A 115,343-nucleotide genomic window follows, 5' to 3' on the forward strand; every position below is an offset into this window, starting at 1 on the left:
ATTCTACAGCAGCCTCATTTGCTGTCAAGTGGTTATTTTCAGAAGTTTTCGAAGATTTCTTCAACAACTTCAACCACTTGCGCTTGCGATCTCTCGTAAGCGGGAGGCGAATTCTACAGCGTTACACACTGCTGTCAACACCTCTTTTTCAACTTCCTTTTGGCTTCGATGAACTGAAGCAACTTGCTGCCGAAAACTGCATAACTCATTGTTTACCAAGGAGTTTTCCGTTTCGACTGCGCCGGAAGTGGGGCGAATTATAGGCTTCCAGAATCTGCCGTCAACACAATTATTCGGTTTTTCTATCAAATACCTCAAAAACCCGATGCTCCCACTATATAGATAGCTACAAGGCAGCATTTGAGCAATATATTGCTCATTCGTCGACAGTTAAGCATCATAGCGCCTCGTATTTATCGATCATGACTTCGGAAGAACTACCGCAATGACCACCCCACCTCGCAGCCTGGCATCCGCATTGTTTCCGATCGGCCTGCTATTGATCGCCATGGCGTCCATCCAATCCGGTGCGTCATTGGCCAAAAGCATGTTTCCTATTGTTGGCGCACAAGGCACCACTGCTCTGCGTTTGATTTTCGCCAGTGTGATCATGCTGGTGCTATTACGCCCATGGCGCGCCACGCTGACAGCCAAGTCCTTGCGCACGGTGATCATTTACGGGATGGCGCTGGGCGGCATGAACTTCCTCTTCTATATGTCCCTTCGCACCGTACCGCTGGGGATTGCCGTAGCACTCGAATTCACAGGCCCGCTTGCCGTCGCTATCTATGCCTCGCGCCGAGCTGTCGACTTCCTGTGGATTGCCATGGCTATCATCGGCCTGCTGCTGTTGATTCCGACGGGCGAGGCCAGTAGCGGTATCGACTGGGTCGGCGCGGCGTACGCACTGGGCGCAGGCGGATGCTGGGCCTTGTATATTTTGTTCGGCCAAAAGGCTGGGAACGACAATGGTGTTCAGACCGCCGCACTCGGCGTAATGATTGCCGCCCTGTTCGTCGCACCGATCGGCATCGTGCATGCGGGCGCCGCGCTGCTGACGCCCGCCCTGATCCCTATCGCCATTGGCGTCGCGATTCTGTCCACCGCCTTGCCCTACACCTTGGAGATGGTCGCACTGACTCGCCTCCCCGCTCGCACCTTCGGCACGCTCATGAGCATCGAACCAGCGTTCGGCGCCCTCTCCGGCCTGCTCTTTCTGCATGAGCACTTATCCCTGGCCCAATGGCTGGCCATCACCTGCATTATCCTGGCTTCCGTAGGCGCCACGTTGACGATGCGCAACGAATCCAAACCACTGGTGCCTGCCGACTGATCATCTTTAAAGCCAGCTCTGGTATTTGCCGCTCATTTAGGCCATGTTTAGGCCGTAACCGAATGTCATTCATGGAGAATTTCGACACGGACAGCATGAACGCTTCGCTCGAGAGCGAGTAAAGCGGCTCTGTTCTTTTGCAGGGCGGCTATTAAGGATGGGAATGAAACGAATTTTGATACTGTTGCTGGTTGTGGGCATCGCTGGCTGTGCTGCAACCACAAAAACAGAAGTGAAACGGGGTAAAAAAGGGCTGCATATCAACTGTTCAGGCCTGTCCTCCTCCTGGGACCAGTGCTACACCAGTGCAGCCAACTCATGCGGTGCCAAGGGCTACCGGGTGATAGCCAAATCCGGCGATAACTCCGAAGAGCCTGGGGACTATCCCTTCGGCCTCAACCCAGCCGGCTATACCAGCCGCAGTATGATCGTCATCTGCAAATAGCTGCCCGAGCAGTCTTTCCTGACTGCTCATCTTAAATTCAGGCCAGTTGCGGCACGAAGGCTAAACTCCTGCTCGACCATCGAACCAATGGAGTTCCCATGCCGCACAACAAGAAAATCGTATTAGTAGTGGGTGCCGGTGACGCGACCGGCGGCGCCATAGCCAAACGCTTTGCCCGCGAAGGCTACATCGCCTGCGTCACCCGTCGCAGCGCCGACAAACTGCAGCCCCTGGTAGACAGCATTCAGTTGGCGGGCGGTGAAGCCCATGGTTTTGCCTGTGATGCACGTAAAGAAGAGGACGTGATCGCTCTGGTCGAGCAAATCGAAACCGAGCTGGGACCTATTGAAGCGTTCGTCTTCAACATCGGCGCCAATGTGCCTTGCAGCATTCTGGAAGAAACCGCACGCAAGTACTTCAAGATCTGGGAGATGGCGTGCTTCTCCGGCTTCCTGAACGCACGGGAAGTCGCCAAACGCATGGTCACGCGTAACCGCGGCACTATCCTGTTCACCGGAGCCACCGCCGGCTTGCGCGGAAGCGCGGGGTTTGCTGCCTTCGCTGGCGCCAAGCATGGGATACGCGCCCTGGCACAAAGCATGGCGCGGGAGTTAGGCCCGATGAACATCCATGTCGCCCATGTGGTAGTCGACGGTGCCATCGATACCGACTTCATTCGCGAGAACTTCCCGCAAAAATACGCCCTCAAGGATCAGGACGCCCTCCTCAACCCTGACCATATTGCCGACAACTACTGGTTCCTGCATCGCCAGCCACGGGACGCCTGGACGTTCGAACTGGACCTGCGCCCCTGGAATGAAACCTGGTGACTCCCTCTATAACAATAAGCAGTGAGTACAGACCATGAGTAAAACCCTGGAGTTCTTCTTTGATCTCGGCAGCCCCGCGACTTACCTGGCCTATACCCAGTTGCCGGCGCTGTGCGCTAAAACCGGCGCACAGGTGGTGTATCAACCGATGCTGTTGGGCGGTGTATTCAAGGCCACGGGCAATGCCTCGCCGATCATGGTGCCCGCCAAGGGGCGCTATATGCTCGATGACCTGGCGCGTTACGCCAAACGCTACAACGTGCCGCTCAGGTTCAACCCGCACTTTCCCATCAATACCTTGGTGCTGATGCGCGCCGTCACCGGCATTCAAATCCACCAGCCTGAGCGCTTCCTCGACTTCATCGACTGCCTGTTCCGCGCACTCTGGGTGGAAGGCCGTCACCTGGGCGACCCAGAGGTCGTGGCCAATGTGCTCACCGAACAGGGGTTCGATCCCGAGCAGGTACTGGCCCTGTCCAATGATGCAACCGTCAAGGACGCTCTCAAGGAAAAAACCGAACGAGCCATTAAGCGCGGCGTGTTCGGCGCTCCCAGTTTCTTTGTAGGAAACCAGCTGTTCTTCGGCCAGGACCGCCTGGACTTTGTGCGTGAAGCCCTCAGCTAGGTGTTGATTGCAGCCGGCAATGCCTTGGCTGCAACCGATCAAATCGCCGCAGTGCGCACCTGCAACCATTCAAGCGCTGCACCCTTGAGCAGCGGGCTCAAACGCTCACGCACCTGGGCGTGATACGCGTTGAACCATTCGCGCTCATCCGCCGTCAGCAACGACGGCTCCAGGCAGCGGGTATCAATCGGGCACAGGGTCAGGGTTTCGAACTTGAGAAATTCGCCAAACTCGGTCTTGCCCGCTTCACGGTTCAACACCAGGTTCTCAATGCGCACGCCCCAACGGCAAGGGCGATAAGTACCCGGCTCAATTGAAGTGATCATCCCTGGCTGCATCGCCGTTTGTGGCGCCGCAGCAGCCTGATAGGCAATCACCTGCGGGCCTTCATGCACGTTGAGGAAATAACCTACGCCATGGCCTGTGCCGTGACCGTAGTCGACGCCTTCTGCCCAGATCGGCGCACGGGCAATGGCATCCAGCAACGGTGAAAGAATGCCCTTGGGGAACTGCGCACGGGACAGAGCAATCACGCCCTTGAGCACTCGCGTGCAATCGCGTTTCTGCTCCTCACTCGGTGTACCGACAGGCACCATCCGCGTGATGTCCGTGGTTCCGCCCAGGTACTGGCCGCCGGAGTCGATCAACAGCAAGCCATCACCTTCGATCAGCGCATGCTCTTCTTCGGTGGCGTGGTAATGCGGCATCGCGCCATTGGCGTTGAAAGCGGCAATGGTGTTGAAACTCAGCGATACATAGCCGGGGCGGCGGGTACGCGCAGCGGTCAGGTGCTCGTCAATCGTCAGTTCGGTAATGCGTTCACGGCCCAGGGCGCTATCGAGCCAGGCAAAGAATTCACACAGCGCCGCCCCATCCTGCTCCATGGCTTGGCGGATATGTTCCGCGTCCGCCAGGCTCTTGCGGGATTTGGCCAGTGTGGTGGGGTTGAGGCTTTCAACCAGCTTGACGCCCGCGTCGAGGTTTTCCAGCAAGCCGGCGGTGACGCGGGCGGGGTCTACTTGCAAGCTTGCGCCCGCCGGTACCGCTCGCAGCGCTTGCGCCACCTCGCTGTAATCACGCAGGGTCACGCCATCCTGCTCAAGCACCACCCGCAGTTGCGCATCGACCTTGCCCAACGCCACAAACAAAGTGGCCTGTTGCTGATTGATCAAGGCAAAGGACACAAACACCGGATTGAACGAAACATCAGCGCCGCGCAGGTTGAATAGCCAGGCGATGTCATCCAGCGTCGCGATGAAATGCCAATCGGCGCCCTTGTCTTTCAAACTGGCACGCAAAGCTGCCAGTTTCTCGCCACGACTGACGGTGGCTTGGGGCGGCAGGTGCTGATAAATCGGCTGGTTCGGCAACGCCGGGCGGTCTTGCCAGACTTCATCGAGCACATCGATATCGGTACGCAGACGCGCGCCACGCTCGGCTAATTTGCCACCCAGGGTACGTGCCGAGGCCACGGCCATGACCGCACCGTCCACCGCCACCACGCCACCCTCAGGGGTTTGCTCGGCCAGCCACTCCAACGGTCCAGGCTGACCCGGTTGCAGCTTCACCAACTCGATACCGCTGCCCTTGAGCTCCTTGGTCGCTTGTTCCCAATAACGGCTATCCGCCCAGATCCCGGCAAACTCCGCCGTGACGATCAGGGTGCCCACCGAACCATGAAACCCGGACAACCACTGGCGCCCTTGCCAGTAACCCGGCAAATACTCGGACAAGTGCGGGTCCGCCGACGGCACCAGCAGGGCGTGAATGCCTTCGCGGCGCATCAGTTCACGGGTATGCGCCAAGCGCTGGGGAACCGTTCCATGGGTCAAAGGCTGCGTACTCATTGTGTCTCCTGCTAACCACTAATAATTGTTATGTATTGCAAATGAAGTATCAGACAGCCCAGAACGCTGGTGCGCTGGCCTGTACCGTCTTGATCAATTGCACAGCGTCGTCGATATCCCGCTCGGTGGTGAACCGGCCCAGGCTCAAGCGAATAGTGCGACCAGCGCTGCGGGCATCATGCCCCAGGGCCACCAGGACGTGGGACGGTGCATTGCTAGCCGAATTGCACGCTGAAGTCGCCGAAAAGGCAATGCCCGCACTCAAGGCGGCAGCGTTGAATTCGCCTTCGCTGAACGTCAGGCTGAGGGTGTGGGGAATACGCTGGGTTGGGCTGCCATTGAGGCGTACTCCGGGAATCGACGCCAACTGCTCCAACAAACGTTCACGCAAGGCCACGATCTGCGCCTTTTCCTCGGCAAAGTACGCCGCCGCCAGAGCGAACGCCGTGCCCATGCCCGCAATCTGATGCGTCGCCAGGGTGCCCGAACGCAAGCCACCTTCGTGGCCGCCGCCATGAATCTGCGCCAACACTTTCTGTTGCGCACGAAGCCCAACGTACAGCGCGCCAATGCCTTTTGGGCCGTAGAGCTTGTGGGCGGAAAAAGACATCAAATCCACCGACCACTGCGCCAGGTCAATGGCAACCTTGCCCGCCCCCTGTGCCGCGTCCACGTGAAACAGCGCGCCCTGCTCACGCACCCGCGCGCCGATAGCCGGAATGTCGTTAAGGGTGCCCAGTTCATTATTGACCAGCATCAAAGACACCAGGAAGGTGTCCTCACGCAATGCCTCACTGACAGCCTGAACGCTGATCAAGCCATCGGCATCGGGCACCAGATAGGTCACAGCCACGCCGGCTTCCTGCAACTGCCGCGCGGTGTCGAGTGTGGCTTTGTGCTCGATCTGGCTGGTGATGATATGCCCACCCGCCAGCCCTCGCGCCTGGGCCACCCCTTTGATCGCAAGGTTGTTGGACTCGGTGGCACCGGAAGTCCAGACAATTTGCTCAGGCTGGGCGCCGACCAATTCGGCTACCTGCCGTCGCGCCTGCTCAACCGTTTGCCGGGCCGCCTGGCCGAATGCATGGGAACTGGACGCAGGGTTGCCAAAATTGGCATTGAAACCCAGGCACTCGACCATCACCTGGATAACTCGCTCATCCACTGGCGTGGTGGCGGCATAGTCGAAATACAACGGACGTTTATTCATGGCGTAAAACTCGCAGAGCGTGTTCCCGAGAGCGGCGTCCCGGGGGCATCGAACAGAACAGAGGTCGTCAGGTTTAACTGATCGAGTGCCATTGAAGAAGAACCACGTGATGTAAATGTGCGTAGGAACGCTCCTGATTTTCAGCTTAACAGGCTCAAAGGCGATTGGGTGCAAATGCAAAAAGCCGAAAAATCCGCCATACGGACTTTTCGGCTTTTAGTGCAGCGCGAGGCGACTCAAACGTTAGTAAACAACCCGCTCACCGGATCGATGTTTCCGTTGTAGGGCACAACGGTTCCGGCTGCCCGGGCGATGGTGGCCCAGATTCGCTGCATATCGACCATTTTATTGCCAATGACCGGGTTGCCTTCTTGTTGACGATCACCCTGGGCCGTGATGTTGAAATAGCGTCCTGCGCCATCGCCGCTCTTCAACAACCCGCTGGCCCCGCCCATCAGTACCAGCGGCATATCCTTCGTATGCTCCGGGGCACCATCGGCCATCTCGCTGGTGAATACCACAAGCGTGTGTTCAAGCAGGCTGTCACCCGGCACATCGGGATCGGCATGCTTCGCCAACTCATCCATGAACAACTTGGCTCGCTGGGTATACCACTGCCGGGATCGTTTCCATACGTCCAGCCCAGCATAACGATGGGCGCAGTCATGGGGGTTGGTCACATTACTGACGTCCAGGATATTGAGCGACTCCGCCGAGCGCCCGACTTGAATCGTCGCTACACGCGTGATGCCACACCCCAGCGCTGTGGCAACCACCTGATGGTGGTGATGCTGTACCTGGTTACGAAATTCCGCAGATTTGAACGGCAACGTGTCCATCTGCAAAGGCGAACATTCGCCAATGGGTGGCAGAGTTTCTTCCATGTCTTTCATGACCTGCTCAACCGAATCAAGCTGCATATCGAGCTTCTGCTTTTGCGCCCCCGCAAGCCTGCCTCGCAGCTCGTTGATATCCGCCAGCACCGGATCAAATACATGCATGTTTCGCACCTGCTGCTCGCGCACCTCACGACTGACCGCGCCAAAGATTTTCTCGTACATCAACACCGGGTCCTGCTCAGGCCTGCGCATTGCGCCGCCATTTTCCGGCCCTTCCCAGGATACCTGCCAGGCGGTCCCGTCAATGCCTGAATGCGGTCCGGCAAAAAGACTCCGCTGGGACGGATCGGTCCCCGGCATATGGCGGCCAAGCAACACATCAATCGACGCCATCTTCTTCTCACGGTCGCGCAACGCCCACGTCCAGCCGTTATGGCCTTCATTGCCAGGGCCCAGAATCGTGCCACGCAGGTACAAGGACTGGTTTTTATAGGCCGCAAGCTCCTGGCTGACCTCGTTGAGCTGGAAGTCGGAAGTGTCCAAAGCTTCGGCAGCGGGATGCCAGAGGCCTCGACCATCACTGGAATAGGCGGTTGCAGAGTCGACTGCCAGGCCATCAGGTACCACAAAGAAAACCACTTTTAACTTGGCCTGCTGGTTTTGCCCGGCCAAGGCCATGCGCGCCAGGCCACACTGGGTGAGCGGGCCGAACACACCTACCGCAGCCAGGCCGGCCAGAAAGCGACGACGACTTTTCAAGATATCCATGATCAATCCCTCTGCGTCTTGAATTGGAACGCGTTGGAGGTACCCAGCGTGCGCAGCATCCCTGGTAATGAGCCATTGCCCTTCAGCCCGTCGACCAATGCCTTGACCGTTGCGGAAGTGGACTCGTCGGATTTGTTGCCCGAAGCGAAACGGAAATAGCTATCCGCCATGCAGAACAGAGACGCCGAGTTGTGCGCGATCAGCTTGGAAATACCTCGCACATCGTCGATAGGCACCGCGCCATCAACCCCAATGAACGGACCGGACGCTTTGATCGGCAACTGCACAGGGAACTGCGCGTAGTTGTAGGCAGGCTCCTGCTGGCGATAGCGCCCGGCAGCGTCGTAATGCTCCATCGATGCGCCGGTGTCGTTCATGTACTGATGGCACTGCCAGCAACGCCCTCCCGAAGCCTGCTCACCATTAATCAGGTCCCAGCGTTCACGGGTACTGATCGCACGCGCAGGGTAGGCCGGCTCTGTGGGCTCGGCTTCGACCGGTGCTCCAAACTCCCGGCAGAAAAGCTGCTCGCGAATGGCAATGCCGCGCTTGACCAGTGAGGTGACCTGATAGTCAGAGGTAGAGGCCTGAAAAAGCCCCAAGTGCAACAAGCCACCCCGTTTCTCATCCACGGCGACTTTGTGCAGCGTGTCACCGGTTACGCCGCCGATACCGTAGTGTTCGGCCAGAGCCTTGTTGAGGAACGTCACACCGGGGTTGAACAGCTCGTCCAACGTCCCCTTGCCGTCGAGCATCACGTGACGGGTCAACAGGGCCTGCTCCTGGGTCATCAACTGGATCATCTGTGCGCTCAGGCCGGGCTTCTCCTGCACCCCGCGCTGAGTCTTGATGTAGTAACTGATGAACCGATTGAACTGCTCAAGCCCGCGCTCACTGCGCATCATCCGGTCTATTTCTGCGCTGATTTGCTGCACTGTCTGCAACTCGTTGCGCTCTGCCTTGGCCAGCAGTTGCGCGTCCGGAGTGGTGCCTTGATAGGTGTAGGACAATGCAGTTGCGGTCTCATAAGGGGTGAGCTTGTAGACCTCGGCCTGCCGCGCGACAGCCTGGCCCAACTCCGAGCGATACAGGAAGTTGGGCGACAGCAGCAGCGCAGCGATCAGCGCCCGCTCTCCGTGCTCATCCAACACCGCCTGATAACGCGACAACTCAGACGGGCTCAAAGGACGGCGGAACACTTGATAACCCAGGGCACTGACCTCAAGGGTACCGGCAGTGGATTTGAAGCGTTTTACACGTTGAGGTGCCACTTGCTCGGCGATCGACACCGCCATGCCATACAGCTGCTTGATGTCTTCAGCCTGCAGCAGCCCTTTGCTGGCTTCACCTGGGAACTTGAAGTCTTTCTCGGATTTATCTGCCGGCAGCTTCTGGGTATTGACCTCCACGCCGAGTATGTCCTTGACACTGGCCGCGTATTCATCGCGCGTCAGCAAGCGCAACTGGCGCTGACCGTGAGCCTCGTTCGGGCTCAGGTAGGGCGCCCACACCACCTCAAACAAATGCTTGCTGATTTCGGTCGCACAGGTGGTGTCGCAATGCCCGGCCACCGGCATGCTCTGGATTTGCCGCACCAACGCATCCTGGCCAGCACTGCTCCATGCCACCGCCATGCGCAGGTTGTTGAAAAACTCCACCGCGTGGCATTTGGTGCAGGATTCGGCAAGCACTGTTTCGCCCAATTTCGGTTCATGACGGTAACTGATAGGTAACAGTTGCTCGTCCTGGCTGTCCTCGTTGATACGCAGCGCTACCTGTTCCGGCTGTGGCAGCTCCTGTGGGTAAAAGGGATAGATGACCTCGTAATCCCCATAGTCCAGAAGCTCGGTGACACTTTCGCCCCAAGGCACCTGCACCACTTTGGGCTCGGTGCTCGTAGAGCCCTTGAGCTTGAGGGTGAAATGCCAACTGGAATTCGTTACTGACGCAGGCTTGGGCGGCGCCAACACCGTGATGTTGATATCCAGCTTGATCGGCCGCTCACGGTACTGCATGTTCAACACGTGCTTGTTGTCGTCGGCAGACAAGGTAAGTGAAGTATTACGCGTCTGTGGAATCCAGTTTTTCACATCATTGAGCCGAACCTGGTAAGTCCCGTAGGGCAAACCCTTGAGCACCAATGCGGCATAACTGTCAGCAGGGTTGAAGGATGCATGGAACTGGCGGGTATTACCGCCCGGCGCAATCAGCGTGCCACTGATCATCTCATTCTCCAGCTCAGGTGCCGGTGCGAGCGCCGGCCGCAGGGTCAACTCTGTGTTCGGCAACCCTGCTGGGTCATAACTGACGCGATAAATCACCCCGGCGACGTCATCGGAGATCAGCAGGCTGTTGTCCGGTAGCGCCAGGAAGTCAGCCGGCCGACCAATGCAGGAGTCGTCCAGGCAATACACATCGAAACGCAGGGGGTCTTGGATAAACCCATTGATCAACGGGATCTGATTGACCACTCGCGTTCCGTCCTGGATCGAGACGAGTCGCACATCCATACCCGGCCGCTCGGCCGTGCCCGCTCCATGCACGGCAACCAGCATATTCTGCGAACGTGTGCGAGCCGGGTAACCACTCCAGAACTTCAGCCCCAGAGGTGCGGTGTTGGTACCCAGCTCGAAAGCGGCAGGCACGTAGTCTTTCGGGTCGATCTGCTGCCGGGACTTATCGGAAACAATCGCTCCCTGAACCAAGGGCGGCTGGATCACCGCCGGGTTGCCAAACTCCTCATCGGTGAAACCCGGCGTGCCTTTGCCAAACAGATAGGGCACACCGAAGTGCTGGTTTGGGCCGCTGATGCGGTTGATTTCGTCGGGGTTGGGGTAGCCCTGGCGGTTGTTGTCGGTGAACCAGATTTCACCGGTCTGCGGGTTCCAGTCGAACCCCACAGAGTTGCGCACCCCTTTTGCAAGAATCTGCGCTTTACCGGTCACGGTGTCATAACGCAGTAACGTGCCGTAACGCGGGTCAGGCGGGATCATGCACAAGTTGCAAGGAATGCCGACGGCGGTGTACAGGCCAGTGTCGGCGGGGTCCAGCGGGTTGAAATGCAAAGGGTGCTTCATATGCCAGAAGCGAGTGCTGGAGCCAGACGCCACGGAAGGCAGAGGAAATGGCGCATCGTCGGCGGGGAATTTGAACACCCGCTCAGGCGAAGGATCCTTGTAATGCGCATCGGCATCGCGCAAACGATAGAGGCCGCCAGTGGTCGAGTAGTACAAATCACCGTCGCGATACACCACACCGTGCGGCTCCTCCAACCCGCTGGCAATCACGTAGATGCCGGTGGGTTTGCCGGCATTGTCCAGGGGCAAGGCATAGATCATATCGGCGATTTTCCCGTCATAGACGTAGGATGGAATCGCACTGGAGCCCACATAGAGCACGTCCTTGCCCATCGCCATCTGCCGAGGCTGTATCAGCCCCTGGGCAAACAATTCAATCTTGACCCCTGGCAGGCCGCTGAGCCTGCCCACCTGCACCGGTGGCCGATACTTCAGGGTGACCGCCTGTTCCTCACCCTCCTCTCGCTGGAAGGAAACGATACGCGGTGTGTTCAAGGGCACAAACCCACCAGCGGGGTTCATCACCAGTTGGTAGTCGCAGGCCTTCAGGTTATCGAGGTGAATGGTTTCGCCGGACTTGGCACTGATCGGGATCTCCTCGGCTTTGCAGCGCAATACGCCAGTGACTACCTGATCGGCCCGCGCCACGCCCGGGGTTGGCTGGCTGATCGGCCCCCGGCCGCTTAACGTGCTGAAGTTCAGGGTCAGACGGTTACCCTGGAAGCCACCGCATTCCCCCAGATCCTTCCAGGCATCGCCCCAAATCTCGACACCATGAGAGGATGGCTGCCCGGGGTTGTAATCGGGCTGGTTGCACCATTGCCAACTGCCCGGCCCGTGCGGCGATTTGTCAGTGTCTTTCCAACATTCAAACTCGTGGGTTTTGTCCTGCTGGTTTTTGTTCTGCACCCGATTGCCCTGTTCATAGACGGTCCCAGCTTGGTAGGCAGGTGCCGTACAGGCCGCCGCCGAAACCTCCACACTCAGCAACGCGAAGAACACGCCAGGCAAACTCCAACCACAGCGCGAAACAAGCAAACCCCACCCGATCGACATCCTCATGATCACCAGCCTCAATGGCAGGCCAGGCGTATTTCTATCGAAGAAAGACTGCGCAGTTTCACGATCCCGTCAGAAAGCACCCGGCACGGAGTCACGCGCCGCGAACGGCTGACGCAACCCGAAGTACATTCAATTTGGAATGTCTTGCAATGCTATTCCACAGCGAAACTACGACATGGCACGAAGCCAAAGAGACAGGAAAAATCAGACACTCGACTCAACCATCCGCCTGCATCATGCAGCCGTGATGCGTTGCTAAGGCTAAGTTCTAGCCGACAGATATCAGCTCGTCAAACCGGAAGACGTACCTGTCGTCACCCGGCTCTCAACTCGCACGGCCGCTGCGCTGTGCGGCGCGCTGTGCGTTCATTTCAGCCTGCTGATCAAAGCCAAAGGTTTTCTGTGGCTGGCCAGTCAGGGCAGCACGCTGCTGTTGGTATTCATCAAATGACAACCCGCGACGACTCAACGCTTCCAACGCCAACTGTTTGGTTTCTTCTGCCGTGTAAGGGCGCATCTCAGGCGATGGGTGAGTCGCGCACCCGGCGAGAACAGAGATGACAGACAGTAACGAAATAGCGAATAGACGGTTCATGGCGGCGGTCCTGCTGGGGAGATTTCGAGTCAATGAACACAGGCTACTCCCGCCCCCCTGCCATGAAAAATCAACGCCCGTGATAGTCGCTATCAACCGTTACAGCAGGTTCGATAGCCCTACCTACATATTCATTTTCGATCTATAAATATTTAAATGCATTCGTTTACGGAATAAATTCAACCCTCTATAAATGGCGTCACGTAGCCCGACTGTTCGCTACGCAACCGTTGCCCTGGCGACAGCCCTTCAACGAGGTGCCCATGCAGTTGTTGACCCTACCGCCCTCCTCCGCACTCGCGACCTCGATCCGCGCCACCGCTCAGGTCTTTGAAGACCCTGAATCCCAGGCCTTGCTCAACCACATCCAGCAAGTAGCGCCCAGCGACGCAAGCGTGTTGATCATCGGCGAAACCGGTACCGGCAAAGAGCTGGTGGCGCGCCATATCCACAACCTCAGCGCGCGGCGCAACCGGCCGTTCGTGGCGGTGAACTGCGGGGCATTCTCCGAATCCCTGGTGGAAGCCGAGCTGTTCGGCCATGACAAAGGTGCCTTTACCGGTGCCCTGAGCGCCAAGGCCGGCTGGTTCGAAGAGGCTGACGGCGGTACCTTGTTCCTCGATGAGATCGGCGATCTGCCAATAGCGATCCAGGTCAAACTGTTGCGGGTGTTGCAGGAGCGTGAAGTCGTACGCCTGGGCTCGCGCAAAAGCATTGCGATTGATGTGCGCGTGCTCGCCGCGACCAACGTACAACTGGAAAAGGCCATCAACGCCGGGCATTTCCGCGAAGACCTCTACTACCGTCTCGGCGTGGTCGGCCTGGAACTCAGCCCACTGCGCGAGCGCCCTGGCGATATCCTGCCGCTGACCTGGCACTTTATCGAAGTCTACAGTCGGCGCCTGGGCTACGGCCCGATCACCATCAGCCGTGAGGCCGAGCACAAGCTCAAGAGCTACAGCTGGCCAGGCAACATCCGCGAATTGGAAAACGTCATCCATCACACCCTACTGATCTGTCACAAGGGCGTGATAGGGCGCGACGATTTGCGCCTGTCGAACATGCGTATCGAGCGCCAGGACGACAACCCGCACCACATTGATAACAGCGCCGAAGCCTTGCTGGCGCGGGCGTTTCAAACGCTGTTCGAGGAACATACCGGCGCCCTGCATGAAAAGGTCGAAGACGCACTCTTACGTGCGGCCTACCGCTTCAGCCATTACAACCAGGTGCATACCGCCAACCTGCTGGGCCTGAGCCGCAACGTCACGCGCTCGCGCTTGATCAAGCTCGGCGAGCTGGCGGTGAACAAACGTCGACCTGGCGAAAACGTGCAGGGCGGGCGGATGCTGCATTTATCCATTTAGGCGACAGTGCAGCGCGTTGTCATGGCTGCGCTCAAAGCTTTGCAGCACCTGGAACGAACCGAAGGTCACCGCCGTTGCCTGGTGGGCGCGAATCAGCGTCCAGAAATCTTCGCCGCGCTGCTCGAAGAACTTGAACGCCGCCTCGCCATCTGCGCGCGATTGCCATTGCAAGTAATTGAGCACCCGCCGGCCGTCCTCGCTGACCTGCACGCTGGCACTCAGAAAACCATCGTGGCCCTCGGCCAGTCGTTCGCTTTGAGTGGACAAGGCCGCCACCAGGGCATCTTGCTGCTGGGGGTTGATCTGAAACTCGATCAATTGAGTGAAGCCGCGACACTTCTCCGATACCTGCATGAACACTCCCCTCTCTTTGTAGGCAGAATCTTGCGATTCGATGCCACGCAGGGTAAAACCTCTACTTAAGTCGAGGTCAAGCACTGTTTGGGAGATGTTCATGCTCAATAAGGAACTCAGCGTCGGGCAGCTCGCTGCTCGCAGCGGCGTAGCGGTTACTGCCCTGCACTTCTACGAGGCAAAAGGGCTGATCAAGAGCAATCGCAATGCAGGTAACCAGCGGCGTTATCCACGGGATGTATTGCGGCGCGTAGTGGTGATCAAGATCGCCCAGCGCCTGGGCATTCCGCTGGCTACCATTGGCGAGGCATTACGCACCTTGCCCGATGAGCGCGCACCCAATGTTCACGACTGGGAGCGCCTATCGGCGTTGTGGCGTGAAGACCTGGATGAGCGCATCAACAAACTGGTGCTGCTGCGCGACAAGCTCAATGGCTGCATCGGTTGCGGGTGCTTATCGATGGAGGCGTGCCCGTTGCGCAATCAGGACGATAAGCTCGCTGAGTATGGGCCGGGCGCCCAACTGCTGGAGCCCACCACACCGCCTTGATAAAAGCACCTCGTCGGTTGCCCGCAGGCCACGCATTACGTGGCCTATAGTGAAATGTTCATACCTCGACTCAGGGAGAATGTCATGAACGTTAAAGCTATTCCCGACGGTTATCACAGCCTCACACCTTATATGGGCATCGACAAAGCGGGCGAGGCCATCGAGTTCTACAAAAAAGCCTTTGGCGCCACGCAAGTCATGCGCCTGGACATGCCCGACGGCAGGGTGGGTCATGCCGAACTGCGGATTGGTGATTCATCGCTGATGCTCGGTACGCCCTGCGATCAAATGGCCCTGCGCAATCCGGATGAGCACACCAGCATTGGTCTGCATCTGTATGTGGAAGATGTGGATGCACAATTTCAACGAGCGGTTGATGCCGGCGCCACCGTGGTGTCCGAGCCGAAGGATCAGTTTTATGGCGACCGCTCTGCGAGCGTGAAAGATCCGTTCGGTCATCTCTGGTTCCTGGCCACGCACAAGGAAGACCTCACCGAGGAGCAGATACGCCAGCGCGCCATGGAGTTGTTCAAGCAAGGCTGATAGTTGCAACGCAATACACATCCCATGTGGGATTTGGCTTGCCTGCGGTGCAGACGACTCGGTGCATCCGTTGGATCGAGTCGATGTCATCGCAGGCAAGCCAGCTCCCACAGGGTTACGCCATACACCCTGAATGCAATCCTGAAACATTTTCTTTCATATCCGCCTTAGGGATTTCTCATTCTCATCCGTCTTAACTTAGATACAGCCTGTCGCGTCAGCAAAAGCTACGACTGGCCTTTTCCGGGCCTCTATCGCCCCCTCCGTTCAAGACCCTCATTCATATGTCGAAGAAGTCACGCTCCAAACTCTGGTTTCTCGTTCATAGCTGGCTGGCGTTGCCCATCTGGTTCTTTGTGCTGATCGTCTGCGTTACCGGCACGCTGGCCGTGGTGAGCCAGGAAATCGTGTGGCTGGCCAACCCGGATATCCGCGCCAGCAAGCCGTCGGATGAAGCCCAGCCGTTGAGCTTTGACCAGGTGATCGCGGCCATCAAGCGCGATGAACCCAAGGCTATCGTCCAGTCCATTATCCGCCCGGATGAGTCGCACTTCGCGCTAAGCGTCGGCCTCAGCTACCCGGATGGGCGCTCCGTGGAGGTGTATGCCAACCCCTACACCGGCGCGATCCAGGGCATCAGCCCCTCGTTCAACTTCCAGCAATTCACTCGTGCCCTGCATGGCTGGTGGCTGGTGCCATTTACCAATGGTTACAGTTGGGGCTGGTACCTGGTGTCCGCGTTGGGCTTGCCGCTGCTCGCCTCGCTGATCACCGGGCTGGTGGTGTACAAGCGCTTCTGGAAAGGCTTCCTGCGCCCTACCCTGCGCGTCCGCCACGGCGCACGGATTTTCTGGGGCGACTTTCACCGCCTGAGCGGCATCTGGTCGATCTGGTTTATCGCGGTCATTTCAATCACTGGCACCTGGTTCCTGATCGAGGCTGTCCTGGGCGACAACCAGATATCCATTTCCAGTGAACCCATCGTGCCAGTGATCGCACGGGATAAGGTGCCGCTGTCGGCGCCGGGAGTGCCGGCGCCGATGATCCCTATCGACAAGGCGATCGACATCGCCGCCGAGCGAATCCCCGGCCTGGACGCCAGCTTTGTGTTCATGCCAAGCAACGCCTACAGCCACCTGCAGATCGGCGGGCGTGGCTGGTACCCGTTGATGTTCCAGACCGCACAGCTGAACCCCTATGAGGGTGAAATCGCGGTCTCCAACCTGTTGTCCGACCGTACCCCGCTGGAATTCGTCACCGAGTCGATGCGCCCACTGCACACCGGGGACTTTGGCGGTTTGTGGATCAAGCTGATCTGGGCATTCTTCGGCCTGGTGCTGAGCATGATGGTATTGAGCGGCTTGCTGATCTGGACCAAGCGCACCGCCCTGGCCACCCTCAACGCCCTCAAGCGCGAGGCCAAGACGCAACGTCAGCACGCGCCCATCCCGGCCATGCACGCCGACACCTCGGAGGCTCAGCGATGAGCAAGGTCGCAACCGTACCCCCGTCCCCGCTGCGCGCCTTTTGGCTGAAATGGCGTTTCCATATCAACATCCTGCTGTTGCTGGTGCCGCTGGGGTTCATGCCCAAATACTTTGCCGACGCCGCGTTGTTTCGCGGGGATACCGGCATCGGCGAGCGTGTGGCCGGGCAGGTGCAAGTCGGCCCCTGGAGCCTGACGCTGGCTGAGTTTCGCAACGAAGGCCCGAGCCCGAACCCGGCTGGCCCGATGAAGTTCTTCAACGCTGCCCTGTGCGATACCTGTGCCGAGCAGGTCAAGGCCACTTACCTGCGTATCGGCAAACCCCGCAGCCTGCGCGCCGCCGGAGTGATCTTCTTCGGCACGCCGTACCGTATGGGCGCCGCCCTGCCGATCCCCGAACGCACCCCGGCGGACGCCGAAATATGGGTGACCATGGAAGGGTGGGACGGCAGCATGCACCAGGGTTCCATCCCGCTGAGCCAGGCCTCGCCTGCCACCATTGCCTGGCTGAACAAGCAAGGAGTCAAACCATGACGTTCAAGCGCTTCACCCGCGCCGCGCTGTTGCTGTGCGCCGGCCTGAGCACCACCGCCTTCGCCCACAACCCGATGTGCGAATGCAAGGAAATCCCCGGTGAGCAGATCCAGTGCAAAGGCGGGTTCTCCGACGGCAGTGGCGCCCCCGGCGTAACCCTGGATGTGATCGGCTACGACGAAACCATCCTGGTGCCGGGCAAGCTCGGCGAGGATTCGACCCTGACCTTCAAGAAGCCCGCCGCCGAGTTCTACGTGCTCTTCGATGCCGGCCCCGGCCACGTGGTGGAAATCGACCAAGCGGATATCCCGTCGCAATGAGTACCACACAGGTTGTACGCCCCGCCGGCGCGGGCCACGAAACCCTTTATGTGTTGCTGTTGTGTCTGATCATCCTCGCGGTGGCGGGCACGGTCGTGGCGCTGCATGGGGAAACCCAGGAAGTCGCGGCGGTGCCAAGCCATCAGCTGGACGCCCGCCGCGACCTGAGCGCCGCCGAGCAAGGCATCTACGCCGACCTGCGGGTGACCCTGGATGAAATCCACCTGTTGCAGCAGGAACACAGCGCCCTGCCGACGCCTGAGCAACTGGCCGAAGAAGGCTTCGCCCCCTTTGCCCAGGACGCTAGCTCAGTAAGCCGAGGCGGCCACCGCTGGCAGTTGCTGGCACCGGCTGCCTACCTGGGCTTGAGCCAGGCGCCGGCCACCAGCGGTTCGCTGCTGATGCGCGTGCAAGGCAGTGAGCCGGATATCTGGCTCAACCGCAGCGCCAACCTTGCCGCTCCATCCGACCTCACTGACCAGGCGCTGATCGCGGCCGGCTGGCAGCAGGTGGTCGCGCAATTCGATGCCGGCGTTACCCGCCAGCACCGTCACTGAACGAGAAGACCGATTGCCCATGTCTATGTCATCGCCCCTGTTGCGCCTGTTGCTGGTTGGCCTGTTCAGCCTGATGCTCGCCCCCCTTGCCAATGCCGAGGCGGCCAAGCGCCTGCGTATCGGCATTACCTTGCACCCCTATTACAGCTACGTGGCCAATATCGTGGGCGACAAGGCCGAAGTGGTGCCGCTGATTCCCGCCGGTTTCAACCCCCATGCCTACGAGCCGCGCGCCGAAGACATCAAGCGCATCGGCACCCTGGATGTGATCGTGCTCAACGGCGTCGGCCATGACGACTTCGCCGACCGCATGATCGCCACCAGCGAGCGCCCGGACATCCCGGTGATCGAAGCCAACGCCAACGTGCCGCTGCTCGCCGCTACAGGTAACGCGGCACGCGGTGCGGGCAAGGTGGTCAACCCGCACACCTTCCTGTCGATCAGCGCGTCGATTGCCCAGGTCAATAACATTGCCCGTGAGTTGGGCAAGCTCGACCCGGACAACGCCAAAACCTACACCCAGAACGCCCGCGCCTACGGCAAGCGCCTGCGCCAGATGCGCGCCGACGCCCTGGCCAAGCTGACCAGCGCGCCCAACCCCGACCTGCGCGTCGCCACCGTACACGCGGCCTACGACTACCTGTTGCGCGAGTTTGGCCTGGAGGTCACCGCCGTGGTCGAGCCGGCCCACGGTATCGAGCCAAGCCCCAGCCAGCTGAAAAAGACTATCGATGAACTGCGTGCCCTGGATGTGAAAGTGATCTTCTCGGAGATGGATTTCCCGTCCACCTACGTCGATACCATCCAGCGTGAATCCGGGGTCAAGCTGTACCCGCTGTCACATATTTCCTACGGCGAATACAGCGCCGAGAAGTACGAAGTGGAGATGACCGGCAACCTCAACACCGTAGTACGGGCGATTCAGGAGTCGGGAGCATGACCGCCGCACAGCAACTGAACCCCGTCAGCGTCGGCCCCACCCTGAACTTCGACCAGGTCTCGCTGACCCTGGGGCGCACCGTGATCCTTGATGGCGTGAGTTTCCAGGTACAACCGGGCAGCATCCATGCGCTGGTCGGCCCCAACGGCGGCGGCAAAAGCTCGCTGATCAAGACCCTGTTGGGGCAGACGCCGCACCAGGGGCGTTTGAGCCTGGAATGGCCAACCACACCCGGCACCATCGGTTACGTGCCCCAGGCGCTGGAATTTGACCGGGGCTTGCCGATGACTGTGGACGATTTCATGGCTGCCATGTGCCAGCGTCGCCCGGCGTTTCTGGGCCTGTCCAAGCATTACGCAGCAGCGATTGGCGATGCCCTTGAGCGCGTCGGCATGCAAGACAAGCGCAAGCGCCGCATGGGCGCGTTGTCCGGCGGTGAGCGCCAGCGCGTACTGCTGGCCCAGGGGCTGATTCCGGCGCCGCAGTTGCTGGTGCTGGATGAGCCGATGTCGGCCCTCGACGAGGCGGGTATCCAGGTGTTCGAACGGCTATTGAACGACTGGCGCCTGGCAGGGATTACGGTGCTGTGGATCGAGCACGACCTGGAGGCCGTTGGCCGCCTGGCCGACCGCGTCACCGGTCTGAACCGCCGCGTGCTGTTCGACGCCACACCGAAAGAGGCGCTGACCCCGGACCGCCTGCTCACTCTGTTCTCCACCCACCCTCGGAGCCCGGCGCCATGAATTATGAAGCCTTTCGCTTGATGGTCCAGGGCTGGGCCTCCTCCGGTTACCTGCCCGAAGCCCTGGCCTACGGGTTTGTGGTCAACGCCCTGCTCGCCGGCTTGTTGATCGGCCCGGTGCTGGGCGGCCTGGGCACGCTGGTGGTGGTCAAGCGCTTTGCGTTTTTCTCCGAAGCGGTCGGCCATGCCGCGCTGACCGGCGTGGCCGTGGGCATCCTGCTGGGCGAACCCTACACCGGGCCTTATGGCAGCCTGTTTGGCTACTGCCTGCTGTTCGGCATCCTGCTCAATTACCTGCGTAACCGCACCGGCCTGGCGCCCGATACCTTGATCGGCGTATTCCTGTCGGTGTCCCTGGCACTGGGGGCAAGCCTGCTGCTGATCCTGGCCGGCAAGATCAACGTGCACATTCTCGAGAACGTGCTGTTTGGCTCGGTGCTGACGGTCAACGGCAACGATCTGCTGGTACTGGCCATTGTCGGCTCGCTGGTGATGGCCCTGGCATTGCCGTTGTACAACCGCATCATGCTGGCCAGTTTCAACCCGCAATTGGCGGCAGTGCGCGGGGTGGCGGTGAAAAGCCTAGACTACCTGTTCGTGATCCTGGTGACCCTGATCACCGTTGCCGCGGTCAAGGTCATAGGCGCAATCCTGGTCGGCGCCTTGCTGGTGATTCCTGCCGCTGCGGCGCGCCTGTTGAGCCAGTCACTCAAAGGGTTTTTCTGGATCTCGGTGTTGATCGCTACCGTCAGCACCCTGTGCGGCATCCTGCTGCCGATCATCTTCGACCTGCCCATCCCATCCGGCGCCGCCATCATTCTGGTTGCCGGTATCGCCTTCGCCTTCGCCGCCATCGCCCGTGGCGTTGTGCCCAGCCTCAAAGGGAATCTTGGATAATGCGCCCTGTCTTTCGCCCATTGGCCCTGGCCATCGCTTGCTTGATGAGTACGTCGGCGCTGGCCGTCGACGGTTTCGACGCCAAGGACTTCAAAGTCAACCAGGGCCTCGGTCACGCAGCCCTGACCAAGACCAAGCAGCCGGTCAAGGTGCTGGCCTCGCTGCCGATTACCTACGGCTTGGCCGAGGCGCTGCTCAAAGGCACCAACGTAACGCTTGAACGCGCCGCGCCGGCCAACCTGCCGGGTTCGAGGCAGGTGTCCTACTTCACCGGCCGCGGTGCTGCGGCACTGAACAAGCTGGCGCTGGACGCCGACGCGGCCATCGGCCTGCGCTCGCTGTGGGCCGATGACCCGCTGTACCCCGTGGCGCGGCGCAGCAATATCCGCATCGTCGAAGTCGATGCCGCACGCCCGGTGGACGGCGGCTTGCCGGGTATCGCAGTACAACCGGGTGTCACCGATGGCTTGAACAGCCAACCCTGGCAATCGAGCAACAATATGGGGCGCATGGCCGACGTGATGGCAGCCGACCTGAGCCGCCTGGCGCCGGCTGCCAAACCCAGGATCGACGCTAACCTGGCCGCGCTCAAACAGCGTTTACTCAAGCTCACCGCCGACAGCGAGGCGCGCTTGGCCAAGGCCGACAACCTGAGTGTGCTCAGCTTGAGCGATCACTTCGCGTACCTGGTCAGCAGCCTGAACCTGGAAGTGCTCGGCACCGATGCACGGCCCGATGCCGAGTGGACGCCCGAGGCGCTGCAAAAACTCAGCAGCACGTTGAAGGACAACGATGTGGCCGTGGTGCTGCATCACCGTCAACCCAGCGATGCAGTCAAAACCGCCATCACTGCCGGCGGCTCCAGACTGTTGGTATTGAATGTGGACGGTGCCGACCCGGTGACGGAGTTGGAAACCAATGTGGACCAAGTGATCAAGGCACTCACACCCTAGGCAAGCCACCGATCCGTCAGAGATAAACTCGGTTCATTGTGGGAGCTGGCTTGCCTGCGATGGTATCGACTCGGTGCGCCTGATAAACCGAGGCGTCCGCATCGCAGGCAAGCCAGCTCCCACATGGGTTCGCGGTGCACCAGCCGCTACACCACATCCACACCCACATGAATCGCATCATGCCGCCAGAACTCCAGGTCACAGTCGATCAGGCGTTGATGCTGGTCGTAATTGACCCGGGCGATGCGCAAGCCCGGGCTGCCTACCGAGACCCGCAGCGCAGCGGCCGCTTCCACCGGCAGTGAGGTCGGCACAATCTCGAAGCGCACCCGCCCGTAGCGCAAGTCATATTTGCTGGCATACAGCTCAGTCATCGACTGATTCAAATCACACGCCAGGATTCCCGGAAAATACTGCGGGTTCAGATAGTGCTCCACATACAACACCAGGCGCCCGTCAATCCTGCGCCCCCGGCAAATCTGGATCACGCTCGACAACGCCGGCAACTGCAACCACGCGCACACCGCCGCCGACGCCGGTTGCAAGCGTGCTGAGATGACCTGCGTGGAAGCCTCACGCCCCTGGTCGCTGACCATCGCGTGAAAATGGCTGCGCTGCATCAGGTTATAGGCCAGCCGTGGCGGCGAGACGAACCAGCCCCGACGCTCTTCGCGGTAAATCTGCCCTTGGGCCTCAAGCTGTAACAAGGCTTCCCGCACGGTAATCCGAGTGGTACCAAACAACTCGCTGAGCTTGCGTTCGGCGGGCAGTTTGCTGGCAGGCGGCAACAGGCCATGGTCGATCTGCTCTTGCAGCGCCAGGCCGATGGAGGTTACCGCCTTGATTGCCTCATCACGCATCAACGTTACCTATCTGGACTAGACCAGCACCGTTCAGGTGCACAAAACGCGCTCTATCTGGGCTTCTGCTGCTGTGTGCCAGCCTAGGCACTCCACATGACCGACAGATGACAAAGGCTGTCGACTGCCTCTACCACCCCCTGCAATACATCGGCCAAGTCCAGAGCCTGCGGGCACTTGGACATGGTCTACGCTAAGTCGGAGCTGAGCGACATCAGCGCTTCAAAAACGACATCGACATGAAACTGTCATCCAGGGGGCCTAGATTGGCTCAGGTATTGCTGACCTAGACCAAACCACCGCTAACGTTCAGATAAAACGCCGCGTTGAAAACGCCCAAAGGAGCTTCGGATGAAACAGCTTTTCCTGGCATCACTGTTAGGCTCGACCATTGCCATGTGCACCGCCGCCATGGCTGCTGATACCGATCTAAAAACCTTGGAAGCCGCCGCCAAAGCGGAAGGCGCCGTCAACAGCGTCGGCATGCCCGATGACTGGGCCAACTGGAAAGGCACCTGGGAAGACCTGGCCAAGACCTACGGCCTCAAGCACATCGACACCGACATGAGCTCGGCCCAGGAAATCGCCAAGTTCAAAGCCGAAAAAGACAACGCCAGCGCCGATATCGGTGACGTGGGCGCAGCCTTCGGCCCGATCGCGGTGAAACAGGAAGTCACCCAGCCATACAAACCGTCCACCTGGGCGCAGGTGCCGGATTGGGCGAAAGACAAGGACGGTCACTGGGCCCTGGCCTACACCGGCACCATCGCCTTTATCGTCAACAAGAAGCTGCTGCACGGCTCCGAAGTGCCCACCACCTGGGCTGACCTGCAAACCGGTAAATACAAGGTCTCGGTGGGTGACGTGAGCACCGCCGCCCAGGCTTCGAACGCAGTACTCGCCGCAGCCATCGCCAACAAAGGCGACGAGAAAAACATCGCGCCGGGCCTGCAATTTTTCACCAAGATCGCCCAGCAAGGTCGGCTCTCGCTGTCCAACCCGACCATCGCCACCATGGAAAAAGGCGAAGTCGAAGTGGGCCTCGTCTGGGACTTCAACGGCCTGAGCTACAAGGCCAAGATGGCCAACCCGGATGACTACGTGGTGCTGATCCCCTCGGATGGCTCGGTGAAATCCGGCTACACCACCATCATCAACAAATACGCCAAGCACCCGAACGCCGCCAAGCTCACCCGCGAATACATCTTCAGCGATGCCGGCCAGCTCAACCTGGCACGCGGCAATGCGCGTCCGATCCGGGCTGAAACCGATTTGAAACTGCCGGCGGACGTTGCCAAAAACCTGATCCCGGGCGAGCAGTACACCAAGGCCAACCCGCAGCCGATCAAGGATGCCGATGCCTGGGAAGCGACGTCCAAGAAGCTGCCACAGATGTGGAACGAGCAAGTCATCGTAGAAATGAAGTAATCGGTCTCTCTGATCCAAAGGCGGTCAGTGTGGGAGCTGGCTTGCTGTGGCGAGGGAGCTTGCTCCCGCTCGACAGCGTAGCTGGAGCCGGCTTTTTGGGGGTGCTCCGCACCCCAGCGCAAGCAAGCTTGCTCGCCACAACAAGCCAGCTCCCACATTTGATCCCATCCCAAGTTGATACTGAGCCATATCCTCTGTTGCGGAGCCCCAGCCCCCATGAAGCACAATGTCATCCTTGTGGTGCTCGACGGCCTCAACTTCGAGGTTGCGCGGCACGCCATGGGGCACTTGCAGGCCTACGTCGGCGCAAGACGCGCAGCCCTCTACACACTGGAATGTGAACTGCCTGCCCTGTCCCGCCCGTTGTATGAATGCATCCTCACCGGCGTGCCGCCGATCCAAAGCGGTATCGTGCACAACAACGTCTCGCGCCTGTCCACCCAGCGCAGCATTTTCCATTACGCCACCGACGCCGGCTTGAGCACCGCTGCGGCGGCTTACCACTGGGTCAGCGAGCTGTATAACCGCACGCCCTTTCTCGCCGCCCGTGATCGTCACATCGACGACAAGGCGCTGGCGATCCAGCACGGGCATTTCTACTGGAATGACCACTACCCCGATTCCCACCTGTTCGCCGACGCCGAAAGCCTGAGGCTCAAGCACGCGCCAAACTTTTTGCTGGTGCACCCGATGAACATCGACGACGCCGGCCACAAGCATGGCCTCGACACCGCGCAATACCGCAACAGCGCACGCTCGGCCGACATTATCCTGGCCGACTACCTGCAAGGCTGGCTCGACGCCGGCTACCAGATACTGGTCACCGCCGACCATGGCATGAACAACGACCGCTCCCACAACGGCCTGTTGCGCGAAGAACGGGAAGTGCCACTGTTTGTCATCGGTGACGCCTTCAGCCTGGACAGCGACGCTGCGCCGAAACAGACCGACCTGTGCGGCACCGTCTGCGAACTGCTCGGCGTGCCCCACGACAAACCTGTGTGCCGGGAGTTGCTCAAGTGAATGCATTGACCCGCGGTAAATGGCTGGCCCTGCTATGCCTGCTGCCCTTCGCACTGTTCTTTATCGTGTTCGAGATCGCGCCGCTGGTGTGGGTGCTGATCAGCAGCCTGCAAACCGAAGAGGCCGGCTGGGGCCTGGAAAACTTCACCCGCATCTTCACGTCGAAGTTCTACCGGCAGGCCATCCAGTTCAGCCTGGAGATCAGCTTTTACTCCAGCATCTTCGGCATCATCATCGCCACCTTGGGCAGCTACTCACTGCGCCGAGTGGATTCGCCGCTGCGCAACTTCGTCACCGCGTTCGCCAACATGACCAGCAATTTCGCCGGCGTGCCCCTGGCCTTCGCGTTCATCATCCTGCTGGGGTTCAACGGCAGTATCACCCTCATGCTCAAGCAGGCCGGGATCATCGAGGACTTCAACCTGTACTCGAAAACCGGCTTGATCATCCTCTATACCTATTTCCAGATCCCCCTCGGCGTACTGTTGCTCTACCCGGCCTTTGACGCATTGCGCGAAGACTGGCGCGAATCTGCCGCGCTGCTCGGTGCGAATGGCTGGCAGTTCTGGCGCCATATCGGCCTGCCGGTGCTCACCCCGGCCCTGCTCGGCACCTTTGTGATCCTGCTGGCCAATGCCCTGGGCGCCTACGCCACGGTCTATGCGCTTACTACCGGCAACTTCAACGTGCTGCCAATTCGCATTGCCGGCCTGGTCTCCGGCGATGTGTCGCTGGACCCGAACATGGCCAGCGCCCTGGCCGTGGTGCTGGTGGCGCTGATGACCGTGGTCACGGTGGTGCATCAACTGCTGCTCAAGAGGAGCTACCATGTCTCGCGCTGAAGCCGGTACGGCCTCCCTCTACCATCGGGTGGTGGTGTACCTGTTGTTCCTGATCCTGGTGCTGCCGCTGGTGGGCACTTTTGTCTACTCGATTTCCAGCAGTTGGTCGGCAACCATCCTGCCTGCCGGCTTCAGCGTGAAATGGTATGTACAGCTGTGGAGCGACCCGCGCTTTCTGATGGCCTTCGGGCAATCGTTGCTGGTGTGCGTGGGCGCACTTATCCTCTCGGTGGTGTTGATCTTGCCGCTGCTGTTCGTGGTGCATTACCACTTTCCCAAGCTCGACGCGCTGATGAACATCCTGATCCTGCTGCCCTTTGCGGTGCCGCCGGTGGTGTCCTCGGTGGGTCTGCTGCAACTGTACGGTTCCGGGCCGCTGGCGATGGTGGGCACGCCGTGGATTTTGATCGGCTGCTACTTCACCGTCGCGCTGCCGTTCATGTACCGAGCGATCACCAACAACCTGCAAGCCATCAACCTGCGCGACCTGATGGACGCTTCGCAACTGCTCGGCGCCAGCACCTGGCAGGCCGCGATCCTGGTGGTGCTGCCCAACCTGCGCAAGGGCCTGATGGTGGCGCTGCTGTTGTCGTTCTCGTTCCTGTTTGGCGAGTTCGTGTTCGCCAACATCCTCGTCGGCACCCGCTACGAAACCCTGCAGGTGTACCTCAACAACATGCGCAACAGCAGTGGCCATTTCACCAGTGCCGTGGTGATCTCCTATTTCTTCTTCGTGCTGGTACTGACCTGGGCCGCCACTCTCTTGAACAAGGACAAAAGCCAATGAGCTTCGTCAGCGTCCAACACCTGCAAAAAGGCTACGCCGGCACCCCGGTGTTCAGCGATATCAATTGCGAGGTCGCCAAAGGCGAGTTCGTCACCCTGCTCGGCCCGTCCGGTTGCGGCAAATCCACTTTGCTGCGCTGCATCGCCGGGCTTACGCCGGTGGACAGTGGCCAAATCCTCCTGGATGGCCAGGACATCGTGCCTCTGAGCCCACAGAAGCGCCAGATCGGCATGGTGTTCCAGAGCTACGCGCTGTTCCCCAACATGACCGTGGAACAGAACGTTGCCTTCGGCCTGCGCATGCAAAAGGTCAACGCCGACGACAGTCACAAGCGCGTGCAAGAAGTGCTGCAACTGGTGGAACTCAAGGACCTGGCCGGCCGCTATCCGCACCAGATGTCCGGTGGCCAGTGCCAGCGCGTCGCCCTCGCCCGCTCCCTGGTAACCCGCCCGCGCCTGCTGTTGCTCGATGAACCGCTGTCGGCGCTGGATGCACGTATTCGCAAGCACTTGCGCGAGCAGATCCGCCAGATCCAGCGCGAGCTGGGGCTGACCACGATCTTCGTGACCCATGACCAGGAAGAAGCGCTGACCATGTCCGACCGCATCTTCTTGATGAACCAGGGCAAGATCGTGCAGAGCGGCGATGCCGAAACCCTCTATACCGCGCCGGTGGATGTGTTCGCTGCTGGGTTTATCGGCAACTACAACCTGCTCGATGCCGACAAGGCCAGCCAACTGCTGCAGCGACCGATCAGCGGGCGTATCGCGATTCGCCCCGAGGCCATCGAGTTGAGCCGCAGTGGCGAGCTCGATGCGTTGGTGCGTAGCCACAGCCTGCTGGGTAACGTAATTCGCTACCGCATCGAAGCCCGTGGTGTCGAGCTGGTGGTGGATGTGCTCAATCGTTCGGCCGACGACCTGCATCCGGACGGCCAACGCCTGGCACTTTCCATCGACCCCAGCGCACTGTGTGAAGTAGCCTGACAGGCAGCGACCTATTGAGAGAGAGCATCACCGATGGCATTGGTAATTTTTGATCTGGACGACACCTTGATCCACGGCGACTGCGCCACGCTGTGGAGCGAACAGATGGGCCGCCTCGGCTGGGTAGACCCTGAGTCATTCATGCGCAGGAACAACGAGCTGATGGATGCCTACAGCCAGGGCAAGCTGTTGATGGAAGATTTCATGGATTTCAGCCTGGAGCCGATGATCGGCCGAACCCCGGAAGAAATCGAGCACCTGGTGGAGCCGTGGGTCGAGGACGTGATCGAGCCGCTGATCTACAGCGACGCCACCAAGACCATCGCCCGCCACCGCGCGAACGGTGACCGGATCCTGGTGATTTCCGCTTCGGGCACTCACCTGGTCACGCCGATTGCTGCGCGTATCGGTATCGAGGAAGTGCTGGGGATTAACCTGAGCGTCAGCCATGGGGTATACGACGGCAAGACAGAGGGTGTACTGACTTACCGTGAAGGCAAGATCACGCGGTTGCTGGAATGGCTGGAGCAGGAAGGCGAAACCCTTGAAGGTGCCTATTTCTATTCGGACTCGCGCAATGATTTACCGCTGCTGCTCAAGGTGGATCACCCGCAGGTGGTGAACCCGGACCCGGTGTTGCGCGCCAATGCCGAACAGGCCGGCTGGCCGATCCACCACTGGACCTGAATCAATAGACATCAACCTGTGGGAGCTGGCTTGCCGGCGATAGCGGTGCAACAGTGAAGAATTCTTCATCTGGCGCACCGCTATCGCAGGCAAGCCAGCTCCCACACTGACTGCATTTCAATCTAGGATTCGGTCAGGCTATTGGCAATATGGACTACACCGGACGTAGGACGAGGTTGTTCTAGCCCCCCACATCACCGTCAACGCCTTGCAATGCTTTCACAGTGCCTCCATAGTGAGTCTGGACTGAGCCCGGTGCTGTAGCGCCGGGCTTTTTGCATTATGCGACCGGACCATATGGAACCGGCTCCCTCAAAGACGGCCTAATATGCGTTATCAATTGCCCCCGCGTCGAATCAGCATGAAGCATCTGTTCCCCAGCACCGCCCTCGCTTTTTTCATTGGTCTCGGCTTCGCGTCGATGTCGACCAATACGTTCGCAGCCAATAGCTGGGACAACCTTCAGCCTGATCGCGATGAGGTGATTGCCAGCCTTAACGTCGTCGAGTTGCTCAAGCGCCATCACTACAGCAAGCCGCCGCTGGACGACGCTCGCTCGGTGATCATCTACGACAGCTACCTCAAGCTGCTGGACCCCTCGCGCAGCTACTTCCTGGCCAGCGATATCGCTGAGTTCGACAAGTGGAAGACCCAATTCGACGACTTCCTCAAGAGCGGCGACCTGCAACCCGGCTTCACCATCTACAAGCGTTACCTGGACCGCGTCAAAGCGCGTCTGGACTTCGCGTTGGGTGAGCTGAACAAGGGCGTCGACAAACTCGATTTCACCCAGAAAGAAACCCTTCTGGTAGACCGCAAGGACGCCCCTTGGCTGACCAGCACCGCAGCCCTGGACGACCTGTGGCGCAAACGCGTCAAGGACGAAGTGCTGCGCTTGAAGATCGCCGGCAAAGAGCCCAAGGCCATTCAAGAACTGCTGACCAAGCGCTACAAAAACCAGCTGGCACGCCTGGACCAGACCCGTGCCGAGGATATCTTCCAGGCCTACATCAACACCTTTGCGATGTCCTACGACCCGCACACCAATTATCTGTCGCCAGATAACGCGGAAAATTTCGATATCAATATGAGTCTGTCCCTGGAAGGCATCGGTGCCGTCCTGCAAAGCGACAATGACCAGGTGAAGATCGTACGTCTGGTGCCGGCAGGCCCTGCTGACAAAACCAAGCAAGTGGCACCGGCCGACAAGATCATCGGCGTGGCCCAGGCCGACAAAGAGATGGTCGATGTGGTCGGCTGGCGCCTGGACGAAGTGGTCAAGCTGATCCGTGGGCCTAAAGGCAGCGTGGTGCGCCTGGAAGTGATTCCGCACACCAATGCACCGAACGACCAGACCAGCAAGATCGTGTCCATCACCCGTGAAGCGGTGAAGCTCGAAGACCAGGCCGTGCAGAAGAAAGTCCTCAACCTCAAGCAGGATGGCAAGGACTACAAGCTGGGCGTGATCGAAATCCCGGCCTTCTACCTGGACTTCAAGGCGTTCCGCGCCGGTGATCCGGACTACAAGTCCACCACCCGCGACGTGAAGAAAATCCTGACAGAACTGCAGAAAGAGAAAGTCGACGGCGTGGTCATCGACCTGCGCAACAACGGCGGCGGCTCCCTGCAGGAAGCCACCGAGCTGACCAGCCTGTTTATCGACAAGGGCCCGACCGTATTGGTACGCAACGCTGACGGCCGTGTCGACGTGCTCGAAGACGAGAACCCGGGTGCCTTCTACAAAGGGCCGATGGCGCTGCTGGTCAACCGTCTCTCGGCCTCGGCCTCGGAGATTTTCGCCGGCGCCATGCAGGACTACCACCGCGCACTGATCATCGGCGGCCAGACCTTCGGCAAAGGCACCGTGCAGACCATCCAACCGCTGAACCATGGCGAGCTCAAGCTGACACTGGCCAAGTTCTACCGGGTATCCGGGCAGAGCACCCAGCATCAAGGCGTACTGCCGGATATCGATTTCCCTTCGATCATCGACACCAAGGAAATCGGCGAAAGCGCCCTGCCTGAAGCCATGCCGTGGGACACCATCCGCCCTGCGATCAAGCCGGCGTCGGATCCGTTCAAGCCCTTCCTGGCTCAGTTGAAGGCTGACCATGACACCCGCTCTGCCAAGGACGCCGAGTTCGTGTTTATCCGCGACAAGCTGGCCCTGGCCAAGAAGCTGATGGAAGAGAAGACCGTCAGCCTCAACGAAGCGGATCGCCGTGCACAGCACTCCAGCATCGAGAATCAGCAACTGGTGCTGGAAAACACCCGCCGCAAGGCCAAGGGTGAAGACCCGCTCAAAGAGCTGAAGAAAGAAGATGAAGACGCGCTGCCGACCGAGGCGGATAAAACCAAGCCGGAAGACGACGCTTACTTGGCCGAGACTGGCCGGATCCTGCTGGATTATCTGAAAATCACCAAGCAGGTGGCCAAGCAGTAAATGATGGCGATTTAATGTGATCGCTCCTCGGAGTGTCATCATATAGACATCATTCTGTCGTGAAATAAAAGGACCGCAGGTTTACGCCTGCGGTCCTTTTTTTTGATCGAGACCGCCATGACCATGACCGAACAGCTGAATGCATTGGGCTCAATCCTGGCTCAAGGCAGTTTGCACAGCCTGTTCCAACCGATCATCTGCCTGTCGGAGCGGCGCATCCTCGGTTATGAAGCTCTCAGTCGTGGCCCGTCCAACAGCCCGCTGCACTCCCCCGTCGCACTGTTCTCGGTGGCCAGCCACGCCGGGCGCCTGAGCGAATTGGACATGGCGTGTCGAGAGAGTGCATGCCGGCGCTTCAGCGAGCAGAAACTGCCCGGCAAGCTGTTCCTCAATATCTCTCCCGAATCCTTGATGGAGAACGCACATCAGCCAGGGCGCACGCTGCAACTGTTGCGCGACTTCGGCATTTCTCCCAGCCAAGTGGTGATCGAGCTAACCGAGCAGGCACCCACCGACGATTTCGCGCTGCTGCAAACTGCCTTGCACCACTACCGCGACATGGGCTTTGCCATCGCACTGGATGACTTGGGCGCCGGTTATTCCAGCTTGCGGTTGTGGTCCGAGCTGCGCCCGGACTACGTGAAGATCGACCGGCACTTTATTGACGGCATTCACCAGGACGCCCTCAAGCGTGAGTTTGTCGGCTCGATCCTGCAGATCGCCAGGGCGTCCCGCGCCCAAGTGATTGCCGAGGGCATCGAGTTGCCGGAAGAACTGGCGGTGTTGACCGAGATGGGCGTCGACCTGGTCCAGGGCTACCTGCTCTGCCGCCCTCAGGAAAAGCCGCCGCAGGAAGCGCGCCTGATGCTGCCCAAGCCGGATAACGCCACGCTGGCCCTCAATGACGAAGGCAGTGACTTGAGCGCCCTGCTCAATGAGCAGCCCGCCGTGGATCAAGACACCGCCACCGCTCAAGTGCTGGAATCGTTCCGCCGCCAGGCCAACCTCAACTCGCTGGCGGTATTGGACGGCCGCGGTTGCCCGGTCGGCATTGTGCACCGGCACTCGTTGTCTGACGCGTTGCTCAAGCCGTTCGCGACCGATCTGTTTGCACGTAAACCCATCAGCCGCTTGATGAGCGATGACTTTTTGGCGGTGGAACTGAGCCAGTCCTTGCAGCAGGTCAGCCGCTTATTGACCAGCCGCGCGCGGCAACGCATCGAAGAGGATTTCATCATAACCCTGAACGGTGATTACCTGGGGCTGGGTCGGGTCATCGACGTGCTCAAGTTGATCACGGAGCTGAAAATCCAGCAGGCCCGCTACGCCAACCCGTTGACCTTGTTGCCTGGCAATGTGCCGATCCAGCAGTGCCTCACCCGGCTGCTGCAGCAACAGCGCGAGTCGGTGATCTGCTATGTGGATATCGACAGTTTCAAACCGTTCAACGATATCTACGGCTACGGGCGCGGGGATGAAGTGCTGCTGTGCCTGGCGCAGTGCCTCAACGACCGGGTAGACCCCAGCCGCGACTTTGTCGGGCATATTGGTGGGGATGATTTTTTGCTGGTGCTGGGCCCGCAGGATTGGCGCAAGCGGCTCAACCAGTTGCTGGATGACTTCCATACCCAATGCCGACGCTTCTACCGCGCTGAACATCTGGAGGCTGGGTGCTTCGTGGCCCTCAATCGCCAGGGCGTGCGCCAGGAGTTTGCGTTGCTGTCGCTGTCCATCGGTGTAGTGCACTTGTATCCTCAGGCCTGCGCACAACTCGATGCCAGCCAGTTGGCAGAGCTGGCGTCACAAGCCAAGCACCATGCCAAGGATGTGGCGGGCTACAGCATCCACGTGATCGACAGCATGGACACCTGCCCCCAGGCGCTTTAGGCCTCGGCGGACTCCGGATACTCGTACTCGAACACCCGCACCACTTCGGATGCATGCCAGGACGCGGCGGCGACGCCATCGGACGGCCCGCTGAACCGCCCCAGACGCTCCACACATTCGAAAAAACCGGTGCGCGGCAGGCGGCTGGCGCCCTGGCTGATCACCAGGGAACTGCGCAGCGGCTGCTCGGCCTTGGCATCCAGTGCCGCCAGGTGCTCCAGGGCCGCCGCCAGGGTCTGCATGGCCGGCGTGGGGAATTGCAGGCGCTCAAGCAGTGCACGGTAGGTGAGCAAATGGCGCTGGCGCCGCGCCTGATCCAGTTCGTTGAGCAACCCATCCCAGTGTTGACGGCTAATACGTAGGCTCAAGACTCATCCCTCCAACCTGCTACGCCCAATTCCCAAGCCAGGCTGCGGCGAATGGCGGCATCCGGCTGGCGTTCACCACTTTCAATCAATCCAAGGTATGAGGGGCTGATCCCCACTGTGCGTGCCAGGGTCTCGATAGCCAGCCCCTTGGCTTCACGCAGGCCGCGCAGGGCTGCGAGCGGGCGCAGGTCCTGATCAATGGCGGTAGAGGCGGCAGGGGAAGAAGCGGGTGTAGGTTGCTGCTGACCGGCAGCTTTTAGCAGCGCCTGGTACTGGTCCCATGGCAACACCGCGTATTCGGGTGCGCCATCGCGTGAAATGATCTGAATATCCATGACTGCCCCGTAGGATAAAAACACTTACTAAGTAAGTTCTTTCCTTAGAAGTGTAATCCTAACAGCCACGAAGGTCGCCGGGGGATACCCGGCATCATTAGTTTTTTTGTGGGTTTTCCCGGGCCAGCAGCTCAGGCGTCGCGGGGAGGCGCTCAACCACCGCGAGTTTTTCCGGGCGTTGCGCATCGCGCCACGCACGAAAGGCGCTCAGTTCGCCGCTCAGGGTCTTCATGACCCACGCCAGCACGGCGATGTCGTCGAACATGCCGAACATCGGGATAAAGTCCGGGATTGCATCAATGGGGCTGAGAAAGTACATCAGCCCCGCTACCACCGAGAGCAGCGCCTTGGGGCTGATCGCTCGGTATTCGCCGCGCCAGTAAGCCAGGCACAGGGCCTGGAGCAATTTCAGATCGTCCTTTAACTGGCCCAGCCGATTGCCCTGGCTTGAGCCTTTGGCAGCGACGGCAAACAACAGGGTGGGCAGGCGGCCACGGCCGAGCAGACGTGCGGCCATGGGCAGGAAACGGGTGAAATTGAACGGTGGTTTCATTGGGCACTCCAGTTCCAGGCGACATAAAAGGTTATCCACACAAATTGTGGATAACCTTGTGAACAGAGCCTGTTTTATCGGCTGAAAGCCACGGACTACAAGGCCTACAGTCAGATCGGGCGTTTTTTGCGCACATAAAAAAAAACCCAAGAATTCATTGACTTGGCATGTATGTGCGGCTACCCGTGCTCGAGTCTTATATCAGACTGTGTCCGATTGCGGACGTTCGTTTGGATTTGCAGAGGCTTCAACGCAGGGGCTCGCTGGCGTGCGATAGCGATAGACATCTACACGACCCGGTACGACGTGGCAGCCTGCCAGCCGATGCCTATCTCCCAGACACCCCGGGCTCCAAATGTGGGAGCTGGCTTGCCTGCGATTGCCTTACGCATCAACACAACTTTACAGGCTGTAGCAGGGATGCCGGTTTAGCCGCCCCGCGCCATGGATGGCGCGTGGCGGCGCCCCCCCCTCCCCCCAAATCACTGGCGGATTACGGGCACACCGAGCCTGAGCGAGGTGCCGAGTGGTGGGGCAAGAGCGTTTTGCTTACTTTGCCGCTCTTGCAAAGTGAGCCGCCGTCAGGGCGGAACCCTATGTGGCCGTTACCGCAGCAATGGATATGTACACAATCCAACTGTGTTGACTGCCAGGCCGCCTTCGCGAGCAAGCCCGCTCCCACAGGTTGATCGTGGTGTGTCAGTTAGTAGGTGTAGGCTGGCAGGCCGTCATCGCAGGCAAGCCAGCTCCCACATTTGGAGTGCTGAGCGTCTGGCGGTCATCACAGCGATGCGGCGACCCGACAAGCCAGCTCCCACAGAAGATTTTTGCATCCTTTGATACAGCCCCGAAAACAACAACGCCCCGTCGAGACGGGGCGTTGTGTGTTCAGGCGCCGATTACTTCTTGGCGGCTGGTGCAGCAGGTGCGTCTGCTGCTTCTGCCTTGGCTGGGTCCTTGATGGCCAGCAGCTCCAGGTCGAATACCAACACGGAGTTGGCGGGGATCGCCGGGCTCGGGCTCTGGGCGCCGTAGGCCAGGTCGGACGGGATGTACAACTCGACCTTCTCGCCAACATGCATCAGTTGCAAGCCTTCGACCCAACCCGGGATCACGCCGCTGACCGGCAGGTCGATCGGGCTACCACGATCTACAGAGCTGTCAAAGGTAGTGCCGTTGGTGAGCTTGCCGGTGTAGTGAACAGTCACCACGTCGGTTGGCTTAGGCTGGGCGCCGTCGGCCTTCTTCACGATCTTGTACTGCAGACCGGAAGCGGTGGTGACGACGCCGTCTTTCTTGGCGTTGTCTTCGAGGAATTTCTTGCCGGCAGCTGCCGACTCTTCGCTCATTTTGGTCATGCGCTCTTCGGCACGCTTTTGCAGCGCGGCGAAGGCTTCAACCAGTTCGTCATCTTTGAGCTTCTGCTCTTTCTTGCCGACAGCATCTTCAATGCCTTGGGCTACCGCTTTGGAGTCCAGGTCATCCATGCCTTCTTGGGCAAGGCTCTTGCCCATGTTCAGGCCGATGCCGTAGGAAGCTTTTTGCGCCGGGGTTTTCAGCTCTACGCTGGTTTGCGAATCACAACCCGCAAGTACCAGGCTAACCAGGGCCACCGCCGCCGCCAACCGATGCTGTTTCATGCTATTTCCTTGTTCATGCGCCAAAAGGGCATTCGAATAAAGTCGCGAGCTTATCAGGCGGCCCCGACCAATGGCTACCGGCATGTGAGCAGGAAACTTCTGATAAGTTCACGTGTTTAAAAGCATTTCCATTTATCATGGGGGCCCGCGACGGATCGCGGAACCGGCTGATAGCAGGCTAATCGTCACTTGCCGCACCTGTGGCGCAGTGGCATAACAACGCGACAATTCGACAAGGATAGTTATCTTGCGCACTTTTTCCCGTGTTTTACTCCTGATATTGATCGCACTGGGCCTGACCCTGGCCGTGGTGCTCTATTACACCCTCAACCCCAAGCTGCCGGACTACATGCCCGTGGAGCAGGTGCACTACCAGGACCAGTGGAGTGCCGCGGACCGTCAGACCTTCTACTTCACGCCCCAGGGCACCCAGGTAAAGGGCCTGCACTACGACTGGTTCACGGCTCTGGAGCTGCCGTTCTCCGAGCAACGCTTTGCCGCGCCGGAGTACCTGGCGCGCTTTGGTTTCCTGGTCGATCCCAGGCAGGTGCCCACCACGCAAAACCCTGGCAACCTGCCGGTGGGTTTCGCCCGGCACCAGAATGCCGACAGCAAGGTTCAGTACCTGGACATCACCTGCGCGGCCTGCCATACGGGGGAGTTGCATTTCAAAGGCCAGGCCCTGCGCATCGATGGCGGCTCGGCTCAACATGTACTGCCCTCCAGCGTCCCCACCTTGCGGGGCGGCAGTTTCGGCCAGGCACTGGTCGCCAGCCTCGCCGCCACTTATTACAACCCGTGGAAGTTCGAGCGCTTCGCCCGCAAGGTCCTGGGTGACCAGTACGACGCCCAGCACAACCAACTGCGCAGCGACTTCAAGCAATCGCTCAACCAGTTCCTCAAAGTCGCCTGGAATGATACCCATCGCGGCCTCTACCCCACCGAGGAAGGCCCCGGCCGTACTGACGCCTTCGGGCGCATCGCCAATGCCAGCTTTGGCGATGCCATTTCCCCAGATAATTATCGCGTCGCCAACGCTCCCGTGGACTACCCGCAGCTGTGGGACATCTGGACCTTCGACTGGGTGCAGTGGAATGGCTCAGCGCAGCAGCCCATGGCGCGCAATATCGGTGAAGCGCTTGGTGTAGGTGCTACCCTGGCCTTCTTCGACAGCGCCGGCCAACCGCTGCAAGGCGCTGCACGCTACCCCTCCAGCGTGCGGGTGCGCGACTTGCACCTGATCGAAGAAACCCTGCAACGTCTCAAACCGCCGACCTGGCCTGAGGCGTTGTTCGGCGCCATCGACAAACCCCTCGCCGCCCAGGGCCGCGCACTCTTCGCCGAAAACTGTGCAGGCTGCCACCTGCCGACCGTTACCGAAGAAAATGGTCGCCCTGTACAGCAGTTGAAAATGCTGCCGGTGGATTACATCGGCACCGACCCCGGCACCGCCAGCAACATTGCCGATCAGCGTTATGACCTCAGCGCCCTGCAATGGGACCCGGCCGAACTGGCCCGACTCAATGTTGAACTGCACCCGGCCCCCACCGCGCCACTGGACCTGAAAAAAATGTCCGTAGCCCAGGGGTTGGCGTACGTCACCGCATTCGTCGAAGAACATGCCTACCGCGCCGCCGGCGTTACCCCGGCAGAGCGCCCAAGCCTGGACGGGTTCGGCCTGCCGATTGGCGTGCGCGAATTACGCGCCTATAAGGCACGGCCATTGGCAGGCGTATGGGCTACCCCACCGTTCCTGCACAACGGGTCGGTGCCGACGATCTACCAACTGCTTTCGCCCCAGGACGAGCGCAGCACTACTTTCTATAAAGGCACGTTCAACTACGATCCACGCCATCTGGGTTTTGAAACCGCCGCGTTCAAGAATGCCTTTCTGTTCGATACCCGGATCACCGGCAACCACAACAGCGGCCACGAATTCCGTGCCGGCGAACGTGGCAATGGCGTGATCGGCCGTGGCCTGCTGCCGCAGGAACGCTGGGCGCTGCTCGAATACCTCAAGGTGCTGGGCGGCCCGCTGGAGCAACAACTGCCATGATTATCCGCTCGCAAAACAAGGACCGCTCCATGCTTGCTCGTCTCTGGCTACGCCTTGGCGCCTTTGTTGGCAAAACCCTGCTGTGGCTGCTGGGCCTGGGCCTGCTGGGGTGGGTGTTGGCCACGGCCTGGTTCGCCTGGCAGCACAGGGGCCCGGTGTCGGTGAAGGAACAGATCCCGCCGGGTGAAGCGGCGATGACCCAAGGCATCATCCAGACCGCCGTGCGCATCGTTGATCAGCATCGCGAAGGCACTCGCTACCTGCGTGATGCCCATGCCAAGGCCCATGGGTGCGTGAAAGCCGAGGTCAGCGTTCTGGCAGATCTCGACCCGGCCTTGCGCCAGGGCGTGTTTGCCGAGCCGGGCAAGACCTGGCAGGCGACGATGCGCCTGTCCAACGGCAACGCTTATCCGCAATTCGACAGCATCCGCGATGCACGCGGCATGGCCATCAAGCTGTTGGATGTGCCGGGCAAGCAACTGATGGCAGATCAGCAAGCGCGCACCGAACAGGATTTCGTGATGTTCAGCCACCCGAACTTCTTTGTCAGCGATGTCGCGGAATACGCGCAAAACATCGGCGCGCAAGCGGATGGCAAGAAGGTCCTGGCTTTCTTTCCCAAGCTCGACCCGCGCAGTTGGCAAGTGCGTCACTTGTTTATCGCCCTGGCAACCCTGGCGCCCGCACCGGCCAGCCCGACGCAGACGACTTACTTTTCAGTTTCGCCCTACAAGTTTGGCGCGGCCAACGCCAAGTTCCGCGTCGCGCCCGACCCACAAAGCTGCCCGGGTTATGTGTTGCCCAAACAGAACCAGGCCCTGCCGAACTTCCTGCGCAGCGCGCTCAACCAGCAACTGTCCACCGACCGTGTAGATGCGTGTTTTGTGCTGCAAATCCAGCGGCAAAACCCGCAGGCGTTCATGCCGATCGAAGACACCAGCATCGAATGGAAGGAAAGCGACGCGCCGTATGAAACCGTGGCCAAGGTCAGGATTCCCGCCCAGGACTTCGACACGCCGGCGCAGAACCTGGCGTGCGATAACCAGTCGTTCAACCCCTGGTTCGGGCTGGAAGCGCACCGCCCCATCGGCGGCATCAACCGGCTGCGCAAAGCGGTGTACGAGGCCGTCAGCGATTACCGCCACAGCCGCAACGCACCGTAAGGCGCGTTAAATCGCAGGCGAAAAAAAACCCGCTCAATGAGCGGGTTTCTTGTGGCTGCCTGGCGTTCAGTGTTCCAGGTGACCGAATATGGCGCAGCGGACGGGACTCGAACCCGCGACCCCCGGCGTGACAGGCCGGTATTCTAACCGACTGAACTACCGCTGCGCGTAACACTTGAAGCGAATGGTGGGTGATGACGGGATCGAACCGCCGACCCTCTGCTTGTAAGGCAGATGCTCTCCCAGCTGAGCTAATCACCCTTCGTTTCGGTGTGGGCGCATCATACACCAAAAAATCGTAATGTCTTGATTTAAATGCAATTTATTTAAAAAAAGTTTAGCGCACGATTTTTTGCCATATTTCGGACAGAAAAAAACCCGCTCAATGAGCGGGCTTTCTTTGGTCACCTGGCGTTCAGCATTCCAGGTGACCGAATATGGCGCAGCGGACGGGACTCGAACCCGCGACCCCCGGCGTGACAGGCCGGTATTCTAACCGACTGAACTACCGCTGCGCGTAACACATGAAGCGAATGGTGGGTGATGACGGGATCGAACCGCCGACCCTCTGCTTGTAAGGCAGATGCTCTCCCAGCTGAGCTAATCACCCTTCGTTTCGGTGTGGCGCGCATTCTACGGAGCGACCCTAAGTCTGGCAAGCACTTTCTTAAATCTTTTTTTTCAGCCCTTCCAATGGCTTAGGCAGGGTTGGCCTGCGGCGTGATCAAGAGAATAATGCCCCCCTTTGTATAGAGGAGAGACTCACCCCATGTGGTTCAAGAACCTGCTTATCTATCGCCTGACCCAAGATCTGCCTGTTGATGCCGAGGCGTTGGAAGCGGCCATGGCCACCAAGCTGGCGCGCCCTTGTGCAAGCCAGGAGTTGACCACTTACGGTTTTGTCGCGCCTTTTGGTAAAGGTGAAGACGCCCCCCTGGTTCACGTCAGCGGCGATTTCCTGCTGATCGCCGCTCGCAAGGAAGAACGCATCCTGCCGGGTAGCGTGGTGCGTGATGCACTTAAAGAGAAAGTCGAAGAGATCGAAGCCGAGCAAATGCGCAAGGTCTACAAGAAGGAGCGCGACCAGATCAAGGATGAAATCATCCAGGCCTTCCTGCCGCGTGCCTTTATCCGTCGCTCGTCGACCTTCGCTGCAATCGCGCCGAAACAGGGCCTGATCCTGGTCAACTCGGCCAGCCCCAAGCGTGCCGAAGACCTGCTGTCGACCCTGCGTGAAGTGATCGGCACCCTGCCCGTCCGCCCTCTGACGGTAAAAACCGCACCAACTGCAATCATGACTGACTGGGTCACCACCCAGAAACCGGCTGATGACTTCTTCGTCCTCGACGAATGCGAACTGCGCGACACCCACGAAGACGGCGGCATCGTGCGCTGCAAACGCCAGGACCTGACCGGCGAAGAGATCCAGCTGCACCTGACCACCGGCAAGGTCGTAACCCAACTGTCCCTGGCGTGGCAGGACAAGCTGTCCTTCATGCTCGACGACAAGATGACCGTCAAGCGCCTGAAGTTCGAAGACCTGCTGCAAGACCAGGCGGAACAGGACGGCGGCGACGAAGCCCTGGGCCAACTGGATGCCAGCTTTACCTTGATGATGCTGACCTTCGGCGATTTCCTGCCGGCGCTGGTCGAGGCACTGGGCGGCGAAGAGACACCACAGGGCATCTAAGCAACACCGATCCAATGCGGGCACGGTCAGTGTGGGAGCTGGCTTGCCTGCGATAACGGAGTGTCAGCCAGAGGAGTGCCGACTGATACACCGCTATCGCAGGCAAGCCAGCTCCCACATTTGATTGCATCGACAACTCAGAAATCGAATAAAAAAGGACATCCCCATGCGCGCACTCGCCGCCTTGAGCCGCTTTGTCGGCAACACCTTTGCCTACTGGGTGCTGATCTTTGCCGTTGTCGCCTTTCTCCAACCCAGCTGGTTCATCGGCCTGAAAAGCGCCATCGTCCCACTGCTGGGCCTGGTGATGTTCGGCATGGGGTTGACCTTGAAACTGGAAGACTTCGCCGAAGTCGCTCGCCACCCGTGGCGCGTGGCCTTGGGCGTGGTCGCGCATTTCGTGATCATGCCGGGCGTGGCATGGTTGCTGTGCCAGGCGTTCCATTTGCCGGCGGAAATTGCCGTTGGCGTGATCCTGGTCGGCTGTTGCCCAAGTGGCACGTCGTCCAACGTCATGACCTGGCTGGCCCGGGGTGACCTGGCGTTATCGGTGGCGATTGCCGCGGTCACCACCCTCCTCGCCCCGCTGCTCACACCGGCGTTGATCTGGCTGCTGGCCTCGGCCTGGCTGCCAGTGTCGTTCATGGAACTGTTCTGGTCGATCCTGCAAGTGGTGCTGCTGCCCATCGTACTGGGCGTGGTCGCGCAGCGCCTGCTCGGTGATCGGGTAAGGCATGCGGTGGATGTGCTGCCACTGGTGTCGGTGGTCAGCATTGTGATCATCGTCGCGGCCGTAGTTGCCGCAAGCCAAGGCAAGATTGCCGAGTCGGGCCTGCTGATCATGGCCGTGGTGATGCTGCACAACAGCTTCGGTTACCTGCTGGGCTACTTCACCGGGCGCCTGTTCAAGTTGCCCTTGGCGCAACGCAAGTCGCTGGCCCTGGAAGTGGGCATGCAGAACTCCGGGCTGGGTGCCGCGCTGGCCAGTGCGCACTTTTCGCCACTGGCGGCGGTGCCCAGTGCGTTGTTCAGCGTCTGGCACAATATTTCCGGCGCATTGCTGTCGACCTATTTCCGCCGCATGAGCGAAAAGGAAGACCGCCGCGCCCTGGAAACCACGCCGTAACTTGATCGCCCGGTCCAATTTCGGCACTCTACCGAACTTCGCGGGGACGACCTCGCGACGCTATCAAGCGCTCACCCGGGGACGACCCCACTTTGATAGAAGCGAGGTCATCATGTCCTGGATCATTCTGTTTTTTGCCGGGTTGTTTGAAGTGGGCTGGGCCGTCGGCCTGAAGTACACCGACGGGTTCAGCAAGCCGCTGCCCACCGTCCTGACGATTGCCGCGATGGCCGTCAGCCTTGGGTTGTTGGGGCTGGCCATGAAGGAATTGCCGCTGGGCACCGCCTATGCCATCTGGACCGGCGTGGGGGCCGTGGGCACCGTGATTGCCGGGATTATCCTGTTTGGAGAATCCATGGCGTTGTTTCGGTTGGCGAGTGTGGCGTTGATTATTTGTGGGCTGATTGGGCTAAAGATTTCCACTTAAGCCACTACCGCTATCGCAGGCAAGCCAGCTCCCACCTTTTGAATTGTGAATACAGTCAAATGTGGGAGCTGGCTTGCCTGCGATGATGCCCTGACAAACAACGACAAACTACCTGGCACTCCCCCGCAAACCGCCCACCACAGAGTGCAACTGCTCAGGCGTTGCCGCTTCCACAGCCACCGGCTCGCCCGCCACCAACACCACCCGCGACCAGATCCGATGAAACAAACCCTTGTTCGGATCACGGCTGAAGAAACTCCCCCACAACCCCTGCAATGCCATCGGGATCACCGGCACCGGCGTCTCCTCCAGGATGCGCGTCACCCCACCGCGAAACTCATTCATCTCGCCATCGGCTGTCAGCTTGCCTTCCGGGAAGATGCACACCAGCTCGCCATCCTTGAGGTACTGGGCAATGCGCGCGAACGCCTGCTCGTAGATCTGAATGTCTTCATGGCGCCCGGCAATCGGAATCGTCCCGGCGGTGCGGAAGATAAAATTGAGCACCGGCAAGCGGTAGATCTTGTAGTACATGACAAAGCGAATCGGCCTACGTACTGCGCCGCCAATCAACAGCGCATCGACAAACGACACATGGTTGCACACCAGCAACGCCGCGCCTTCATCCGGGATGGCTTGCAGGTTGCGATGCTCCACGCGGTACATGGAATGGCTGAGCAGCCAGATCATGAAGCGCATGGTGAACTCGGGGACGATTTTAAAGATGTAAGTGTTAACCGCGATGTTGAGCAGCGACACCACCAGGAACAACTCGGGGATCGACAGCTTGGCCACGCTCAACAGCAGAATGGACACGATGGCCGAGACCACCATGAACAGTGCATTGAGAATGTTGTTCGCCGCGATCACCCGTGCCCGTTCGTTCTCGGCGGTACGCGACTGGATCAGCGCATACAGCGGCACGATGTAAAAGCCACCGAACACCCCCAGGCCGAGGATATCGAACAGCACCCACCACGCTTGGCCGTAGCTGAGCACCGCGAGCCAATCGTTGGCTTGCACGTTCTGCGGGAAGCCGCCGGAGTGCCACCACAGCAGCAGGCCGAACACGGTCAGGCCAAACGAACCAAACGGCACCAGGCCGATTTCCACCTTACGCCCGGAGAGTTTTTCGCACAGCATCGAGCCCAAGGCGATGCCCACCGAGAACACCGTGAGGATCAAGGTCACCACGGTTTCGTCGCCGTACAACCATTCCTTGGCATAGGCTGGTATTTGCGTGAGGTAAATCGCGCCGACAAACCAGAACCATGAGTTGCCGACAATCGAGCGCGATACGGCCGGCGTCTGCCCCAGGCCCATGCGTAAAGTCGCCCAGGACTGAGTGAAGATATTCCAGTCCAGGCGCAGCTGCGGTGTCGAAGCCGCTGCGCGCGGGATGCTGCGGCTGGCCAGGTAGCCCAGCACCGCCACGGCCACAATCGCCACCGCCACCACCGGCGCGTAATGGGTGGAAGACATCATGATCCCGGCACCGATGGTGCCGGCCAAAATTGCCAGGAACGTGCCCATCTCCACCAGGCCGTTGCCGCCCACCAACTCATCGTCGTGCAAGGCCTGGGGCATGATCGAGTACTTCACCGGGCCGAACAGCGCCGAGTGAGTGCCCATGGCAAACAGCGCCAGCAGCATCAGTTCAAGATGATTGGTCAGAAAACCCGTCGCGCCCACCGCCATGATCACGATCTCGCCGATCTTGATCGCGCGGATCAACGCGTCCTTGTTGAATTTCTCGCCAAACTGCCCGGCCAACGCCGAGAACAGGAAGAACGGCAGGATAAACAACAAAGCACACAGGTTGACCCAGATGGAGCGGTCACCCTCGATGGTGAGCTTGTAAAGGATGGCCAGGATCAGCGACTGCTTGAAGATGTTGTCGTTGAACGCGCCCAGCAACTGGGTAATGAAAAACGGCAAGAAGCGCCGCGTGCGCAGCAAGGTGAATTGGGAAGGATGGCTCATCGTCGTCCGTGTTCCTGCGTGGCCTTTATTTATCAGGCCACGACTTTACCTAATCCTGCTTACTTATTCGCTAGCCCGGCAATACAAGGCGAAACAAAAAGCTCGCCTTTATAAGCGCCCTGCACGGTGCGCTTGGCCACGATCAGCCACATCAGCGCCAGCGCAACCACCAGCACACTGCCAAACACACTGAAAAACGCCAGCTGTAACAGACTCGCCAATTTAAGCGTGGCCAAGGCGTAAACCCCCAATGGGAAGGTGAAGCCCCACCAGCCCAGGTTGAACGGGATACCGGCGCGCAGGTAACGCAGGGTGATCAACACCGCAATCAACATCCACCACAAGCCGAAGCCCCACAGGGTGATGCCCGCAATCAGGCCCAGGCCGTGGGCCATTTCACCGACACTGGCCAGGCCATTGGCGGCAAAGATCGCGGGGGCATCCGTACCGAGCAGCAACATGCCCAGGGCACCGGTACCGATCGGGCCCAGGGCCAACCAGCTCGACGCGGCCATATTGGCGTGAGGCAACTTATGCAAGGCCATGCGCAGCATCAGGATGGTCAGGATGCTGAACGCTACCGGCAGGGAAAACGCCCACAGCACGTAGCTGGTCACCAACATCACCAGCTGCGAATGGGCATCGGCCAAGTGCGGCGCAAGCAAGCCGCCGCTGGCCGCCGCCACTTCGGCCGCCACCACGGGCAACAGCCAGACGGCGGTCATCTGGTCGATGCTGTGCTCCTGGCGCGTGAACATCATGAACGGGATCAGCACGCCGCAGGCCAGGGACATGGCCACGTCCAGCCACCACAATGCCTCGGCCAACGGGATCACATCACCGCCCCAGCGCGGCATGCCGAACAGCAGCAAGCCGTTGAGAATGGTCGCCAGCCCCATGGGGATGGTGCCGAAGAACATCGAGACCGTTGAGTGCCCGAAGATGCGTCGCGCCTCGTGGAAAAACATCACCCAGCGGGCGGCGTAGAGCACGCTGAACAGCACAAACAAGCCGATGGTGAACAGCCACAGGCCCTCGGCGACGGCATGCAAGCCGGGCAGGTTGACTGGCAGTTGGGCCAAGGCCAGGGCCAGCACACCGGTGCCCATGGTCGCGGCAAACCAGTTCGGGGTGAACTGGCGAATCACTTCCCGGGGACGGGCCAGGTGACTGAAGGGTTTGTAGCGGTGAGTGGTCGAGCAGGTCATGGGTTAATCCTCTTCCTCATATGAGGTTGAGGCCATGATAGAACCTGATCGAATATCTATATAACGGGTAATATCTCTAACTGTTATCTATTTTATCTATATTAACCATGATCATGCCCTCACCCTTGCTGGCGCCGAGTCCCGCCACCACAACCCACCAAGGGCCCCGAGAGACAGCAAGATAAGCACCGCACCGTAGCCGTCCGTGGTCGCGACCAAGCCAAACACGCGGCTCAGGTTGCCCGCCAACAACGCCGGCACGCAAAACGCCAGGTAGCTCAATACATAGAACGCCGACATCAGGCCCGCCCGCTCATGGGGCAACGCCAGGCCCACGATGCTGCGCACACTGCCCATGAAGCCGCCGCCGAACCCCAGGCCTGCGATCACACTGGCGACAAAGAACAGCCACAGGCTGGCGGTGTTTACGGCAACCAGCAGCAACCCCACGCCCACGGCCAGCAGTGCAGCCGACACGCGCATGACCCTGTCAGCCGCGTGGTTGCGCAGGCTGTAGATCATCACCGCGCCGCTCAAGGTCACCACCGCCACCAGCCCGCCGCCGATCAAGTGCGAGGTCGACCCGGTGGCGACACGCACCAACGACGGTGCCAACGAGGAAAAGAACCCACCCAGCGCCCACACGGCCACATTCAATGGCATCGCCAGCCCCAACGCGCGGCGCGCCTGCGGCGGCACATGCAGGGTTGGCGCCAGGGACTTCAAGGCGCCGGGTATGCGACTGACCGTTTCAGGCAGGCGCCACACATACAGAGCCTGCAACACCATCAAGCCCAGCAGGGTGTAGTAGATCAATTGGGTTGGCCACGGCGCGAACTCCACCAGCAGCCCGCTGCCCAGGCCACCACTGGCCATGCCGAGCATCGGTGCAAGGCTGTTGAGCATCGGGCCGCGGACGCGGTCGGTATCGAGCAGCGTCGCACTCAATACCGCTGTGGCAGTGCCAGTCGCGAAGCCCTGCAGCGCGCGGGCGGCCAGCAGGCAGGCGGTGCTGTCCGCGTTGATAAACAGCAGCATCGCCACACTATTGAGCAGCAGCGCGACGAAGATCACCGGCTTGCGCCCCAGGTAATCCGAGAGCGACCCCACCGTCAGCAGGGCCGCCAGCAGGCTCACGGCATAGACACCAAAGATGGCCGTGAGCATGGCCGCCGAAAAATGCAGGTGGTCTTGATACACCTGGTACAACGGCGTCGGCGCGCTGGAGGCGGCGAGAAAGGTCAGCACCATGATCACTAGAAACGCCAGGCTGGACCGCTGAGAGATGACACTGGGCATGGGCACGCTCCGTTAAAGCTAATATTTTGCTTTTATGCAGTGTGCTATTCGCTGGCGCTTAAAGCAAATTCTTTGTGTTAAGGTCTTGCCCATGGCGATCAAAGAAGGCCTCCGCCCGGGGGGCCGCAGTGCCCGGGTACAAGAATCCGTCCACAGGGCGGTGCGCGAATTGCTGGAGGCCCATGAGCGTTCCAGCGTCACCGTGCCGATGATTGCGGCATGTGCAGGCGTCACGCCGTCGACCATTTACCGGCGCTGGGGCGATCTGTCAGTACTGCTCGCCGACGTCGCCCTGACCCGTATGCGCCCCGATACCGAACCGGCCAACACCGGCAGCCTGCGTGGCGACCTGCAAGCCTGGGCCGAGCAATACCTGGATGAGATGAGTTCGGACGTAGGCCGCAACATGATGCGCGACGTGCAAAGCAGCCCGACGCCAGGGTATTGCGTGAGCATCCTGAGTGGGCAGTTGCAGGTGATTGTTGACCGCTACCCGCAGGAACAGCCACCGAGCGTTGACCATCTGATCAACCTGCTCGCCGCACCGACGGTGTTTCGTATTCTGTTTTCGGCAGAGCCTTTGGCTGTTGAAGAGCTGCATGCCCTGATCGAATTGGCACTGAAAATCTAAGGCACGTGCGCCGACCAGAATGTGGGAGCTGGCTTGCCTGCGATGCAGACACCTCCGTACACCCGTCAAGCGAAGTCGATACCATCGCAGGCAAGCCAGCTCCCACATTTGTTCTGTGTGCATCCAATAAAAAACGGCCTCTGATGAGGCCGTTTTGTTATTTCCAATCCCACATCATGTACGCATCCCACGCCCACTCACCAGCAACCGCGCACAACCGATATACAGCACCACGGTCGCAACGATCATAAAGGTGATCGCCACACTGATCTTGATATCCGACACGCCCAAAATGCCGTAGCGGAAGGCGTTGACCATGTGCAGCACCGGGTTGGCCAGGGACACCGTCTGCCAGAACGGCGGCAGCAAGGTGATGGAGTAAAACACCCCGCCCAGGTAGGTCAGCGGCGTGAGCACGAAGGTCGGGATGATGGAAATATCATCGAAGTTGCGTGCGAACACGGCGTTGATAAAGCCCAGCAGCGAGAAGATCGTCGCCGTCAGCACCACCACCAGAATAGTGACACCCAGGTGATGCACCTGCAGCTGGGTAAAGAACAGGGACAGCAGCGTCACGATCACTCCCACCATCAGGCCACGCAACACGCCGCCCAGGGTGTAGCCGATGAGGATGGTGTGCGGTGACACCGGCGAGACCATCAGCTCTTCAATGGAGCGCTGGAACTTGCTGCCAAAGAAACTCGACACCACGTTGCCATAGGAGTTGGTGATCACCGACATCATGATCAGGCCCGGCACGATGTATTCCATGTAGGTGAAGCCACCCATGTCGCCGATCTGCCGGCCGATCAGGTTACCGAAGATCACAAAGTACAGGACCATAGTGATCGCCGGTGGCAGCAGGGTCTGCGGCCAGATCCGGGTAAAGCGCTTCACTTCGCGATAAACAATGGTTTGCAGCGCTACGAGGTTGGGTTGCAGTTCGGAACTCATACCGCCACCTTCGCCAGATTTTTCTCCACCAGGGACACAAACAACTCCTCAAGGCGATTGGTTTTGTTACGCAGGCTCAACACTTCGATGTTCTGAGTGGCCAACTGGGTGAACAGCGCGGTGATGCCCATGGCTTTGTCCACCTGCACCTCCAGGGTGTGGCTGTCCACCAGCCGGCTTGGGTAGCCGAGCAACTGCGGCGCCACCGACAGGTTGTTCTTCAGGTCGAGCAGGAAGGTTTCCACATGCAACTGGCCCAGCAGGTTGCGCATGCTGGTGTTCTCGACAATGGTGCCGTGGTCGATGATGCCGATGTTGCGGCACAACTGCTCAGCCTCTTCCAGGTAGTGGGTGGTGAGGATGATGGTGATGCCCTTCTCGTTCAGTTCGGTGAGGAAGGTCCACATCGAGCGGCGCAGCTCGATATCCACGCCGGCGGTAGGTTCGTCGAGGATCAACAGGCGCGGCTCATGCACCAGGGCGCGGGCGATCATCAGGCGTCGCTTCATGCCACCGGACAACGAGCGCGAAGGTACGTCACGCTTGTCCCACAGGCCCAGTTGAGTCAGGTACTGCTCGGCGCGTTCCTTGGCGACTTTCGCCGGAATGCCGTAGTAGCCGGCCTGGGTCACGACAATGTCGAAGGTCTTTTCGAACTGGTTGAAATTGAATTCCTGGGGCACCACGCCAATGGAGCGCTTGAGCGCCGCCGGGGATTTGTCCAGGTCGTGGCCGAAGATGTTCACCGTGCCGCTGGTCTTGTTGACCAGGGTGGAGAGAATGCCGATGGTGGTGGATTTGCCGGCACCGTTGGGGCCGAGCAAGGCGAAGAAGTCACCTTCGGCAACGTCCAGATCGATACCACTCAGGGCCTGGAAACCGTTGCCGTAGGTTTTGGTTAGCTGCCGGATGGACAGAGCGGAACTCATATGGAAGTACGCACCAAAGAAGGGAATAGAAAGAATAGATGAAGGCACACCGCAGGTAGTTCAACTGGCGATGCAGTGCGAGCATGGTGCGTGCCCATGCCGCACAAGTACAGTCACCCGTATTAATAGTGTGTATTAAGTCAACGCGGTCATCACCGCCTTGCGGTAGGCCGGGCGCTGCTGCAGGCGCTGGTACCAGGCCTCCAGATGGGGCATGGCAGGGCGTTCGATGGGCATCTCGAACCAGGCGTAGATGAAGCAGCCCAAGGGAATATCGCCCATGCCGAACGCCTGGCCGGACAGGTAGGGTTGCTCGGCGAGGGCTTGTTCGACGGTTTTGAGCGCGTCGATACAGGCTTGGCGCCCGGCATTGATGCTGTCCCAGTTTTGCTGGTCAACCGGGGTGCGCACGATGCCCCAGAACACCGCTTTGAACGGATCGGCGAGCGTGGAAGTGGTCCAGTCCATCCACTTTTCGGCGTTGGCCCGGGCTTGCAGGTCGCTGGGGTAAAAGTCCGATGCCTGCTTGGCACACAGGTAACGCACGATGGTGTTGGATTCCCACAGCACAAAGTCGCCATCTTCGATCACCGGCACCCGGCCATTGGGGTTCATGGCCCGGTATTGCGGGGTATCGACCACACCAAAAGCCCCGCCCGCATCAATTGCTTCATAGTCCAGGCCGAGTTCCTCGGCGCACCACAGTGCTTTCCTGACGTTTGATGAATTTTTACGACCCCAGATCTTCAGCATGACCGCGCCTTATCGTTGATGAACATGGCTTGATGAACGCAGCAGCATACGCCGGTTCAGCCGCGGCTTAAATCGCCCTGCATATCGCCGAGCAAGGTGGGCGCATCGTCGCCAAACAGGTGCGGGTAGCACTGGCGGATATGCCCGAAGAAAAATGCTTCGGGTACGTCAGCAAATTGCCCGTGGTCCACCACGTACTCCATAGAACGCTGGCCCTGGCGATTGAACGCGTGGAACACGCTGTCGTGCAGCCCATCGAATTCCAACGGCGGCACGTCGAACACTTCGCACAGTTGCTGGTTGAACGCCGGAGTGGCCTTGACCCAGCGGCCGTTCAGGTAAAGCTCGGTATAACCGTGCATGGCGAACACGTCACTTTTGAGCAGAGCGAGCAGTCGCGGTGTGGACAGGTGGTTGCGCACGTCCGCCAGGCCAATGCGTGCGGGAATGCCGCAGTGGCGCGCGCAAGCGGCGAGCAACGTGGCCTTGGGCACACAGTAGCTTTCGCCGGCCGCCAGGGCGAAGCTGGCGCTCAAGGTGTTGGGGTCACGGCTGAAGGTATAGGGGTTGTAGCGAATGGCCTCGCGCACGGCGTAGTAAAGACTGACTGCCTGGTCACTTAAATCCGGGCGGGTTCCGCGATGTTTCTCGGCGAACTCCACCACCACAGGGTGGTCACTATCGATGAAGCGGCTGGGACTCAAGTACGTATTCATGAGCTTGATCTCCGAGGGGAGCCTGGAGTTTAACCACCAGGCCTGCCAGAGAGATAACGACGATTCGGCCAAATGCCGGCGCCGGCTGATGGGTTGCCCAGTACACCTTGTTACACCCTGATCACCCGGCTTGTTCGGATGCCGACTAAGCTCCCTGGTGGTTTCGCCCCTGGTTCACGGAGGATTGAATATGCTGTTGTTGTGGATACTGGTGCTGGTGGTCGGCATTGCCTACCTGGCACACCGCCGTACTGCCCCCCTGCCCGCCCTGGGTGTGGTCGCCGTCTACCTGCTGGCGATGGGCGCCTGGAGCCACGCACCGGGTTGGCTGCTGCTGATCTTCTGGGTACTCCTGGCCGTGGTGGCCGCGCCTTTGCTGCTGCCTGACCTGCGCCGCCAATACTTCACCAAGCCGCTGTTCAGCTGGTTCCAGAAAGTGCTGCCGCCGATGTCCGAGACCGAGCGCGATGCGATTGATGCCGGTACCGTGTGGTGGGACGGCGAGCTGTTCAGTGGTCGCCCGGACTGGGACAAATTGCTGGCCTACCCCAAGGCGCAGTTGACCGAGGAAGAGCAGGCGTTCATCGACGGCCCCACCGAAGAACTCTGCGCCATGGTCAGCGACTGGGAAATCGGCCAGGCCATGGACCTGCCGCCGCAAGCCTGGGAACACATCAAGACCCATGGCTTCTTCGCCCTGATCATTCCCAAGGAGTACGGTGGCAAGGGCTTCTCCGCCTATGCCCACTCCCAGGTCGCCATGAAACTCGCGACCCGCAGCGGTGACCTGGCCTCCACCGTGATGGTCCCCAACTCCCTCGGCCCCGCCGAACTGCTGCTGCACTACGGCACCGAGGAACAGCGCAATCATTACCTGCCGCGCCTGGCCCGTGGCGACGACATCCCGTGCTTCGCCCTCACCGGCCCGCTGGCCGGCTCCGATGCGGGCGCCATGCCCGACACCGGCGTGATCTGCAAAGGCGAATGGCAAGGCAAGGAAACCCTCGGCCTGCGCCTGAACTGGGAAAAGCGCTACATCACCCTCGGCCCCGTCGCGACCTTGCTCGGCCTGGCCTTCAAGGCCCATGACCCGGACCACTTGTTGGGTGAAGAAGAAGACCTGGGCATCAGCCTCGCGTTGATTCCTACCGACACCCCTGGCGTGGAAATCGGCCGTCGTCACCTGCCGCTTGGCGCCGCTTTCATGAACGGCCCCAACTCCGGCAAGGATGTGTTCATCCCTCTGGAATACCTGATCGGTGGCCAGGAAATGCTCGGCAAGGGCTGGATGATGCTGATGAACTGCCTGTCGGTCGGCCGTTCGATCTCGCTGCCCGCCGTCGGCACCGGCGCCGCCAAGTTCACCAGCCTGGTGACCGGGCAATACGCCCAGGTGCGCGAACAGTTCAACGTACCGCTGTCGGCCTTCGAAGGCATCCAGGAAGCCCTGGCACGCATCGGTGGCAACGCCTGGCTGATGGACAGCGCGCGCATGCTCACCGCCAACGCCGTGGACCTGGGCGAGAAGCCGTCGGTGTTGTCGGCGATCCTCAAGTACCACCTGACCGAACGCGGCCGTGAGTGCATCAGCCACGCCATGGACGTGCACGGCGGCAAGGGCATCATCATGGGCCCCAACAACTACCTGGGCCGCAACTGGCAGGGCGCACCGATCTTCATCACCGTGGAAGGCGCCAACATCCTTTCGCGCAACCTGATGATCTTCGGCCAGGGTGCGATTCGCTGCCATCCGTTCGTACTCAAGGAAATGGCCCTGGCCGGCCGCGAAGACCATGACCAGGCGTTGAAGGAATTCGACGGCCTGCTGATGCAACACATCGGCTTTGCCGTCAGCAACGCCGCCAGCACCCTGGTGCTGAACCTGGGCTTCGGGCACTTCGAAAAAGCCCCGGGCAACCGTTTGAGCCAGGGCTACTTCCGTGCCCTGAACCGCCAGGCGGCTGCGTTTGCCCTGCTGGCCGACCTGAGCATGATGTTGCTGGGTGGCGAGCTCAAGCGCCGCGAACGCCTGTCCGCCCGCCTGGGTGATGTGCTCAGCCACATGTACTTGGCGTCGGCGGCGCTCAAGCGTTATCACGACCTGGACTCGCCGGACCATCTGGAGCCGCTGTTTGCCTGGGCCATGGAAGAAAGCCTGGGCGAATCGGAACGCGCATTGGATGAGCTGCTGAGCAACTTCCCGAACAAGGTGCTGGGCTGCCTGTTGCGGGTGATCGTGTTCCCATTCGGGCGTCGTCATACCGGGCCGTCCGACGCTCTGGATGCCGAAGTGGCAGCCGTGATCGGCCGCGCCAAAGGCGACCCGACCCTGGAAGAATTGCTGGCCGGCTGTTATCGCCCGCAATCAGCAGAAGATCCCGTGGGCGCCCTGCAACATGCCTACGACCTGCTCGGTGCCAGCCACCCCTTGCAGAAAAAACTCCACAGCGCGCTCAAAAGCGGCCAGGTCAAGCCGGCTGCCGGCGAGCATGCCATCGACGCGGCCCTGCAGGCCGGCGTGCTGCAACCGGCCGAGGCGCAAACCTTGCGCGATGCCGAGGCTGCGCGACGCAAGGTGATCGACGTGGATGATTTCAGCAAGGAAGAGCTGATGCAGGCAGAAGATAAAGTCCGCTGAGTCGAGCGGTCATATAAAAACGGGCGCGAGAGGCTTATACTCTCGCGCCCGTTTTTGCTTTAGAGGCCTTATCTCGTGTCCAACGTCGTTGCCGATCATCTTGTCTTGCTCGACCACTTGCGCAGCATCCTGGTTGCCGTCGGCGAAGCCGAACAGGTACCCGAGGAAAGCCACTCGCTGTTCCTGGAGCGTTTCGACGAACTGCGCGCCCTGTTGCCAATCGACCCGATCGAAAGCCAGTACCTGGGCCAGGACCTGATGAGCCAGGTCATCCTGCGCTACCCGCAAATCGCCCACCTGGTGCCCCGTGACCTGCTGTGGTTCTTTGGCGGCGACTGCCTGCACTTCATGCCCGACGAAGAACTGGACCTGTACCAGGCCCTGGAAGAACGTCGCTATGAAGCCGAACAGAACGACGAACCGTTCGACTGGAACCAGGAAAAACAGCTGCTGGCGATGCCTCAGGACCAGAGCAAGCACTGACAACTATGCTCGTTCCTACGCTCTGCGTGGGAACCTACCCTGTGACGCTCTGCGTCACCCGTGCACAGGCATAAAGGCAGGACGCGGAGCGTCCAGGTGGCATTCCCACGCAGAGCGTGGGAACGAGCAACCGCGCTCCTACCGTCGGTGCAGCGTGGGCTCCCTGGCCATGCACTCCACCAGATAATCGATAAACACCCGCAACTTCGGCGGCAGGTAACGTGTGGGCGAATGCAGCAACCACGCCTCGCCATGGTACGACGCAATAAAATCCCACCCCGGCAACACCTGCACCAAATCTCCTGCTTCCAATGCGTGCCGCGCGGTGAAATACGGCAAGCTGGCAATCCCAACATGCTGCAACGCAGCCTCCAGTCGCACCCCGGTGTGGTTCGCCGCATACCGGCCGCGTACGCCGACCGTTACCGCCTTGCCAGCCTGGCGAAACTTCCAGCGTGAATCTCCCGGTGTCTCACCCAGATAGATGCAACTGTGCCCGAGCAGATCATGGGGATGGCTCGGTGTACCGTGCTCGGCCAGGTACTGCGGCGTCGCGCACAGCAAATGTTCGATGGGCAACAGTTGGCGCCCGACCAAACCTGGCGGTGGGCTGTCGGTGATGCGGATGCTCAAGTCGACGTTGTCGTCGATCAAATCCACATGCCTGTCTTCCAGGATCAATTGCACATCCACCTTGGGATAGCGCCGCAAAAATTCCGGCATATGCGGGTGCACCACAAATCGCCCCACCGCCTTGGGCACACTGACCCGCACCAGCCCCTCGGCTTCATGGGTAAATTGCCCACTGATTTCCATCACCGAGCGCGCCGCATTGACCATCTCCTGGCAACGCTTGAACACCTCCTCGCCGCCCTCGCTCAGGCGCAGCTTGCGCGTGGTACGTTGCAGCAGGCGCGTGGCCAGGGCTTGTTCCAGGCGCGAGATGCTGCGGCTCACCGCCGAAGGTGAAACGCTGAGTTGCCGCGCCGCTTCGGAGAAGCTGCCGGTTTCCACGACCTTGACGAAAATCGCCATTTCACCCAATAGCGGCAAAGGAAGATTGATGCTCATGACGCACAGGTCCATTGATAATTGAGCGGATTATCACCCATCTGCGCACTATTTATACTGCCCACAGAACCCTGATGCGGATGTAGATGATGACCGAGCGCCTGTTTTTTACCCACGACCACCTGACGGCCGAGCTGGAAGTGCTCAGTTGCACCCCGTACGAAGAGCAATTCGCCGTGATTGTGCAGTCGACCATTTTCCATCCCCAAGGCGGAGGCCAGCCGTCCGACACCGGCTGGCTCGGCGACAGCCAGGTGCTGCGAGTCATGCAGGAAGCCGAACAGGTGGTGCACTACGTCGACCGACCTCTGGAGCCCGGCCTCGTCGTTGCACGAGTCGACGCACAGCGGCGCGCCTTGCATACGCGTCTGCATTCGGCGGGGCACTTGATTGGCAATGCCGGCGAACGCCTGGGCTGGATGCCGATCAAGGCCCACCATTGGCCCGGCGAAGGCAAGATCACTTTTATCCGTGGCGAGACCGCGCAAGACATGGATGCGCAGGCGCTCCAGCAGTGGGTCAACACATGGATCGCCGCCGACTATTCCCGCCATATGACGCTGGAAGACGGCACCCGCGAAGTCGGCTTCGGCGAATTACCGACGTACGCCTGTGGCGGCACTCATGTTCAAGCGTTGAGCGAACTGGGCCAGGTAACGATCTTGGCGTTGTCGGAGAAAAAAGGCGCGCTCTCGGTGCGCTACAGCCTCGCTGATACCCTGACACTGTAGGAGCGAGCTTGCTCGCGAAGACCGTTAACGATAACGCGGGATACCTGATTCCCATCGGCGCCCTTTCGTTTTTCGCGAGCAAGCTCGCTCCTACAGGGCCACGCTCGGCTGGCCCGATTCATTGATGAACGACTTCAACGTCGACACCGTCGCCGCCGGGTCACGCGGATCACTGATCGCCCGAAAATTCGTCAACATGGTGTTGGTCGCCAACTCCACCGACACGTACCCGCGCTGGCGGCTGTCGAAGAACTTCACATGGGGGTTGAGCGGCATGATTTTCATGAACGCGTCATAGGGCGGGCCATCTGAGGTGACCGACGAGCCGACGAACTCGGTGGCGACCACCGCCGAGTCTGGCCTGTAGGCGTCGGCATGCAGGTCGGTGGCCCAGAACGAATGAATATCCCCTCCCCAGAACACCGGGTTCTTCACGCGATTGCGCACGATCGACGCCAGCATCCGTGAGCGGTTCGCCATGTAGCCATCCCAGCCATCGGTCCAGCGGCCAAGCTTATGGTCGGTGAGGTCACGCTGCATCAGCGGCGCCACCAGCAGGTCTTGTGCGATCACATTCCACTGCGCTCCAGACTGGGCAAAGCCCTGGTCCAGCCAGGCTTCCTGCTGCCAGCCGAGCAACGTGCGGCCAGGGTCACGCAGGTCGCTGCAAGGGGTGGTGACAATATGCCCTTGGTGGCTACCATTGGCCGCGATGCAGGGTTGCTCGGAACGGTACTGGCGACCGTCGAGCACATGAAAACGCGCGAGCCGCCCATAGTCCAGGCGCCGGTAGATGCGCATGTCCGGCCCCTTCGGCACGCTGCTGGCACGCAGGGGCATGTGTTCATAAAACGCCTGGTACGCCGCGGCCCGTTGCTTGAGAAACTGCGCCACCGCCACCTTCGGGTCCTGGGACCAGCGGTTGGCGTAGTCATTCTGTACTTCGTGATCGTCCCAGGTTACGACGCTGGGAGCCGCGGCGTGCAGGGCCTGCAGGTCTGGATCAGTCTTGTAGAGTGCGTAGCGGTTGCGGTAATCACTCAGGCTTTGCGCGTTGCCGCTGCCGTGAGAACGAAACACCTTGCCCGACTCCGCCGCATAGGAGCTGTCGTAGATGTAATCACCGAGGAAAAACACCAGGTCCGGGTGCTCGGCGGCAAGGTGTCGGTAGGCGCTGAAGTAACCGCGCTCCCAATGCGAGCAGGACACAAACCCCAGCCGGGCCGAGGCCATGGCCTGCAGCGGCGGCATCGTGCGCGACTGGCCCACCGGGCTCTGCGCACCGAGCCCTTCAAACTGGTACCAATACGGCCGATCTGCCGCCAGCCCCGCCACCTCGACATGCACCGCGTGAGCGAAACGCGGCGTCGCCAGTACTTCGCCCTGCTTCACAATGCGCGTCATCGCCGCATCGCTGGCCACCCGCCAACGCACCGGCACCGAGCGACTCAAGCCGCCACGGCCATCCGCGGCGTTGAATAACGGCGCCAGGCGCGTCCAGATCACAAAGCCATCTGGCAACGGGTCGCCGGAAGCCACGCCGAGGGTGAACGGATAATCCACCCCGGCACTGCGCTCAAACGGGCTGAGAATCGAAAACGCGGTAGCGACCGCCAGCCCGCCAAGGACCCGGCGCCGGCCGTGGTCCACTTCGCGACTCACGAACAGCGCTCCCAGTCGTCGCGCACGGTGGCAAACCCGAGCATGTCCTCATACACGCCGTTCTTTAAAAACGCCTGGCGCATGCAACCCTCATAACGCAGGCCGATCTTTTCCATGACCCGCGCCGACTCCTTGTTGCTCACGAAACACTGGCTGCCCACGCGCTGCAACCCTAGCGCCTCGAAGCCGAAGTCCATCACCGCGCTCGCCGCTTCAGCCGCATACCCCTGGTTACGGCAGTGCGCCGCCACCCAGCCACCCAAGTGCCCATAGTGATGGCGAGCATTGATGCGCAGGCTGACCATGCCGACCAATTCGTCGGTGCCGCGCACATGCATCCCCAGGTTCAGCAGCTCACCGGTGCGGTACTTGTCAGCGATCCCCGCAATAAAATCCTGCGCGGTTTCCAAGGTGTAGGGCGATGGAATGTTCGCCGTGTTGTCGGCAATTTTCGGCCCGTTGGCAAGCGTGAAAAGCACCTGCGCCTGATGCATTTGCAGGGTGCGCAACAGCAGTCGCGGGGTCGTCAATTGAGGCAATGCAGTAGGCATGGAGGCCGGCTCTCAAGATAAATTTCTCAAGCATGGATGCCCCGAGTGTCAGTTTCATTACGCCCGAAAACTGACCGGTAAGTTTTCTGAAAGACGCGTCCTAGAGCCTCTAAACGGTCAATTAAAGTTAACCAATCGGTCATTTTTGGCTGTTAGCGTTTTGCCCCTAATTCAATGACGGGGTAACGGAATGAGAACCTGGGACGAACCCAAGAAACGCAAGGCGCACATCGAGCTGATCCCGATGATCGACGTGATGATGTTCCTGCTGGTGTTTTTCGTACTGGTGAGCCTGAACGTGATTCCCGCGCTCGGCATGAAGACCCAATTGCCCAGCGCCAGCAGTTCGCAGCAGCTCAAGCCGCAAAACAAATTCATCCTCACCCTGGGCCTGGAAGGCCAGTTGCAACTGGACGGCAAGGACCTGACGGTGGAGGCCCTGGTGCCGGCGCTGAAGGCGGCCGAAAAGCCCGATACCAAGTCGACGATCATCGTCAACAGCGACAAAGGCGTGGAGGTTTCGCGCCTGGTGGAAGTGATGGACACCCTGCGCCTGGGTGGCTTCACCTCCGTGTCCATCGCCACGCGTAAGTCCTGATCATGTACGTTCTGTTTCGTGCGCGTCAGCTGCTGGGCAGTGTTCCGGCCCTGATCGCCCTGGTGCTGATTGCACTGGGTATCCAGTCCCAGACGTTGAAGGTCGAGCCGGTGTATGACGAGTCGGCGGTCGAATTGGCCTTGGTTGAGCCGGAACCGGAAGTCATACCGGAACCGGTGGTGGAGCAAGAACCGCCACCGCCGGTGATCGAAGAGGAAGAAGCTGAGCCTGCTCCCCCGCCGCCACCGCCCAAGCCGCTGCCAAAACCCGAACCCAAGCCCAAGCCAAAACCTGTGCCCAAGCCTGCGCCCGTGGTCGCCAAGCCTGCGCCAACGCCGCCACCGGTGGCCGCCAAACCAGCCCCGGCCCCGGTGGCCCAAGCGGCACCGACACCCGCCCCACCGGCGCCACCGAAGGTCGATGGCCAGGCCCTGGAAAGCGGTTACCTCAAAGGCTTGCGCAACGAACTGGACACCTACAAGCAGTACCCCACCGGGCGCCAGGCGTCCCTCGAACGCCCGAGCGGCGAGGTGGTGGTGTGGCTGTTGGTAGACCGTCAGGGCCGCGTCCTCGACTCAGGTTTACAAACCCAGGCCTCGAGCATGTTGCTCAACCGGGCAGCCACCAACAGCTTGCGTCGCATCAAGCAAGTCAAACCGTTCCCCGAGCAAGCCTTCGGGGGGCGAAATGAGCAGCGCTTCACCGCCACCTTCAACTACAGCGTGCAATAAGCACCCGACACCAGGACGACAGTGATGAAGTTCACCCGTATTCATCTGGCACTTGTGGCCGCGACCAGCATGAGCCAGGGACTGGTCATGGCAGAGACCAGCGACAGTGATGTCGGCACCATTGGGGTACAAGGCAAGGCGACCGCCGGGGGCGGTTACATGGTGCCGGAGGAAAGCATCAAGGGCCGCTCCACGGTGACCAAGGAAGCACTGGATAAACAGGCGGCCACCGGCAATGCCATCGACAAACTCAAGTACACCCCAGGCTTGAACATCTCCAGTGAAGACAACACCGGCCTGTCGGGCTTTCGCTTCACCATGCGCGGCATGAACTCCGACCAGGTGGGCATGTCGGTGGACGGCATGCCGATCAACGACTCCGGCAACTACGCGCTGTATTCCAACCTGCTGGGCGACCCGGAAAACATCGACCAGATCTTCGTCACCCAGGGCGCTTCGGAATCCGACGGCCCGCACATTGGTTCCAGCGGCGGCAACATTGGCATCGTGACCATTCGCCCGACCAAGGAAACCGGCGCCTTCGTCAAACAGGTCGTCGGCAGCAATGCCACGCGCAAGACTTTTGCCCGCCTCAATACCGGCGAAATCAACGGCCTGAGCAACTGGCTGTCGGTGTCCCATACCGAAGGTGAGATGTGGCGCGGTTCGGGCGCGGTACGCGCGGACAAGGTGGAGTGGAACAGCTTTTTCGACGCTGGCAATGGCAACACCGCCAACCTGATCCTCAAGTACCACGAGCAGGACAACAACAGTTACAGCCAGTTGACCAAGGCGCAGTTCCAGCAATATGGCCGCAAGTACGACCCTTATCCGGCAACACCCAGCGTGGGCAGCAACGGCAAGTACAACAGCTATTACGCCCTGGCGCAGAACCCGTTCCAGACGTTCACCGCCGTGCTCAACACCCAGTTCAAACTGGCCGATAACCTCGCACTGTCGGTGATCCCGTATTACTACTGGGGCAATGGCAGCGGCGTCGGTTCATCCAGCTATGCCCTCAACCGTGGCTCCAACCAGGGCGGTGTGTTCGACCTCGGCAACCTGCCCACGGCCGCCCAATACAACGCCGACGGCACACCCAACAGCGGCGTGTACTACCGCCCTTCACGCACGCAAACCTGGCGTCCGGGTATCACCACCAAGCTGACCTGGGACCTTGGCGACCACAGCCTGCAATTCGGTTACTGGTACGAGCGCGCACGCCAGAGCCAGACCCAGCCGTTCATTCCGCTCAAGAGCAACGGCAAGCCGGTGGACACCTGGCCAGATTCCAACAGCGCCATCGTCGATGCCAACGGCAACACCGTGCAGGGTCGCGACCGCTTCACCGTGACGCCTGCGCAAAAGGTCTGGGCCCAGGACACCTGGTACATCAACCCGGACTGGACCTTCATCGCAGGCCTGGCCTACATGAACGTCGAGCGTGAAGGCACCAACCACGGCAGCCTCAACGAACGCCCGGAAAAAAGTAACCAGACCTACAACAAACTGCTGCCCAACGCCGGCCTCAAATACCAGCTGGACGAGCGTGACCAGTTGTTCTACAGCCTGTCGCGCAACATGCGGGTACCGCAGAACTACGTGCTCTACGACAAAGGCGCCGGCTCGATCGACGCCGAACCGGAAACCAGCTGGAACCATGAACTGGGCTGGCGCTACAGCGGCGACGACATGAACCTGGCCGCCACCCTGTTCTACATGGACTTCAAGAACCGCCAGGTTTCGTCCCGGGACATCAACGGTGACTTTGCCGACATCAACGCCGGCTCCGTGGTCAACAAAGGCCTGGAGCTGGAGTGGAGCGGCCAGTTGCCCCACCACTTCAATTACTACACCTCCTACACCTACACCAAGGCCGAGCAGCAGGATGACCTGACCGTCTACAACGCCGGCAAACCCATCGTGCTGCCCACCAGTGGCAAGCAGTTCGCCAACGTGCCCAAGAACATGCTGGCGGCCAACATCGGGTATGACGATGGGCGCTTCTACGGCACCTTCGGTGGCAAGTACACCAGCAAGCTCTACGGCGACCTGACCAACGACGAGGCGATTTCCGGTCGCACCGTGTTCAACCTCGGCGCCGGTATTTACCTGCCGGTGGACAAGAAAGTGGTCAAGGACGCGACCCTGCGCCTGAACGTCGACAACCTGTTCGACAAGAAATACCTGGACGGCGTGTACACCACCAAGACCAACGCGGCCAGCTACAGCGGTTTCCGCGATGGCGACCCCGCGTACATCGTCGGCCTGGACCGTACCGTCACGGTTTCGCTGGAAGCGAATTTCTAAGACTCACCCCAAGAGGAACACCATCATGGATATGAACCTGCTCCACGACGTCACTTTCTATGTGATGTACGCGGCGATGGCCATTGCGATCTTCATCGCCATCGAACGCGGCATCTACTTCGCCTACGTACGCCGCCAGGCACGCGCATTGATCGACGCCCTGGGCGCCAATGTGCACGGCGAGCGTGACCTGCCGGACAACCTGACCCGTCGCGACAGCCTGCCGCTGAACATGATCTTGCCGGTGCTGGCCCAGAAGGCGACCCACGGTTCGCGCAAGGACCTGGACGACGAAATCGATACCCAATACCTGAAGACCCGCGCCCCACTGGCCCGCAGCCTGTGGATCATCGAGACCATCACCACCGCCGCCCCACTGCTGGGCCTGCTGGGCACCATTCTCGGCATCATCGACACCTTCAAGGCGCTGGCCACCGCGGGCGTATCGGACCCAGGGCAGATTTCCGGTGGTATCGGGACGGCCTTGTTTGCCACGGGATTAGGTATCGCCATCGCGCTTTTTTGCGTGGTGTTCCACAACTTCTTCCAGGACAGCCTGGAGCGCATCAACGACCAGTTGAAGATCCTGTTGATCCGCGCCGCCACCGGCGCCCGCGCACAGGATGAAGTGACTCATCGCGTGCCCACCCCGCTGCACAGCCGCACAGCCTGACCTGCAGGGCGGGCGCCTTGGGCGCTCGCCTTTACCTTTGGTGCGATGAGACGCTTATGTCCCTTTCGATAAAGTTGCGTATTGCCGGCCTGACCGGCTTGCTCCTCAGTCCGCTGGCCCAGGCGGACTTTTCCATTCCAGGTTTTGAATTGGTGCATACCGTGCCTGTGGACACCGCCCTGGGCACCGACGATTTGCGCCAGCCCGGCCCGGTATGGATCGAGCTGTTCGACGGCGCCAAAAGCCACATTGATATCGGCCAGTTCTACGCCGCGGACCACCCTGGCTCGGTGATGAACAGCGTGCTTGAACACCTGGAAGCCGCCGGCAAACGCGGCGTGAAGATTCGTTTCCTGCTCGAAGAAAAAGGCATCAAGCTGTCGGATGCCGCCACCCTGGAACGCTTGCGCGCCATTCCCAACCTGACCTTGCGCGTGCTGCCCTACGGGCAACTGAGCGGCGGCATCATCCACGCCAAGTACCTGCTGGTGGATGGCAAGCAGGCGTTTGTCGGCAGTCAGAATTTCGACTGGCGCGCCTTGGAACATATCCACGAAACCGGGCTGCGGATCACTGACGAAACGGTGGTGGGCCAGGTGCAGGCGATCTTCGAGCAAGACTGGCAAGCCCAGGCAGCGCTGGAGGGTAAACAACCGGTGCCGCTACCCGCCAGCGGCCCGGCACCCGCACGTACCGGCAACTACCTGGTGGCCAGCCCGCAACGCTACAACCCGCCCGGCGTGGGCGACTCACAGCTGGAACTGCCGCGCCTGCTGGGCGAAGCCCAAAAAGAGGTGCGCGTGCAATTGCTCGACTACGCGCCGCTGTCCTACGGACCGGATCGAACCCGGCCGTACTACGCGGTGATCGACAACGCCGTGCGCGCCGCCGCAGCCCGTGGCGTGTCGATCAAACTGATGGTGTCCAACTGGAATACCGACCCGCTGGAACTGCCCTATCTCAAGAGCCTGGTGGTGCTGCCCAATATTGAGATCAAGATCGTCACCCTGCCCGAAGCCAAGCAAGGCTTTATCCCTTATGCGCGGGTGATACACAGCAAAACCATGGAGATCGACGGGCAAGTGGCGTGGGTCGGCACCAGCAATTGGTTGGGCGGCTACCTGGATAATTCGCGCAATCTGGAGGTGGTGATGCGCAGTGAGGCGATGGCCAGGCGTGTAGGCCAGTTGCATGAACAACTGTGGGATGGGCCTTACGCTAGAGCCTTGAGCGTGACGCAAGAGTATCCCGCGCCCCACCCTGGCCAGCATTGACCTTGGGCACCTGAGTAATGGTAGTGTGTGGAAATGTTTCTGTCTCTTCCGTCAGAAATCTCCTACTCACTACCTGCAAAGGAATGCCTTCAACCATGCACTTTCCACTTAAGCAATTGGCGGTTGCCACCCTGTTCGCCGCCAGCCTTTCGGCCGTCGCCACGCCCGCATTCGCCAACATCAGCGCGGACCAGAGCACGGCAATCCTGAAGCAGTTCAACGAGACCTCGGTTACCGATTTCCGCGGTTTCCTCGGCACTCTGGCCCAGGGCGAGCTGGGCAAAGCGGCCGACACCGGCCCGGCTATCAGCGCGTTTGTGGGCAACAAACCCCTGAGCGCCGAGCAACAGAACGAGATCAATCGCCTGCTGGGCATTTACACCCGCGTTAAATATGGCAAAGCCGCGCTCGAAACCTTGCGTGAATTAGTGGAAGTCCCGACGTTCAACGTAGACGGTCTGCCACAGTACAAAAACCCGGAATTCCTCAAGATTGCCGCAAAGATCGAGGCCCTGGCCAAGTCCTTCAACCTGAACTTCCGTAACGTCGACAACCGCGTGTACGAAATTTCCCTGGAAGGCAGCGGTGATGAAGTCGTGGGTGTGCACGCCCATGCCGATGTGGTGCCCGTTACCCCGGAAAACTGGGTGCTGCAAGACGGTACCAAACTCGACCCGTTCAAGGTCACGCTGATTGGCGACCGCATGTATGGCCGCGGTACCGAGGATGACAAGAACGGCATCGTGGTGGCGATGTACGCCATGAAAGTGATCAAGGAAGAAAAACTGCCACTGGCGCGCACGTTCAAACTGCTGGTAGACACCACTGAAGAAACCGCCGGTGATGCCATTCCTTACTACTTCGAACGCAACCCCGTGCCGCAATACAACCTGGCGCTGGATGGCGGTTACCCGGTGGTGATCGCCGAAAAAGGCTCGGGTACCGTGATGGCCACCTTCCCGGTGCGCAAGGGCGAAGGCAAAGGCGCAGAAATCATCGCGATGACCGGCGGCAAGGCGAACAACCAGATTCCATCGGCCTCGGTGGCCACGCTGGTCAGCGACACCCCCGCCGAACTGGCCGCCAGCCTGCAACAGGCCGGTGCCGACTATGCCAAGCGCAACGGTGGCGACTTCCAAGTGACGGCCAAGGTCGATGGCAAGGATGTCAAACTCACGGTTACCGGCGTATCCGCTCACTCTTCCGAGCCTGAAACCGGGGTCAACCCGGTGGCGCGCATGCTGGACCTGATCCACAGCCTCGACGGCAAGGTCGCCCTCCAGCACAACCACATCACCGATGCCGCGCGCTATGCCGCCGACAACTGGGGCCTGGATTACCTGGGCGGCAAATTGGGTGTGGGCTACGCGGATGATTTCATGGGGCCGTTGACCGCCTCGCTGACGTTTGTGGGGCAGGATGACAAAGCCTTCAAACTGGCCGTGAACCTGCGCGCACCGAAAGGTAAAACCCCGGAGGCGCTCAAGGCGCAAATCGAGCAGAAGCTGAACGCCTGGGACAAGAACGCCAAGGTCAACGTGAGCTTCACTTACTCGCTGGACACGCCGATGTACCGCAACCCTGAAGGCGAATGGGTAAAAGCCTTGCTGGCAGTGGCCACTGAAAACCTGGGCATGGCGCACAAATTCGGCACCTCGGCCGGCGCAACCTCGGTGCACGACCTGCCCAACGGCGTTCAATTCGGCCTGGCTCGCCCGGAAGAGAAGTACACCGGGCACACCGACAGCGAATTCAAAACCGTCGACCAGTTCCTGCTGGACCTGCAGATCGTCACCGAAATGATGGGCCGCGTCGGGCAATTGCCGAAGCTCTGACCCATCTGGTACCCAAGCGAGGCTGCGAAGGCAGCGGCACAGGCACCCTCTTCAGCGCCTGAACCTCCGCTTTCGCAGCCTCGATGAAGCTCGACAGCTCCCACAGGGGATCGGCGGCGCTGGGTTGATCTCGGTTCACAGGGCTATCGCGCCAAATACAACTCCCGACAACAACACCGCCCAAATGTGGGAGCTGTCGAGCCCCGGCGAGGCTGCGATGGCGGCGGTACAGGCAATATCTTCAGCGCCTGAACCACCGCTTTCGCAGCCTCGATGAAGCTCGACAGCTCCCACAGGGGATCGGCGGCGCTGGGTTGATCTCGATTCGCAGGGCTATCGCGCCGAATACAACTTCCGACAACAACACCGCCCCAATGTGGGAGCTGTCGAGCCCCGGCGAGGCTGCGATGGCGGCGGTACAGGCAATATCTTCAGCGCCTGAACCACCGCTTTCGCAGCCTCGCTAAAGCTCGACAGCTCCTACAGGGGATCGGCGGCGCTGGGTTGATCTCGGTTCACAGGGCTATCTCGCCGAATACAACTTCCGACAACAACACCGCCCAAATGTGGGAGCTGTCGAGCCCCAGCGAGGCTGCGATGGCGGCGGTACAGGCAAAATCTTCAGCGCCTGAGCCACCGCTTTCGCAGCCTCGCTAAAGCTCGACAGCTCCTACAGGGGATCGGCGGTGTGGGTGAGATCTCGCTTTGCAGGGGCCATCGCGTCAAACACAACTCGGCAACAATGACAGCTCTTTAGCCTTGCAACATCAGCATGTCTTCAAAGAACCCACCCACCGGCTCAGTGGGATGGCACAGCTGGATCTCCAATACCCAGGCCATTTCACTCGGTGGGATCTCCAGGTCAGCCAACTCCTTGCTTTCGAACAATGCATGGGGAAAATCCGCAAGGCGGTGCCCCGCCAGGTTGCGCGCCAGCCTCCAGCCCTTTGACGCAGCGCTGTGCTCGGCGAAGTCGTAGAGCTCACGCCCGGTCAGACCACGCAGCCACGCCTGGCGTGTTTCATCGAAGACTTCATGCAAGGCCGTCGTACAGGCCTGGTGCAACGGCCCATCGCCAAACACAAACGTATCGCCATAGTCGCCTTCGTAGCCATCCCACACCGGGCCAAGATCGACCACGGCAATGTCATTAGCGCGCAACCTGCGCTGACGATCAATACCCTCGCGCGGAGGGCGAACAGTGTCGGCGCCAAAACGAATGTAGGTCGGATGCCAAGTGTGCGAAGCGCCCATGGCCTGCAGTTGCCTCGCGGCCATCTCAAGGGCCTCGCCGGTGGTCATGCCGACTTTCAACTGGCTGGCAATCGCCGCCAGGGCACGTATGGATTTTTCCCGCGCAGCCAGCATGCCGTCCAAGGAATAACGCGGGCCGACTTTCTCCCACACCGGGTCAAACGATAGGGAGACTGCTCCAGCACTTGACCGACCACTGGCGACAAACGCCTCCGCGATAAACCGGTGGCTGGGCAACCCCGCTTCAAGGCAGTGGATGCGTACTTGGCCGAGCATTGCACCGTTGCCGCACGCATAGACCTGGGCCTGTTCCCACTGATGCCCATGACTCATTGCAACCTCCTGAACCCTGCCCTCGGAGGACCGCACGGGATGCCAGCGAAAACGGGGATGCTCAAGCATCAGGTGGTCGAGGAAAGCGCTGTCATAAAAGTCCGCCGATTGCGCGCCGCCCCAATACAACGTCACGTCGACATCGCGCTTGAGCGCGGTCAGCAAGATAGGCTTGATGCCCGCGTAACCAGTACCCGTAGCGAATAGCACCACGGGCGCCGCCTCATCGTCCTGCCAGGTACAGGCACCAAACGGCCCTTCCACGTGCAGACGCTCACCCACGGCGAGACCACCCAGGATACCCTCGGAAAAATACCCGCCACTCACCCGGCGAATCTGGAAGACCAAGCGCCCATCGTCCTCATCGGGCAGGTTGGCAATCGAGAAGCAGCGCGTGTCACCGTCCGCCAGGTGAAACTTGAGGTATTGGCCAGCCCGAACCGCCACTGGGGTTTCGGGCATCAATACCAACTCGATCACATCGGGGCCCAGCGCATGCTTGCTGTGAACCTGCGCCGACACTACCAGCGCGGGCGTATCCAGCGACCAGCCGGGAATATGCAGGCGCATGTCGCCACAGGCGTGGCTCTGGCATAACAACATCTCATTGGCTGCCAAAGGATAAGAAGGCTGCGACGCACCCGGCACCAGGCGTTTGGCCCGGTACGCACCTTCGGCGACCACCACCTTGCACGAACCGCAGGCGCCACGGCGGCAGGAGAACGGCACGGCCAGGCCACTGGCGAGCATGGCGTCGAGCAACAATTCGTCACCAGCCTCAAAGGTTTTCCCCGAGGGCGACAGTTCGATGACATGACGTGTATTCATAACAACCTCGGGCTAAGTAAGGCTTGATTGTTGCGCTAGACTAGGCCCATTAAAACCTCCAGATTTGGATACTTCAGATGGTCCAGATGCGTAAATGGCGTCCACTGCTCCGGCTTGAAGAAGGTGCAAGCCAGGCGACTTACCGCAAGATCGCCGAAGGCTTGGTCAATGCCATCCTCGAAGGCCGCCTGCCGCCCGGGACGTTACTGCCGGGCACGCGGGAAATGGCACACTTGCTCGACGTCAACCGCAAGACGGTGATCCTGGCCTACGAAGAAGCCATGACCAAGGGCTGGCTGACCAGCGAGCCGCGCCGTGGCACCTTCGTCAATGTAAAGCTGACACTCAAACACCTGCCCAGCGTTACGCAACCGTCATTCGCGCCGCCGTTACTGGAGCAACCGCTGGTACCCTATTTCACCCATAATGCCCAAGTGGTCGCTCTACAGCATCGGCGCGATGCGCTGTTTTTCGACAACGGCACCAGCGACCACCGCCTGCTGCCCCAGGCAGTTCTGCACCGTTACTATCGCCATGCACTGCGCAACAGCTTTGTCTCCAATACCGTGCGCTACGGCAGCGAAGGCACCGGCTATCACTTGCGCTGCGCCCTGGCCGAAATGCTGCGCAACAACCGTGGGCTGACGGTCACTGCCGAAAATATCTGCCTGACCCAGGGCACCCAGATGTCCCTGTTCCTGAGCGCCAGCCTGCTGCTCAAGCCCGGCGACGTGGTCCTGGTGGAACGTCTGAGCTACCCACCGGCATGGGAAATTTTCCGCAAGCTCGGGGCGAAGTTGGTCACGGTCGACATTGATGATGAAGGTTGCCGCACCGACCAGATCGAGCGCTTATGCCGTGAGCACAAGGTGCGCATGATTTACCTCACGCCTCATCACCAATTCCCCACCACCGTGAGCTTGCACGCTGCACGCCGGCAGCACTTGCTGACGTTGGCCGCGCTGCATGACTTCTGCATTATCGAAGAGGACTACGACCACGAATACCATTTCAGTGGCCGCCCTTACCTGCCGCTGGCCAGTGACCGCGCCCAACGCCATGTGCTCTACATCGGCTCGTTGTCCAAGGTGCTGGGCTCGACGTTCCGCTGCAGCTATATCGTGGCGCCCACCTCTGTGATTGAAGCCCTGCAACGCAATGCCGCGCTGATGCTGGGCGATACCGACGCGGTCGCTCAAGCCATGCTGGCAGACCTGATCAATGAGGGGGAGTTGAAGAAGCATTTGCGCCGCGTGTCGAAAGAATATCGGGCGCGCCGCACGGTATTGCAAGATTGCCTGGATCAGGCGTTTGGTGCTCGCATACAAGTGCGCGAGCCCGAGGGTGGTTTGGCGCTATGGGTACGTTTCGAGGAAGAAATAGACGTCGATAAGTTGGCAAGCGCTGGACTGGACCACGGCGTTGTGGTGCGCAGTGGTCGTCAGTTTTCCCCCAACGACCAACCGGTAAACGCGCTGCGCCTGGGCTTTGCCTCCCTCGACCGGGACGAAATCCAGCAAGCCACTCAGCGCCTGGCCCGGGCGATGAACGCCATGGGCAGGCGCTGAAAAACTTACCCTGCGGCCCCTAGAAATGGCAGCGCCAGGTACAACTTGATCACCACCGCGTTAGCGATATCGATGAAGAACGCGCCCACCATCGGCACCACCAGAAACGCGATCTGCGAAGGCCCGAAGCGCTGCGTCACCGCCTGCATATTGGCAATCGCCGTAGGCGTGGCGCCTAGCCCGAAGCCGCAATGGCCTGCCGCCAGCACCGCCGCATCGTAGTTGCGGCCCATCACCCGGAACGTCACGAAAATCGCGAACAGCGCCATCAGCAATGCCTGTGCGGCCAGCAGAACGACAATGGGCAAAGCCAGTGCCGCCAAGTCCCAGAGCTTGAGTGACATCAGCGCCATCGCCAGGAACAACGACAAACTGACATTGCCCAGCACCGAGACTTCGCGTTCGAACACCTGATGCCAGCCGAGCATCGACAGCCCATTGCGCAGCACCACACCGACGAACAATACGCACACGAACGTCGGCAGTTCGAAAGCGGTGCCTTGGATGGCGGCATTCAACAAGTTGCCGCCCTGCAGGCTGATCGCCACCAGCGCCAGGGTCTCGATAAACGAAAACGCGGTGATCAGGCGCTCTTCGTTCGGTTGCTCGAACCCCTTGGCCAGGCTCGATTGCGGTTGCCCAATACCTGGAACCTCGACCCGCTTGATCAGAAAACGCGCCACGGGCCCGCCGATCAGTCCACCGAGCACCAGGCCAAAGGTCGCCGAGGCAATCGCTAATTCAGACGCAGACGCCACGCCATACTGCTCACTGAACACCGCGCCCCAAGCCGCACCGGTGCCATGCCCACCGGACAAGGTCACCGAGCCCGCAAGCAGGCCCATCAATGGGTCAAGCCCGAGCGCCGAGGCCAGCGCGATACCCATGGCGTTTTGCACCACCAGCAAGCCCGTTACCACCAGCAGAAACACCGCCAGGATCCGCCCGCCTTTCTTCAGGCTGGCAAAATCGGCGTTCAAACCGATAGTGGCAAAGAACGCCAGCATCAACGGGGTTTGCAATGAAGGATCGAAGCGTACTTCGATATCGGCAAACGCGCGCAACGCCAGGAGCAGCATGGCGACCAACAGGCCACCGGCTACTGGTTCCGGAATGTTGTAGGTACGTAAGAAGCCGATGCGAGCCACAAGCCCGCGCCCCAGCAATAGCACCAGTGAAGCGGCAACGAGGGTTGAATAGAAATCGAGTTGAAGCATCCGGTCAGTTCTCTGAAGTGGACAAGGAGAATGGGTGGCCAGAGTAGAGAGCACAGGGCGAAAAGGTATCGCCCCCACAAAAAACACAGACTTTCCCTACAAGCCTCACAATAATAACCTACAACCGCCTGCACCTCGCCCCTCCAGAGATAAGCAGAGTAGACTTACCGACGACGCCTTCGCAGCAGAGGCCAGTTGGAGGCGATCTCCCCCGGCTCAGCGTCACGCCCTGCGATTCGCACCAGGTCTGGAAACTCAAGCAACAGGGCACGATTGCCCCGGCCAATGTGCTCCATCACGGCCAGGGTAATGTTTTCACGCACCATGCCCGTCGAAACGTAATACATGGCCCAGGCTTGCTCTGGCGTACAGAGGCCGATCTGTTCTTCAATCTCTTTGTAGGCCTTGTAGTCGTCCGACTCTAAATAACGCTGATCACGACCCTGGCGCATGCTGTCTCCCTCCCCGACCCCGTCACGTACCGCTTTTGACCTTGGTCCAGACCCGTGTGCGAATGCGCTCCGCCTTCAGCGGCAAGGGCTCAAGCGGAACCAGTGTGGCCATGGTCTTTTTATCGGGATAAATCCAAGGGTTATCCCGCAACTTTTGCTCGACGAACTCAGTGGCATCTTTGTTGGCGTTGGGATAGAGCATGTAGTTGGACGTCTTGGCTATCACCTGCGGCTGCAGCATGTAGTTGATGAACGCCAGAGCGGCCTTTGGGTGGCGAGCATCCTTGAGCAACACCCAGTTTTCAGACCAGACCAAGGCGCCTTCGCGCGGCAGGCTGTAGGCAATCTTGCGGCCGCTGTTGGACTTTTCATTAATCGCCTGAGCGGCCAGCGCACCATTGGCCCAGCCGACGACTGCACAGATATTGCCGTCCGCCAGGTCGGCGTCGATTCTGGACGAGTCGAAATAGAGCACATAGGGACGGATTTTCAACAGCAGCGCCTGGGCCTTCTGGTAATCCTCTGGATCGGTACTGTTACTGGGCAACCCCAGGTAGTGCAAGGCGATCGAAATGATTTCGCTGGGGGAGTCGAGCATGGCTACGCCACAAGACTTGAGCTTGCTGATGTTTTCTTCTTTGAAGATCAGGTCCCAACTATCCACCGGGGCGTCATCGCCCAGCGCCGCCTTGACTTTATCCACGTCGTAGCCAATGCCAGTGGTACCCCAGACATAGGGCACGGCGTAGCGATTGCCTGGGTCATTGACCGCCAGCAGGGAGAGGATGTCAGGGTCGGTGTGCGAAAGGTTACTCAACTGCGCGCGATCCAGCGGCTGCAGCACCCCAGCCTTGATCAAGCCGGGTAATACATTGGAGGTGGCCACGACCAGGTCATAGCCGGTGCGCCCAGCCATGACCTTGCTCTGCATGATTTCGGCGCTGTCGAAAGCATCCATATGCAGCTTGATGCCGGTCTCCTGCTGGAATTGCCTGGGCGTCTGCGGTTCAAGAAACCCGAACCAGTTATACAGATACACCGAAGATTCAGCGGCGGCTGCGGGCGTGCTGGTTGCAGCCCCCAGGAGCGAAGCTAAAAAAATAGCTCGCAAGTGTGCTCGACTCATATGACTATCCCTGTCCACACGACACGCCTTCATGGCTATCGTAAGCTCGGGGTGAATATACCGAGCATCAACGAATAGTAAATACCTACAAGTACTTAGCTCTGGCCTGCAAAGCCCTAACCCTAAAGGGGTAGAACATGTCGCTTGACCTTCATAGCCTGGCTTGGCACCGATCGGTTGGAAAACTGATCATGCAGCTCAATCGCCCGGAGTTCTGGAGTTCGTTGATTCGCGTATTGAATGAATATGTGCAGATAGACAATTGGGTGGTGCTGGTTTTTGGCGACCACGCGGTGCGCGTGATCAGCCTGCCCGAAGTAGCAGACAGCGAAGAAATCGACGCCTTTATTCACCGCTATGTGAAAGGCCTGTATCTGCTGGACCCGTTCTATATCGCTGATCGAGAAAACCCACAGAGCGGGTTCTTCCATCTGCTCGATATTGCGCCGGAACACTTCCGGGAAACCGAGTACTACCAACAATATTTCGCGCAATACATCTCGGTCGATGAGGCGCAATACAATGTACGGCTCGATGCTGGCACAACGCTGTGCATGTCGTTTGGCAGCAACCTGCGATTCACCCAGGCGCAGATAACAGTATTGGACCTGATCAAGCCGTGGGTGACGGCATTGATGCATCAACGCATGTTTTTTGAAACTGACCCGACGAAAAACCTCGCCGAGCCGGCCCCATGGGCCGAGGCACTTACTCAGTTGGAAACACAAGTAACGGCACGTGAAAAGGACGTGCTCAAGTTACTCCTCAGTGGGTTCTCCAACAAAGAGATCGCCGGCAAGCTGTCGCTGTCGACAGAAACCATCAAGGTCCACCGCCGCAACATCTACAGCAAGCTGAATATCAAATCTCAGTCCGAACTGTTTGCGCGTTTTTTCATGCCACGGCAAGAGATCCCTTCGACGCTTTGAACGGGGTGGTGCGCTGGCGAAGTAAATTGCGCACAAACAAAAACGCCGATCATCACTGATCGGCGTTTTCGTTAAATATGGAGCGGGAAACGAGACTCGAACTCGCGACCCCGACCTTGGCAAGGTCGTGCTCTACCAACTGAGCTATTCCCGCAAATGGCGTCCCCTAGGGGACTCGAACCCCTGTTACCGCCGTGAAAGGGCGGTGTCCTAGGCCACTAGACGAAGGGGACACGCTACTGAAACACATGGTGTGTGTTCCAGTGCCCAGAGGCCTTGTCCGAAGACTTGGTCCTGGTTTCACTCAATGCCGCCCGAAGGCCACACTGCTTGTAAATTGGAGCGGGAAACGAGACTCGAACTCGCGACCCCGACCTTGGCAAGGTCGTGCTCTACCAACTGAGCTATTCCCGCATATGGCGTCCCCTAGGGGACTCGAACCCCTGTTACCGCCGTGAAAGGGCGGTGTCCTAGGCCACTAGACGAAGGGGACACACCTACAACATTCACTCCCTACCGCGTTTCGCTGTGTGCTTTACGCTGTAAGTGGCGCGCATTCTATGGATGGATTGAAAGGTCGTCAACCCCCAAGGATAAATTTATTTAAATCAATGACTTCGCCATGGTTTCACGGCCTTCGCGGGCATTGGCACCGTCCGAGCCTTGGCGCCTATATTCTGGCGTTCGACAAGACGCTATAGTTCACCCTGACAAATGATGGCAATGTGCATCCATTCAGGAAGCGCCTACCTATATAGAAGAAATCACCTGGGCAACTGGTCGATCGGTCCTATCCGCCGGATGACCCAGTCACTACACTCCACAGCACACCCTATTAAAGAGGTCACACCGGTGACACCACTCATGATCACCCTGCTGGTAATAGCCGGGATCGTAATACTGATCGCCATTGGCTACATGAACCACGTGGTGGAAAACAACAAGCTGGAAAAGAAGCGTACCGAGATCGAGCTTAACGATCGGCTGCGTCGCTGCGGTGAAATCACCGAGACCTTCCCCGGCCAACTGATGACCCCAGCGCTCAAGCTGTTGCTGGCTCGCCTGGAACTGAACGTCAACCAGCGCCTGTTGAACCTCAACAAGTCCAGCACACCGCTCAAGGCCCGCATCAACGAACTGAATGCGCTGATCGCCCAAGGCGAATCGATTCCGGTGCCCAACCCACCGGCCCCGATCCAGACCGAAGCCAAGGCCAAGGACGTGCGCTTTTTGCTCGAAGCCCTGCACGGCCAAGTCACCCGCGCCGCCCAGGATGGCTTCCTGCCGACCAACGAGGCCAAGCACTGGATCAAGGAAATCCGTCATATCCTGGTGCTGCTGCATATCGAGTTTTTCAACAACCTCGGCCAGCACGCCCTGCTGCAAGGCCAACCCGGCCAGGCACGCCTGGCGTTCGAGCGCGGCGTGCAGTACCTGCGCAAACAACCGGAGCCGGTGCTCTACAGCGCCCAGTTGCAACTGCTGGAGTCCCAACTGGCGCGCGCCAACTCCACAGTGCTGACCAACAGCAAGCCGGCCGAGGACGAAGTCAACGAGCTGACCGAGGGCTTGAAAGTCGTCGATGCCGACGCCGAGTGGAAGAAGAAAGCGATCTACGATTGATGGCAACGCGAACGCAATGCTCATAGCAACGAAGATCAAAGGTGGTGGCTTGCCTGCGAAGACGTCGGCCCAGCAAACATTGATGTTGACTGACACACCGCTTTCGCGAGCAAGCCCGCTCCCACAGTGGGATTGTGGGGTGTCAGGTAGGTGAGCATCGGCTGGCAGGCCTTCATCGCAGGCAAGCCAGCTCCCACAGTGAAATCATCACATGCCATCAATGTGCACCTATCCCCCCGCTCCCGACTAGCGTAAAAAAGTGCCCCTCACTCCGTGAAATTAGAGGCCTGTTATGCCTGTCGCCGTGATTGATGGACAACCGCTGCACTATATCGACCAGGGCGCCGGCCCTGTCGTGCTACTGGGTTCGAGTTACCTGTGGGCCAGCGACATGTGGGCGCCGCAGATTGAAGCGCTGTCGCAGCAATACCGCGTGATCGTCCCCGAGTTGTGGGGCCACGGTGAGTCCGGGCCGTTGCCAGCACCCACCCATTCCCTGGATGACCTCGCCCGCCAGGCCCTGGCGTTGCTGGATCATCTGAGTATCGAGCAAGCCAACCTGGTGGGCCTCTCGGTCGGCGGCATGTGGGGCGCACGCCTGGCATTGCAGGCTCCCGAGCGCATCAACAGCGTAGTGCTGATGGACACCTACCTCGGGGCCGAACCCGAAGCAACGCGCCAGTATTATTTCTCGCTGTTCAAGATGATTGAAGACGCCGGGGCGATCCCCGAACCGTTGCTGGATGTGATCGCACCGATCTTCTTCCGCCCGGGCATCGACCGCGAATCCGCGCTGTACCGGGATTTTCGCCAGTCACTGCAAGACTTCCCCAGAGAACGCTTGCTGGACAGTATCGTGCCGCTGGGCCGCCTGATCTTCAGCCGCGAAGACATCTTGGCGCACTTACCTGCATTGGACTCCGACACCACCCTGGTGATGTGCGGCGAGCAGGACAAACCCCGGCCACCCGCCGAGTCCGAGGAAATGGCCGACCTGATCGGTTGCAGCCTGATCCTGATCCCCGAAGCCGGGCATATCTCCAGCCGCGAGAACCCGGATTTCGTCAACGAGGCGCTGCTGACCTTCCTCGCCAACCACGCCTGATCGCCCCGCCCTCAGATCGCAGCGCCTACGCTGCGATCAAAGGTGGAAATGCCCCACCATCCCCTTGAGTTGCGCGCCCAACTGCGCCAACTGGATGCTCGAGGCGGCATTGCCTTGCATGCTCAACGCCGAATGATCGGCACTCGCCCGAATACTCGTGACGCTGCGGTTGATCTCTTCGGCCACCGAGCTTTGCTCCTCGGCTGCGGCGGCGATCTGTTGGTTCATCTGCTGGATCAATGAAACAGCCGCCGCAATGCTGCCCAAGGCCCCTTCGGTTTCCAGCGCATCACTGACCGCCAGTTTCACCAACTCGCCGCTCTGCTGGATCTGCTGCACCGAGGACTGCGCCGCACTGCGCAGCGTGCTGACCAGCCGTTCGATTTCCTCGGTCGATTGCTGGGTGCGCTTGGCCAATGCCCGCACTTCATCGGCCACCACTGCAAAGCCACGCCCCTGCTCACCAGCACGCGCCGCCTCAATCGCAGCGTTCAAAGCCAACAAGTTGGTCTGTTCGGCCACGCTCTGGATCACGCTCAAGACGGTACCTATATTCTGGATTTGCGCGCTGAGGCTTTCGATACTGGCGCTGGCACTGTTGCTGGATGTGGCCAGCAACTCGATACGCTGCAGGCTCATGCGCACCACCTGCTGGCCGCTATCGACCTTGGCATCCGCGGTCTGTGCGGCTTGGGCAGCCTGCTCGGCATTGCGTGCCACATCGTGCACCGTGGCGGTCATCTGGTTCATCGCCGTAGCGACTTGCTCGGTTTCGTCCTTCTGGTTGCTGACTTCGGCAGTGGTTTGCTCGGTGACGCTGGACAATGAATGCGCGGAGCTGGCGAGCTGTTCGATCCCCGCCTGCAACCCGCTGACCATCTGGCTCAAGCTGTTGCCCATCTGCTGCATCGCCTGCATCAGCTGGCCGATTTCATCACGCCGGCTGATCTCCATGCGCCCACTCAGGTCACCCGAGGCGATCTGCTGAGCCACGGCGATCACCGCCCGCAACGGCGCAACAATCAAGCGGGTGATCACCCATGCAGCGATCAAGCCCACCAGCAGCGCCAGGGCAGATGAACCGATGATCAGCAGCGTGCTGTGCTGCAACTGCGTTTGCATGGACTGGTCTTCGGCGGCGTACGCCTGGTTGACTCGATTCACCACTTGCTCGGCGCGGTCATGCAACTGGGTGTAGACCACTTTTTCCTGGGCCAACAGCCCGGTGTATTCGCCGAGCTTGTCACTGAACGACGCGATATGCCCGGAGACTTCATTGAGCACGGTCTGGTAGCCGGGGTCCTTGACCGTGGTTTTGAGTGTCTCGACTTCAGCCAGGGCCTGGTCGGCTTGCTCGATCTTGCCCTGCCCGGCGTCGTCTGCGTCCGCCCTGCGGCTCTGATCCAGGCGCACCCGCGCTTCGTTCATGGCCTGCAACATCAGACGCGACACCTGGCTGACCTGCCCCGCCTGCTCGATAAACTCCGCGCCCTCCTTGCCTTGGCTTTCCTTGAGGCCATAGGCACCGTCGTCCGCCAGCCCGGCTTGCAGCACATCCAGGTTATTGGCCACGCTGGACACCGACCAACTGGCCATTTCCAGGGCGAGGTCCTTGGTCTGGGTCAACTCGACGAACTCATCGAATGCCTGGCGATAGGCGACCAAGGCTTGCTCAACGTCACCCATCACTCGCTCGTTGCTGGCAGACCGAGCCTTGAGACGCGTGGCCTGGGCCAGCAGCGCATCGACACTGGCATGCAGGGCATCAACGGCCTTGGGGTCGGCGTGCAACGCATAGTCCTGCTCGATCAAGCGCACCTTGAGCAGGTCGCTGTTGAGCGTCGACATCGACGTAAGGCCTTCGAAGCGCTGGCCGATGGTCTGCAGGGACCACACGCCGATGGCCGCTACCAAGGCCGTCAACAGCAGTACCAGGGTAAACCCCAAGCCGAGTTTTTTTGCCATACCGAGGTTGGCGAAACGTCGTTGCACGCCCGAAATCATTGCACTTGATCCTCTTGCAATGGCAAATGCCATAAGCCAGGTTTACAAGCAGCGAGATTCGCAACCCCGAGGCACTGAGCACAAGCCGCTGGCGCCGGAATAATGGCAAAAAGCTACATGCGCGTCGTTTTCAGAATGGTCGAGGTCGATCTTGCCGCGCCCATGGCTCGGAACAGCGTCAATGCGCGTTGATCAGCCGCGTAGGCCACATTGATGCGTAACCATTCGCTGCGCTCACCCGTGGGGCTGAACAATGCGCCGGGCGACAGCAACACACCCAGCCGCTGGGCGCAGGCTTGCAATCGCGAGGGGTCGGCCATGCCTGGTCGTGCCCACAGGAACATACCGCCCGCGGGTGCGGCAAATACCTGCCACTCTTCATCCTCCAGTACCTGCAACGTGGCGGCCATCTGCGCATTCAAGCGCTTGCGCAGGCGCTGCATCCACTTACGATAAGTGCCGTTACTCAGCAACGTCGCCACCATGGCTTCGGCAAACCGTGAAGTGCCGATGCCTGTCAGGGTCTTGAGCTGGGCCAATTGCGTAATGATCGCAGCACTGGCACACAGGTAACCCACGCGCAGGGCGCTGCTCAGGGTTTTGGAAAAGCTCGACACATAGATCACCCGATCATCATGGGCCAGCGCTGACAAGCGCGTGCAACTGGCATGCTGCAGGTCGCCGTACACATCCTCTTCGATAATCAGGAAGTCGAGTTCGCGGGCCAGCTCCAACAACCGCTCCGCCACCGGGCGGCACAGGCTGGTGCCGGTGGGGTTGTGATACAGGCTGTTGATGAACAGGCACTTGGGCCGATGGGTTTGCAGCAGCGCTTCCAATGCCGGGATATCCGGGCCGCCATGGGCACGTGGCACTTGCAGCAGCGTGACCCCCCGAAAGGCCAGTTGGCGGTAGAGATTGCCATACCCGGGTGTTTCGACCACCACCTCATCACCGGGTTTGAGCAACGTGCGTATCAGCAGGTCCTGGGCATGGCTGGCGCCATGGGTGGTCAGGATACAGTCCAGGCTGGCGGGCACGTGAATCTGCGTCAGGCGCTTGAGCAGTTGTTCGCGCAACGCCGGCAGCCCCAAGGGTGTGCTGTAGTTGAACAGGCCACCAGTGTCGGTGCGGCTCAGTTCACGGATCGCGTAGCTGATGTCATCGCTTTCGCGCCAAGTGTCGGGTAACCAACCGCAGCCCAACTTCAGCTCGCCCAGCGGGCTATCGGTAAATGCACCCCAGCCTTGTTCCGCACCTTCATACCAATGGTTTTCGTGGGCCGTGGCGGGATGCGCCACCACGAACCCCGAACCCTGCCTGGGAGCCAGCAGCCCCTGGGCCACCAAGCGCTCGAATGCCTCGATCACGCTGGACTGGCTCAGCAGGTTATCGAGGGCCAATTGGCGAATGGACGGCAAGCGTGTGCCAGGGCTCACCCCCTCCTTGCGAATCCATTCTGCCACCGCGCCGACGATCTGCTGAACAACCGGTACCAGGGCTTGTCGATCGATCCCTAAATCCATGAGCCACTCACTTAAACTGTCTGTTAACCCAAAACAGTTAAGCACAGAAGCCTGGTAAAACCGGTCGCCAAGTTTTATTAAAGTATTGATTTTATTAGATTATTTACCTTCGGAAACATATTCAGCCACGGCACTCTGCCAGCTATGGAAACGCCCCACATCACCCCGCGCTCTTTTCAAACAGCGTGCCAAGCGCGGTCCTAGATCGCCGTCGCGCCACCGTCCACCGCCAGGGCCTGACCGGTGGTAAACGCTGCGCCATCACTGCACAGGTACAACACGGCGCTGGCGATTTCCTCAACCTTGCCAATGCGTCCCACCGGGTGCATGGCTGCGGCAAACTCAGCCTTGCGTGGGTCGGCCTCATAGGCGCGACGAAACATGTCGGTATCAATCACGGCCGGGCAGACGGCATTCACGCGAATTTTCTTCTTCGCGTACTCGATGGCCGCCGATTTGGTCAGGCCAATCACCGCATGCTTGGACGCCGCATAGATGCTCATCTTCGGTGCCGCCCCCAGCCCCGCCACCGATGCGGTGTTGACGATGGCCCCACCGCCCTGGGCCAACAGCAACGGCAACTGATACTTCATGCACAGCCACACGCCTTTGACGTTAACCCCCATGATGGCATCAAATTCATCAAGACTGCCGTCGGCCAGCTTGCCCTTTTCGATCTCGATGCCGGCGTTGTTGAAGGCGTAGTCCAGGCGCCCATAGGTGGCGACGGTTTGTGCCATCAATTGCTGCACGTCCGTGTCGAGCGTGACGTTGCAGCGCACAAATATCCCTTCGCCACCGGCCTGGTGGATCAGTGCCACAGTGCCCTCGCCTCCTGCCACATCAAGGTCCGCGACCACCACCTTCAAGCCTTCGGCGGCGAATGCCAGCGCGGTGGCGCGGCCAATACCAGCAGCGGCGCCGGTCACCAAGGCGACCTGGCCGGAAAACGTCATGCTCATGGGAACTGTCCTGTGGGGGTTAGTAACGGTGGAGCGAGTCTAGCCAACGCCCGCAGCCGTGCGTCAGCACTATCAGAAGGCCGGTTGGCGCTGCATGAATCGCAGTGATAAAGCCGCCCGGCTGATTATCAGCGAAGCCTATTACCGGGCATTCGCCTGCTTTGCACACCCTTGCCCTTCTGCCACTGAGGGTCTATCACTCATGTTCCATTTCTAAAGAGTCCTTGCCATGACCGCCCAGACCAACCGCCAATTTCTGCTCGCCAAACGCCCGGTCGGTGCCGCCACGCGAGAGACCTTCACTTACCAGAAAGTGCCAGTGGGCGAACCCCAGGACGGCCAAGTGCTGGTGCGCAATGAATACCTGTCCCTCGACCCGGCCATGCGTGGCTGGATGAATGAAGGCAAGTCCTACATCCCACCAGTAGGCATCGGCGAAGTGATGCGCGCCCTGGGCGTAGGCAAGGTGATTGCCTCGAAGCATCCGAACTTCGCGGTGGGGGACTACGTGAACGGTGCACTGGGCGTGCAGGATTACTTCCTCGGCGAGCCCCGTAGTTTCTATAAGGTGGACCCCAAGCTGGCACCTCTGCCCCGCTACCTGTCCGCCCTGGGCATGACCGGCATGACGGCGTACTTTGCCCTACTGGAGACCGGCGCCCCGAAAACCGGTGACACCGTGGTGATCTCCGGTGCTGCCGGTGCCGTGGGTAGCATCGCCGGGCAGATCGCCAAGCTCAAAGGCTGTCGCGTGGTGGGGATCGCCGGTGGCGCCGAAAAGTGCAAGTTCCTGGTGGATGAGCTGGGCTTCGACGCCGCCATCGACTACAAAACTGAAGACGTGCCCGCCGCCCTCAAGCGCGAGTGCCCCAAAGGCGTGGACGTGTATTTCGATAACGTCGGCGGCGATATTCTCGACGCCGTGCTCAGCCGCCTGGCGCTCAAAGCCCGCGTAGTGATTTGCGGCGCAATCAGCCAGTACAACAACAAGGAAGCGGTCAAAGGCCCGGCCAACTACCTGTCATTGCTGGTCAATCGTGCGCGCATGGAAGGCTTTGTGGTGATGGACCACGCGGCGAACTTCGCGGCGGCGGGTCAGGAAATGGCCGGCTGGATGGCCCAGGGCAAGCTCAAGAGCAAGGAAGATATTGTCGAAGGGCTGGAGACATTCCCGGAAACGCTGATGAAGCTGTTCAATGGCGAGAACTTCGGGAAGTTGGTGCTCAAAGTCAGCTGACACACCAAAAAAACAGATGTGGGAGCTGGCTTGCCTGCGATGCAAGCAACTCGGTCTCTAAGTGATACCGAGTTGATACTATCGCAGGCAAGCCAGCTCCCACATTTTTGCCGCTCTAAAAATCAGGCGATCTCGGCGACGACCGCTGCCAACGCCTTGGCAGGATCCTCCGCCTGGCTGATCGGACGGCCAATCACCAGGTAATCCGAGCCCGCATCCAGGGCCTGGCGTGGGGTCAGGATGCGGCGCTGGTCATCCTGGGCGCTGCCGGTAGGACGGATACCCGGTGTCACCAGTTGCAGCGAGGGGTGAACGTTCTTCAGGGCCTGGGCTTCCAGGGCTGAGCACACCAGGCCGTCGAGGCCGGCTTTCTGCGCCAGGGCTGCCAGGCGCAACACCTGAACCTGCGGCTCGATATCCAGGCCAATGCCCGCCAAGTCCTCGCGCTCCATGCTGGTGAGCACGGTTACACCGATCAACAACGGTTTTGGGCCGCTGCGCTGTTCCAGCACTTCGCGGCAGGCGCTCATCATGCGCAGGCCACCGGAGCAGTGCACATTGACCATCCACACGCCCATCTCGGCCGCGGCTTTGACGGCCATCGCCGTGGTGTTGGGGATGTCATGGAATTTCAGGTCCAGGAACACTTCGAAGCCTTTGTCACGCAGGGTACCGACGATTTCCGCCGCGCAACTGGTGAACAGTTCCTTGCCGACCTTGACCCGGCAAAGCTTGGGGTCCAACTGATCAGCCAGCTTCAGTGCGGCGTCACGGGTGGGGTAATCCAGGGCGACGATGATAGGAGTCTGGCAGACGGACATTGGAATGGGCTCTCAGGCAAGTCGAAATCGGCGCGGATTGTAGCGCAAGCAGCGCCGTTGCGGGATCCGATGATCGGTAAATACCGATCAAGCGCCCAATACCGGCGATTCAGAGTGATTGTTTCAGCGCCGATACATTCACGACATGCCCTCAATACGCCGTCCGGCTAGCCTCGCGCACATGACCGCCCGCCCAGCACTTCCAGCCCTGGAACTGGGCGCCTATGCTGACAGCCACAACCAGGCAGATGACCTCGCTATGCATACCCCTTGCGACCCTGTAAACGAAGCGCCAAAAGACGCGGTGATCGCCGAAGACAAGCGCTGGAACACCCGCGCGCTGATTGTCGACGACGACGTGCCGATCCGCGAACTGCTGATCGACTACCTGGCACGCTTCAATATTCTCGCCTCAGGCGTCACCGACGGCACCGCCATGCGCCAAGCCATGCAAGCGGAGACCTTCGATGTGGTGGTGCTCGACCTGATGCTGCCGGGCGAAGACGGGCTGACATTGTGCCGCTGGCTGCGCGCCGAGTCGGACATTCCGATCCTGATGCTCACCGCCCGCTGCGAACCCACCGACCGCATCATCGGCCTGGAACTGGGGGCAGACGACTATATGTCCAAGCCGTTCGAACCCCGGGAACTGGTCGCGCGTATCCAGACAATCCTGCGCCGGGTGCGTGATGACCGCACCGAACAGCGGGCCAATATCCGTTTCGACAATTGGCGCCTGAACAGCGTGCTGCGCCAGTTGGTGGCCGATGATGGCCTGGTGGTGCCGTTGTCCAACGCCGAGTTTCGTTTGTTGTGGGTGTTCATCGAACGCCCACGCCGTGTGCTGAGCCGCGAACAGCTGTTGGACGCGGCCCGTGGGCGCTCTATCGAGGCCTTTGATCGCAGCATCGACTTGCTGGTGTCGCGCCTGCGTCAGAAACTGGGGGATGACCCCAAGGCTCCGCAACTGATCAAGACCGTACGCAGCGAAGGCTACCTGTTCGACGCCCGGGATATCGGTTGATGCGCGCGCCCTTCAATACGCTGTTCGGGCGACTGTTCGGCCTGTTGCTGGTGGCGATTGTGCTGGCCCACGTGCTGGCGTTCTTCTGGTTCCACCACTACGGCCCACCGCCACCGCCCCGCGCGGCGTTCGTCGAACAACCGGACGGCAGTCTCACGCCCTTGCACAAGACGCCTCGCCCCTGGTTTGGCGGCCCGGTGGTACCCCTGACATTTCAATTTATCTCGCTGATCATCGCCGCCTGGTACGGCGCCAAACTGCTGAGCCGGCCGATCCAGCGCCTGAGCGCGGCGGCCGAGCGCTTGAGCGTCGACCTCGACAGCCCGCCCCTGTTGGAATCCGGCCCTCGCGAAGCACGCCAGGCGGCCTCGACCTTCAACCTGATGCAAAAGCGCATCCGCGAACAAGTCAGCCAGCGCGCCCGCATGCTCGGCGCAGTCTCCCATGACCTGCGCACCCCCCTCTCGCGCCTCAAGCTGCGCCTGGAACAGATCGAAGACCCCAAGTTGCAAGGCCAGATGCGCCAAGACCTGGACGACATGATCGGCATGCTGGATGCCACCTTGAGCTACCTGCACGAACAGCGCACCAGCGAGACACGGCATTGGCTCGACGTTCAGGCATTGGTGGAATCCCTGAGTGAAAACGCTCAGGACCAAGGCCGCGACGTGAAATTTTCCGGCACCTGTACACCGTTGCAGGTACAGCCGATGGCGCTGCGCTCATGCCTGAACAATTTGATCGACAACGCCCTGCGGTATGCTGGCACCGCCCGGGTAGAACTGGCTGACAGCCGTGGCGCCCTGGTGATACGGGTGATCGACCACGGCCCGGGAATCGCCGCCGATAAGCGCGAAGCGGTGTTCGAGCCGTTCTTTCGCCTGGAGGGTTCGCGCAACCGCAATTCCGGAGGGGTCGGTTTGGGGATGACCATTGCCAGGGAGGCCGTCGAGCGACTCGGCGGCCACCTGAGCCTGGAAGATACACCGGGCGGTGGGTTGACGGCGGTGATGTGGTTGCCGAGGGTTTAAGCACTCCCATTTACCTGACGCGCCGCGATCCAAATGTGGGAGCTGGCTTGCCTGCGATTGCGCAGTGTCAGTCGATGAAGTGCTGGCTCGCCCACCGCTATCGCAGGCAAGCCAGCTCCCACAAGTACCGCGGCGCACCACAGTTAGGTACACCCATCAGTTACACGGTTTGTCTTCACGGCGCACCTGCGCCTGGCTCGCGCTCCAGTCTGTCAACAGGCTGTAGGCCACCGCCAGCAACGTCGGGCCAATAAACAGGCCGATAAACCCGAACGCTATCAACCCACCAAACACACCCAACAGCACAATCACCAACGGCAGGTTGCCGCCACGGCTGATCAGGTACGGCTTGAGCACGTTATCCACGCCGCTGATCACGAACGTGCCCCATACGCCCAGGAATACCGCGTAGGTGTAATCGCCCTTCCAAGCCAGCCACGCCGTGGCCGGAATCCACACCAGCGGCGGCCCCATGGGAATAAGGCTGAGCAGGAAAGTCACGATACCCAGCACCAGCGCGCCCGGTACGCCAGCGATCAGAAAGCCGATCAGGGCCAGCAGCGCCTGGGCCGCAGCGGTGCCGATCACACCATTGACCACCCGCTGCACCGTGCCGGCCACCAGTTCGATGTAATAGCCAGCGCGCTCGCCAATCAGGCGCTCCAACAGGCGGTGCACAAACATCGCCAGGCGCGGCCCGTCACGGTAGAAAAAGAATACGAAGACCAGGCTCAGGGTCAGCTCAAGAATGCCGCCGCCAATTTGCGCACTGCGCGCCAACAACCAATTGCCGACCTGGCCCAGGTACGGCTTGATGCTCACCATCAGCGCCGCGCCTTGTTGATCAATGCTGTCCCAGGTCGCCACCAGGCGCTCGCCTACGAAGGGGATCGACCCCAACCAGGTCGGCGCCTCGGGCAAGCCGTCGACCTGGATGTCCTTGATGAGCGCCACCGCATCACGCACATGGTCAGCCAGGTTGAACCCAAGCCATACCAATGGCACCGCCACCAGCAACATCCACCCCAACGTCAGGATGCCAGCGGCCAGGGATTCTCGGCCGCCGAGCCAACGGGTGAGCAAACGCATCAGCGGCCAGCTGGCAAATGCCAGCACCGCGCCCCAGAACAGCGCCGACCAGAACGGCGCCATGACCCAGAAGCTGGCACCAAACAGCACCAGCAGCAGGATTTGCACCAGCAGGCGATCGTTATTGAGCATCGGGTATCTCGAAAAGAAGGCTGTAGGAAGAGAGCTTAGGCGAACGGCACGGGTCCGTTCGCCCTGTGGTGCTTAGCGTATCAGATGCAGATGCAGCCCTTGGGTTTCACCGGTGCCGGTTTCCAGACGGGCGGTGCGCACGCCCTTCTCCACCAGCGCCTGGCGCCAGGCCTCGGCCTGCGGCCCGCTCAGGCTCACGCGCAGGGTGGTGTCGAGGTTCAAGGCTCGGGATATCAAGGTCAGCCAGGTGTCGTCAGGCTCGGCGCCCAGCGCGGGAAAATCCAGCTCGCCGGTACTTTTGAGTTCCCGCAGCAGGGTCGCCGAGGTGGGCAGCAGCTCGCCCAAGGGCGCGCTGGCGTCGAGTTGCTCCACATGCAGGTAGGCGCGGCGGTTACCACGTGTGATCCCGTACAGCGCGACCAGGGAATTGTCCTGCGGGGCGGCCAGGCGTAGCAGCAGGTATTCCTGTTGGCCGTCGGCGCCCACCAGCTTGGCGTTGCCAAACACTTCGTTGGCCCACAGGCTGCTTTCGCCACAATCGCGGGCCTTGCACCAGAACAACAACTGCGCACCCTTGGCCTGCAAAGCTTCGCGCGTTGCGGTAAAGGCGGCGCTGGAGCTGTGTTCGGCGGGCAATTCATAGGTGATTGCAGTGGCTGGGCCGCGTGCGATGGCCTGGCCTTCATAACGCAACTGGCCGCTGATCTTGCGGATCGCGCCCATGGGGTAAATGCGTTCCTTGTCTTCAGCGGGGCGGTAATCGACGATTTGCGCATCAACCTGACGGGCTACCGCCGTTAGATCCTGGCTGCCGGGCAGATCGGCGGCAAATACCAGGGGGCTGAAACAACAAAGGCCCAGGGCACGGATACATCCTTTACCCAGGCTCATCGGATCAGTGAGCCCTGGCCAATGTTGGTCACAGCGATATCGAGTGTGTTCATGGTTGACTCCCTTTCAATCCGCCCAGCCTCGGCAGTTGACCCCGCCAAGTCAAGGCGTGGAGAAGAACCGATTGAAACAGTCTGCAACAAGAGCCGCACCGGGCTCGTCATTCAGGTGTAAATGATGGCCGCCTGGCAGCGTGGTAACCGTGAAGGGTAGCTGAGAAAGCAATTCGGAATGTTTCGCCAGCATGCCGTCAGCCGCGACCACCAACTGGGTAGGGCACCCGACTCTTCGCACGAAGGCCATGGCTTGTTCGTCGGTCAGGCGCATCGGCGACGCCAGGGTCAGGCGGCTATCGCTGCGCCAGGTATAACCGCCCGGTACGGGCATCAAACCGCGCTGGGCCAGGAGCTGCGCTGCTTCACGGCTGACCGCGACCACGCCTTTCATCCGCGCCTCGACCGCTCGATCAAGGCTGTTGTAGACCGGCTTGCGCTTGTCCTGCAGGCTCAATTGCGCCTGCAACGCCATGCCCAGGCGCTCGGCCGCGTTCTCGCCGCTGGCGGTCGGTGGGATCACGCCGTCAATCAGGCCCAGGTATGTCACCCGCTCCGGCACTGCCCCGGCCAATACCAGAGAGACGATGGCGCCCAGGGAGTGGCCAAGTAATGCAAAACGTTTCCAGCCCAGTTGCTCAGCCACCTGCAGCACGTCATAGACGTAATCCCACAAGGCATAACCGGCGCCAGCCGGGCGGTGCGCCGAATGCCCATGCCCCGCCATGTCCAGGGCGACGATGCGCAACCCTCGCAGCTTGGGCGCCAGGCGCGCAAAGCTGTTGGCGTTGTCCAGCCAACCATGGAGGGCAATTACCGGCAGGCCGTCCTCGGGCCCGAACAGATGCGCGGCCAGTTCGATGTGCGGCAGGCTCAGGCGTACCTCTTCGACGGGCGTACTCATGCGCAACTGCGCTCACGGGCCTGCCAGCGGGCGAACAGGGTCTTGATCAAGGCAGCAGTGTCCTGAGGGCGTTCGAGGGGAAACATATGGCCGCCGGGCATGGTGAGCATTTCGCCCATGGGCAAGCGGTCAACACCGCTGGCATGGTGACGCATCACCACCCGGCTCTGGCGGCCACGCACCACGGCCAGCGGCACCTTCAACTGGCGCACCTGGCCCGGGCTGGTGTGGGGCACGCCGCGATAGATGCTGATTTCGGTGGCTGGGTCGAACCGCAGGCGCAGGCGGTCGCCCACTTGCTGCAGGCCATGTTGCAGGTACGCGTCAAAGCAATCGGGGTCAAAGCCACGGAACAGGGTCTTGCCGGCGAAATAGCTGCGCGCGGTGTCCAGGTCGGTGAATTCTTCGCGCCGGCCAAGCGTGCGCCCAGCCGGGGTGAGACGGTCGATAAAGCCAAAGCGCTTGGCAGCGCGGATCACCCAGCGGTCTGCGCGGGTGAGCACCGGCGAATCCAGCATCACCACGCCCCGGTACAGGTGCGGGCAGCGCATGGCCGCGTGTAAATGCAGCACGCCACCCAGGGAATGGCCCACGCCCCATACCGGCTCTGGCTGCTGCTCCAGATGATGGATCAGCTCGTCCACCAGGTTCTGCCAGTTATCATCCACCGGGAACCTGGGGTCGTGACCATGCTGCGGCAGATGGGCCACCGCATATTCCGGGGCCAGGGCGGCAAACAGCTTGCCGTAGGTGGCCGAAGGGAAGCCATTGGCGTGGGTAAAAAACACGTGCTGCGACATACAGGTTCCATCAACAAAAACAGAGGGGGATTGTCACCATGCCCGGCCCCTACAGCAATGACTGTAACTGCCAGGAATGATGACACTCACGCCACGCCTATCGCGCCGGCGGTTGTTCACCCAGCGGCACCACGGCCATAGTCAGGCGCGAGACACAACTGGCCTTGCCCTCGTCGCTGCTCAGGCGGATGTCCCACACCTGGGTAGTGCGCCCGATATGAATAGCCTTGGCCACCGCCGTCACCCGGCCGCTGCGCACGCCGCGCAGGTGGTTGGCGTTGACCTCCAGGCCCACGCAATAGAACTTGCTTGCATCAATGCACAAGTAGGCGGCCATGGAGCCGACACTTTCGGCCAGCACCACCGAGGCGCCGCCGTGCAGCAGGCCGTAGGGCTGATGGGTGCGGTGGTCGACCACCATGCTGGCGGTAAGGGATTCGTCGTCGAAGCTTTCGAAACGAATATCCAGCATTTCACCGATGGTGTTTTTCTGGATCGCGTTGAGGTGTTCGATATTCGGTTGGGTACGCCACAGGCTCATACGGTTGTCCTTGTTGGTTTTATTACGGCCCTAATCCTGCCACAAAACGGTTTCGGCGCGTGCGCTCCATGCTTGCAATTGTGGCCCGTACGTCGACTCGATCACGTTGCGTTTGATCTTCAAGGTCGGCGTGAGAAAACCGTTTTCCACCGCCCATTGGTCTTTCACCACCACCAATTGCCCCATGCGTTCGTGCTTGTCCAGGCCTGCGTTCACCTGTGCCAGCCAGCGTTCAAGACCACCGCCGAGGGATTGGCGGTCCTCGCCGGGTGCCGACAACACGCACAGCCCTATCGGCGCACTGAGCCCCTCGCCGACCACACACACCTGTTCAATACGTGCATGTTCGGCCAGGCGGTTTTCAATCGGCGCCGGGGCTACGTATTTGCCTTTGCTGGTCTTGAAGATTTCCTTGAGACGTCCGGTCAGGCGCAGGCGACCGTCCGCGTCCTGCTCGCCCTTGTCACCCGTGCGCAGGAAGCCATCTGCGGTGAGCGTATCCGCGGTTTTCTGCGGGTCCTTGAAGTAGCCCAACATGGTCGCGCCACTGTGTACCTGCACTTCGCCTGACGGGTCGATACGCACTTGCACGCCTGGGCAGGGCTGGCCGATCCAACCGAGCGTTTGCCCACCTGGGCGACACACATGGGAATAGCCGCAGTTTTCGGTCATGCCGTACACCTCCAGCACATCCAGGCCCAGGCGCTGATACCAACGCAGCAACGCCTCGGGCACCGGCGCGGCGCCGGACAGGGCGATGCGCAGCGCATCCAGCCCCAGGCCGGCGAGAATTTTATGGCCGACGCGTTTGCCGATAAAAGGCAGGCGTAACAGGGTATCGAGGCGCTTTTCCGGGATTTTGGCGTAGACGCCCAGTTGGAATTTGGTCCAGATGCGCGGCACGCCAAACAAGGCCGTCGGCCGCGCCCTGCGCAGATCGGTGAGGAAGGTTTCCAGGCTCTCGGCGAAAAAAACGGTTTGCCCGGTATAGATCGACGCCATTTCTACAAACATCCGCTCCGCCACATGGCACAGCGGCAGGTACGACAGCAACCGGTCGCCCTCCCCCAGGCCAAACAGCTCAGTACCGCCCGAGGCAGCAAACCCCAAGGCGCCGAAACTGTGCATCACCCCTTTAGGCAGGCCGGTCGTACCGGAGGTGTAGATGATAGTGGCCAGGCTGGCGGCATCCGGTAGCGGGTTGTCCTGGATCGGTGAACAGGCTTGCAGGTCCGCCCAACTGAAATCGAAAGTCTCTTCAGGAGGGCACAGCGGCAGACTGATAGTCGGCACACCCACAGGAACGCCAGGCGCCATCGCCGACCAATCATCCAGCTTGCCGATCAGCGCCAACCGCGCCTGCGAGTGAGTCAGCACATGGGCGACTGAGTCCGCGGTGAGGTTGGGATAAAGCGGCACCGACACGTGCCCAGCCATCCAGATCGCCAGATCGGCGATGATCCAGTGGGCGCAGTTTTTTGAAATCAAGGCAATATGCGAGCCCTGGGGCAACTCCCGCGCGCGCAGCCAGTGCGCGGCGCAACGAGCCTGGTGGCCGACCTCGCCCCAGGTGAGGGCCTGCACCTCACCGCCGCCGATGGGCTGAACGAGGAAGACTTTGCGCGGGTGCCGCGCTTCACGCTCGAAGAAGACCTGCAACGGCAAACGAAAAGCGACAGGCATGGGACGCGCTCCTTTGTGATCCAAGATACAGCCAACCAAGCACTTGCTTGGTTGACTGTATAGCACAGGAGAAGGAAACGGCCTGCCGCTAACCACGATGCGAAGCGAGACGCTCTTGATCTGCTCTCGATCTTAGGCGCCCCCCCAAATCACTGGCGGATTACGGGCACACCGAGCCTGGGCGAGGTGCCGAGTGGTGGGGCAAGAGCCCTTTGGTTACTTTGGGCTGGGCCGGCATTCCGGCTTTGCCAAAGTGACCCGCCGTTCAGGGCGGAACCCTAAGTGGCCGTTACCGCAGGAATGGATATGTACTCGGTATAACGGTGTCGACTGTGACGCCGTCTTCGCGAGCAAGCCCGCTCCCACAGTGGAATCGTTGGGGCGTCAGCGAGATAGGCGTCGGCTGGCAGGCCGCCTTCGCAGGCAAGCCAGCTCCCACAATTGGATCGCGGGGCGTCAGCGAGATAGGCGCCGGCTGGCAGGCCGCCTTCGCAGGCAAGCCAGCTCCCACAATTGGATCGCGGGGCGTCAGCGAGATAGGCGTCGGCTGGCAGGCCGCCTTCGCAGGCAAGCCAGCTCCCACAATTGGATCGCGGGGCGTCAGCAAGATAGCGCCGGCTGGCAGGCCGTCATCGCAGGCAAGCCAGCTCCCACAATTGGATCGCGAGGCGTCAGCGAGATAGGCGCCGGCTGGCAGGCCGTCGCGGGAGCAAGCTCCCTCGCCACAGCGTCGCACGATGCCTAAGGATTCTTCACATCCACCAGACTCATCAAGCCAGCCAACGGAAAGTCACCCTCAAGCTCCGCCAGGCTGGCCGTGTACATCGGCTGTGGCTGGCGCTGATGCCCATGCTGCAGAAAACTGATCAGGCTACCCACCAGCGGTTGGTGGCTAACCAACAGCACGTTGTCATCGGTGTCGAGTTTCTCCAGCACTCGCTGGACATGCCCATCGGGCGTCAGCCACGGCACCGTGCGGATCTCAGGCTCAAACCCCAGCACATCGCGCACCAACTGCGCCGTCTGCTGCGCCCTAACATAAGGGCTGGCAATGATGGCGCCCAAGGGCTGGCCAATCAGGTGCGCAGCACTGCGCAATACTTCAGCACGCCCATGCTCGGTAAGGTTGCGCTCGGCGTCCGTGCGCGCATGCGCTTGGGCCTCGCCGTGACGCAGAATCCATACTTTCATAGCTTCGGCTCTTCATCACGTACCGGGTGCGGTGCCGGCGGTACGCTGTGGGCCGCTTCGCCTTCGGGGGCGCGTGGGGTTGGCCAATCGGCGAACGGCCAGGGCTTTTGTTCGGTGTGGAAGCTGCCGAAGCGGCCAATCTGCGCCAGGAACTGGCTGAGGCTGTCGCCAAAGTTCATCAGGCCCAGGTTCGGTGCGCCGTAGATCAGCCGGTAAACCAATTGCACCACCACCAGCGCACCGAGCAGGAATTGGGCTACCTGCCACACCAGCGCAAACACCAGCATCCACAGGATGCGCAAGACAATCGACTCGTATGGGGGGGCAGCTTTGGGATCGTTCATGACGCGTTCCTCAGTTGAAACCACTGGTGGAAATAAAGTCGACATCGGTCTTGGGCTCGGCCCGCATCAGCAGCTCGATGACCTGGTTCAGGGTGCGCCCTTCGAACAGGATCGCATGCAGGCCGGCGACCAGCGGCATGTACACGCCCACTTCCTGGGCCTTGGCCTTCAAGACCTTGAGGGTGTTGACCCCCTCGGCCACTTCGCCCAGACGCGTCACCGCTTCCTCCAGGCTCAGCCCTTGGCCCAAGGCGAACCCGACCTGGTAGTTGCGGCTTTTGGGCGAAGAACAGGTGACGATCAAGTCCCCTACGCCCGCCAGGCCGAGGAAGGTCATCGGGTTGGCGCCCTGGTTCACCGCAAAACGTGTCATCTCGGCCAGTGCGCGGGTAATCAGCATGCTCTTGGTGTTTTCGCCCATGCCCAGGGCCACGGCCATGCCAGCAATGATCGCGTAGACGTTTTTCAAGGCCCCGCCCAATTCGACGCCGAAGCGATCGCCGCTGGCGTAGACCCGGAAGGTACGGCCGTGCAACACGGCCTGGACGCGCTCGCACAAAGCCTCGTCCTCACTGGCGACCACGGTGGCGGTCAACGCGTGCTCGGCGACTTCCCGCGCAAGGTTTGGCCCGGACAGCACGCCAATGCGCGCCTGAGGGGCGATTTCGGTGAGGATTTCACTCATCAACTTGAAGGTGTGGGCTTCGATGCCCTTGGTCAGGCTGACCAGTAACTTGCCGGCCAAGCGTTCGGCGTGTGGCGCCAGTACCGAGCGCAAGGCGCTGGAAGGCAGCGCGACAAAGCACAGGTCGCAGGCCGTGAGGGTTTCCAGCAGGTCGGTCACCGGCTCGACGGCGGGATGAATCTTGATACCTTTAAGGTAACGAGGGTTTTCGCGATGCACGCGAATGGCTTCGGCCTGCTCGGGGTCGCGCATCCACTGGCGCACCGCGTGACCGTTCTCGGCCAGCAGGTTAGCCACGGCGGTACCAAAACTTCCGCCTCCCAGGACCGCAATAGGGCGCTGTTCAGTCATATGCAATCCGTTAATCCATACCAGTGGCGATGGCGGCATTATACGGGGCGCCCCGCTTGCGGCCAGCCCCCGTATCAATTCGCGCGAGTCAGAAAATGCCAGAGGCGTGCGAAGTAAATGCAAGTCCGACGACTGGCAAACAGCCGCACCTCGGTTAACATGGGCGGCTATCCGCAATTAACAAGGCCGTGCCGTGTATCTGGGCCCTCCTCCTCGCTCATCATTGTTGTTGGTGCTGTTGTGCGCTACCTGCTCGCATGCCGACGATCTGTTCCTCGACAGCCAGCCGCTGCCGCAGGTCTTGACCGCCACGCGTCTCAAGCAATCGGCCGCCGCCGTGCCCGGCAGCATGACGGTGATCGACAGTGAGCTGATCAAGGCCAGCGGTGCCCGGGACATCTCGGAACTGCTGCGGCTGGTCCCGGGGATGATGGTCGGCTACACCAGCGGCAACCAGGCGTCGGTGAATTACCATGGCACCAGCGCCAGTGACGCACGGCGCATGCAGGTGCTGATCGACGGTCGCTCGGTCTACCGCGCCGGCCTGGCCACGGTGGATTGGAGCGATATCCCAGTGGCCATGGAGGACATCGAGCGCATCGAGGTCTTTCGCGGCCCCAACACCGTCAGCTACGGTGCCAATGCGCTGATGGCGGTGGTGAATATCCTCACCCGCTCGCCAGCCAACAGTCACGGCTCGCGGGTAAAGGTCATCCGTGGCGAGCGTGGCATCAATGACTTCTATGCCAGCCAGGGTGTGGGCTGGGAGACCGGCGATTTGCGCTTGTCTCTGTCCGGGCAACAGGACGATGGTTTTGACAGCGACGCGGTCGGCGCCGACCGCCGTGACGGGCGTCGCCTCAACCGTTTCAGCCTGGCGGTGAGCCAGGCCTTGAACGCGCAACAAAGTCTCGATTGGCAACTGAACGTCAAGGAAGGCACCAACCAGCGCCCTTATACCTACACCCCGGTGTTTGCCGGAATTACCGAAGGCGGCACTAATTCCGATGTCACCGCCAAGGACTACGCAGGCTCCCTGCGCTGGAACTTCGACTTCAACCCCGACCACAGCCTGTATATCCAGGGCTCGGCACAGCAATGGGACCGCAAGCAAATCTGGAAAGCCTGTGACGCCAAGGCCTCGTTCAGCCCTGAACTGACCCAGTTATGGCAGCTCAACCCCAACTATGCCGAATTGCTGGCACGGCACATGGACACCTACAGCCAAGGCTCCGCCCCACCGGGTAACGCCGCCGAACAGGCCTTGGCCAACCAGGTGCTGGACCAGTGGCGCAACGGTGCCAACCAAAGCGTGTGCGGCGATATCGACCAGAGCACCCGCGAAAGCCGCTACGACGTGGAGATCCAGGACACGCTCAGCCTCTCCGACAGCCTGCGCCTGGTCAGCGGTATGAATTACCGCTATGACCGCGCCGACTCCGAAACCTACTTCAATGGCACCCTGGACGACACCACCTGGCGCCTGTTCGGCCACCTGGAATGGCGCGCCAGCGAGCACTGGCTGCTGCAAGGTGGCGCCATGTACGAAGACACCCACCTGAGCGGCAACTCGCTCACGCCACGTGTGGCGGTCAATTACCTGATCAATCCTCGCCACGGCTTGCGCGCGGTGTACTCCGAGGCAATCCGCTCGCCGGACATGTTCGAGAACAACGTCAATTGGAGCTACCGCGTCACCAATCTCAGCTCCCCGACCTACGGGCAAAACGCCGGTCAATATTTTGTCGTGACGCGCGGCCCTGGCAACCTCGACAAAGAGTTGATGCGTTCGCGCGAACTGGGCTACAACGGCTTCTTTGCCGAGCTGGGGCTGAATGTCGACGTGAAGCTGTTCTATGACGAAATCACCGACATGATCAGCTCGCCGCTGCGCAACAACCAATACATCGCCAGCAACGCCAACAGCTCGCGTTTTAGCGGTGCCGAGTCGCAGTTCGACTGGCGCGTGAGTGACGCCGACCGCCTGCGCCTGACCTATGCTTATGTAGACGCCACCTCCAGCAACCCGCTGGACAAAGCGCAAACCGCGCGTAACAGTGGCTCGGCCGGTTGGCTGCGTGAGTGGGGCCAGGGTTGGTCCAGCGCCTTGTTCTACTATGGCGACGACGCACTCAACCAATATCGCTTCCAGCGGGTCGACCTGCGGGTGGCCAAGCGCATTGCCGTAGGCAAAGCCAATGTGGAGCTGGCGGGCATGTTGCAGCAACGCCTGGATGACCAGCCCACCACCTGGGCCGACAACAACTACGACCATCGCCACGTTCTCTACTTCAGCGCCGAGCTGGACTTCTGACATGGCCGACCAGTCACGGATGACCCTCTTGTTGGTTTCACGGTTTTGGCGCCGCGGCCTGCTGCTCGCCTGCCTGTTGCTGACAGCGCCGGCGTGGAGTGCCGACATTCTGCTGACGGCCGCCGAAGACAGCGCCGGCGTGCGCGCTTTTACCCAGGCCCTTGCCCAACAACGCCCCGAAGACCAGGTCAGCTTCACGCCACTCAAGCAGTTGCCAGCGCCCAGTCACCTGCCTGCCAGCACCCGCCTGATTCTCCTTGACCTGCCGGGTCTGGACTGGCGCCTGCAGGATGCTCAGGGGCCACCAACCCTTGTGCTGCGCATCAGCCGCCTGCAGGCCCGACAACGCCTGGGCAACTCCCACCCGGCAAAAATCAGTCTGCTATGGAGCGACCCGCCGCTGGAGCGTCAGCTGCGCCTGATCGCCAATATCCTGCCCCAGGCCCGGCGCGTCGGCGTGCTGTACGGCGTCGATAGCGAATTCCTGCTGCGCGAACTGATCCAGTTCGCCAAACCCATGGGCCTGGAAATCATGCCCCAGCCATGGGACAACACCAGCGACAGTCGCCCGCTGCAAACCCTGTTCAAAAACAGCGACGTGCTACTGGGCCTCGACGATCCGCAGCTGTACAACCCCAAGACCGTAAAAAACCTGTTGCTGAGCAGCTACGCCCAACAACTGCCGTTGGTGGGGCCCAACGCTGGGTTTGTGCGGGCCGGCAGCCTGGCCAGCACCTACAGCGATCAATCCGACTGGCTCGCGGTACTGGACCGACTGCTGGACCAGCCGCCGGCCAGTTGGCCCAGCACGCTCTACCCGCAGTACTTCAAAGTCGTGGGCAACCCACAAGTCGCGCGCTCACTGGGCATCGAACAGGTCGATGAAATCGCCGTTGCCGCCCGCCTGGCCGAAGGAGAACAACGCCCATGACCTTGCGCCGTCGTTGGGATATCAACACCCGCACCCAGCTCATTACCCTGGGCCCCGCGCTGCTGTTGACCCTGCTGCTCATCACCTTCTTCACCTTCGTGCGCATCCAGGACTTGCGCCAGGAGCTGGACCACACCGGTCAATTGATCGCCAACCAGCTGGCGCCTGCCACTGAGTACGGCGTGATTTCCGGCAACAACGATGTGCTTGAAACCCTGCTGCGTGCGACCTTGGCCACACCCCATGTGCGCTTCCTGGAGATCCAGGACAGCGCCGAGAACATCTTGGTGTATGTGGAGCAGCCGTCCGAGCGGCATGACCGTTCGCTGTCGGTGAAGGTGTTCCAGGCACCGATCCGCCTGCAACACATCCAGCTCAACAATGACTTTTTCCAGGACAACCTCAGCGAACCCAAGGCACCCCGCGCGGACTACCTGGGGCGAGTGATTGTGGGCATGTCCAACGACGCCTTCAGCCAGCGCCAGCAGGAAATCCTGTTCAAGGCAGGGGTCCTGGCGCTGTTTGCCCTGCTGTTTACCTTCCTGCTGGCGCGACGCTTGTCGGCGAGCCTGTCACAGCCGATCAGCGCCATGGGGCACGCGGTCAAGGCCATCCAGCAAGGCGATTACAAGACGCCACTGCCCATCGTCGATGACTCGGAATTGGGCGACCTCTCGCGGCATATCAACAACCTGGCCGAGGGCCTTCAACAGGCCAGTCGCGAACAGCAACAAGCCATGGCCCAGTTGATCCAGACCCGTGAAGAAGCCGAGCGGGCGAACAACGCCAAGTCGGATTTTCTGGCGATGATGAGCCACGAACTGCGCACGCCCATGAATGGCGTGCTGGGCATGCTGCAACTGCTGGAAACCACGGAGATGACCGAGGAGCAGACCGAGTACGCGGCGCTGGCGTGCGAGTCCACCGAGCATTTGCTCAAGGTGATCAATGACATCCTCGATTTCTCACGCATTGAACGCGCCGCCCTGGAACTGGAACATATTCCGTTCAACCTGGCCGATCTGATCAACAGCTGCGCCCAGGCTTTCCAGCACAGCGCCCAGCAGCGCGGGCTGAGCCTGGAACTGCCCATTCCCATGGGCATGGAGGCTCTGCGTGTGCGCGGCGACCCGACGCGGATCCGCCAGATTCTGGTGAACCTGATCGGCAATGCATTGAAATTTACCGAACATGGCAGCGTGACCGTGGAGCCCCACTGGCAAACCCTGGACCATGAGTTGGTGTGGTTCACCTGCACCGTACGCGACAGCGGTATCGGTATTTCCGCCGAACGCCTGGATTTGATGTTCGATGCATTCCAGCAGGCAGACAGCTCCATTTCCAGGCGTTACGGTGGCACGGGCCTGGGCCTGCCGATTGCGCGCACCCTGGCCGAACGTATGGGTGGCACCTTGCGCGCCCAGAGCGAAGAAGGTCGAGGTTCAGTGTTCACCTTGGAGATTCCGCTGGCCATTGACCAGCAGCATGCCCCGGTCACCGCACCTGACGCGCTTGGCAAAGCCAGCGCCGGCGATGGGCGCCACGTGCTGTTGGTAGAGGACAACCCGGTCAACCGCACCGTGGTCGAAGCGATGCTGCGCAGCCTGGGTTTTGAAGTCAGCCTGGCCACGGACGGCGCCGAGGCGATCCGCAGCGCCGAGAGCCTGATTTTCACCGCTATCCTGATGGATTGTCGCCTGCCCTTGATCGACGGCTACGAAGCCACACGGCAGATTCGCCAACTGCCCGGTTGCGCCGATCTGCCGATCATCGCCCTGACGGCCAACGCCTTGCAGGGCGATCGCGAAGCCTGCCTGGCAGCCGGAATGAACGATTACCTGGCCAAGCCGTTCAAACGCACGGATTTGCAGCAAATCCTGCAGCGCTGGGTGCAATAGCGCCGCGCCATCAGCCAACTGCGACTGGCGTGAAAGACGAAAGTGCGGCAGTCTTAGGCACCCGAACGGGCTGATAAACAGGCCCGGTTTAAAATTTCAGTGAACAAGTGTACATTCAGTGCCTTGCCGCTGTGACTTTCACTACAACGCAATAGTCTATGTGTAGGCTGCCGCTATGAGGCATGAACGCTTCATTCGGTTCGGGAAGATTTGCCCTACCCTGCCGCATGGGATTATTGAGGAGCTCGCATGACCAAACAAAACGCCTTTACTCGGGAAGACCTGCTGCGCTGCAGTCGCGGTGAGCTGTTCGGCCCAGGTAACGCGCAACTGCCCGCCCCGAACATGCTGATGGTGGATCGCATCACCCATATCAGCGAAGAGGGTGGCAAGTACGGCAAAGGTGAATTGGTCGCCGAGCTGGATATCACCCCTGACCTGTGGTTCTTCGCTTGCCACTTCGAAGGCGACCCTGTGATGCCAGGTTGCCTGGGCCTTGACGCCATGTGGCAACTGGTTGGCTTCTACCTGGGCTGGCAAGGCCTGCCGGGCCGCGGTCGCGCCCTGGGTTCGGGCGAAGTGAAGTTCTTTGGCCAGGTACTGCCGAGCGCCAAGAAAGTCACCTACAACATTCAAATCAAGCGCGTCCTCAAGGGCAAGCTGAACCTGGCCATCGCCGACGGTTCGGTGACTGTCGACGGTCGCGAGATCTATACTGCCGAAGGCCTTCGGGTCGGCGTATTCACTTCCACTGACAACTTTTAAGGGTTATCCGCATGCGCCGCGTCGTTATCACTGGTCTGGGCATCGTTTCTTGCCTGGGCAATGACAAAGAGACCGTCACCGCTAACCTGCGTGCAAGTCGCCCTGGCATCCGCTTCAACCCGGAATATGCCGAAATGGGTCTGCGTAGCCAGGTTTCCGGCTCCATTGACCTGCCCCTCGAAGAACTGATCGATCGCAAGATCTATCGCTTCGTCGGCCACGCTGCCGCCTACGCCTACCTGGCCATGAAAGACGCGATCGCCGACTCCGGCCTGAGCGAAGACCAGGTTTCGAACGTACGCACCGGCCTGATCGCCGGCTCCGGCGGCGCATCGACCCTCAACCAAATGGAAGCGCTGGACATCCTGCGCGAAAAAGGCGTGAAGCGCGTCGGCCCTTATCGTGTCACGCGGACCATGGGCAGCACCGTTTCCGCCTGCCTGGCTACGCCATTCCAGATCAAGGGCGTGAACTACTCGATCTCCTCCGCATGCGCCACCAGCGCCCACTGCATCGGGACTGCCGTTGAGCAGATCCAACTGGGCAAGCAGGACATCGTATTTGCCGGCGGCGGTGAAGAAGAGCATTGGAGCCAGTCGTTCCTGTTCGACGCCATGGGCGCATTGTCCACCCAGTACAACGAAACCCCAGAAAAAGCCTCCCGCGCTTACGACGCCAAGCGTGACGGTTTCGTCATCGCCGGTGGTGGTGGCATGGTGGTGGTCGAGGAGCTGGAACACGCCCTGGCCCGTGGCGCGAAGATCTACGCGGAAATCGTTGGCTACGGCGCGACGTCCGACGGCTACGACATGGTTGCGCCAAGCGGTGAAGGCGCCATCCGCTGCATGCAGATGGCAATGTCCACCGTCGACACCCCAATCGACTACCTGAACACCCACGGCACCTCGACCCCGGTCGGCGATGCCAAGGAAATGGAAGGCGTGCGTGCGGTATTTGGCGACAAGGCTCCGAAAATCAGCTCCACCAAGAGCCTATCGGGTCACTCCCTGGGCGCCGCTGGCGTTCACGAAGCGATCTATTGCCTGCTGATGATGGAAGGCAACTTCATGGCCGGCTCGGCCAACATCGACGAGATTGATCCGGTTGTGGCTGATATGCCGATCCTGACCAAGACCGTTGAAAACGCCAAGATCGACACCGTGATGAGCAACAGCTTTGGTTTTGGTGGCACCAATGCCACCTTGGTACTCAAGCGCTGGCAGGGCAAGTAAGCCCGCAGGTTGATCACACGAAAAAGCCCCGACTGGTTCGGGGCTTTTTTTTGCGTTTGATTTGAAACCGCGTCGCCTTCATCGCAGGCAAACCAGCTCCCACATTCGACCGCGTTCATCCTGGAGGAATACGGTCCAGTGTGGGAGCTGGCTTGCCTGCGGCTGGGCCAACCCGGTTCCCCGCCCTACACCGAAAACCGCGCCACCATCGAATTCAGATCCACCGCCAACCGCGACAACTCCTGACTCGCTGCACTGGTCTGGTTGGCCCCGGTCGATGTCTGGTGCGCGAGGTCGCGGATATTCATCAGGTTACGATCCACCTCCCGAGCCACCGCCGCCTGCTGCTCCGACGCGCTGGCAATCACGAGGTTGCGTTCGTTGATCAAGGTGAATGCCGAGGCAATCTCTTCCAGGGCCATGCCCGCCGATTTGGCGAGATCCAATGTAGAGCGCGCCCGTGTATTGCTCTGCTGCATCGAGCTGACAGCCTGGTCGGTGCCCTGCTGAATCCCGCTGATCATCTGCTCGATTTCCTGGGTCGACTGTTGCGTGCGATGGGCCAAGGCCCGCACTTCATCGGCTACCACCGCAAACCCGCGCCCGGCATCCCCCGCTCGCGCCGCTTCAATCGCCGCGTTCAGTGCCAGCAAGTTGGTTTGCTCGGCAATCGAGCGAATCACATCCAGCACTGTGCTGATGCCATAGACCTTTTGCGCCAGCGCTTCGACCTGGGTCACATTGGCGGTCACATCGGTCGCGAGGGCTTCAATCGACACCACCGTCTGCTGCACCTGCTCACGCCCTTGCTGGGCAATCCGGTCGGATTCGCGAGACGCCTGGGAAGTGGCCACGGCATTGCTCGCCACCTCCTCCACCGCCACCGTCATCTGATTGACTGCCGTGGCCGCCTGTTCGATTTCCTGGTTCTGCTGGTGCAAACCACGGGTCGCATCCTCGGTGACGCAACTGAGCTCTTCGGAAGCCGACGCCAATTGGTTCGACGATTCTGATATGCGCCGGATAGTGTCGCGCAAGCTCTCCTGCATACGCTTGAGCGCCTGTTGCAAGCGCGCCGGCTCGTCGCTGCCACTGAGCCTGATGTCGCCCGTCAAGTCGCCACTGGCAACGCCCTGGGCCACTTTCAACGACTGTGCCAGCGGCAGCACGATGCTGCGTGTCAGCCACACCGCCAGGCCAATCGTGACCAACGCCGTGACGCCAATCATGGTCATCACCCAAACCCGCGACTGGCTGAACACCTGCTGTGCCAGCCGGGCGGCCTCGTTGGCGCTGGACTTGTTCAGATTGACCAACTCACGCAGCGTCACGGCCATCTGGTCAGCCATCTGATTCATTTCGCCATTGACCACCGCAATGGCCTCCTCCAGCCGATTGGCCTTGGATAAGCCCACCACCTGCTCCTGGCGTTGCAGGTACTGCTGCTCCTCGACCTTGAAGCGATCAAACAGCACGCGCTCCTCAGGCAAGACGATCAATGCCTCGTACACGCCTTCAGCGTGGTGCAAACCGGTTTTTATTTCGGCAATTTTCTGCTCGTTCTGCGCCACCGCCTGGGGGTCGCGGTTGACCAGCAAGCGCAACGTCAGCGCCCGAATGCGCAACACATCCTGGTTCATCTCCCCCACCGCCATCACGCTGGGCAGCCAGTTGGTCTCCACCTGGTCCGACTGCTGGCGCATATTGGCCATCTGCAACAGGGCAAAGCCGCCCAAGACGAACACCATCAACGCCAGCACACCAAAGCCCAGGCCGGCGCGAGGGGCGATATTCAAACTGCGGATATTCATGCCAGGGTTCCTTCCAAAAGTACTGCATCCACCTGCAGCGGGTCTCTTGGACGTTATCGGCACCTCAGGTCATTGGCGTAAGATCAAAACGCGATATCAAGGCGCGTCGCCATCGCGATGCGGCTTGGGCAGGATGGCGAGGAAGTTGTCGCGCGCAACCTTGTGGGCAACGTCTTCGGGCAACGCATCGAGGAAAGGATCGAAACGGCGCATCTCTTTGCCCAACTTATTGAAGCGCCCCACAACATCGGAGCCGAGCATGAAGCGATCCGGGAAGCGCTCCACCAGCGCAACCCATTGCGGCCGTGGCTTGCCGGCGTCATCCAGCAGATAGGGCGTGAGCATGCTCCAGGACAGGTCGATATACAGGTTGGGGTACGCCTCAAGCAGGCGCGTCAGGGTAGGCAACAAAAAGTCCATCTGCACCTGATGACGGTGAATTTCCTTGCTGGTACCGGCATGGGCCCAGATAAAACGCGTGTGCGGGTGATTGCGTAACGGCTGCTCGACTTCCGCCAGGTACAGCGGGTTGCGCTCACGTTTGGAGGTGATGTTGGAGTGCAGCATCACCGGCAGGTCGTTTTCGGCCGCCAGGTGATAGATGCGCGTCATGGCTTCGTTATTGGCGCGCGGGGTGTCACCGGAGGTCAGGGCGGTAAGGTCATCGTGCCGGGTGAACACTTCACCGATGCCCTGCCACAGCCCTGGGTTGAGGTCGAGCATACGCTGGATGTGGGCGGCGGAGTTTTTGTCGTTGGGATTGAAACCGGCGAGGAAGGGATGAAAGTGCTGGCGTTGCTCGGGGGAAAGTTTATTGACCGCCGCCGCGACGATCACATCCGTGGCGCTGTACCAATAGGCATCGGCGTCGTCACCGGCGTAGTAGCGCGGGCGCTTGGGCTCGTCTTCGTGCCATTTCTTGGCCACGGGAATCCCGGAAATCATGACGTGCTCAATACGGTTGTCCGCCATGGCCTTGAGCAGCTTGTCCATGCCGGCGGTTTCCTGGAAAAAATCCACGTAGTGCAGGTGCGCGTCGCTGTAGGCATAGTCACGGGCCTGCACGACAAGGCTGCTGGCGGCGAGCAACAAGGCAAGACTCAGGCGGGCTCCAGACACGGTAAAACCTCAATAAGGGTTGATACGGGTAGACCTTGCGCCAGCCTTCAGGGTTCAGCATGGAAAAAACCGGAACACTGGGGTGCCAGCATGCTCTATAACTGCATGACCTTCATCCTGCGCCCTTATGAGGTTTGCCATGCCTGTTACCGTTAATACGCTGAACGCTGAAAACTTCCGTCACAGCGTGAATATCAATAATCACGAGCTGTTTACCGACCTGCCCAAGAGCCTGGGCGGTGACGATTCGGCGCCCTCCCCCCACGATTATTTCGATGCTGCGCTGGCGTCGTGCAAAGCCTTGACCGTAAGGCTCTACGCGCAGAAAAAAGATATCCCGCTGACCGGCGTGACCGTGGAGGTCACTCACGACAGCGACGAAGAGCAAAAGGGTAAATACAAACTCAACGTCAAGCTGACCCTCAAGGGCGTACTCACCGACGCCCAGCGCGATGAACTGCATCGCGTGGCCGATAAGTGCCCGGTACATAAGCTGATGACCACCGCCGAAGTCACTATCGAGACGAAATTGTCGGAAGGCGCCTTCAGCCAATAGCCCCAACTTCCCATCGAGCGGGTTATGCTCAAAGCATCCAACCCGCTCAGACTGGGATGCCCATGACCACCCTCACCGTGATTCGCCCTCGCCCCGAAGATGTAGAAGGCCAGCCTATCCTGCGGCCCCTGCCCTCACGTGAATGCCGCAGCGTCGGTCCCTTTGTATTTTTCGATCATATGCTGCCGACCCGCTACGCACCGGGTAACGGCATGAATATCCGCCAGCATCCCCACATCGGCCTGTCCACCCTCACCTACCTGTTTGAAGGCACCTTGCAGCACAAGGACAGCCTTGGCTCGGACCAGGTGGTGCAAGCCGGCGATGTCAGCTGGATGACCGCCGGCAGCGCGATTGCCCACGTCGAGCGCACACCTGAAGCGGTCAAGGCCAGGGGTTTCAACCTGCATGGCCTGCAGGTGTGGCTGGCCTCGCCCAAGGACCACGAGACCGGGCCCGGACACTACAGCCATCACCCAGCCGCAAGTTTGCCGATAAGCGATAACCTCGGCGTGCAGGTGCGTTTGATCGCCGGTGATGGTTTTTGCCTCAGATCACCGGTGCCGGTGCTGTCGCCGACGCTGTATGCCGAAGTACAGATGCAAACCGCCACCACCCTGTTGATTCCTGATGAACATGAGGAACGCGCGGTGTATGTGCTGGAGGGTGAGGTGCAATTGGACGGTGAAGCCCTGGAGGTCAACAGCTTGGTGGTATTGCCGACTGGGCAGGAGATGACTCTGTATGCCGAGAGTGATTGCCACCTGATGGTATTTGGCGGGGCACCGCTGGATGGGCCACGGCGGATCAACTGGAATTTTGTGGCGAGCGACCCGGCTGTGATCGAGCAGGCGAGACAGCGTTGGGCGGCTGGGGATTGGCCGACTGTGCCGGGGGAGTCAGAAAGAATCGAGTTGCCTGTTAGATAGCATTCGCGAGCAAGCCCGCTCCCACATTTCGATCTGTGAACGCAGTCAAATGTGGGAGCGGGCTTGCTCGCGAAGAGGCCCGAACAAGCGCCGAAGCATCAGCCCTTGAACACTTCATCCAACAAGTTATGCATCGACTGGAAAGCCCGTGCGGCGGTCTTGGCGTCGTACATCATCTTGCCCGGCACATTGGCATGGGGGTCGGTGAAGGAATGCACCGCGCCGCCGTAGCTGAGCAACTGCCAATCCACACCCGCCGCGTTCATTTCATCTTCGAACGCTGGCAGTTGCTCTTTGGGCACCAACGGGTCCGAGGCGCCATGCAGCACCAGCACTGAACCCTTGATGTTCTTCGCGTCTGCGGGGTTCGGTGTATCCAGAGTGCCATGGAACGACACGGCAGCCTTCAGCGGCGCGCCGGTACGGGCCAGTTCCAGGGAGCAGCAACCGCCAAAGCAGAAGCCGAAGGTGGCCAGTTTGGACGTGTCCACCGCGGCTTCAACCTGGCCTTGCAATTGCTCGAAGGCGGCTTGCATGCGCTTGTTCAGCAACGGGCGATCATTCTTCAACGGCATCATCGCCGCGCCCGCTTCATCGCCATTTGAAGGACGTACGTTTTGCCCGTAGAGGTCGGCAATCAGCACCACGTAGCCTTTGCCGGCAACGGCCTTCGCAATCTCTTCGGCCCCCGCACTTACGCCCATCCAGTTCGGCGCCATCAGCAGTCCCGGCAACGGGCCCTTGTGGCTGGCATCGAATGCCAGACGGCTTTCATAAGACTGGCCATCAATCTGATAGACCACGGAACGTACAGTGACTTGGCTCATCATTTTCTCCAATTCAGATGGATTGACGATGCTCCCTGTAGGAGCGAGGGTGAAGCCTAGTTCTTGCTCGCGAAAAACGTGAGATCACCGCGCTCATTCAGCATTTGCGCGTTATCGTTGACGTTCTTCGCGAGCAAGCTCGCTCCTACAGTAGAGCCAGAACGAAAAAACCCGCCGAAGCGGGTTTTTCTACAACGGTGTTAAACCGACAATTCAACCAACAGCTTGTTCAGTCGGCGCACATACGCGGCCGGGTCCTTCAAGCTGTCGCCGGCTGCCAGGGCGGCCTGGTCGAAGAGGATGTGCGACAGGTCACCAAACCGCTCTTCGCTCTGCTCGCCATCGAGTTTCTCGATCAGCGGGTGAGACGGGTTGAATTCGAAGATGGGCTTGGAATCCGGCACTTTCTGGCCGCTGGCTTCCAGGATCTGGCGCATCTGCATGCCCAGGTCCTGCTCGCCGATGGCCAGGATCGCCGGGGAATCGGTCAGGCGGTGGGAAACCCGCACTTCACTCACCGCTTCACCCAGGGAAGCCTTGATGCGCTCAACCAGGCCCTCTTTGGACTTGGCGACTTCTTCGGCTTCTTTCTTCTCTTCTTCGGAGTCCAGGTTACCCAGGTCCAGGTCACCACGGGCCACGTCGACGAAGGTTTTGCCGTCGAACTCGGTGAGGTAGCTCATCAGCCACTCATCGATACGGTCGGTCAGCAGCAGCACTTCGATGCCTTTCTTGCGGAAGACTTCCAGGTGCGGGCTGTTCTTGACCTGGGCGTAGGTTTCGCCGGTCAGGTAGTAGATCTTGTCCTGACCTTCCTTGGCACGTGCCAGGTAGTCAGCCAGGGACACAACCTGCTCGCCGTCTTCGCCTTGAGTCGAGGCAAAACGCAGCAAACCGGCGATTTTTTCCTTGTTGGCAAAATCTTCCGCCGGGCCTTCTTTCATGACCTGGCCGAAGTTTTTCCAGAAGCTCTTGTATTGCTCAGGCTCGTTCTTCGCCAGCTTTTCCAGCATGTCGAGTACGCGCTTGGTGAGCGCCGACTTCATGGAGTCGATGATCGGGTCTTTCTGCAGGATTTCCCGCGACACGTTCAGCGACAGGTCGTTGGAGTCGACCACACCTTTGATAAAGCGCAGGTACAGCGGCAGGAAGGATTCCGCCTGGTCCATTACGAACACGCGCTGCACGTACAGCTTCAGGCCTTTTGGCGCCTCGCGCTGGTACAGGTCGAACGGAGCACGGGCCGGTACGTAGAGCAGCGAGCTGTATTCGAGCTTGCCTTCAACCTTGTTGTGGCTCCAGCTCAGCGGGTTCTCGTAGTCGTGCCCAATGTGCTTGTAGAACTCCTGGTATTCCTCGTCCTTGATCTCGGTACGCGGACGGGTCCACAGGGCGCTGGCGCGGTTGACAGTTTCCCACTCCACCGCAGGGGCTTCTTCGCCTTCGGCAACGGTCTGTTCCTTGGGCAACTCGATCGGCAACGCGATGTGGTCGGAGTACTTCTTGATGATGTTGCGCAGACGCCAGCCATCGGCGAATTCGTCTTCACCGGCTTTCAAGTGCAGCACGATGCGGGTGCCGCGGTCAGCCTTGTCGATAGTGGCGATTTCAAATTCGCCCTCGCCTTTGGAAGCCCAGTGCACGCCTTCGCTGGCGTCAAGGCCGGCGCGGCGGCTGAATACTTCAACCTTGTCGGCGACGATGAAGGCCGAATAGAAGCCCACGCCGAATTGGCCGATCAGGTGAGAGTCTTTTTTCTGGTCGCCCGACAGGTTCTTCATGAAATCTGCGGTGCCGGACTTGGCGATGGTCCCCAGGTGGGTGATCGCATCGTCACGGCTCATGCCGATACCGTTGTCTTCGAGGGTGACGGTCTTGGCGTCTTTGTCGTAGCTCACACGGATCTTGAGTTCCGCGCCGCCTTCCAGCAACTCGGGCTTGGACAGGGCTTCGAAACGTAATTTATCGACAGCGTCAGAGGCGTTCGAGATCAATTCGCGAAGGAAAATTTCCTTGTTGGAATACAGCGAATGGATCATGAGGTGCAGCAGTTGCTTCACCTCGGTCTGGAAGCCCAGGGTTTCCTTTTGAGTTTCCACACTCATGGTCATCAAACTCCAATTGGATGGCAGTGGCCGCGCCCTTGAGGGTTGGCGGCGGGTTGTCATCAAAGTTGGGGACTAAGACCAGGATTTCAAGGGCGGACCAATTCCTCAATTTTGAAATGTGCCCGGGCAGTGGCAATCGGTTCGGCCGGCGTGCTCTGCCAAGCGGTAATCGCCACGTTGGCCACGCGCCGGCCCTGGCGCCATACCTGACACTTGGCATAGGTGTCCCGAAACTGGCCGGCGCGCAGGTAATCCAGGGAGAAGTCGATGATTTTCGGCAGGCCCGGAGCGCCAGTGAACACCAGCAGGTGCATGGCGGCTGCCAGCTCCATGAAGCCGGCGATCACCCCGCCATGCAGCGCTGGCAATATGGGGTTACCAATATTGTCCTTGCTGGCCGGCAGGCGAAACAGCAACTCATCCCCCAGGCGGGTGCATTCGATGCCGATCAGCCTGGCATAGGGCACCAGCTCGAGCAGCGCATCGTAGTTGCCACGGTCGAGGGCTTGCTCCAGGCGCGTCTTGAACCGATGCGTCATGCCTGTTCTCCCTTGATGACAGTGCCCAAGCCTTGAGTCCCTTTGAGGCGCTTGCCCATGCGCATGAACGTGCCTACCACATGGGCGATAGGTTGTTGCGGGTCATCCTGATAGGCAACGCCACGGGTGAAGATCACGTCGGTGGTGACCCGGTAGCATTGCGCGAAGCCATACACCGGCTTATGGGGTTCGGCGGGATGCATGTAGTCGATACGCAGGTCCAGGGTGGGGCACACCTCGAACTCGGGCAATACGCACAGGGTCGCCATGCCGCAAGCGGTGTCCATCAAGGAGGTCAGCGCGCCGCCGTGGATCACCCCGGTCAGGGGATCACCGACAATATGCGGCCCATAAGGCAGTACGAGGGTCATGCCCTCCTCGCTGGCTTCATGCACCGCCACACCCAGCACCTGGCAATGGCGCAGGGCCGAAACGAAGCGCACGGCACGCTCCAACAAAGGGTTTACGGTCATTGTTTTTAGACTCTTATTAGTGTGAATTCGGCGGATTGGAATGACTGGGTAAAGTTCCTGTACGAAACATGCTATATATCTGTGGGACATAAGGAACTAATGCTGGCCCCTTGGGTTCGAAAGGCCAGTAGATATCTTCAATAAGGAGAAACACCCCATGCGTAAGACATTAGCTATTTCCATGATGCTGGCCGCTGCTCTCGGTCTGGCTGCCTGCGACAAGAAATCCGAAGACAAAGCCCAAGACGCTGCTGCACATGCTGAGCAAGCTCAGCAAGATATGGCTAAAGCACAGGATAAAGTGAACGACGCTGCGAAAGAAAACGCCGAAGCTGCCAAAGCTCAGGCCGAATCGAACGAAGCTGCTGCAAAAGAAGCTGCACCTGCCGCACCTGCAGAACCTGCCAAGCAGTAATCGCAGGGTTTGAAGCTGTATTGCAGCAAAAAGAAAGCCCGCTGACTAAGCGGGCTTTTCTTTGTCTGCGATTTACTGCCAGCGCTACGATGCGCCCTCTTTTACAGCGTCGACTACTGGCATATCGGTCGGGGTATACACCATCACCTGCAATACATCGGAATGGAACTCGCGGCGGTACAGCACCAACACCACCCCACTGCTCATCAACATGAACAACCAGGGGCTGACAAACCAGGCCAGCATGGTCATGCCGAAGTAATACGCACGCAGGCCAAAGTTGAACTGGTTGGCCGCCATCGAAATCACCCGCGCCGCCCGCAAGGCAAATGCATTGCGCTCCTGCTCCGACACATGTCGTTCACCAATCATCGGCGCCGAGCCCACCAGCACCGCCGCGAAGTTGTACTGACGCATGCACCAGCTGAAAGTAAAAAACGCATAGACAAATACCAGGGCCAGGCACAGCAACTTGACCTCCGACATGCCCTGGGACGCCTGCTGCACCATTGGAATGTCTGCCAGCAACGACACCGCCCGCTCCGAAGCACCGAGCACGGTCAGGATACCCGCAAGGATGATCAAGGTACTGGAGGCAAAGAACGAGGCATTACGCTCCAGGTTGCCGATCACGCTGGCATCGGCGATGCGGTTATCGCGCAACAGCATGCGGCGCATCCAGTCTTCACGGTAGAGGTGCAACACGCTGGCCAGGCAGGCCGTATCTCGAGCTTTCCAAGTGGCGTAACGGGTATAGCCGCCCCAGCAGAGGATGAACCACAGGGCGGCAAGCAGGTGGACTTGATTGGTTTCGACGAACGACATGCGGGTCCTTCTAAATGTGAGCCCGGTGAGTTGTGCAACAAATATCAAAACCCCGGTCGTACTACCTGTCTTTTATGAGAATTCCTGTTTCCAGATATGCATGAGTTCGGCCTTGGAACCAATAGGACGCCTCCACTCACTTAGTTGGCCCCAAGGCACGAAGCCTCGATCATTTCTCAGGCGGAAGGAACTGCATATCTATCCTTAGGATGTTAAATGCGCTCAACGTCTCTCTCTGTCAGCCAAACACCTGCGCCGCAAGCGATCCAGCTGTCCGTGGGCACAGCCTCTGAATCGACAACGCAACACCCGCCTTTATCGCATCACCCTCAGCCCAAGCCGTTGGGACTAGACCCGGATGATCGGATCAAAATCCAAGTAGCCGGCATAAAGCCAGTCGTTGCCAATGATACAGGGCCGAACGCAGTCGCCGCGCAATCCCAATTGATTGAGCAGCATCAGGCGTACAACCAGAAAATTATTGATTTACTCAGTCACCAGATGACATTCCAACGCTTCACCCAGGCTCAGTTGAAAAAAGCCTTTCCCCAGCTCACATCAATCGACCCGAACATTATCCACGTCAACACCTATCGAAAACAGCCGCCGGCAGAGCCCGTGCTGATTTCTACGCAAACCTTATCGGAGGCATTGCTCGAAAAAGTCGCGCAAGTCCACATAAACGCCGTCACTGGCACGCCCAACACTGAAGAGCACAGTGCCGACATACAAACGGGCTTTTACATTGACGGACCTGCGGGTGCTCCCCAAACCAGGTTGGAGCATCAGGGTTCCCTGCTGACGCTTGCACACGATATCGCAACCCGCTTTTCAGGCGCGCTCAGTAGCTACTGGAAAAGATCACCCGTAGGCTCCCCCAAGCAGCCATCACGTTCAGCCCAACTGCTCGCCCTGCATCGGCAAATGCTTTCCACCGAGGCAGCCCTGCGGGTTGAAGACGGAACCCTCAGCGAGGCTGGCAAAAAGTTGATCGACACCGCCTTTCAGTACCCCACCCTTGAAGCACGCGAGCGCGAACTTCCCGCAGGGGATCGGCCTGGGGTGTATCCGATCCGGATAGATGACAACTCCGCCAGCGGCGCATTTTTAGCCGGTTGTTTTCTTATCACTCGCAGCGACGGCTCGTCGGCCGAGGCACCTTACACCGCAAGTGACACCCGTAATATCGGGCTGGATGACACCACCGGGCCTGTAGTGCTTTACACCCCCGGGGACGGTTTCGAGGAGTTCGCGAGCCCTGGCAAAGCCCGCGAAGCATTGATGCAGAGAATCGATAATGATGACGAGAAGGCCAACCTGCTACTCAAAAGTCTACCGGTGTCGGTAGAGCACAGTCGAAACCCTCCGTGGGGTGATGATTTAATGCTGGGATTCGCCCCCGTCTGCGGCGACGTAGTGGCACAAACCTTTCCCCAGTTGTTGCAGCGACAGGCTGACGAGGTCAATGAAACCATGCAGGCCGGGTTCGCCCAAGCGCAAGCCGAAGCTGGCTCCTCTCGCACACCGTCGTTGCTCTCTGCCCAAACTGTCGAAACCATCAATGATGCAGCGGATCTTTCACTGCATTTCGATGGCAGTAATGCCCTGCTCGCACGCAATGAGCAACTGCACAACAAACTGCAGCCACAATGGCTTAAAGAACTGACTCCCCAACAAGAAACGAGCTATAGGGAGCTGGAGGAAGCACAGGATACAAGCCTTACGCACTTGCAAGCGCTATTGGCAAACATCCCGGCCCCCAACATTTTCGCCAAACAGTTGCTGGCCCAGGCGTTGAAAGCCAAGCTGCCGGACCGCTACCGGCACGAGGAAATAGACCCTGACCACGTGATGGTTCAGATGACCACACAGCAGTCGAGCAATCGCGGCCTTTTAGGTTCCGCAAACGCACCAAAGCCGAAGATCCACACCCGATCGCTTACCGACCTGACGCTCATGAACACAACGCCATGGCATGAACGCTCGCCGACGAGCACCTGGGCCGCTCGCGTCGTAAGTGCCAATGGAAAATACCTGCTGACCCTGGATAAGCCGTTTCTCGAGGACCTGATCAGCCAAACCGATGTGGGCGGCAAATACCTCAAACTACTGGATGACAAACTCAGCCCCACTGCCACCTCCGACGAAGCCAGGGTGCTGCCCGACGCGTGGAAAAACCATCTGAAGGCAAGGATGGCCAAGGACGCGTTCATCACCAGCCTGGATCCCGACGCCTATCTGAACAGGCAAAAAATCGCCGAACAATGGATCGAAGCGACGCTTGAGCATAGCGACTCCACCACCTGGCCAATCGTGAATGGTGCGTCCATCGTCTCGCATAGAGTGGTCCTGAACGGCAAACCCGTCCAGGGCATGATGGTCATCAAACCGACCAACCACCCCTCGCTGGTGCTGTACAGCCCGGATGCTCCCGACGGACGTCCTTTCAGAGAAATTGTGGACGAGGATCAACTTAACACGCTGCTGAACACGTCCGAGTGGATGTCCTACATGGATCAGCGGGTATCACCTGTTGATCGATACAATATTCACGACACCCTGTTTTTGCCTCAGCTCGGCACGTGGCTCAAGAAATTCGCGGCCGACCATGAAGCGGGCATCCGGCTGAAGCCGTTCAAAGGTAGCATCACTGAAAACCTGTACATGCAGGAGGTGGGGTTACTCAGAGGGAGAGCGTCGGTTGGGATGACAACCAGCGCAGAGATATCGGCCCGATCCACAGCCAACAAATTAATGTTCGCCGCAGACATAGCCCAATTCGTTCTAAGCCTCATCCCGGTCAACGCTGGTATGTCAGCCACCAACAGGCTCTCCAAGGCTGCGCTAAGAACGTTGCGTACACCCGGACAAAGCCTGCCCAAGCTCCTCACCCAACCGGGACGCTGGGGGGCGGTGTACAACGACTTCGCCATGGCTGCGTCGGGTATCCCTTTACTCAAAAGGACCCCGTTGCGCCCAGTGTTCAGAAGCCCTGGGCGCACGCTCCAACAGCGACTGACAATCACGGCAGGTACAAACGGTACGCCAAGCGGTCACGTCGTACCGGTTCCGGGTACGTCGATATCGGCCGGCCGCCCCTCAAGCATCCCGACTCAATTGCCGAACCCGGCCCACCCTGTACAGAACCGTGGGGACCTCGCCGCGCACGCACTGGATAATCAGCTACTGGCAGGAAAACCGCTCAGCGCCACCGGGCCACAACAAGTCGGTGAAAAATGGTTGATCCGTTACACCGATAACTCAGACGTGAGCAGGGTCTATCAAATAAGCCCAGCGTTCAAATTCGAATCAGGATTTGTAAACGTTATAAACCCCGAGACAAAGCGTCGGGTGGCTACGCTTTTGAACAAAGGGAACGGCGAATGGGTGCTAACCGGTTTGCCGGGAGGCGCCAAACTACCTCAAACGCTAGCCCCCCTACCGCAGCCTCATTCTGCCTCCTCGGCGGAAAACCTAGTGCCTGCAAGCAGCTCCACCACCTCCGGCAGTTCGCGAATAGAGCCGCCCATTCGAAAACCACTTGCAGTGCTGGTCAATACCAGGGCTCGTGACCTGAACGCCGAGCTGCATCTGGCCGGAGCGGCATTGAACCCCCGAGCGGCCCGAGCGGAACTGGTTCGCATCACAAAGCCGGATGACCTGAAGGTTGTATTGAAACCCGATACAGTCAGCAAGTTCGTCTTCACTCAAGACAACCAACTGATCATCGGTACTATCGACAAAAGTGCACCGCCAAAATGGTTATCACATCCTGCAATCGCGGAAATCGGTGCTGGCAGTGGCCAATCAGAAAAGGTAGTCAGCGCAGGCTATATAAGGAAAGACGCCTTCGGGAAATTCCACCTTTCCGATGTCTCTGGACACTATCTACCCAAAAAAAGCGATTTAAGGCCCGCCCAGGAATATTTGAGGAACATGGGAGTGGATTCGACAAAGAGCAAGTTCCCGATACCCTGAAACAGGCAACCTGGCTTGGCACTGCGTACAAAAAAAGCCCCGGATCATTTGATCCGGGGCTTTTTAATTGCAGCGTATAAGTCAGAGGTTTTAAGCGATCGCTTCGCTGCGCTTGCCCAGCATACGGTCAATCACCACGGCCACGACCAGCGTCATCACCGACGGCACCAGCCACGCCAAGCCTTGTTCGCTCAACGGCAGGTTTACCAGTTGCGTAGGCATCCAACCCGCCAGGCCCGCACCCTTGAGTGCGTCGATGCAGCCAAAGATGAACGACACCAGCATCACCGGGCCGACAATACGGCCCTGTTCCTGCCAGAACCCTTTGCAGAAGCTCAAGGCCACCAACACGATGCACGGCGGGTAGATCGCGGTCAGCACCGGGATCGAGAAGGCAATGAGTTTGGTCAAGCCCAGGTTGGACACAAACAGCGAGAACAGTGCCAGGATCACCACCAGGGTCTTGTAGGACAGCGGCAGGATCTTACTGAAGTACTCGGCGCAGGCACAGGTCAGGCCCACGGCGGTCACCAGGCATGCCAGGGAAATCAGCACGGCGAGGAAACCACTACCCAGGGAGCCGAACGTGTATTGCACATAGGCGTGCAGTACCGCCGCGCCATTGCTGGCACCCGCGGCCACGGCATGGCTGCCCGAACCCAGACGGAACAGGCTGACGTACACCAGTGCCAGGCCCACGCCGGCAATTAGCCCGGCAATGATCGCGTAACGGGTGATCAGCTTGGGCGACTCGACGCCACGGGAGCGGATAGCGTTGACGATCACAATGCCGAACACCAGGGCGCCCAGGGTATCCATGGTCAGGTAACCATTGATAAAGCCTTGGGAGAACGGCGCGGCAACGTATTCCGGCGTGGCAACCCCCACCTCACCGGCGGGCAAGGCAAACGCAGCGATACCGAGGATAGCCAGGGCGATGATCTTCAGCGGCGCCAGGAAACGGCCCACGGTGTCCAGCAGTCGCCCTGGATACAGGGAGACAAAGAACACCACCAGGAAATACACCGAGCTGTAGAGGAACAACGCCAACGGGCTTTCACCGGTCAAGGGCGCCAGGCCCACTTCAAACGATACTGTTGCGGTGCGTGGGGTCGCAAACAGCGGGCCCACTGCCAGGTAGGCCGCTGCCGCCAGCAGGCCACCGGCAATCTTGCCAATTGGGCTGCTCAGCGCGTCCATGCCACCACCGACCTTGGCCAGGGCGATCACGGTGACCACCGGCAAACCGACTGCGGTGATCAGGAAGCCCAGCGCCGCCATCCACACATGCGGCCCGGACTGCAAACCCACGATAGGCGGGAAGATGATGTTGCCGGCGCCCACGAACAGGGCAAAGGTCATAAAGCCCAGCGCCAGGATATCCTGGCTTTTCAACACTTTCATTTGAGGAAATACCACACTACTGAATCGGAATTTAGAGAGGGCTTCCCTATGGATGAGGGAAATGCTGCCGGCCCTTGTGGGGACCGACCGGTCTAGCGCGCAGCTTCCTTTTGGGACGCGGACGCATAAAGAGGCGGCTAGAGTACAGAATCAGGCTGACAAACGCACTGTTGCGGGGCGAACTGTCCGATAAGCGACATTTGAATGTCGCGTTTTCATACTTAATTGGGCAACACAGAACCCTGTGGGAGCTGGCTTGCCTGCGATGGCATCGACTCGGTTTGGCTGATGCACCCAGTTGCCTGTATCG

At 60.1% G+C, this 115,343-nt stretch carries 101 protein-coding genes, 8 tRNA genes and 2 pseudogenes; 55 read left to right on the top strand and 56 right to left on the bottom strand.

All coding sequences use genetic code 11. The annotated features are described in order from the left end of the window. The 5 genes from JFT58_RS30330 to JFT58_RS15695 form a co-directional block, all read left to right on the top strand. On the top strand, positions 1-263 hold a 263-nt coding region (locus tag JFT58_RS30330), incomplete at its 5' end, for a hypothetical protein (protein WP_208727548.1). A 182-nt stretch (positions 264-445) separates the two neighbouring features. Beyond that, positions 446-1,333, top strand: a complete 888-nt coding sequence (gene rhtA / locus JFT58_RS15680) for a threonine/homoserine exporter RhtA (RefSeq protein WP_054897888.1) — start codon at positions 446-448, stop codon at positions 1,331-1,333. A gap of 163 nt (positions 1,334-1,496) precedes the next feature. Beyond that, a complete protein-coding gene (locus tag JFT58_RS15685; protein ID WP_003190182.1) occupies positions 1,497-1,778 on the top strand; it encodes a hypothetical protein in 282 nt (93 codons plus the stop codon). Between the two features lie 98 nt (positions 1,779-1,876). Next, positions 1,877-2,608: an SDR family oxidoreductase gene (locus tag JFT58_RS15690; RefSeq protein ID WP_014717823.1), complete on the top strand. Its 732-nt coding sequence runs from the start codon at positions 1,877-1,879 to the stop codon at positions 2,606-2,608. A 34-nt stretch (positions 2,609-2,642) separates the two neighbouring features. Then, positions 2,643-3,233, top strand: coding sequence for a 2-hydroxychromene-2-carboxylate isomerase (locus tag JFT58_RS15695; protein ID WP_054897887.1), 591 nt, complete (start codon positions 2,643-2,645; stop codon positions 3,231-3,233). Positions 3,234-3,271: 38 nt separating this feature from the next. Here the strand turns inward: JFT58_RS15695 and JFT58_RS15700 are convergent, their stop codons facing one another. The 5 genes from JFT58_RS15700 to JFT58_RS15720 form a co-directional block, all read right to left on the bottom strand. Beyond that, positions 3,272-5,080, bottom strand: a complete 1,809-nt coding sequence (locus tag JFT58_RS15700) for an aminopeptidase P family protein (RefSeq protein WP_054897886.1) — start codon at positions 5,078-5,080, stop codon at positions 3,272-3,274. Positions 5,081-5,129: 49 nt separating this feature from the next. Beyond that, entirely contained in the window at positions 5,130-6,290 is a 1,161-nt protein-coding gene (locus JFT58_RS15705) for a cysteine desulfurase family protein (RefSeq protein WP_054897885.1), read from the bottom strand. A gap of 236 nt (positions 6,291-6,526) precedes the next feature. After that, positions 6,527-7,897, bottom strand: coding sequence for a DUF1552 domain-containing protein (locus JFT58_RS15710; RefSeq protein WP_054897884.1), 1,371 nt, complete (start codon positions 7,895-7,897; stop codon positions 6,527-6,529). 2 nt (positions 7,898-7,899) lie between these two features. Continuing rightward, the gene (locus tag JFT58_RS15715) at positions 7,900-11,976 is read right to left on the bottom strand and encodes a DUF1592 domain-containing protein (RefSeq protein ID WP_229999928.1); all 4,077 of its coding nucleotides are present in this window, start codon (positions 11,974-11,976) and stop codon (positions 7,900-7,902) included. A 385-nt stretch (positions 11,977-12,361) separates the two neighbouring features. Further along, entirely contained in the window at positions 12,362-12,631 is a 270-nt protein-coding gene (locus JFT58_RS15720) for a hypothetical protein (protein ID WP_054897883.1), read from the bottom strand. A 263-nt stretch (positions 12,632-12,894) separates the two neighbouring features. Between JFT58_RS15720 and JFT58_RS15725 the strand changes: the two genes are divergently transcribed. Further along, on the top strand, positions 12,895-13,998 hold the full coding sequence (locus tag JFT58_RS15725) for a sigma-54 interaction domain-containing protein (protein WP_054897882.1): 1,104 nt from the start codon (positions 12,895-12,897) through the stop codon (positions 13,996-13,998). Here the strand turns inward: JFT58_RS15725 and JFT58_RS15730 are convergent. Continuing rightward, the gene (locus JFT58_RS15730) at positions 13,987-14,352 is read right to left on the bottom strand and encodes an antibiotic biosynthesis monooxygenase (protein ID WP_034127271.1); all 366 of its coding nucleotides are present in this window, start codon (positions 14,350-14,352) and stop codon (positions 13,987-13,989) included. The genes JFT58_RS15725 and JFT58_RS15730 overlap by 12 nt on opposite strands. 100 nt (positions 14,353-14,452) lie before the next feature. Between JFT58_RS15730 and soxR the strand changes: the two genes are divergently transcribed. The 10 genes from soxR (at position 14,453) to JFT58_RS15780 (ending at position 21,874) form a co-directional block, all read left to right on the top strand. After that, complete coding sequence (gene soxR / locus JFT58_RS15735; protein WP_034127251.1) at positions 14,453-14,902, top strand: redox-sensitive transcriptional activator SoxR; 450 nt, start codon at positions 14,453-14,455, stop codon at positions 14,900-14,902. Between the two features lie 84 nt (positions 14,903-14,986). Continuing rightward, complete coding sequence (locus JFT58_RS15740) at positions 14,987-15,445, top strand: VOC family protein (RefSeq protein WP_054897881.1); 459 nt, start codon at positions 14,987-14,989, stop codon at positions 15,443-15,445. A 284-nt stretch (positions 15,446-15,729) separates the two neighbouring features. Then, a complete protein-coding gene (locus tag JFT58_RS15745) occupies positions 15,730-16,932 on the top strand; it encodes a PepSY-associated TM helix domain-containing protein (protein WP_054897880.1) in 1,203 nt (400 codons plus the stop codon). Then, entirely contained in the window at positions 16,929-17,465 is a 537-nt protein-coding gene (locus JFT58_RS15750; RefSeq protein ID WP_019817260.1) for a hypothetical protein, read from the top strand. The genes JFT58_RS15745 and JFT58_RS15750 overlap by 4 nt, the downstream gene beginning before the upstream one ends. Then, the gene (locus JFT58_RS15755) at positions 17,462-17,785 is read left to right on the top strand and encodes a hypothetical protein (protein ID WP_020301064.1); all 324 of its coding nucleotides are present in this window, start codon (positions 17,462-17,464) and stop codon (positions 17,783-17,785) included. The genes JFT58_RS15750 and JFT58_RS15755 overlap by 4 nt, the downstream gene beginning before the upstream one ends. Further along, positions 17,782-18,342: a DUF6162 family protein gene (locus JFT58_RS15760; protein WP_014717807.1), complete on the top strand. Its 561-nt coding sequence runs from the start codon at positions 17,782-17,784 to the stop codon at positions 18,340-18,342. Before JFT58_RS15755 ends, JFT58_RS15760 begins: the two co-directional genes overlap by 4 nt. A 19-nt stretch (positions 18,343-18,361) precedes the next feature. Next, a complete protein-coding gene (locus JFT58_RS15765) occupies positions 18,362-19,282 on the top strand; it encodes a metal ABC transporter substrate-binding protein (protein ID WP_054897879.1) in 921 nt (306 codons plus the stop codon). Continuing rightward, positions 19,279-20,025: a metal ABC transporter ATP-binding protein gene (locus JFT58_RS15770; RefSeq protein ID WP_054897878.1), complete on the top strand. Its 747-nt coding sequence runs from the start codon at positions 19,279-19,281 to the stop codon at positions 20,023-20,025. The genes JFT58_RS15765 and JFT58_RS15770 overlap by 4 nt, the downstream gene beginning before the upstream one ends. Then, complete coding sequence (locus JFT58_RS15775) at positions 20,022-20,921, top strand: metal ABC transporter permease (protein ID WP_054897877.1); 900 nt, start codon at positions 20,022-20,024, stop codon at positions 20,919-20,921. Before JFT58_RS15770 ends, JFT58_RS15775 begins: the two co-directional genes overlap by 4 nt. Continuing rightward, positions 20,921-21,874: a metal ABC transporter substrate-binding protein gene (locus JFT58_RS15780; RefSeq protein WP_054897876.1), complete on the top strand. Its 954-nt coding sequence runs from the start codon at positions 20,921-20,923 to the stop codon at positions 21,872-21,874. Before JFT58_RS15775 ends, JFT58_RS15780 begins: the two co-directional genes overlap by 1 nt. Before the next feature lie 146 nt (positions 21,875-22,020). Here the strand turns inward: JFT58_RS15780 and JFT58_RS15785 are convergent, their stop codons facing one another. Next, the gene (locus JFT58_RS15785) at positions 22,021-22,734 is read right to left on the bottom strand and encodes a UTRA domain-containing protein (protein WP_054897875.1); all 714 of its coding nucleotides are present in this window, start codon (positions 22,732-22,734) and stop codon (positions 22,021-22,023) included. A 351-nt stretch (positions 22,735-23,085) separates the two neighbouring features. Between JFT58_RS15785 and JFT58_RS15790 the strand changes: the two genes are divergently transcribed. The 8 genes from JFT58_RS15790 (at position 23,086) to JFT58_RS15825 (ending at position 32,817) form a co-directional block, all read left to right on the top strand. Further along, a complete protein-coding gene (locus tag JFT58_RS15790; RefSeq protein ID WP_003190150.1) occupies positions 23,086-24,162 on the top strand; it encodes an ABC transporter substrate-binding protein in 1,077 nt (358 codons plus the stop codon). Between the two features lie 216 nt (positions 24,163-24,378). Further along, positions 24,379-25,185: an alkaline phosphatase family protein gene (locus JFT58_RS15795; RefSeq protein ID WP_054897874.1), complete on the top strand. Its 807-nt coding sequence runs from the start codon at positions 24,379-24,381 to the stop codon at positions 25,183-25,185. Further along, on the top strand, positions 25,182-26,027 hold the full coding sequence (locus JFT58_RS15800) for an ABC transporter permease (protein WP_044267910.1): 846 nt from the start codon (positions 25,182-25,184) through the stop codon (positions 26,025-26,027). The genes JFT58_RS15795 and JFT58_RS15800 overlap by 4 nt, the downstream gene beginning before the upstream one ends. Continuing rightward, positions 26,014-26,814 carry an ABC transporter permease gene (locus JFT58_RS15805; RefSeq protein ID WP_032892564.1) on the top strand — a complete coding sequence of 267 codons (801 nt, stop codon included), beginning with the start codon at positions 26,014-26,016 and terminating at the stop codon, positions 26,812-26,814. The genes JFT58_RS15800 and JFT58_RS15805 overlap by 14 nt, the downstream gene beginning before the upstream one ends. Next, positions 26,811-27,800, top strand: coding sequence for an ABC transporter ATP-binding protein (locus tag JFT58_RS15810; protein ID WP_034127242.1), 990 nt, complete (start codon positions 26,811-26,813; stop codon positions 27,798-27,800). The genes JFT58_RS15805 and JFT58_RS15810 overlap by 4 nt, the downstream gene beginning before the upstream one ends. A 33-nt stretch (positions 27,801-27,833) precedes the next feature. Next, entirely contained in the window at positions 27,834-28,487 is a 654-nt protein-coding gene (locus tag JFT58_RS15815) for an HAD family hydrolase (RefSeq protein WP_054897873.1), read from the top strand. 361 nt (positions 28,488-28,848) lie between these two features. Then, a complete protein-coding gene (locus JFT58_RS15820) occupies positions 28,849-30,930 on the top strand; it encodes a carboxy terminal-processing peptidase (RefSeq protein ID WP_223816873.1) in 2,082 nt (693 codons plus the stop codon). A gap of 117 nt (positions 30,931-31,047) precedes the next feature. Beyond that, the gene (locus JFT58_RS15825) at positions 31,048-32,817 is read left to right on the top strand and encodes a bifunctional diguanylate cyclase/phosphodiesterase (RefSeq protein WP_054897872.1); all 1,770 of its coding nucleotides are present in this window, start codon (positions 31,048-31,050) and stop codon (positions 32,815-32,817) included. Here JFT58_RS15825 and JFT58_RS15830 read toward each other — a convergent pair. The 4 genes from JFT58_RS15830 to JFT58_RS15845 all read right to left on the bottom strand — a co-directional run bounded on the left by JFT58_RS15830 (position 32,814) and on the right by JFT58_RS15845 (position 35,713). Beyond that, on the bottom strand, positions 32,814-33,185 hold the full coding sequence (locus tag JFT58_RS15830) for a hypothetical protein (RefSeq protein WP_005786715.1): 372 nt from the start codon (positions 33,183-33,185) through the stop codon (positions 32,814-32,816). The genes JFT58_RS15825 and JFT58_RS15830 overlap by 4 nt on opposite strands. Continuing rightward, positions 33,182-33,520, bottom strand: coding sequence for a helix-turn-helix domain-containing protein (locus JFT58_RS15835; RefSeq protein ID WP_034127238.1), 339 nt, complete (start codon positions 33,518-33,520; stop codon positions 33,182-33,184). Before JFT58_RS15835 ends, JFT58_RS15830 begins: the two co-directional genes overlap by 4 nt. Positions 33,521-33,617: 97 nt before the next feature. Next, positions 33,618-34,073 carry a YkvA family protein gene (locus JFT58_RS15840; protein WP_054897871.1) on the bottom strand — a complete coding sequence of 152 codons (456 nt, stop codon included), beginning with the start codon at positions 34,071-34,073 and terminating at the stop codon, positions 33,618-33,620. 899 nt (positions 34,074-34,972) lie between these two features. Beyond that, complete coding sequence (locus tag JFT58_RS15845) at positions 34,973-35,713, bottom strand: FKBP-type peptidyl-prolyl cis-trans isomerase (protein ID WP_003190133.1); 741 nt, start codon at positions 35,711-35,713, stop codon at positions 34,973-34,975. Between the two features lie 247 nt (positions 35,714-35,960). Between JFT58_RS15845 and JFT58_RS15850 the strand changes: the two genes are divergently transcribed. Then, the gene (locus tag JFT58_RS15850; RefSeq protein WP_054897870.1) at positions 35,961-37,769 is read left to right on the top strand and encodes a di-heme-cytochrome C peroxidase; all 1,809 of its coding nucleotides are present in this window, start codon (positions 35,961-35,963) and stop codon (positions 37,767-37,769) included. A 29-nt stretch (positions 37,770-37,798) separates the two neighbouring features. Then, positions 37,799-38,932, top strand: a complete 1,134-nt coding sequence (locus JFT58_RS15855; RefSeq protein WP_054897889.1) for a catalase family protein — start codon at positions 37,799-37,801, stop codon at positions 38,930-38,932. Between the two features lie 89 nt (positions 38,933-39,021). On the opposite strand, the gene JFT58_RS15860 is transcribed toward JFT58_RS15855, so the two are convergent. The 4 genes from JFT58_RS15860 to JFT58_RS15875 form a co-directional block, all read right to left on the bottom strand. Beyond that, a tRNA-Asp gene (locus JFT58_RS15860) sits at positions 39,022-39,098 on the bottom strand. A 19-nt stretch (positions 39,099-39,117) separates the two neighbouring features. Further along, positions 39,118-39,193: transfer RNA gene (locus JFT58_RS15865), tRNA-Val, on the bottom strand. 177 nt (positions 39,194-39,370) lie between these two features. Further along, positions 39,371-39,447: transfer RNA gene (locus JFT58_RS15870), tRNA-Asp, on the bottom strand. A gap of 19 nt (positions 39,448-39,466) precedes the next feature. Further along, a tRNA-Val gene (locus JFT58_RS15875) sits at positions 39,467-39,542 on the bottom strand. A gap of 159 nt (positions 39,543-39,701) precedes the next feature. Here JFT58_RS15875 and rdgC point away from each other — a divergent pair. The 3 genes from rdgC (at position 39,702) to sugE (ending at position 42,175) form a co-directional block, all read left to right on the top strand. Beyond that, a complete protein-coding gene (gene rdgC / locus JFT58_RS15880; protein WP_005786703.1) occupies positions 39,702-40,622 on the top strand; it encodes a recombination-associated protein RdgC in 921 nt (306 codons plus the stop codon). 166 nt (positions 40,623-40,788) lie between these two features. Then, positions 40,789-41,748, top strand: coding sequence for a bile acid:sodium symporter family protein (locus tag JFT58_RS15885; RefSeq protein ID WP_003190129.1), 960 nt, complete (start codon positions 40,789-40,791; stop codon positions 41,746-41,748). A gap of 112 nt (positions 41,749-41,860) precedes the next feature. Further along, positions 41,861-42,175 (top strand): quaternary ammonium compound efflux SMR transporter SugE, encoded by a 315-nt coding sequence (sugE, locus tag JFT58_RS15890; protein ID WP_054897869.1) that lies wholly within the window; start codon positions 41,861-41,863, stop codon positions 42,173-42,175. Between the two features lie 108 nt (positions 42,176-42,283). Here the strand turns inward: sugE and JFT58_RS15895 are convergent, their stop codons facing one another. From JFT58_RS15895 to JFT58_RS15905, 3 genes are all read right to left on the bottom strand, one after another. Next, the gene (locus tag JFT58_RS15895; protein WP_057978120.1) at positions 42,284-44,158 is read right to left on the bottom strand and encodes an MFS transporter; all 1,875 of its coding nucleotides are present in this window, start codon (positions 44,156-44,158) and stop codon (positions 42,284-42,286) included. 59 nt (positions 44,159-44,217) lie between these two features. Next, entirely contained in the window at positions 44,218-45,366 is a 1,149-nt protein-coding gene (locus JFT58_RS15900; RefSeq protein WP_054897867.1) for a TDT family transporter, read from the bottom strand. 111 nt (positions 45,367-45,477) lie between these two features. Then, entirely contained in the window at positions 45,478-46,665 is a 1,188-nt protein-coding gene (locus tag JFT58_RS15905; protein ID WP_054897866.1) for an MFS transporter, read from the bottom strand. Positions 46,666-46,756: 91 nt separating this feature from the next. On the opposite strand from JFT58_RS15905, the gene JFT58_RS15910 reads away from it, so the two are divergent. Continuing rightward, positions 46,757-47,296 (top strand): TetR/AcrR family transcriptional regulator, encoded by a 540-nt coding sequence (locus JFT58_RS15910; RefSeq protein WP_054897865.1) that lies wholly within the window; start codon positions 46,757-46,759, stop codon positions 47,294-47,296. Positions 47,297-47,470: 174 nt separating this feature from the next. Here JFT58_RS15910 and JFT58_RS15915 read toward each other — a convergent pair whose 3' ends face one another. The 4 genes from JFT58_RS15915 to JFT58_RS15930 all read right to left on the bottom strand — a co-directional run bounded on the left by JFT58_RS15915 (position 47,471) and on the right by JFT58_RS15930 (position 50,648). Then, positions 47,471-48,250: an ABC transporter permease gene (locus tag JFT58_RS15915; protein WP_017529785.1), complete on the bottom strand. Its 780-nt coding sequence runs from the start codon at positions 48,248-48,250 to the stop codon at positions 47,471-47,473. Further along, positions 48,247-49,179, bottom strand: a complete 933-nt coding sequence (locus JFT58_RS15920; protein WP_014717781.1) for an ABC transporter ATP-binding protein — start codon at positions 49,177-49,179, stop codon at positions 48,247-48,249. The genes JFT58_RS15915 and JFT58_RS15920 overlap by 4 nt, the downstream gene beginning before the upstream one ends. Before the next feature lie 135 nt (positions 49,180-49,314). Beyond that, on the bottom strand, positions 49,315-49,932 hold the full coding sequence (locus tag JFT58_RS15925; RefSeq protein ID WP_054897864.1) for a glutathione S-transferase family protein: 618 nt from the start codon (positions 49,930-49,932) through the stop codon (positions 49,315-49,317). A 56-nt stretch (positions 49,933-49,988) separates the two neighbouring features. After that, the gene (locus JFT58_RS15930; RefSeq protein WP_054897863.1) at positions 49,989-50,648 is read right to left on the bottom strand and encodes a transglutaminase-like domain-containing protein; all 660 of its coding nucleotides are present in this window, start codon (positions 50,646-50,648) and stop codon (positions 49,989-49,991) included. A gap of 190 nt (positions 50,649-50,838) precedes the next feature. On the opposite strand from JFT58_RS15930, the gene JFT58_RS15935 reads away from it, so the two are divergent. Together JFT58_RS15935 and JFT58_RS15940 are read left to right on the top strand one after the other, a co-directional pair. Beyond that, the gene (locus JFT58_RS15935; RefSeq protein WP_054897862.1) at positions 50,839-53,286 is read left to right on the top strand and encodes an acyl-CoA dehydrogenase; all 2,448 of its coding nucleotides are present in this window, start codon (positions 50,839-50,841) and stop codon (positions 53,284-53,286) included. Between the two features lie 75 nt (positions 53,287-53,361). Further along, complete coding sequence (locus JFT58_RS15940) at positions 53,362-53,769, top strand: PA2817 family protein (RefSeq protein WP_003190109.1); 408 nt, start codon at positions 53,362-53,364, stop codon at positions 53,767-53,769. A 138-nt stretch (positions 53,770-53,907) separates the two neighbouring features. Here the strand turns inward: JFT58_RS15940 and JFT58_RS15945 are convergent, their stop codons facing one another. Next, positions 53,908-54,840, bottom strand: a complete 933-nt coding sequence (locus JFT58_RS15945) for a LysR family transcriptional regulator (protein ID WP_054897861.1) — start codon at positions 54,838-54,840, stop codon at positions 53,908-53,910. Positions 54,841-54,929: 89 nt separating this feature from the next. On the opposite strand from JFT58_RS15945, the gene JFT58_RS15950 reads away from it, so the two are divergent. Further along, a complete protein-coding gene (locus tag JFT58_RS15950; protein ID WP_054897860.1) occupies positions 54,930-55,571 on the top strand; it encodes a hypothetical protein in 642 nt (213 codons plus the stop codon). Between the two features lie 90 nt (positions 55,572-55,661). On the opposite strand, the gene JFT58_RS15955 is transcribed toward JFT58_RS15950, so the two are convergent. Next, positions 55,662-57,233 (bottom strand): alkaline phosphatase D family protein, encoded by a 1,572-nt coding sequence (locus tag JFT58_RS15955; RefSeq protein ID WP_054897859.1) that lies wholly within the window; start codon positions 57,231-57,233, stop codon positions 55,662-55,664. Then, entirely contained in the window at positions 57,230-57,784 is a 555-nt protein-coding gene (locus JFT58_RS15960; protein WP_054897858.1) for a GNAT family N-acetyltransferase, read from the bottom strand. Before JFT58_RS15960 ends, JFT58_RS15955 begins: the two co-directional genes overlap by 4 nt. 190 nt (positions 57,785-57,974) lie before the next feature. On the opposite strand from JFT58_RS15960, the gene JFT58_RS15965 reads away from it, so the two are divergent. The 6 genes from JFT58_RS15965 (at position 57,975) to JFT58_RS15990 (ending at position 65,205) form a co-directional block, all read left to right on the top strand. Continuing rightward, complete coding sequence (locus tag JFT58_RS15965; protein ID WP_014717774.1) at positions 57,975-58,382, top strand: ExbD/TolR family protein; 408 nt, start codon at positions 57,975-57,977, stop codon at positions 58,380-58,382. A 2-nt stretch (positions 58,383-58,384) separates the two neighbouring features. Beyond that, on the top strand, positions 58,385-59,113 hold the full coding sequence (locus JFT58_RS15970; RefSeq protein WP_054897857.1) for an energy transducer TonB family protein: 729 nt from the start codon (positions 58,385-58,387) through the stop codon (positions 59,111-59,113). Between the two features lie 24 nt (positions 59,114-59,137). Next, on the top strand, positions 59,138-61,423 hold the full coding sequence (locus JFT58_RS15975) for a TonB-dependent receptor (protein ID WP_054897856.1): 2,286 nt from the start codon (positions 59,138-59,140) through the stop codon (positions 61,421-61,423). Between the two features lie 25 nt (positions 61,424-61,448). After that, complete coding sequence (locus tag JFT58_RS15980; protein ID WP_054897855.1) at positions 61,449-62,096, top strand: MotA/TolQ/ExbB proton channel family protein; 648 nt, start codon at positions 61,449-61,451, stop codon at positions 62,094-62,096. Between the two features lie 56 nt (positions 62,097-62,152). Next, entirely contained in the window at positions 62,153-63,370 is a 1,218-nt protein-coding gene (locus JFT58_RS15985) for a phospholipase D-like domain-containing protein (RefSeq protein WP_054897854.1), read from the top strand. A gap of 95 nt (positions 63,371-63,465) precedes the next feature. After that, a complete protein-coding gene (locus JFT58_RS15990; RefSeq protein WP_054897853.1) occupies positions 63,466-65,205 on the top strand; it encodes a dipeptidase in 1,740 nt (579 codons plus the stop codon). A gap of 753 nt (positions 65,206-65,958) precedes the next feature. Here JFT58_RS15990 and JFT58_RS15995 read toward each other — a convergent pair. After that, positions 65,959-67,620 carry a M24 family metallopeptidase gene (locus tag JFT58_RS15995; protein ID WP_054898858.1) on the bottom strand — a complete coding sequence of 554 codons (1,662 nt, stop codon included), beginning with the start codon at positions 67,618-67,620 and terminating at the stop codon, positions 65,959-65,961. Between the two features lie 77 nt (positions 67,621-67,697). Between JFT58_RS15995 and pdxR the strand changes: the two genes are divergently transcribed. After that, positions 67,698-69,188: a MocR-like pyridoxine biosynthesis transcription factor PdxR gene (pdxR, locus tag JFT58_RS16000; RefSeq protein WP_198834413.1), complete on the top strand. Its 1,491-nt coding sequence runs from the start codon at positions 67,698-67,700 to the stop codon at positions 69,186-69,188. 5 nt (positions 69,189-69,193) lie between these two features. Here pdxR and gltS read toward each other — a convergent pair whose 3' ends face one another. From gltS to JFT58_RS16015, 3 genes are all read right to left on the bottom strand, one after another. Next, on the bottom strand, positions 69,194-70,405 hold the full coding sequence (gene gltS / locus JFT58_RS16005) for a sodium/glutamate symporter (RefSeq protein ID WP_034127220.1): 1,212 nt from the start codon (positions 70,403-70,405) through the stop codon (positions 69,194-69,196). 164 nt (positions 70,406-70,569) lie between these two features. Next, positions 70,570-70,857, bottom strand: a complete 288-nt coding sequence (locus JFT58_RS16010; RefSeq protein WP_054898856.1) for a hypothetical protein — start codon at positions 70,855-70,857, stop codon at positions 70,570-70,572. A gap of 22 nt (positions 70,858-70,879) precedes the next feature. Next, positions 70,880-71,983, bottom strand: a complete 1,104-nt coding sequence (locus JFT58_RS16015) for a polyamine ABC transporter substrate-binding protein (RefSeq protein WP_054898855.1) — start codon at positions 71,981-71,983, stop codon at positions 70,880-70,882. 137 nt (positions 71,984-72,120) lie between these two features. Between JFT58_RS16015 and JFT58_RS16020 the strand changes: the two genes are divergently transcribed. Then, positions 72,121-72,912, top strand: a complete 792-nt coding sequence (locus tag JFT58_RS16020) for a helix-turn-helix transcriptional regulator (RefSeq protein ID WP_054898854.1) — start codon at positions 72,121-72,123, stop codon at positions 72,910-72,912. Between the two features lie 78 nt (positions 72,913-72,990). Here the strand turns inward: JFT58_RS16020 and JFT58_RS16025 are convergent. From JFT58_RS16025 to JFT58_RS16040, 4 genes are all read right to left on the bottom strand, one after another. Further along, positions 72,991-73,066: transfer RNA gene (locus JFT58_RS16025), tRNA-Gly, on the bottom strand. A gap of 3 nt (positions 73,067-73,069) precedes the next feature. After that, positions 73,070-73,145 (bottom strand) — tRNA-Glu (locus tag JFT58_RS16030). Between the two features lie 105 nt (positions 73,146-73,250). Further along, a tRNA-Gly gene (locus JFT58_RS16035) sits at positions 73,251-73,326 on the bottom strand. A 3-nt stretch (positions 73,327-73,329) separates the two neighbouring features. Further along, positions 73,330-73,405, bottom strand: a tRNA-Glu gene (locus JFT58_RS16040). A 359-nt stretch (positions 73,406-73,764) separates the two neighbouring features. On the opposite strand from JFT58_RS16040, the gene JFT58_RS16045 reads away from it, so the two are divergent. Further along, entirely contained in the window at positions 73,765-74,535 is a 771-nt protein-coding gene (locus JFT58_RS16045) for a hypothetical protein (RefSeq protein ID WP_034127216.1), read from the top strand. 292 nt (positions 74,536-74,827) lie between these two features. Continuing rightward, entirely contained in the window at positions 74,828-75,640 is an 813-nt protein-coding gene (locus JFT58_RS16050; protein WP_054898853.1) for an alpha/beta fold hydrolase, read from the top strand. A gap of 36 nt (positions 75,641-75,676) precedes the next feature. On the opposite strand, the gene JFT58_RS30800 is transcribed toward JFT58_RS16050, so the two are convergent. The 4 genes and pseudogenes from JFT58_RS30800 to JFT58_RS16065 form a co-directional block, all read right to left on the bottom strand. Continuing rightward, entirely contained in the window at positions 75,677-76,558 is an 882-nt protein-coding gene (locus JFT58_RS30800) for a methyl-accepting chemotaxis protein (RefSeq protein ID WP_373456467.1), read from the bottom strand. Next, positions 76,535-77,677 (bottom strand): annotated as a pseudogene (locus JFT58_RS30805) (HAMP domain-containing protein); the annotation flags it as partial. The pseudogene JFT58_RS30805 and the gene JFT58_RS30800, both read right to left, overlap by 24 nt. 80 nt (positions 77,678-77,757) lie before the next feature. Further along, positions 77,758-79,170 (bottom strand): aminotransferase-like domain-containing protein, encoded by a 1,413-nt coding sequence (locus tag JFT58_RS16060; protein ID WP_054898851.1) that lies wholly within the window; start codon positions 79,168-79,170, stop codon positions 77,758-77,760. A 200-nt stretch (positions 79,171-79,370) separates the two neighbouring features. Continuing rightward, a complete protein-coding gene (locus JFT58_RS16065; protein ID WP_003190072.1) occupies positions 79,371-80,132 on the bottom strand; it encodes an SDR family oxidoreductase in 762 nt (253 codons plus the stop codon). 229 nt (positions 80,133-80,361) lie between these two features. Here JFT58_RS16065 and JFT58_RS16070 point away from each other — a divergent pair, with 229 nt between their 5' ends. Next, positions 80,362-81,369, top strand: a complete 1,008-nt coding sequence (locus tag JFT58_RS16070; protein WP_054898850.1) for an NADP-dependent oxidoreductase — start codon at positions 80,362-80,364, stop codon at positions 81,367-81,369. 122 nt (positions 81,370-81,491) lie between these two features. Here JFT58_RS16070 and pyrF read toward each other — a convergent pair whose 3' ends face one another. After that, positions 81,492-82,190 carry an orotidine-5'-phosphate decarboxylase gene (gene pyrF / locus JFT58_RS16075; RefSeq protein ID WP_054898849.1) on the bottom strand — a complete coding sequence of 233 codons (699 nt, stop codon included), beginning with the start codon at positions 82,188-82,190 and terminating at the stop codon, positions 81,492-81,494. A gap of 259 nt (positions 82,191-82,449) precedes the next feature. Between pyrF and JFT58_RS16080 the strand changes: the two genes are divergently transcribed. After that, entirely contained in the window at positions 82,450-83,214 is a 765-nt protein-coding gene (locus JFT58_RS16080) for a response regulator (RefSeq protein ID WP_198834419.1), read from the top strand. Next, a complete protein-coding gene (locus tag JFT58_RS16085) occupies positions 83,214-84,245 on the top strand; it encodes a sensor histidine kinase (protein WP_054898848.1) in 1,032 nt (343 codons plus the stop codon). Before JFT58_RS16080 ends, JFT58_RS16085 begins: the two co-directional genes overlap by 1 nt. Before the next feature lie 156 nt (positions 84,246-84,401). On the opposite strand, the gene JFT58_RS16090 is transcribed toward JFT58_RS16085, so the two are convergent. The 9 genes from JFT58_RS16090 to JFT58_RS16130 form a co-directional block, all read right to left on the bottom strand. After that, the gene (locus JFT58_RS16090) at positions 84,402-85,466 is read right to left on the bottom strand and encodes an AI-2E family transporter (protein ID WP_003190063.1); all 1,065 of its coding nucleotides are present in this window, start codon (positions 85,464-85,466) and stop codon (positions 84,402-84,404) included. A 72-nt stretch (positions 85,467-85,538) separates the two neighbouring features. Next, positions 85,539-86,357 (bottom strand): DUF4892 domain-containing protein, encoded by an 819-nt coding sequence (locus tag JFT58_RS16095; RefSeq protein WP_054898847.1) that lies wholly within the window; start codon positions 86,355-86,357, stop codon positions 85,539-85,541. 102 nt (positions 86,358-86,459) lie between these two features. Further along, on the bottom strand, positions 86,460-87,314 hold the full coding sequence (locus JFT58_RS16100) for an alpha/beta hydrolase (RefSeq protein ID WP_054898846.1): 855 nt from the start codon (positions 87,312-87,314) through the stop codon (positions 86,460-86,462). Continuing rightward, positions 87,311-88,114 carry an alpha/beta fold hydrolase gene (locus tag JFT58_RS16105; protein ID WP_044273029.1) on the bottom strand — a complete coding sequence of 268 codons (804 nt, stop codon included), beginning with the start codon at positions 88,112-88,114 and terminating at the stop codon, positions 87,311-87,313. The genes JFT58_RS16100 and JFT58_RS16105 overlap by 4 nt, the downstream gene beginning before the upstream one ends. Before the next feature lie 97 nt (positions 88,115-88,211). After that, on the bottom strand, positions 88,212-88,655 hold the full coding sequence (locus tag JFT58_RS16110; RefSeq protein WP_014717751.1) for a hotdog fold thioesterase: 444 nt from the start codon (positions 88,653-88,655) through the stop codon (positions 88,212-88,214). A gap of 30 nt (positions 88,656-88,685) precedes the next feature. Beyond that, entirely contained in the window at positions 88,686-90,338 is a 1,653-nt protein-coding gene (locus JFT58_RS16115; protein WP_054898845.1) for an AMP-binding protein, read from the bottom strand. Positions 90,339-91,079: 741 nt separating this feature from the next. Beyond that, positions 91,080-91,529 carry a phosphohistidine phosphatase SixA gene (gene sixA / locus JFT58_RS16120; protein WP_072448129.1) on the bottom strand — a complete coding sequence of 150 codons (450 nt, stop codon included), beginning with the start codon at positions 91,527-91,529 and terminating at the stop codon, positions 91,080-91,082. Beyond that, the gene (locus JFT58_RS16125) at positions 91,526-91,873 is read right to left on the bottom strand and encodes a DUF4389 domain-containing protein (RefSeq protein ID WP_054899024.1); all 348 of its coding nucleotides are present in this window, start codon (positions 91,871-91,873) and stop codon (positions 91,526-91,528) included. The genes sixA and JFT58_RS16125 overlap by 4 nt, the downstream gene beginning before the upstream one ends. A gap of 10 nt (positions 91,874-91,883) precedes the next feature. Next, positions 91,884-92,909 (bottom strand): NAD(P)H-dependent glycerol-3-phosphate dehydrogenase, encoded by a 1,026-nt coding sequence (locus JFT58_RS16130; protein WP_034127205.1) that lies wholly within the window; start codon positions 92,907-92,909, stop codon positions 91,884-91,886. A gap of 193 nt (positions 92,910-93,102) precedes the next feature. Here JFT58_RS16130 and JFT58_RS16135 point away from each other — a divergent pair, with 193 nt between their 5' ends. From JFT58_RS16135 to fabB, 5 genes are all read left to right on the top strand, one after another. Beyond that, on the top strand, positions 93,103-95,223 hold the full coding sequence (locus JFT58_RS16135; protein WP_082423475.1) for a TonB-dependent receptor plug domain-containing protein: 2,121 nt from the start codon (positions 93,103-93,105) through the stop codon (positions 95,221-95,223). Position 95,224: 1 nt separating this feature from the next. Beyond that, positions 95,225-96,154, top strand: coding sequence for an ABC transporter substrate-binding protein (locus tag JFT58_RS16140; protein WP_054899023.1), 930 nt, complete (start codon positions 95,225-95,227; stop codon positions 96,152-96,154). After that, complete coding sequence (locus tag JFT58_RS16145) at positions 96,151-98,052, top strand: ATP-binding protein (protein ID WP_054899022.1); 1,902 nt, start codon at positions 96,151-96,153, stop codon at positions 98,050-98,052. Before JFT58_RS16140 ends, JFT58_RS16145 begins: the two co-directional genes overlap by 4 nt. A gap of 249 nt (positions 98,053-98,301) precedes the next feature. Next, on the top strand, positions 98,302-98,817 hold the full coding sequence (fabA, locus tag JFT58_RS16150; protein ID WP_003190035.1) for a 3-hydroxyacyl-[acyl-carrier-protein] dehydratase FabA: 516 nt from the start codon (positions 98,302-98,304) through the stop codon (positions 98,815-98,817). Positions 98,818-98,828: 11 nt separating this feature from the next. Continuing rightward, positions 98,829-100,049 (top strand): beta-ketoacyl-ACP synthase I, encoded by a 1,221-nt coding sequence (gene fabB / locus JFT58_RS16155; protein WP_003190033.1) that lies wholly within the window; start codon positions 98,829-98,831, stop codon positions 100,047-100,049. A 185-nt stretch (positions 100,050-100,234) separates the two neighbouring features. Here fabB and JFT58_RS30810 read toward each other — a convergent pair whose 3' ends face one another. The 3 genes and pseudogenes from JFT58_RS30810 to JFT58_RS16165 all read right to left on the bottom strand — a co-directional run bounded on the left by JFT58_RS30810 (position 100,235) and on the right by JFT58_RS16165 (position 102,979). Next, on the bottom strand, positions 100,235-101,098 hold the full coding sequence (locus JFT58_RS30810) for a methyl-accepting chemotaxis protein (RefSeq protein ID WP_405647825.1): 864 nt from the start codon (positions 101,096-101,098) through the stop codon (positions 100,235-100,237). Beyond that, a pseudogene (locus JFT58_RS30815) lies at positions 101,090-101,860 on the bottom strand (MCP four helix bundle domain-containing protein); the annotation flags it as partial. The pseudogene JFT58_RS30815 and the gene JFT58_RS30810, both read right to left, overlap by 9 nt. Before the next feature lie 96 nt (positions 101,861-101,956). After that, positions 101,957-102,979, bottom strand: a complete 1,023-nt coding sequence (locus JFT58_RS16165) for an amidohydrolase family protein (RefSeq protein ID WP_054899021.1) — start codon at positions 102,977-102,979, stop codon at positions 101,957-101,959. A 139-nt stretch (positions 102,980-103,118) separates the two neighbouring features. On the opposite strand from JFT58_RS16165, the gene JFT58_RS16170 reads away from it, so the two are divergent. Beyond that, complete coding sequence (locus JFT58_RS16170; RefSeq protein ID WP_034127200.1) at positions 103,119-103,535, top strand: OsmC family protein; 417 nt, start codon at positions 103,119-103,121, stop codon at positions 103,533-103,535. A 62-nt stretch (positions 103,536-103,597) separates the two neighbouring features. Further along, positions 103,598-104,464, top strand: coding sequence for a pirin family protein (locus tag JFT58_RS16175; protein WP_054899020.1), 867 nt, complete (start codon positions 103,598-103,600; stop codon positions 104,462-104,464). Between the two features lie 98 nt (positions 104,465-104,562). Here the strand turns inward: JFT58_RS16175 and JFT58_RS16180 are convergent, their stop codons facing one another. The 4 genes from JFT58_RS16180 to JFT58_RS16195 all read right to left on the bottom strand — a co-directional run bounded on the left by JFT58_RS16180 (position 104,563) and on the right by JFT58_RS16195 (position 108,411). Continuing rightward, the gene (locus tag JFT58_RS16180; protein ID WP_054898384.1) at positions 104,563-105,291 is read right to left on the bottom strand and encodes a dienelactone hydrolase family protein; all 729 of its coding nucleotides are present in this window, start codon (positions 105,289-105,291) and stop codon (positions 104,563-104,565) included. A gap of 200 nt (positions 105,292-105,491) precedes the next feature. Beyond that, a complete protein-coding gene (gene htpG / locus JFT58_RS16185) occupies positions 105,492-107,396 on the bottom strand; it encodes a molecular chaperone HtpG (protein ID WP_014717738.1) in 1,905 nt (634 codons plus the stop codon). Between the two features lie 89 nt (positions 107,397-107,485). After that, the gene (locus JFT58_RS16190; RefSeq protein ID WP_054898383.1) at positions 107,486-107,938 is read right to left on the bottom strand and encodes a PaaI family thioesterase; all 453 of its coding nucleotides are present in this window, start codon (positions 107,936-107,938) and stop codon (positions 107,486-107,488) included. Continuing rightward, entirely contained in the window at positions 107,935-108,411 is a 477-nt protein-coding gene (locus tag JFT58_RS16195; protein ID WP_014717736.1) for a PaaI family thioesterase, read from the bottom strand. Before JFT58_RS16195 ends, JFT58_RS16190 begins: the two co-directional genes overlap by 4 nt. A gap of 157 nt (positions 108,412-108,568) precedes the next feature. Here JFT58_RS16195 and JFT58_RS16200 point away from each other — a divergent pair, with 157 nt between their 5' ends. Further along, a complete protein-coding gene (locus tag JFT58_RS16200) occupies positions 108,569-108,826 on the top strand; it encodes a hypothetical protein (protein ID WP_034127196.1) in 258 nt (85 codons plus the stop codon). Between the two features lie 84 nt (positions 108,827-108,910). Here the strand turns inward: JFT58_RS16200 and JFT58_RS16205 are convergent, their stop codons facing one another. Then, positions 108,911-109,651 (bottom strand): DUF599 domain-containing protein, encoded by a 741-nt coding sequence (locus tag JFT58_RS16205; RefSeq protein WP_054898382.1) that lies wholly within the window; start codon positions 109,649-109,651, stop codon positions 108,911-108,913. 216 nt (positions 109,652-109,867) lie between these two features. On the opposite strand from JFT58_RS16205, the gene JFT58_RS16210 reads away from it, so the two are divergent. After that, positions 109,868-113,629, top strand: coding sequence for a dermonecrotic toxin domain-containing protein (locus JFT58_RS16210; protein WP_054898381.1), 3,762 nt, complete (start codon positions 109,868-109,870; stop codon positions 113,627-113,629). Between the two features lie 90 nt (positions 113,630-113,719). Here JFT58_RS16210 and brnQ read toward each other — a convergent pair whose 3' ends face one another. Then, positions 113,720-115,033, bottom strand: a complete 1,314-nt coding sequence (gene brnQ / locus JFT58_RS16215; protein WP_003190014.1) for a branched-chain amino acid transport system II carrier protein — start codon at positions 115,031-115,033, stop codon at positions 113,720-113,722. Positions 115,034-115,343: the final 310 nt, after the last annotated feature.

Origin of the sequence: Pseudomonas sp. MF6767 (assembly GCF_016405475.1) — a bacterium.
GTDB classification, from domain to species: domain Bacteria; phylum Pseudomonadota; class Gammaproteobacteria; order Pseudomonadales; family Pseudomonadaceae; genus Aquipseudomonas; species Aquipseudomonas paracarnis.

Coding starts and splice junctions, on each gene's coding strand:
- sixA (WP_072448129.1), bottom strand. CDS start 91,529: ATGAAAGTATGGATTCTGCGTCACGGCGAGGCCCAAGCGCATGCGCGC.
- JFT58_RS15710 (WP_054897884.1), bottom strand. CDS start 7,897: ATGGATATCTTGAAAAGTCGTCGTCGCTTTCTGGCCGGCCTGGCTGCG.
- JFT58_RS15685 (WP_003190182.1), top strand. CDS start 1,497: ATGAAACGAATTTTGATACTGTTGCTGGTTGTGGGCATCGCTGGCTGT.
- JFT58_RS16170 (WP_034127200.1), top strand. CDS start 103,119: ATGCCTGTTACCGTTAATACGCTGAACGCTGAAAACTTCCGTCACAGC.
- JFT58_RS16050 (WP_054898853.1), top strand. CDS start 74,828: ATGCCTGTCGCCGTGATTGATGGACAACCGCTGCACTATATCGACCAG.
- JFT58_RS15935 (WP_054897862.1), top strand. CDS start 50,839: ATGCTGTTGTTGTGGATACTGGTGCTGGTGGTCGGCATTGCCTACCTG.
- JFT58_RS15755 (WP_020301064.1), top strand. CDS start 17,462: ATGACGTTCAAGCGCTTCACCCGCGCCGCGCTGTTGCTGTGCGCCGGC.
- JFT58_RS16175 (WP_054899020.1), top strand. CDS start 103,598: ATGACCACCCTCACCGTGATTCGCCCTCGCCCCGAAGATGTAGAAGGC.
- JFT58_RS15945 (WP_054897861.1), bottom strand. CDS start 54,840: ATGAGCATCAATCTTCCTTTGCCGCTATTGGGTGAAATGGCGATTTTC.
- JFT58_RS16020 (WP_054898854.1), top strand. CDS start 72,121: ATGTCGCTTGACCTTCATAGCCTGGCTTGGCACCGATCGGTTGGAAAA.
- JFT58_RS16125 (WP_054899024.1), bottom strand. CDS start 91,873: ATGAACGATCCCAAAGCTGCCCCCCCATACGAGTCGATTGTCTTGCGC.
- JFT58_RS15785 (WP_054897875.1), bottom strand. CDS start 22,734: ATGCGTGATGAGGCAATCAAGGCGGTAACCTCCATCGGCCTGGCGCTG.
- JFT58_RS16190 (WP_054898383.1), bottom strand. CDS start 107,938: ATGACGCATCGGTTCAAGACGCGCCTGGAGCAAGCCCTCGACCGTGGC.
- JFT58_RS16210 (WP_054898381.1), top strand. CDS start 109,868: ATGCGCTCAACGTCTCTCTCTGTCAGCCAAACACCTGCGCCGCAAGCG.
- JFT58_RS15740 (WP_054897881.1), top strand. CDS start 14,987: ATGAACGTTAAAGCTATTCCCGACGGTTATCACAGCCTCACACCTTAT.
- pdxR (WP_198834413.1), top strand. CDS start 67,698: ATGGTCCAGATGCGTAAATGGCGTCCACTGCTCCGGCTTGAAGAAGGT.
- JFT58_RS15690 (WP_014717823.1), top strand. CDS start 1,877: ATGCCGCACAACAAGAAAATCGTATTAGTAGTGGGTGCCGGTGACGCG.
- JFT58_RS16140 (WP_054899023.1), top strand. CDS start 95,225: ATGGCCGACCAGTCACGGATGACCCTCTTGTTGGTTTCACGGTTTTGG.
- JFT58_RS15840 (WP_054897871.1), bottom strand. CDS start 34,073: ATGAAACCACCGTTCAATTTCACCCGTTTCCTGCCCATGGCCGCACGT.
- JFT58_RS16205 (WP_054898382.1), bottom strand. CDS start 109,651: ATGTCGTTCGTCGAAACCAATCAAGTCCACCTGCTTGCCGCCCTGTGG.
- JFT58_RS15745 (WP_054897880.1), top strand. CDS start 15,730: ATGTCGAAGAAGTCACGCTCCAAACTCTGGTTTCTCGTTCATAGCTGG.
- htpG (WP_014717738.1), bottom strand. CDS start 107,396: ATGAGTGTGGAAACTCAAAAGGAAACCCTGGGCTTCCAGACCGAGGTG.
- JFT58_RS15885 (WP_003190129.1), top strand. CDS start 40,789: ATGCGCGCACTCGCCGCCTTGAGCCGCTTTGTCGGCAACACCTTTGCC.
- JFT58_RS16180 (WP_054898384.1), bottom strand. CDS start 105,291: ATGAGCCAAGTCACTGTACGTTCCGTGGTCTATCAGATTGATGGCCAG.
- JFT58_RS16015 (WP_054898855.1), bottom strand. CDS start 71,983: ATGAGTCGAGCACACTTGCGAGCTATTTTTTTAGCTTCGCTCCTGGGG.
- JFT58_RS15730 (WP_034127271.1), bottom strand. CDS start 14,352: ATGCAGGTATCGGAGAAGTGTCGCGGCTTCACTCAATTGATCGAGTTT.
- JFT58_RS15795 (WP_054897874.1), top strand. CDS start 24,379: ATGAAGCACAATGTCATCCTTGTGGTGCTCGACGGCCTCAACTTCGAG.
- JFT58_RS16115 (WP_054898845.1), bottom strand. CDS start 90,338: ATGCCTGTCGCTTTTCGTTTGCCGTTGCAGGTCTTCTTCGAGCGTGAA.
- JFT58_RS15855 (WP_054897889.1), top strand. CDS start 37,799: ATGCTTGCTCGTCTCTGGCTACGCCTTGGCGCCTTTGTTGGCAAAACC.
- JFT58_RS16110 (WP_014717751.1), bottom strand. CDS start 88,655: ATGAGCCTGTGGCGTACCCAACCGAATATCGAACACCTCAACGCGATC.
- JFT58_RS15895 (WP_057978120.1), bottom strand. CDS start 44,158: ATGAGCCATCCTTCCCAATTCACCTTGCTGCGCACGCGGCGCTTCTTG.
- JFT58_RS15950 (WP_054897860.1), top strand. CDS start 54,930: ATGACCGAGCGCCTGTTTTTTACCCACGACCACCTGACGGCCGAGCTG.
- JFT58_RS16085 (WP_054898848.1), top strand. CDS start 83,214: ATGCGCGCGCCCTTCAATACGCTGTTCGGGCGACTGTTCGGCCTGTTG.
- JFT58_RS15720 (WP_054897883.1), bottom strand. CDS start 12,631: ATGAACCGTCTATTCGCTATTTCGTTACTGTCTGTCATCTCTGTTCTC.
- JFT58_RS16100 (WP_054898846.1), bottom strand. CDS start 87,314: ATGAGTACGCCCGTCGAAGAGGTACGCCTGAGCCTGCCGCACATCGAA.
- JFT58_RS15695 (WP_054897887.1), top strand. CDS start 2,643: ATGAGTAAAACCCTGGAGTTCTTCTTTGATCTCGGCAGCCCCGCGACT.
- JFT58_RS16070 (WP_054898850.1), top strand. CDS start 80,362: ATGACCGCCCAGACCAACCGCCAATTTCTGCTCGCCAAACGCCCGGTC.
- JFT58_RS15975 (WP_054897856.1), top strand. CDS start 59,138: ATGAAGTTCACCCGTATTCATCTGGCACTTGTGGCCGCGACCAGCATG.
- JFT58_RS16145 (WP_054899022.1), top strand. CDS start 96,151: ATGACCTTGCGCCGTCGTTGGGATATCAACACCCGCACCCAGCTCATT.
- gltS (WP_034127220.1), bottom strand. CDS start 70,405: ATGCTTCAACTCGATTTCTATTCAACCCTCGTTGCCGCTTCACTGGTG.
- JFT58_RS15965 (WP_014717774.1), top strand. CDS start 57,975: ATGAGAACCTGGGACGAACCCAAGAAACGCAAGGCGCACATCGAGCTG.
- JFT58_RS15990 (WP_054897853.1), top strand. CDS start 63,466: ATGCACTTTCCACTTAAGCAATTGGCGGTTGCCACCCTGTTCGCCGCC.
- fabA (WP_003190035.1), top strand. CDS start 98,302: ATGACCAAACAAAACGCCTTTACTCGGGAAGACCTGCTGCGCTGCAGT.
- JFT58_RS16195 (WP_014717736.1), bottom strand. CDS start 108,411: ATGACCGTAAACCCTTTGTTGGAGCGTGCCGTGCGCTTCGTTTCGGCC.
- JFT58_RS15700 (WP_054897886.1), bottom strand. CDS start 5,080: ATGAGTACGCAGCCTTTGACCCATGGAACGGTTCCCCAGCGCTTGGCG.
- JFT58_RS15750 (WP_019817260.1), top strand. CDS start 16,929: ATGAGCAAGGTCGCAACCGTACCCCCGTCCCCGCTGCGCGCCTTTTGG.
- sugE (WP_054897869.1), top strand. CDS start 41,861: ATGTCCTGGATCATTCTGTTTTTTGCCGGGTTGTTTGAAGTGGGCTGG.
- JFT58_RS15960 (WP_054897858.1), bottom strand. CDS start 57,784: ATGCCTACTGCATTGCCTCAATTGACGACCCCGCGACTGCTGTTGCGC.
- JFT58_RS16200 (WP_034127196.1), top strand. CDS start 108,569: ATGCGTAAGACATTAGCTATTTCCATGATGCTGGCCGCTGCTCTCGGT.
- JFT58_RS15920 (WP_014717781.1), bottom strand. CDS start 49,179: ATGAGTTCCGCTCTGTCCATCCGGCAGCTAACCAAAACCTACGGCAAC.
- JFT58_RS16130 (WP_034127205.1), bottom strand. CDS start 92,909: ATGACTGAACAGCGCCCTATTGCGGTCCTGGGAGGCGGAAGTTTTGGT.
- JFT58_RS15930 (WP_054897863.1), bottom strand. CDS start 50,648: ATGAATACGTACTTGAGTCCCAGCCGCTTCATCGATAGTGACCACCCT.
- JFT58_RS15995 (WP_054898858.1), bottom strand. CDS start 67,620: ATGAATACACGTCATGTCATCGAACTGTCGCCCTCGGGGAAAACCTTT.
- JFT58_RS15835 (WP_034127238.1), bottom strand. CDS start 33,520: ATGGATATTCAGATCATTTCACGCGATGGCGCACCCGAATACGCGGTG.
- JFT58_RS15815 (WP_054897873.1), top strand. CDS start 27,834: ATGGCATTGGTAATTTTTGATCTGGACGACACCTTGATCCACGGCGAC.
- JFT58_RS15925 (WP_054897864.1), bottom strand. CDS start 49,932: ATGCTGAAGATCTGGGGTCGTAAAAATTCATCAAACGTCAGGAAAGCA.
- JFT58_RS15810 (WP_034127242.1), top strand. CDS start 26,811: ATGAGCTTCGTCAGCGTCCAACACCTGCAAAAAGGCTACGCCGGCACC.
- JFT58_RS15980 (WP_054897855.1), top strand. CDS start 61,449: ATGGATATGAACCTGCTCCACGACGTCACTTTCTATGTGATGTACGCG.
- JFT58_RS15905 (WP_054897866.1), bottom strand. CDS start 46,665: ATGCCCAGTGTCATCTCTCAGCGGTCCAGCCTGGCGTTTCTAGTGATC.
- JFT58_RS15985 (WP_054897854.1), top strand. CDS start 62,153: ATGTCCCTTTCGATAAAGTTGCGTATTGCCGGCCTGACCGGCTTGCTC.
- JFT58_RS15780 (WP_054897876.1), top strand. CDS start 20,921: ATGCGCCCTGTCTTTCGCCCATTGGCCCTGGCCATCGCTTGCTTGATG.
- JFT58_RS15765 (WP_054897879.1), top strand. CDS start 18,362: ATGTCTATGTCATCGCCCCTGTTGCGCCTGTTGCTGGTTGGCCTGTTC.
- JFT58_RS16060 (WP_054898851.1), bottom strand. CDS start 79,170: ATGGATTTAGGGATCGATCGACAAGCCCTGGTACCGGTTGTTCAGCAG.
- JFT58_RS15970 (WP_054897857.1), top strand. CDS start 58,385: ATGTACGTTCTGTTTCGTGCGCGTCAGCTGCTGGGCAGTGTTCCGGCC.
- brnQ (WP_003190014.1), bottom strand. CDS start 115,033: ATGAAAGTGTTGAAAAGCCAGGATATCCTGGCGCTGGGCTTTATGACC.
- JFT58_RS15725 (WP_054897882.1), top strand. CDS start 12,895: ATGCAGTTGTTGACCCTACCGCCCTCCTCCGCACTCGCGACCTCGATC.
- fabB (WP_003190033.1), top strand. CDS start 98,829: ATGCGCCGCGTCGTTATCACTGGTCTGGGCATCGTTTCTTGCCTGGGC.
- JFT58_RS16010 (WP_054898856.1), bottom strand. CDS start 70,857: ATGCGCCAGGGTCGTGATCAGCGTTATTTAGAGTCGGACGACTACAAG.
- JFT58_RS15825 (WP_054897872.1), top strand. CDS start 31,048: ATGACCATGACCGAACAGCTGAATGCATTGGGCTCAATCCTGGCTCAA.
- JFT58_RS16105 (WP_044273029.1), bottom strand. CDS start 88,114: ATGTCGCAGCACGTGTTTTTTACCCACGCCAATGGCTTCCCTTCGGCC.
- pyrF (WP_054898849.1), bottom strand. CDS start 82,190: ATGTCCGTCTGCCAGACTCCTATCATCGTCGCCCTGGATTACCCCACC.
- soxR (WP_034127251.1), top strand. CDS start 14,453: ATGCTCAATAAGGAACTCAGCGTCGGGCAGCTCGCTGCTCGCAGCGGC.
- JFT58_RS30810 (WP_405647825.1), bottom strand. CDS start 101,098: ATGCAGGAGAGCTTGCGCGACACTATCCGGCGCATATCAGAATCGTCG.
- JFT58_RS15915 (WP_017529785.1), bottom strand. CDS start 48,250: ATGAGTTCCGAACTGCAACCCAACCTCGTAGCGCTGCAAACCATTGTT.
- JFT58_RS15805 (WP_032892564.1), top strand. CDS start 26,014: ATGTCTCGCGCTGAAGCCGGTACGGCCTCCCTCTACCATCGGGTGGTG.
- JFT58_RS30800 (WP_373456467.1), bottom strand. CDS start 76,558: ATGCAGGCGATGCAGCAGATGGGCAACAGCTTGAGCCAGATGGTCAGC.
- rdgC (WP_005786703.1), top strand. CDS start 39,702: ATGTGGTTCAAGAACCTGCTTATCTATCGCCTGACCCAAGATCTGCCT.
- rhtA (WP_054897888.1), top strand. CDS start 446: ATGACCACCCCACCTCGCAGCCTGGCATCCGCATTGTTTCCGATCGGC.
- JFT58_RS15790 (WP_003190150.1), top strand. CDS start 23,086: ATGAAACAGCTTTTCCTGGCATCACTGTTAGGCTCGACCATTGCCATG.
- JFT58_RS15820 (WP_223816873.1), top strand. CDS start 28,849: ATGAAGCATCTGTTCCCCAGCACCGCCCTCGCTTTTTTCATTGGTCTC.
- JFT58_RS15705 (WP_054897885.1), bottom strand. CDS start 6,290: ATGAATAAACGTCCGTTGTATTTCGACTATGCCGCCACCACGCCAGTG.
- JFT58_RS15900 (WP_054897867.1), bottom strand. CDS start 45,366: ATGACCTGCTCGACCACTCACCGCTACAAACCCTTCAGTCACCTGGCC.
- JFT58_RS15775 (WP_054897877.1), top strand. CDS start 20,022: ATGAATTATGAAGCCTTTCGCTTGATGGTCCAGGGCTGGGCCTCCTCC.
- JFT58_RS15760 (WP_014717807.1), top strand. CDS start 17,782: ATGAGTACCACACAGGTTGTACGCCCCGCCGGCGCGGGCCACGAAACC.
- JFT58_RS16065 (WP_003190072.1), bottom strand. CDS start 80,132: ATGAGCATGACGTTTTCCGGCCAGGTCGCCTTGGTGACCGGCGCCGCT.
- JFT58_RS15910 (WP_054897865.1), top strand. CDS start 46,757: ATGGCGATCAAAGAAGGCCTCCGCCCGGGGGGCCGCAGTGCCCGGGTA.
- JFT58_RS16090 (WP_003190063.1), bottom strand. CDS start 85,466: ATGCTCAATAACGATCGCCTGCTGGTGCAAATCCTGCTGCTGGTGCTG.
- JFT58_RS16095 (WP_054898847.1), bottom strand. CDS start 86,357: ATGAGCCTGGGTAAAGGATGTATCCGTGCCCTGGGCCTTTGTTGTTTC.
- JFT58_RS15770 (WP_054897878.1), top strand. CDS start 19,279: ATGACCGCCGCACAGCAACTGAACCCCGTCAGCGTCGGCCCCACCCTG.
- JFT58_RS16080 (WP_198834419.1), top strand. CDS start 82,450: ATGCATACCCCTTGCGACCCTGTAAACGAAGCGCCAAAAGACGCGGTG.
- JFT58_RS15845 (WP_003190133.1), bottom strand. CDS start 35,713: ATGAAACAGCATCGGTTGGCGGCGGCGGTGGCCCTGGTTAGCCTGGTA.